This is a genomic window from Solwaraspora sp. WMMB762 (genome assembly GCF_049179115.1).
In the GTDB taxonomy this organism is placed as follows: domain Bacteria; phylum Actinomycetota; class Actinomycetes; order Mycobacteriales; family Micromonosporaceae; genus Micromonospora_E.
The window spans coordinates 1,321,720-1,437,062 of the sequence record NZ_JBMHMD010000001.1 but is presented as its reverse complement, the minus strand read 5'-3'; the positions used below and the strand labels follow the sequence as shown (position 1 = coordinate 1,437,062).

Annotated in this window: 84 protein-coding genes and 1 pseudogene (2 of these 85 only partly in view); 57 read left to right on the top strand and 28 right to left on the bottom strand. The window is 69.8% G+C overall.

The window, feature by feature from the left end; translation table 11 throughout:
• From ACN27J_RS06500 to ACN27J_RS06480, 5 genes are all read left to right on the top strand, one after another.
• Positions 1-448, top strand: partial view of an ABC transporter substrate-binding protein gene (locus tag ACN27J_RS06500; protein WP_421364497.1) — the 3' portion only. The gene continues 527 nt to the left of window position 1, outside the view; only the last 448 of its 975 coding nucleotides appear in the window; the start codon falls outside the window, past its left edge; the stop codon is at positions 446-448.
• Positions 449-514: 66 nt separating this feature from the next.
• Positions 515-1,315, top strand: a complete 801-nt coding sequence (locus ACN27J_RS06495; RefSeq protein ID WP_421364494.1) for an ABC transporter permease — start codon at positions 515-517, stop codon at positions 1,313-1,315.
• Positions 1,312-2,160, top strand: coding sequence for an ABC transporter permease (locus ACN27J_RS06490; protein ID WP_421364492.1), 849 nt, complete (start codon positions 1,312-1,314; stop codon positions 2,158-2,160). Before ACN27J_RS06495 ends, ACN27J_RS06490 begins: the two co-directional genes overlap by 4 nt.
• Positions 2,153-2,953 (top strand): ABC transporter ATP-binding protein, encoded by an 801-nt coding sequence (locus ACN27J_RS06485; protein WP_278169532.1) that lies wholly within the window; start codon positions 2,153-2,155, stop codon positions 2,951-2,953. Before ACN27J_RS06490 ends, ACN27J_RS06485 begins: the two co-directional genes overlap by 8 nt.
• A 28-nt stretch (positions 2,954-2,981) precedes the next feature.
• Positions 2,982-3,872 carry a PaaX family transcriptional regulator C-terminal domain-containing protein gene (locus ACN27J_RS06480; RefSeq protein ID WP_421364490.1) on the top strand — a complete coding sequence of 297 codons (891 nt, stop codon included), beginning with the start codon at positions 2,982-2,984 and terminating at the stop codon, positions 3,870-3,872.
• On the opposite strand, the gene ACN27J_RS06475 is transcribed toward ACN27J_RS06480, so the two are convergent.
• The 4 genes from ACN27J_RS06475 to ACN27J_RS06460 form a co-directional block, all read right to left on the bottom strand.
• Positions 3,796-5,316, bottom strand: a complete 1,521-nt coding sequence (locus ACN27J_RS06475) for an acyl-CoA synthetase (protein ID WP_421364488.1) — start codon at positions 5,314-5,316, stop codon at positions 3,796-3,798. The two genes, ACN27J_RS06480 and ACN27J_RS06475, sit on opposite strands and share 77 nt — an antisense overlap.
• 84 nt (positions 5,317-5,400) lie before the next feature.
• Positions 5,401-5,853, bottom strand: coding sequence for a MaoC family dehydratase (locus ACN27J_RS06470; protein ID WP_278169528.1), 453 nt, complete (start codon positions 5,851-5,853; stop codon positions 5,401-5,403).
• 19 nt (positions 5,854-5,872) lie between these two features.
• Positions 5,873-6,754, bottom strand: a complete 882-nt coding sequence (locus ACN27J_RS06465; protein WP_421364486.1) for an amidohydrolase family protein — start codon at positions 6,752-6,754, stop codon at positions 5,873-5,875.
• Between the two features lie 28 nt (positions 6,755-6,782).
• Positions 6,783-7,709, bottom strand: a complete 927-nt coding sequence (locus ACN27J_RS06460) for an SDR family oxidoreductase (RefSeq protein WP_421364485.1) — start codon at positions 7,707-7,709, stop codon at positions 6,783-6,785.
• 84 nt (positions 7,710-7,793) lie between these two features.
• Here ACN27J_RS06460 and ACN27J_RS06455 point away from each other — a divergent pair, with 84 nt between their 5' ends.
• Entirely contained in the window at positions 7,794-8,261 is a 468-nt protein-coding gene (locus ACN27J_RS06455) for a MarR family winged helix-turn-helix transcriptional regulator (protein WP_278169525.1), read from the top strand.
• Between the two features lie 22 nt (positions 8,262-8,283).
• On the opposite strand, the gene ACN27J_RS06450 is transcribed toward ACN27J_RS06455, so the two are convergent.
• The 8 genes from ACN27J_RS06450 to ACN27J_RS06415 form a co-directional block, all read right to left on the bottom strand.
• Entirely contained in the window at positions 8,284-9,039 is a 756-nt protein-coding gene (locus tag ACN27J_RS06450) for an IclR family transcriptional regulator (protein ID WP_421364483.1), read from the bottom strand.
• A gap of 24 nt (positions 9,040-9,063) precedes the next feature.
• Positions 9,064-10,065 carry a PDR/VanB family oxidoreductase gene (locus ACN27J_RS06445; RefSeq protein WP_421364481.1) on the bottom strand — a complete coding sequence of 334 codons (1,002 nt, stop codon included), beginning with the start codon at positions 10,063-10,065 and terminating at the stop codon, positions 9,064-9,066.
• The gene (locus tag ACN27J_RS06440) at positions 10,062-10,298 is read right to left on the bottom strand and encodes a hypothetical protein (RefSeq protein WP_421364480.1); all 237 of its coding nucleotides are present in this window, start codon (positions 10,296-10,298) and stop codon (positions 10,062-10,064) included. Before ACN27J_RS06440 ends, ACN27J_RS06445 begins: the two co-directional genes overlap by 4 nt.
• Entirely contained in the window at positions 10,295-11,335 is a 1,041-nt protein-coding gene (locus tag ACN27J_RS06435; protein ID WP_421364478.1) for a Rieske 2Fe-2S domain-containing protein, read from the bottom strand. Before ACN27J_RS06435 ends, ACN27J_RS06440 begins: the two co-directional genes overlap by 4 nt.
• 115 nt (positions 11,336-11,450) lie before the next feature.
• Positions 11,451-13,793, bottom strand: a complete 2,343-nt coding sequence (locus ACN27J_RS06430; protein WP_421364476.1) for a glycoside hydrolase family 3 N-terminal domain-containing protein — start codon at positions 13,791-13,793, stop codon at positions 11,451-11,453.
• Positions 13,794-13,862: 69 nt separating this feature from the next.
• On the bottom strand, positions 13,863-14,720 hold the full coding sequence (locus ACN27J_RS06425; protein ID WP_278169519.1) for a carbohydrate ABC transporter permease: 858 nt from the start codon (positions 14,718-14,720) through the stop codon (positions 13,863-13,865).
• A 2-nt stretch (positions 14,721-14,722) separates the two neighbouring features.
• Positions 14,723-15,721 (bottom strand): carbohydrate ABC transporter permease, encoded by a 999-nt coding sequence (locus tag ACN27J_RS06420; RefSeq protein ID WP_278169518.1) that lies wholly within the window; start codon positions 15,719-15,721, stop codon positions 14,723-14,725.
• Positions 15,718-17,025: an ABC transporter substrate-binding protein gene (locus ACN27J_RS06415; RefSeq protein WP_421364474.1), complete on the bottom strand. Its 1,308-nt coding sequence runs from the start codon at positions 17,023-17,025 to the stop codon at positions 15,718-15,720. Before ACN27J_RS06415 ends, ACN27J_RS06420 begins: the two co-directional genes overlap by 4 nt.
• Positions 17,026-17,163: 138 nt before the next feature.
• Between ACN27J_RS06415 and ACN27J_RS06410 the strand changes: the two genes are divergently transcribed.
• The 3 genes from ACN27J_RS06410 to ACN27J_RS06400 all read left to right on the top strand — a co-directional run bounded on the left by ACN27J_RS06410 (position 17,164) and on the right by ACN27J_RS06400 (position 24,691).
• On the top strand, positions 17,164-18,348 hold the full coding sequence (locus tag ACN27J_RS06410; protein WP_421364472.1) for a LacI family DNA-binding transcriptional regulator: 1,185 nt from the start codon (positions 17,164-17,166) through the stop codon (positions 18,346-18,348).
• 168 nt (positions 18,349-18,516) lie between these two features.
• The gene (locus tag ACN27J_RS06405; protein ID WP_421364470.1) at positions 18,517-23,988 is read left to right on the top strand and encodes a carboxyl transferase domain-containing protein; all 5,472 of its coding nucleotides are present in this window, start codon (positions 18,517-18,519) and stop codon (positions 23,986-23,988) included.
• A 67-nt stretch (positions 23,989-24,055) separates the two neighbouring features.
• A complete protein-coding gene (locus ACN27J_RS06400) occupies positions 24,056-24,691 on the top strand; it encodes a TetR family transcriptional regulator (RefSeq protein WP_421364468.1) in 636 nt (211 codons plus the stop codon).
• 15 nt (positions 24,692-24,706) lie between these two features.
• Here ACN27J_RS06400 and ACN27J_RS06395 read toward each other — a convergent pair whose 3' ends face one another.
• A complete protein-coding gene (locus ACN27J_RS06395; protein WP_421364466.1) occupies positions 24,707-25,879 on the bottom strand; it encodes an acyl-CoA dehydrogenase family protein in 1,173 nt (390 codons plus the stop codon).
• Positions 25,880-25,951: 72 nt separating this feature from the next.
• Here ACN27J_RS06395 and ACN27J_RS06390 point away from each other — a divergent pair, with 72 nt between their 5' ends.
• Positions 25,952-26,437 carry a MaoC family dehydratase gene (locus tag ACN27J_RS06390; protein WP_421364464.1) on the top strand — a complete coding sequence of 162 codons (486 nt, stop codon included), beginning with the start codon at positions 25,952-25,954 and terminating at the stop codon, positions 26,435-26,437.
• 41 nt (positions 26,438-26,478) lie between these two features.
• Here ACN27J_RS06390 and ACN27J_RS06385 read toward each other — a convergent pair whose 3' ends face one another.
• Positions 26,479-26,994 carry a flavin reductase family protein gene (locus ACN27J_RS06385; RefSeq protein ID WP_421364462.1) on the bottom strand — a complete coding sequence of 172 codons (516 nt, stop codon included), beginning with the start codon at positions 26,992-26,994 and terminating at the stop codon, positions 26,479-26,481.
• A gap of 155 nt (positions 26,995-27,149) precedes the next feature.
• Between ACN27J_RS06385 and ACN27J_RS06380 the strand changes: the two genes are divergently transcribed.
• A complete protein-coding gene (locus tag ACN27J_RS06380; protein ID WP_421364460.1) occupies positions 27,150-28,442 on the top strand; it encodes an RNA-guided endonuclease InsQ/TnpB family protein in 1,293 nt (430 codons plus the stop codon).
• Here ACN27J_RS06380 and ACN27J_RS06375 read toward each other — a convergent pair.
• Together ACN27J_RS06375 and ACN27J_RS06370 are read right to left on the bottom strand one after the other, a co-directional pair.
• The gene (locus tag ACN27J_RS06375) at positions 28,387-29,196 is read right to left on the bottom strand and encodes a VOC family protein (protein ID WP_421364458.1); all 810 of its coding nucleotides are present in this window, start codon (positions 29,194-29,196) and stop codon (positions 28,387-28,389) included. The genes ACN27J_RS06380 and ACN27J_RS06375 overlap by 56 nt on opposite strands.
• Positions 29,193-29,930 (bottom strand): enoyl-CoA hydratase/isomerase family protein, encoded by a 738-nt coding sequence (locus ACN27J_RS06370; protein WP_421364457.1) that lies wholly within the window; start codon positions 29,928-29,930, stop codon positions 29,193-29,195. Before ACN27J_RS06370 ends, ACN27J_RS06375 begins: the two co-directional genes overlap by 4 nt.
• Before the next feature lie 192 nt (positions 29,931-30,122).
• Here ACN27J_RS06370 and ACN27J_RS06365 point away from each other — a divergent pair, with 192 nt between their 5' ends.
• From ACN27J_RS06365 to ACN27J_RS06315, 11 genes are read left to right on the top strand one after another with little or no spacing between them, the layout of a single operon-like run.
• Positions 30,123-31,646, top strand: a complete 1,524-nt coding sequence (locus tag ACN27J_RS06365) for an ABC transporter substrate-binding protein (RefSeq protein WP_421364455.1) — start codon at positions 30,123-30,125, stop codon at positions 31,644-31,646.
• A 2-nt stretch (positions 31,647-31,648) separates the two neighbouring features.
• A complete protein-coding gene (locus tag ACN27J_RS06360; protein ID WP_421364453.1) occupies positions 31,649-32,494 on the top strand; it encodes an ABC transporter ATP-binding protein in 846 nt (281 codons plus the stop codon).
• Entirely contained in the window at positions 32,491-33,414 is a 924-nt protein-coding gene (locus ACN27J_RS06355) for an ABC transporter permease (RefSeq protein WP_421364451.1), read from the top strand. Before ACN27J_RS06360 ends, ACN27J_RS06355 begins: the two co-directional genes overlap by 4 nt.
• A 5-nt stretch (positions 33,415-33,419) precedes the next feature.
• Positions 33,420-34,307, top strand: a complete 888-nt coding sequence (locus tag ACN27J_RS06350) for an ABC transporter permease (protein WP_421364449.1) — start codon at positions 33,420-33,422, stop codon at positions 34,305-34,307.
• Positions 34,304-35,095 carry an ABC transporter ATP-binding protein gene (locus ACN27J_RS06345; RefSeq protein ID WP_421364447.1) on the top strand — a complete coding sequence of 264 codons (792 nt, stop codon included), beginning with the start codon at positions 34,304-34,306 and terminating at the stop codon, positions 35,093-35,095. Before ACN27J_RS06350 ends, ACN27J_RS06345 begins: the two co-directional genes overlap by 4 nt.
• Positions 35,096-35,111: 16 nt before the next feature.
• Entirely contained in the window at positions 35,112-36,512 is a 1,401-nt protein-coding gene (locus ACN27J_RS06340) for a hypothetical protein (protein WP_421364446.1), read from the top strand.
• Complete coding sequence (locus ACN27J_RS06335) at positions 36,502-37,686, top strand: acetyl-CoA acetyltransferase (RefSeq protein ID WP_421364445.1); 1,185 nt, start codon at positions 36,502-36,504, stop codon at positions 37,684-37,686. The genes ACN27J_RS06340 and ACN27J_RS06335 overlap by 11 nt, the downstream gene beginning before the upstream one ends.
• Entirely contained in the window at positions 37,683-38,603 is a 921-nt protein-coding gene (locus ACN27J_RS06330) for an SDR family NAD(P)-dependent oxidoreductase (protein WP_421364443.1), read from the top strand. The genes ACN27J_RS06335 and ACN27J_RS06330 overlap by 4 nt, the downstream gene beginning before the upstream one ends.
• A 22-nt stretch (positions 38,604-38,625) precedes the next feature.
• Positions 38,626-39,120 carry a VOC family protein gene (locus tag ACN27J_RS06325; RefSeq protein WP_421364441.1) on the top strand — a complete coding sequence of 165 codons (495 nt, stop codon included), beginning with the start codon at positions 38,626-38,628 and terminating at the stop codon, positions 39,118-39,120.
• Positions 39,120-40,643, top strand: coding sequence for a class I adenylate-forming enzyme family protein (locus ACN27J_RS06320; RefSeq protein ID WP_421364439.1), 1,524 nt, complete (start codon positions 39,120-39,122; stop codon positions 40,641-40,643). Before ACN27J_RS06325 ends, ACN27J_RS06320 begins: the two co-directional genes overlap by 1 nt.
• Positions 40,640-42,208, top strand: coding sequence for a class I adenylate-forming enzyme family protein (locus tag ACN27J_RS06315; protein ID WP_421364437.1), 1,569 nt, complete (start codon positions 40,640-40,642; stop codon positions 42,206-42,208). The genes ACN27J_RS06320 and ACN27J_RS06315 overlap by 4 nt, the downstream gene beginning before the upstream one ends.
• Before the next feature lie 3 nt (positions 42,209-42,211).
• On the opposite strand, the gene ACN27J_RS06310 is transcribed toward ACN27J_RS06315, so the two are convergent.
• Positions 42,212-43,201 carry an MBL fold metallo-hydrolase gene (locus tag ACN27J_RS06310; protein WP_421364436.1) on the bottom strand — a complete coding sequence of 330 codons (990 nt, stop codon included), beginning with the start codon at positions 43,199-43,201 and terminating at the stop codon, positions 42,212-42,214.
• 69 nt (positions 43,202-43,270) lie between these two features.
• On the opposite strand from ACN27J_RS06310, the gene ACN27J_RS06305 reads away from it, so the two are divergent.
• From ACN27J_RS06305 to ACN27J_RS06250, 12 genes are all read left to right on the top strand, one after another.
• Positions 43,271-44,821 carry an AMP-binding protein gene (locus ACN27J_RS06305; RefSeq protein ID WP_421364435.1) on the top strand — a complete coding sequence of 517 codons (1,551 nt, stop codon included), beginning with the start codon at positions 43,271-43,273 and terminating at the stop codon, positions 44,819-44,821.
• A gap of 39 nt (positions 44,822-44,860) precedes the next feature.
• On the top strand, positions 44,861-46,012 hold the full coding sequence (locus ACN27J_RS06300; protein ID WP_421364433.1) for an acyl-CoA dehydrogenase family protein: 1,152 nt from the start codon (positions 44,861-44,863) through the stop codon (positions 46,010-46,012).
• A 13-nt stretch (positions 46,013-46,025) separates the two neighbouring features.
• Entirely contained in the window at positions 46,026-47,087 is a 1,062-nt protein-coding gene (locus ACN27J_RS06295; RefSeq protein ID WP_421364432.1) for an acyl-CoA dehydrogenase family protein, read from the top strand.
• 80 nt (positions 47,088-47,167) lie between these two features.
• Positions 47,168-48,295 (top strand): LLM class flavin-dependent oxidoreductase, encoded by a 1,128-nt coding sequence (locus tag ACN27J_RS06290; protein ID WP_421364430.1) that lies wholly within the window; start codon positions 47,168-47,170, stop codon positions 48,293-48,295.
• The gene (locus tag ACN27J_RS06285; RefSeq protein ID WP_421364428.1) at positions 48,292-49,311 is read left to right on the top strand and encodes an LLM class flavin-dependent oxidoreductase; all 1,020 of its coding nucleotides are present in this window, start codon (positions 48,292-48,294) and stop codon (positions 49,309-49,311) included. The genes ACN27J_RS06290 and ACN27J_RS06285 overlap by 4 nt, the downstream gene beginning before the upstream one ends.
• Positions 49,308-50,897, top strand: coding sequence for a class I adenylate-forming enzyme family protein (locus ACN27J_RS06280; RefSeq protein WP_421364426.1), 1,590 nt, complete (start codon positions 49,308-49,310; stop codon positions 50,895-50,897). Before ACN27J_RS06285 ends, ACN27J_RS06280 begins: the two co-directional genes overlap by 4 nt.
• On the top strand, positions 50,894-51,886 hold the full coding sequence (locus ACN27J_RS06275; RefSeq protein ID WP_421364424.1) for an LLM class flavin-dependent oxidoreductase: 993 nt from the start codon (positions 50,894-50,896) through the stop codon (positions 51,884-51,886). Before ACN27J_RS06280 ends, ACN27J_RS06275 begins: the two co-directional genes overlap by 4 nt.
• A 15-nt stretch (positions 51,887-51,901) precedes the next feature.
• Positions 51,902-52,873: an enoyl-CoA hydratase/isomerase family protein gene (locus ACN27J_RS06270; protein WP_421364422.1), complete on the top strand. Its 972-nt coding sequence runs from the start codon at positions 51,902-51,904 to the stop codon at positions 52,871-52,873.
• 8 nt (positions 52,874-52,881) lie between these two features.
• On the top strand, positions 52,882-53,865 hold the full coding sequence (locus tag ACN27J_RS06265; RefSeq protein WP_421364420.1) for an LLM class flavin-dependent oxidoreductase: 984 nt from the start codon (positions 52,882-52,884) through the stop codon (positions 53,863-53,865).
• Positions 53,862-54,197, top strand: a complete 336-nt coding sequence (locus tag ACN27J_RS06260) for a VOC family protein (RefSeq protein WP_421364419.1) — start codon at positions 53,862-53,864, stop codon at positions 54,195-54,197. The genes ACN27J_RS06265 and ACN27J_RS06260 overlap by 4 nt, the downstream gene beginning before the upstream one ends.
• A gap of 41 nt (positions 54,198-54,238) precedes the next feature.
• Positions 54,239-55,174, top strand: coding sequence for a PaaX family transcriptional regulator C-terminal domain-containing protein (locus tag ACN27J_RS06255; RefSeq protein WP_421364417.1), 936 nt, complete (start codon positions 54,239-54,241; stop codon positions 55,172-55,174).
• A 105-nt stretch (positions 55,175-55,279) separates the two neighbouring features.
• Positions 55,280-56,509, top strand: coding sequence for a cellulose binding domain-containing protein (locus tag ACN27J_RS06250; RefSeq protein ID WP_421364416.1), 1,230 nt, complete (start codon positions 55,280-55,282; stop codon positions 56,507-56,509).
• Between the two features lie 71 nt (positions 56,510-56,580).
• On the opposite strand, the gene ACN27J_RS06245 is transcribed toward ACN27J_RS06250, so the two are convergent.
• The 5 genes from ACN27J_RS06245 to ACN27J_RS06225 form a co-directional block, all read right to left on the bottom strand.
• Positions 56,581-57,366 carry a spermidine synthase gene (locus ACN27J_RS06245; RefSeq protein ID WP_421364414.1) on the bottom strand — a complete coding sequence of 262 codons (786 nt, stop codon included), beginning with the start codon at positions 57,364-57,366 and terminating at the stop codon, positions 56,581-56,583.
• A gap of 20 nt (positions 57,367-57,386) precedes the next feature.
• Complete coding sequence (locus ACN27J_RS06240; RefSeq protein WP_421364413.1) at positions 57,387-58,847, bottom strand: RICIN domain-containing protein; 1,461 nt, start codon at positions 58,845-58,847, stop codon at positions 57,387-57,389.
• A gap of 312 nt (positions 58,848-59,159) precedes the next feature.
• Positions 59,160-60,647 carry a condensation domain-containing protein gene (locus tag ACN27J_RS06235; protein ID WP_421364411.1) on the bottom strand — a complete coding sequence of 496 codons (1,488 nt, stop codon included), beginning with the start codon at positions 60,645-60,647 and terminating at the stop codon, positions 59,160-59,162.
• Positions 60,644-69,763, bottom strand: a complete 9,120-nt coding sequence (locus ACN27J_RS06230) for a MupA/Atu3671 family FMN-dependent luciferase-like monooxygenase (RefSeq protein ID WP_421364409.1) — start codon at positions 69,761-69,763, stop codon at positions 60,644-60,646. The genes ACN27J_RS06235 and ACN27J_RS06230 overlap by 4 nt, the downstream gene beginning before the upstream one ends.
• On the bottom strand, positions 69,760-71,073 hold the full coding sequence (locus tag ACN27J_RS06225) for an MFS transporter (protein ID WP_421364407.1): 1,314 nt from the start codon (positions 71,071-71,073) through the stop codon (positions 69,760-69,762). The genes ACN27J_RS06230 and ACN27J_RS06225 overlap by 4 nt, the downstream gene beginning before the upstream one ends.
• A gap of 408 nt (positions 71,074-71,481) precedes the next feature.
• Between ACN27J_RS06225 and glyA the strand changes: the two genes are divergently transcribed.
• The 5 genes from glyA to ACN27J_RS06200 all read left to right on the top strand — a co-directional run bounded on the left by glyA (position 71,482) and on the right by ACN27J_RS06200 (position 76,519).
• Complete coding sequence (gene glyA / locus ACN27J_RS06220; protein ID WP_421364405.1) at positions 71,482-72,744, top strand: serine hydroxymethyltransferase; 1,263 nt, start codon at positions 71,482-71,484, stop codon at positions 72,742-72,744.
• A 451-nt stretch (positions 72,745-73,195) separates the two neighbouring features.
• Positions 73,196-73,465: an acyl carrier protein gene (locus tag ACN27J_RS06215; RefSeq protein WP_421364403.1), complete on the top strand. Its 270-nt coding sequence runs from the start codon at positions 73,196-73,198 to the stop codon at positions 73,463-73,465.
• A gap of 13 nt (positions 73,466-73,478) precedes the next feature.
• Positions 73,479-74,384 carry a phytanoyl-CoA dioxygenase family protein gene (locus tag ACN27J_RS06210; RefSeq protein WP_421364401.1) on the top strand — a complete coding sequence of 302 codons (906 nt, stop codon included), beginning with the start codon at positions 73,479-73,481 and terminating at the stop codon, positions 74,382-74,384.
• 49 nt (positions 74,385-74,433) lie between these two features.
• The gene (locus tag ACN27J_RS06205) at positions 74,434-75,318 is read left to right on the top strand and encodes an amidohydrolase family protein (protein WP_421364400.1); all 885 of its coding nucleotides are present in this window, start codon (positions 74,434-74,436) and stop codon (positions 75,316-75,318) included.
• Positions 75,319-75,373: 55 nt separating this feature from the next.
• The gene (locus ACN27J_RS06200; RefSeq protein WP_421364398.1) at positions 75,374-76,519 is read left to right on the top strand and encodes an acyl-CoA dehydrogenase family protein; all 1,146 of its coding nucleotides are present in this window, start codon (positions 75,374-75,376) and stop codon (positions 76,517-76,519) included.
• Between the two features lie 5 nt (positions 76,520-76,524).
• Here ACN27J_RS06200 and ACN27J_RS06195 read toward each other — a convergent pair whose 3' ends face one another.
• Complete coding sequence (locus ACN27J_RS06195) at positions 76,525-77,439, bottom strand: hypothetical protein (RefSeq protein ID WP_421364396.1); 915 nt, start codon at positions 77,437-77,439, stop codon at positions 76,525-76,527.
• Between the two features lie 42 nt (positions 77,440-77,481).
• Here ACN27J_RS06195 and ACN27J_RS06190 point away from each other — a divergent pair, with 42 nt between their 5' ends.
• Positions 77,482-78,654, top strand: a complete 1,173-nt coding sequence (locus tag ACN27J_RS06190; RefSeq protein ID WP_421364395.1) for a threonine ammonia-lyase — start codon at positions 77,482-77,484, stop codon at positions 78,652-78,654.
• 85 nt (positions 78,655-78,739) lie between these two features.
• Here the strand turns inward: ACN27J_RS06190 and ACN27J_RS06185 are convergent, their stop codons facing one another.
• Positions 78,740-80,032 (bottom strand): benzoate/H(+) symporter BenE family transporter, encoded by a 1,293-nt coding sequence (locus tag ACN27J_RS06185; protein ID WP_421364393.1) that lies wholly within the window; start codon positions 80,030-80,032, stop codon positions 78,740-78,742.
• Positions 80,033-80,439: 407 nt separating this feature from the next.
• Between ACN27J_RS06185 and ACN27J_RS06180 the strand changes: the two genes are divergently transcribed.
• From ACN27J_RS06180 to ACN27J_RS06105, 16 genes and pseudogenes are all read left to right on the top strand, one after another.
• The gene (locus tag ACN27J_RS06180; protein WP_421364392.1) at positions 80,440-82,134 is read left to right on the top strand and encodes a carbamoyltransferase N-terminal domain-containing protein; all 1,695 of its coding nucleotides are present in this window, start codon (positions 80,440-80,442) and stop codon (positions 82,132-82,134) included.
• Positions 82,135-82,160: 26 nt separating this feature from the next.
• Positions 82,161-84,005 (top strand): non-ribosomal peptide synthetase, encoded by a 1,845-nt coding sequence (locus ACN27J_RS06175; RefSeq protein ID WP_421364390.1) that lies wholly within the window; start codon positions 82,161-82,163, stop codon positions 84,003-84,005.
• 23 nt (positions 84,006-84,028) lie between these two features.
• Positions 84,029-84,958 (top strand): chlorinating enzyme, encoded by a 930-nt coding sequence (locus ACN27J_RS06170; protein WP_282231012.1) that lies wholly within the window; start codon positions 84,029-84,031, stop codon positions 84,956-84,958.
• A gap of 2 nt (positions 84,959-84,960) precedes the next feature.
• A complete protein-coding gene (locus ACN27J_RS06165) occupies positions 84,961-86,151 on the top strand; it encodes an alpha/beta fold hydrolase (RefSeq protein WP_421364388.1) in 1,191 nt (396 codons plus the stop codon).
• Between the two features lie 5 nt (positions 86,152-86,156).
• On the top strand, positions 86,157-87,548 hold the full coding sequence (locus ACN27J_RS06160) for an FkbM family methyltransferase (protein WP_421364386.1): 1,392 nt from the start codon (positions 86,157-86,159) through the stop codon (positions 87,546-87,548).
• Complete coding sequence (locus tag ACN27J_RS06155) at positions 87,545-89,188, top strand: AMP-binding protein (protein ID WP_421364385.1); 1,644 nt, start codon at positions 87,545-87,547, stop codon at positions 89,186-89,188. The genes ACN27J_RS06160 and ACN27J_RS06155 overlap by 4 nt, the downstream gene beginning before the upstream one ends.
• The gene (locus tag ACN27J_RS06150; RefSeq protein ID WP_421364383.1) at positions 89,181-95,705 is read left to right on the top strand and encodes a condensation domain-containing protein; all 6,525 of its coding nucleotides are present in this window, start codon (positions 89,181-89,183) and stop codon (positions 95,703-95,705) included. The genes ACN27J_RS06155 and ACN27J_RS06150 overlap by 8 nt, the downstream gene beginning before the upstream one ends.
• 9 nt (positions 95,706-95,714) lie before the next feature.
• Complete coding sequence (locus ACN27J_RS06145) at positions 95,715-102,686, top strand: amino acid adenylation domain-containing protein (RefSeq protein WP_421364381.1); 6,972 nt, start codon at positions 95,715-95,717, stop codon at positions 102,684-102,686.
• A 54-nt stretch (positions 102,687-102,740) separates the two neighbouring features.
• Positions 102,741-103,856, top strand: coding sequence for a thioesterase domain-containing protein (locus tag ACN27J_RS06140; RefSeq protein ID WP_421364380.1), 1,116 nt, complete (start codon positions 102,741-102,743; stop codon positions 103,854-103,856).
• A gap of 161 nt (positions 103,857-104,017) precedes the next feature.
• The gene (locus tag ACN27J_RS06135; protein ID WP_278169457.1) at positions 104,018-104,728 is read left to right on the top strand and encodes a ThuA domain-containing protein; all 711 of its coding nucleotides are present in this window, start codon (positions 104,018-104,020) and stop codon (positions 104,726-104,728) included.
• A complete protein-coding gene (locus ACN27J_RS06130; protein ID WP_421364378.1) occupies positions 104,698-105,816 on the top strand; it encodes a Gfo/Idh/MocA family protein in 1,119 nt (372 codons plus the stop codon). Before ACN27J_RS06135 ends, ACN27J_RS06130 begins: the two co-directional genes overlap by 31 nt.
• 45 nt (positions 105,817-105,861) lie before the next feature.
• Entirely contained in the window at positions 105,862-107,094 is a 1,233-nt protein-coding gene (locus ACN27J_RS06125) for a cation:proton antiporter (RefSeq protein ID WP_421364376.1), read from the top strand.
• A 155-nt stretch (positions 107,095-107,249) separates the two neighbouring features.
• On the top strand, positions 107,250-108,143 hold the full coding sequence (locus ACN27J_RS06120) for an IS982 family transposase (protein WP_421364374.1): 894 nt from the start codon (positions 107,250-107,252) through the stop codon (positions 108,141-108,143).
• 172 nt (positions 108,144-108,315) lie between these two features.
• On the top strand, positions 108,316-109,677 hold the full coding sequence (locus ACN27J_RS06115) for an IS701 family transposase (RefSeq protein ID WP_421372129.1): 1,362 nt from the start codon (positions 108,316-108,318) through the stop codon (positions 109,675-109,677).
• A 151-nt stretch (positions 109,678-109,828) separates the two neighbouring features.
• Positions 109,829-111,607 (top strand): reverse transcriptase domain-containing protein, encoded by a 1,779-nt coding sequence (locus ACN27J_RS06110; RefSeq protein ID WP_421364372.1) that lies wholly within the window; start codon positions 109,829-109,831, stop codon positions 111,605-111,607.
• A gap of 104 nt (positions 111,608-111,711) precedes the next feature.
• Positions 111,712-112,077 (top strand): annotated as a pseudogene (locus ACN27J_RS06105) (IS701 family transposase); the annotation flags it as partial.
• A gap of 38 nt (positions 112,078-112,115) precedes the next feature.
• Here ACN27J_RS06105 and ACN27J_RS06100 read toward each other — a convergent pair.
• The 4 genes from ACN27J_RS06100 to ACN27J_RS06085 all read right to left on the bottom strand — a co-directional run bounded on the left by ACN27J_RS06100 (position 112,116) and on the right by ACN27J_RS06085 (position 114,681).
• The gene (locus ACN27J_RS06100; RefSeq protein WP_421364370.1) at positions 112,116-112,313 is read right to left on the bottom strand and encodes a hypothetical protein; all 198 of its coding nucleotides are present in this window, start codon (positions 112,311-112,313) and stop codon (positions 112,116-112,118) included.
• A gap of 90 nt (positions 112,314-112,403) precedes the next feature.
• Positions 112,404-113,180: an alpha/beta fold hydrolase gene (locus tag ACN27J_RS06095; protein WP_421372127.1), complete on the bottom strand. Its 777-nt coding sequence runs from the start codon at positions 113,178-113,180 to the stop codon at positions 112,404-112,406.
• Positions 113,181-113,277: 97 nt separating this feature from the next.
• Complete coding sequence (locus ACN27J_RS06090; protein ID WP_278169454.1) at positions 113,278-113,847, bottom strand: DJ-1/PfpI family protein; 570 nt, start codon at positions 113,845-113,847, stop codon at positions 113,278-113,280.
• A 90-nt stretch (positions 113,848-113,937) separates the two neighbouring features.
• Complete coding sequence (locus ACN27J_RS06085) at positions 113,938-114,681, bottom strand: GntR family transcriptional regulator (protein WP_421364369.1); 744 nt, start codon at positions 114,679-114,681, stop codon at positions 113,938-113,940.
• Positions 114,682-115,070: 389 nt separating this feature from the next.
• On the opposite strand from ACN27J_RS06085, the gene ACN27J_RS06080 reads away from it, so the two are divergent.
• Positions 115,071-115,343, top strand: partial view of an extracellular solute-binding protein gene (locus tag ACN27J_RS06080; protein ID WP_421364367.1) — the start only. It continues 1,155 nt past the right edge of the window; 273 of the gene's 1,428 nt are visible here — the first part of the coding sequence; it begins with the start codon at positions 115,071-115,073; the stop codon falls past the right edge of the window.

Below are 115,343 nucleotides of genomic sequence, written 5' to 3'. Positions count from 1 at the left end.
CGAGGTCGCCTTCCCCGACGTCCCGGCCCAGCTCGAAGCCGGCAACATCGAGGCGGCGTGGGTGCCGGAGCCGTTCGTCACCCAGCTGCGCGAGCGCGGCGATGCCGTCGTCGTCGAGCCCTACCAGGCGGTCATCCCCGGGCTGGCGACCCTGACCACGATCACCCTCGCGGACAGCCTCGAGTCCGACGCCGAGCTGATCGCCGACTTCTCGGCGGCGATGCAGGAGACGCTCGAGTGGGCGCAGGACCCCGCCAACGAGGCGGACGTCCGGCAGGCGATCAAGGACAACCTCGAGCTCCCCGAGGCGGTCGCCGATTCGGTCCGGTTGCCGGAGTTCGGCTGGGAGCTGGACCGGGCGAGCCTGGAGGCGCTCGCCACGCTCGCCGGCGAGTACGGCGTACTGGACGAGCAGCCGGACTTCGACCGCCTCATCCAGCAGCAGTAGCCGTAACGGTCCCGCCCGCTCCGGCACCCACCGCGAGCGGGCGGGACCGCCCACCACGGGAGCGACATGCACGTGTTGTCCATCCGGCGTCCCCGTTCGCCGCGCAAAGTTCTGCTGGGCGGCGCCGGCCTGCTCGGGTTCCTCCTCATCTGGCAGCTGGTCCCGACCCTGGGGCTGGTCAACTCGCAGTACCTGCCCTACGTCACCGATGTGCTCGTGCGGCTCGTCGAGGAGTTCCGTGACCTCGCCTTCTGGCGTCGGCTCGGGCTCACCATGACGTCGTGGGGGATCGGTCTGTCGGTGGCGACGGCTGCGGCGGTCGCGTTGGGCGCGGTCGTCGGCCTGGTGCCCTTCCTGCGCCGCGCCACCCACACGATGGTCGAGTTCCTACGCCCGATCCCGTCGGTCGCCCTCATCCCGCTCGCCGTCCTGATGTTCGGCATCCAGATGCGGGCCGCCCTCGTCATCATCATCTACGCGTCGTTCTGGCAGGTGTTCGTTCAGATGATCTACGGCGTCGCCGACGTCGACGCGGTCGCCCGGGACACCGCCCGCAGCTTCGACCTGACCCGTCGGGAACGTCTGTGGTACCTGGTCCTGCCGACCGCGCTGCCGTACCTCATGACCGGCGTCCGGCTGGCCGCCGCGGTCGCGCTGATCCTCGCGATCACCGCCGAGATGGTGATCGGAAACCCGGGCCTGGGCCAGATGATCGAATTGTCCCGGTCTGCCGGCGACGCCACCGGGCTGTACGCCTTCGTCGTGGTCACCGGGCTGCTCGGGCTCGGCGTCAACCTGGTCTTCCGGTACATCGAGCGCCGATCGTTGTCGTGGCACCAGTCGGTGCGAGGGGAGCAGGTCCAGTGAGCACCCGGACCGTCGCCGTGACCGCCCGGACCGTCCCGGGGACCGGGCGAGCGCGTCGTCGACGCGGCGTCGGGCGCCGCGTCGTCGGCGGGTTCCTCTACTCCCTAGGTCTGCCGTTCCTGCTGCTGGTGCTCTGGGGTGTGCTGTCCACCTCGTCGACGAACAGGTTCTTCCCCGGACCGGTCGCGATCGCCGAGTCCTTCATCGACACCTGGGTCGGCGCGGCGTTCGTCGAGGACGTACTGCCGAGCCTGTACCGGCTCGCCCTGGGAATCCTCGCCTCGATCGTGCTCGGTGTCGCCGCCGGCACCCTCATCGGTCTGTTCGGCTGGCTGCGTGAGCTGCTCGAACCACTGCTGGAGTTCTTCCGGGCCATCCCGCCGCCGGTGCTGATCCCGGTCGTGATGCTGCTGCTCGGGATCACCGACACCATGAAGGTGGTGGTGATCGTCTCCGGTGCGCTGTGGCCCGTCCTGCTGAACACGATCGACGGGGTCCGGGCGATCGACAGCGTCATGTCGGAAACCGCGGAATCGTTCCAGGTCACCTGGTGGGAGCGGCTCTGGTTCCTGGTACTGCCCTCGGCGAGCCCGCGCATCATGGCCGGTGTGCGGCAGAGCCTGTCGGTGGCGCTAATCCTGATGGTCATCTCGGAGATGTTCGCCTCGTCCGCTGGTCTCGGGTACCGGATCGCCTACTTCCAACGGAACTACCTCATCGCCGAGATGTGGAGCGGCATCCTGCTGCTCGGTCTCGTCGGTGTCCTGCTCGCCGTGACGTTCGGTGTCGTCGAGCGGCGGGTGCTGCGCTGGTACCACGGAATCAGGGAGGTCAACCGTGCCTGACCGCGATGTTCTGCTGCAGGTGGAGCACCTGCGCAAGGTCTACGAATCGGCCACCGGCGACGTCGAGGCGATCGGCGACGTCAGTTTCACCATGGACGCCGGTGAACTGCTCTGCGTTGTGGGGCCGTCGGGTTGTGGCAAGACGACCCTGCTGAAGTGTCTCGCCGGTCTGCTACGGCCGACGAGCGGCCGGGTCGAGATGCACGGGGCCCCGGTGACCGGCCCGAGCCCGGCGATGGCCGTCGTCTTTCAGGAGTACGGCCGCAGCCTCTACCCGTGGCTGACGGTCCGCGGCAACGTCGAGTTGCCGTTGCGCCACAAGCGGCTGTCCAGCGCGGCACGGGGAAAGCTGGTGGCCGACGCCCTCGACGCGGTGGGCCTGGGCCACGCCGCCCGTAGCCACCCGTGGCAACTGTCCGGTGGGATGCAGCAGCGGGTGGCGATCGCGCGCGCCGTCGCGTACCAACCAGAGGTGCTGATCATGGACGAGCCGTTCGCCGCAGTGGACGCCCAGACCCGGGCGGACCTGGAGGATCTCGTCCGTGAGCTGCACACCTCGCGCAACATGTCGATCGTCTTCGTCACCCACGACATCGACGAGTCGATCTACCTGGGCGAACGGGTCCTCGTGTTGTCCAGGTCGCCCACCTGGGTGCAGGAGGATCTGACCGTCGACCTCCCACCGGGCCGTGACCAGATCAACACCCGGGCGCTGCCCCGCTTCACACAGCTGCGGACGCACGTGTACGACCAGATTCAACGGGCCAAACGGGGGCAGGCCGTGGCGCCATGATCGTACCGTCGATCGATTCGTCCGGGGGATGACCGTGCGCAGCCGTCAGCCGAAGCAGTTGCTGCTCGCCTTCTTCGGTGAGTACGTCGTCGACGACGACCCAGGCCCGATCCGGGCCAGCGCGTTGATCGGGGTGCTCGAAGGAGCCGGCGTCGCCGCCCCGGCGACCCGGGCCACCCTGGACCGGCTCGTACACAGCGGCATCCTCGCGCGGAGCAGAAGCGGTCGGGAGATCTCCTTCGCCCTGACCGGACACGGGTCAGCGGTCCTGCGCGAGGCGACGGACCGGGTCCGCGGCCCGCACCCGTTCGATCCACAGGGCACCGGATGGACGCTGGTCACCTTCACCATCCCGGAGGGCCAGCGTACGTTCCGTCACCGGCTGCGGTCGACCCTCACCTGGGAGGGCTTCGCGCCGCTTCGCGACGGGTTGTGGCTGGCGCCCGGCGAGGTCGACCTCGCCGGCTCCCTGGAACCGCTGCGCCAGGATCTGCCGCCGAACACGGTGATCGCCTTCCACGCGCGGGAGTTCACGGATTTCCCGATCGCCGACAGCGTCCGCTCGGCGTGGGACATCGAGGCGATCCGGCGCGAACACCTGGCGTTCATCGAGGTCTGGGACGACCCGGGTGCGGTGACACAGGCGCCGAGTGCCCTGACGGTGCGGATGATGCTTGTCGCGGACTGGCTCGCGTTGCTGCGTGTCGACCCGAGACTGCCCCGCGAGTTCATGGACGAGGACTGGCCGGCGACGAGATCGACGCAGGTGTACCGGCAGGTGCACGAGCGGCTGGCCGCCGAGTCCGACGCGGAGTTCGCCGCGCTCGCCGCCCGCTCCGGACCTAGCCGCCGAACCGGGCCCGCAGGTCGGCCTTCCGCACCTTCCCCGACGCGGTCCGGGGCAGCTCGGTCACGATGACGACCTTCTTGGGCAGCTTGTAGCGGGCGACCTTGCCGTCCAAGTGGGCGCGTACCACGTCGAGGTCGACGTCGGTGCCGTCCCGGACCGTCATGACCGCCCACGGCACCTCGCCCCACTGCGGGTCCGGCACCCCGATGACCGCGACCCCGGTCACCCCGTCCAGTTCACCGAGCAGGAGTTCGATCTCGGGCGGGTAGATGTTCTCGCCCCCGGAGATGATCATGTCCTTGAGCCGGCCGACGATGTAGAGGTAACCGTCGGCGTCCAGGTAGCCCAGGTCGCCGCTGCGGAACCAACCGTCCGCGGTGAACGACCGGGCCGTCTCCTCGGGCAGCCGGTGATAGCCGGCGAAGACGTTCGGGCCGGTGATCTCGATCTCGCCGACGGTGCCCGCCGCAGCCGGCTCGCCACGTTCGTCGGTGACCCGGACATCGGTGAAGAAGTGGGGCAGGCCGACGCTGCCCTGCTTCGCCCGGGTCATCGCCGCCGACAGCGCGGTGGCGCCCGGTGACGTCTCGGTCATCCCGTACCCCTGCGAGAAGGACAGACCGCGTTCCTCGTACGCGTTGAGAATACGGGTCGGGACGGCCGACCCGCCGCAGGTGAGCTTCGTCAGCGTCGACAGGTCCGTCGACGCCCAGTCCGGATGGTCGGCCATCATCTGGTAGGTGGTCGGCACCCCACTGAGCATGGTCACCCGGTGCCGCTGGATCTGGGCGAGCGCCCGCCCCGGCTCGAACCGTTTCTCCAGCACCAGCGTGGCGCCCTTGAGCACGACCGGTAGCGCGCCCATGCCCAGCGACGCGACGTGGAACAGCGGCGAGATCATCAGCGCGACGTCGGTGGAGACGACGTCGTAGTCGACGATGGTATTGATCGCCACCCAGGTCAGGTTGCCGTGGGTCAGCACCGCGCCCTTGGCCCGACCGGTCGTGCCCGAGGTGTAGATGATCGCGGCGGGGTCGTCCGGGGTGACGTCTGCGGCGTCTCCCGGTGCGGCATCACCCGGCAGCGAGTCGAGGCCCGGACGCTGCGCGGTGCCGGCCCCGGTGACGACGACATGCCGGGTCGGTACGGTGCCGACGACCGGGGCCAGCCGGGGCGCGAACTCGGGATCGTGCAGGAGCACCGCGGCATCGCTGTCGGTGAGGACGTGAGCGATCTCGGGCGGCGCGAGCCGGGTGTTGACGGGTACGAACACGGCACCCAGTTGGGCGGTGCCGAACATCGTCTGTAGGAACTCGGGACTGTTCTCGCCGAGGTAGGCGACGGAGTCTCCCTTGCCGACGCCGAGGTTTCGCAGCACTGCCGCGATCCGGTCCGCTCCGTCGGCGAACTGCCGGTAGGTGATGGCCGACTGTTCGCCGTACACGAGGGCGATCCGGTCCGGGGCGGTCCGGCGGCGCCTGGACAGCCAGGTGCCGATTCCGTGCTGATGCATCGGCGACCTCCTGGTGAGGGAGCGGACTCCTGGTGGGGGACTCCTGGTGGGCAGCGGACTCCTGGTGGGAGCCGGCGGCACCGCTCAGGCGTAGAAGCGGTACAGGCCCCGGGCGACGACCGCGGGTTTGGCCCCGCCCTCGATCTCGATCGTCTGGTCGACGGTGAGCTGGTACCCGCCGGAGACCTCGGTGACCTCGGCAATGACGGCCCGCATCCGTACCCGCGACCCGACCACCACCGGCGCGGGAAAACGCACCTTGTCGAGACCGTAGTTCACCTTCGTCGACACGCCCGTCACATCGAGCAGCTCCGTCCAGAACGGAACGGCAAGGGAGAGGGTCAGGAAGCCGTGGGCGATCGGCGCTCCGAACGGCCCCGCCTTCGCCCGCTCGGGTTCGACGTGGATCCACTGATGGTCGTCGGTGGCGTCGGCGAACAGGTTCACCTGCTCCTGGGTGACCGTCCGGTAGGCGGTGTATCCGAGATCGGTGCCGGTGAGCTCACCGAGCTGCTGGAACTCGACAGTCGTCGTCACAGGATTCCTCTCGTCCTCGTCACCCGGTCAGGCGCAGCAGCCGGGCGGCGTTGTCCTTCAGGATGCCGGGTAGCACGTCGGGTTTGAGATCGATGTTCGCCACGTCCCGGAGCCACCGGTCGGGGGTGAGCAGCGGATAGTCGGTGCCGAACAACACCCGGCGCTTCAGGATCGAGTTGGCGTGGCGCACCAGCTCGGCCGGAAAGTACTTCGGGCTCCACCCGGACAGGTCGATCCAGGTATTGGGTTTGTGTGTCGCCACCGACAGTGCCTCGTCCTGCCAGGGCACCGACGGGTGCGCCATGATGATCTGCAGATCCGGGAACTCGGCGGCCACGGCGTCGAGCAGGATCGGGTTGGACAGCCCGAGCCGCAGGCCGTAGCCACCGGGCAGGCCGGCGCCGATGCCGGTCTGCCCGGTGTGGAACAACGCCGGCACGCCCGCCTTCTCGATGAGGCTCCACAGCGGCGCGTACTCGTCGTGGCTCGGATCGAAGCCCTGCACTGTCGGGTGGAACTTGAAACCGCGTACTCCCTCGTCCTCGACGAGACGGGCGGCGAGTTCGAGGGCGGCGTCGCCGGTGCGCGGATCGACCGAGCCGAACGGGATGAGCACGTCCGCGTGGTCGGCGGCGGCTCGGGCGATCTCGCTGCTGGACAGCGGTCGGTGGGCCAGCTGGGTGCCGGCGTCGACGGTGAACACCACCGCGGCCATCTGGCGCTCCCGGTAGTACTGCGCCACGGCCTCGACGGCCGGCCGTGGACCGTCGGTCCGGAAGTACTTCGACGCGGCCGCGACGAGCGGCTCGGGCAGCGAGGCGTGGCCGTGGCCGTCCACCTCGATATGCACGTGCACGTCGATCGCGGTGATCGCGGCAAGGTCGATCGCGGGTTGGTACATGCTCGGGCGTCCTCCGTCCGGCCGCAGGTCAGGAGGCGTCGGTCCGGAACTCCTCGGGGAGTTCCGGGAAGCGTTCGCCGACGCTCTGCAGCGCGTCGGCGAACTGCGTCGGCCACGCGGCGGTCAGCGCGTCGTAGGACCAGCCACCTTCGTGGTACGCGGTCAGCGCGGCCTCCGGGTGGGTCCAGATCTGGATGCGGTCGCCGCCCACCCCGATGACCTGGCCGGTCACGCCGGCGGCGGCGGCGGAGCCGAGGAAGGCGATGAGCCCGGCCACGTCGTCGGCGGTACCGAACCCGAGATCGTGCCGGAAGAAGTCGGGCATCGGCTCGCCCTGGTCGGCGGCCCGCACCGCGGCGGCGAAGTAGGGGACGGTGGCGGTCATCGCGGTCGCGGCCACCGGCACGACCGCGTTGACGGTGATGCCGGCCCGCTTGAGTTCCAGCGCCCAGGTCCGCACCATGCCGACGATGCCGGCCTTGGCGGCGGCGTAGTTGGTCTGCCCGAAGTTGCCGCGCTGGCCGGTCGGGGAGCCGATGCAGATGATGCGCCCGCCCTCGCCGGCCTGCCGCAGGTGCCGGACGGTCTCCCGGACGGTGGTGAAGGTGCCCCGCAGGTGCACGTTGACGACGGTGTCGAAGTCCTCGTCGCTCATCTTCCACAGCACCGTGTCGCGTAGGATTCCCGCGTTGGTGACCAGGATGTCGAGTCGACCGAAGCGCTCGACCGCAGTGGCGACGAGGGCCTCGGCGGTCTCGGTGGGACCGACCGGTGCGACCAGCGCGACGGCGCGTCCGCCGGCCGCCTCGATCGCCGAGACGGACTGGTCCGCAGCCTCGGCGTCGACGTCGTTGACCACCACGGCGGCACCCTGTCGGGCCAACTGCTGGGCGTAGGCCAGGCCGAGACCCTTGCCGGAACCGGTGACGATGGCGACTTTGCCGTCCAGGGACATCGGGAACTCCTTCGCGTCGCAGCCGATCGAATCACGAACCGTTGAGGAAGTCAATTATTGTCGAAGCTTGCTACCATGGCCGCCATGACCGCGAGCGAGAAGCCCCGGCCGGCGGGAACCGCCGGCCTACGGCACAGTCTTCTCGGCGAAGACCTCAGCTTCCTGCTCGCCCGAGCCAACGCCCTCAGCCTGACGGCGGCGAACTCGGCCCTCGCCGAACACGGTCTGAAGGCCCGATCCTTCTCCGTCCTCGCGCTGGCCGTCTACGACACCCGCCCGACCCAGCGGGAGCTGGCCGAGTTCCTCCGCCTCGACCCGAGTCAGGTGGTCGCCCTCATCGACGACCTGGAGAAGCGTCACCTGGTCGAGCGGCGCACCGACCCCGCCGACCGGCGGGCCAACGTCCTGGTCGCTACCGACGCCGGCCGGGCGCTCTTCGCCCGGGCCCAGGAGTCCGCGCGGGCGGCCGAGGCCGACCTGCTGGCCGGCGTCACCCCCGAGGACCGGCAGCGGCTGGCGCGGATCCTGCGGCTGCTGGCGTTTCCCGACTGACCGCGGCCGGGGGCCGCTGCGGCTACCGGACCCCGGGCCGGGCGACCGCCCGGGAGATCGCCCGCCCCGCCGCCTGCACCAGTGGGGCCAGGGCCACCGGGTCGGCCCGGTCGTAGGCCACCACCAGCGAGATCGCCGCCAGCACCCCCTCCGGCCCGGTGATCGGCGCGGCGACCGACAGGGCGTCCATCGTCACCTGTCGGTCGCTCACCGCGTAACCGGCCCGCCGTACCCCGGCGAGTTGCCGGCGCAACGCCGCCGGGTCGGTGACGGTCCGCTCGGTGTACCGCTCCAGCGCAGCACCGAGCACCTGCTCCTGCACCGGCACCGGCGCATGCGCGAGGAGCACCAGTCCGACCCCGGTGGCGTGCAGGGCGAAGCGGCCGCCGACGCGGGTCAGCACCGGCACCGCGTGTCGGCCGGCGATCCGTTCGACGAAGACGAGCTCCAGGTCCTGCCGTACGGCGAGCTGGACGTTCTCGTGGGTCACCTCGTACAGGTCCTCCATCACCGGCAGGGCGAGCTCCCGCAGGCCCAGTCCGCGTGGCGCCAGTGAGCCCACCTCCCACAACCGCAGCCCGATCCGGTAACGGCCGTCCGCGCCGCGTTCCAGCGCGCCCCAGTCGACCAGTTCGGCGACCCGCCGGTGCGCGGTGGGTACCGGCAGTCCGGCCCGTCTGGCGAGCTCGCTCAGCGTCAGCGCCGGGTCGGCCGGGCTGAACGCGGCGAGCAGCGCCAGCACCTTGCTGGTGACCGACCGGCCGGGCTGCGTACCCATCCCGCCATCATCGCCGTCGGCCGGTCACAGCTCCAGTACGAGTCGGGGTGTACGCGACCGGGAGACACAGATCAGCATCGTGTCACCGGCGGCCCGCTCGTCCTCGGTGAGCAGACTGTCGCGGTGTTCGGGCACCCCGGCCAGTACCGTGGCCTCGCAGGTGCCGCAGGTGCCCTCGCGGCACGAGGAGAGCACCGCGACGCCGGCCTGCTCCACCGCGGCCAGGATCGACGTCCCGGGCGGCACGGACACCGTCCGACCGGACAGCGCCAACTCCACCTCGACCGCGCCGTCGGTGTCCGCCCGGTCGCGGTCGCCTGCCCGGTCGCCGCCGTCACCCTGGTCGACCTCGCCGCCGCCCGACGGCGTGAACCGCTCCACCCGCAGGCTGCCCGCCGGCCACCCCCGGCACCGCTGCCCCACCGCTGCGATCAGCGCCTCCGGCCCGCAGCAGTAGACCAGCTCGTCACCCGGAGCATCGAGCAGTCCGGCCAGGTCGAGCAGGCCCGCCTCGTCCTGCGGGTACAGGCGTACCCGGTCGCCGTAGCGCTGCCGCAACTCGTCGGCGAACGCCATCGTGGCGCGGCTGCGTCCGCCGTACACCAGTCGCCAGTCGGCTCCGGCGGCCTCGGCGGCGGCGATCATCGGCCGGATCGGGGTGATGCCGATGCCGCCGGCGATGAACAGGTACCGCTCCGCCGTGACCAGCGGGAAGTTGTTCCGCGGCCCGCGGACCAGTACCTGCGTGCCGGGAAGGAGCCCCTCGTGGACGTGCCGGGAGCCGCCCCGTCCGCCGGGTTCGAGCTGCACCGCGAGCTGCAGCGCGGCGCGGTCGTCCGGCTCACCGCAGAGCGAGTACGGGCGGACCAGCCCTGGGCCCAGCAGCAGGTCCACGTGCGCACCGGGGGACCAGCCGGGCAGCTCACCGCCGGTCGGGTGGCGCAGGGTCAGCACGACGACTCCGGCCGCCACCTGCTCCCGGCCGGCGACCACCAGCTGCATCGCGGTCGGACCGTCAGCGCTCATGCCGGTACCGAGGTGCGACGGGCGGCATCCGCCGGGGTCCGCCGTGTCGCCGGCACCGCCCGCTGCGCGAGGTGGTCGCGCGGGTGGTCGAGCAGCCACTGCCACAACTCGACCGGATCGTCGGCGGTCCGTTCGGCGCCGCAGTGGCAGGTGCCCCGCAGGGTGTCGGTGCCGGGCAGCCAGTGGATCCGGTACAGCCGGTCGCCGGTGGGCAGCCCGTCGGGGACGGTCACCGGGACGCCCCTACCGTCGGTGCTCCGATCATCCGCTCGATCAGGCGTCGAGCGGCGAGGCCACCGGTGTCGATGTTGATGCTGAGCTCCTGGTACCGCTCCGGTTCGGCGGCGATCACCTGCTCCAAGGTGTTCAGCGCGGTGACGTCCTGCATGACCACCGTGTGGTTGCTCTGGTAGAGGTACTCGCTGACCGACTCGTCGTCGACGGCGAAGTCCCGAGCCACCGCCCAGAAGTCGTAGGTGGTGTGCTCGGTCGACGGGGTGATCGCGTAGACGATCTCGGCGTGGAACGCGGCACTGTCCGGGCCCTCGGCCGGTGGGTACACCCCCTGCGGGGCGATCCGGCTGTGCAGCAGATAGAGACACGGCGGGTGGTACTCGATGTCCTGCCACCGGGTGATCCGGCCCTGGATGCCGGTCGACCGGGCGTAGAAGGGCGGGCACTCCGCGTCGTCCATGTGCCGACTGACGTGGACGACGCCCTTCTCCTCGTCCACCGTCGTGGTGATCGGCGTGTTCGCCACCTCGGGTGTGCCGATGTAGCCGCCGTGCAGGTAGGTCTCGTGGGACAGGTCCATCAGGTTGTCGACCAGCAGTCCGTACCGTGCGTTCAGCGGTGCCATGCCGCGCACTACCGTGTATCCGGGGTCGTCCAGCCACGGCGCCCGGGGGATCGTCCCCGGGTCGGGCTCGGCGTCGCCGATCCACACCCACACCAGCGTGTCCTGTTCGACCACCGGGTACCCGGCGACCCGCGCGGTGCGCGGGATGCGCTGCTGGCCCGGCACGAAGACACAGCTGCCGGTCTCGTCGTAGGTGAAGCCGTGGTAGCCGCAGACGATCGTGTCGCCGTCGAGACGGCTCTGCGAGAGCGGGAAGCGTCGGTGCACACACCGGTCGGCGAGCGCCACCGCCGTGCCGGCGGTGGTGCGGTACAGCACCAACGGCTCACCCAGGATGGTGCGGGCGAGCAGCTCCCGTCCGACCTCGTTGCTGTACGCGGCCACGTACCACTGATTACGGGCGAACGGCATGTGACTGACCTCCCTGGCTCACGACGGCCGGACGGTCGTATGGTCCCGGATGGCCCACGCACCCGGGACCCCCGCTTTCACCCAGTGGAAGCCCAGCTCACCGACAGATGGATGGTCAGCGCACCTCGGAGGCCGTCCACCGGGGCGACGCGTTGGTGACCGGCACGGTCGGCCCGACCAGGTCGATCCGCCCCTGCGCCAACCGCTGTGCGCTGGTGCCCACCCAGATCTCGACCTCACCGGGCTCGACCACCCGGGTCAGGGTGCGGTCGGCGAACGCCAGCCGGGCGGTGGGCACGGTCAGCTCGACCGTGACCGTCCGACCCGGTTCGAGATGGACCCTGCGGTAGCCGAGCAGCTGCGCCACCGGCCGGGTCACCGAGGCCACCACGTCGTGGCCGTAGAGCTGGACCACCTCGTCGCCGGCGACCGCCCCGGTGTTCGTCACCTGTACCGCCACCACCAGCGCCCCGTCGGTGGGCGCCGTCGCCGGCACGGTCAGCTCCGAGTAGGCGAACGTGGTGTAGGACAGCCCGTGGCCGAACACCGCCGGTGGGGTCACCGACAGGTTGGTCACCTCGTTGCCCTCACCGAGCGCCGGGTGCAGGTACGAGTACGGCTGCGCCCCCGCCGATCGGGGCAGGCTGACCGGCAGCCGGCCGGACGGGTTGACCCGCCCGGAGAGCACCCCGGCGACCGCCGCCGCGCCCTCCTCCCCGGGGAAGAACGCCTGCACCACCGCGGCGCACCGGTCCAGTGCCCAACCGATCGCGTACGGCCGCCCGGTGAGCAGCACCAGGACCACCGGGGTGCCGGTGGCCAGCACGGCCTCGACCAGGTCGCGCTGCACCCCGGGCAGTTCCAGGTCGTCGGTGTCGCAGCCCTCGCCGACCGTGCCGCGGCCGAACAGCCCGGCCCGGTCTCCGACGACCAGTACGGCGACGTCGGCGGCGGTAGCGGCGGCGACGGCCGGCGCGAAGCCGGACCGGTCGGTGTCGTCGACGTCGCAGCCGTGCGCCCAGCTGACCAGTTCGGCGCCGAACTCGGCCCGTACCGCGTCGAGCACCGTCGGCACCTCGATCCCGGCCGCCACGCCAGGATGCTGCGGCAGTACGTGGTTGACGAACGAGTAGCACCCGAACAGGGCACTGGCCAGGTCGGCGTTCGGCCCGATCACCGCCAGTCGGCGACCCGCCGGCAGCGGCAGGACGTCCTGGTTGGAGATCAGAACGACGGACCGCTCCGCGAGTCGACTGGCGATCGCCCGGTGCTCGGGCGAGTCGAGGTCGATCTCCCGGGGCGGATCCTCGCTGAAGGTGGCGTCGAGCAGCCCCAGCTCCTGCTTCTGGCGCAGCACCCGCAGCACGGCCCGGTCGAGCAGCGCCTCGTCGACCTGGCCGGATCGGACCGCCTCCGGCAGCATCAGATAGGCGTCGCCGGTCGGCAGTTCGAGGTCGACGCCGGCGGTCAGCGCCTGGACCGCCGCCTCGGTGTGGTCACCCGCGACGTGGTGCAGCAGCTTGAGGAACGCCACCCCGAAGTAGTCGGCCACCACCACACCGTCGAACCCCCACCGGTCCCGCAGCACCCCGGTGAGCATGGCCGGGTCGGCGGCGACCGGCACCCCGTCGATCTCGGCGTACGAGTGCATGACCGAGCGGGCGCCACCGTCGAGCAGCGCCATCTCGAACGGGGGCAGCAGCACGTCGGCGACCTCCCGTGGACCGGCGTGTACCGGAGCGAAGTTGCGCCCGGCCCGCGATGCGGAGTAGCCGACGAAATGCTTCAGGGTGGCGTGCACCCCCTGTGACTGCAGACCCCGGATGTACGCGGTGCCTATCGTGCCGACCAGGTACGGATCCTCGGAGATGCACTCCTCGACCCGGCCCCAACGGGGGTCGCGGATCACGTCGAGCACCGGTGCGAGGCCCTGGTGCACGCCGAGGGTCCGCATCGACGAGCCGATCGCCGCCGCCATCTCGGCGACCAGGTCGGGATCGAAGGCGGCTCCCCACGCCAGCGGTGTCGGGAAGGTCGCCGCCTGCCACGCGGAGAGGCCGGTCAGGCACTCCTCGTGGACGATCGCCGGAATGCCGAGCCGGGTCCCCGTCACCAGCTCGGACTGGAACTTCCACAGCCAGGCCGCACGCGCCGCCGGGTCGACGGGGCGGGTGCCGTACGCCCGGGTGACGTGGCCGAGCCCGTGCCGGGAGAAGTCCTCGAGCCGGGCGGCCGCGCCGAACTCACCCTGCATCGGGGCGACCGACTCACCGTCCTCCTTCTCCCAGAAACCGACCAGCTGCGCGACCTTTTCCTGGACCGTCATCCGGTCCAGCAGGTCCCGGACGCGGGCCTCGCCGTCGGGTACGTTCCGCCGGTCGGGCCGCTCCGGCCGGTCGTGGTGCGGACCGGTCTGCACCGGCTCGCCCCCGTCCACCGTCGCGCGGACCTCAGTCATGCTGTGCCTTTCCGTGTCGTGCGCGTGCCACGTCGTCGCGGGCACGGCCGTTGTACGTGCCGGGGCCGGTCAGCCCTTGACGGCACCCTGCAGACCTCCGACGATCTGCTTCTCGGCGATCGTGAAGAAGAGCAGCGCCGGCAGCATCGCCATCGAGGTGAAGGCGAGAATTCCGGCGGTGTCCGAAGTGTACTGACTGGAGAAGTTCTGCACGCCCAGCGGCAGGGTGTGCTGGTCGGCGTCACCGAGGACGAGCAGCGGCAGCAGGAACGCGTTCCAGCTCGTCACGAACGCCAGGATCCCGACGGTGACCAGCGCGGGACGCGACAGCGGCAGCATGATGCGCCACAGGAAGCCGAGCCGCCCCGTACCGTCGATGGCCGCCGCGTCCTCCAACTCGCGGGGCACGGCGGTCAGGAACGGACGCAGGATCACGATCGTGAGCGGCAGCGCGAAGGCGATCTGCGGCAGGATCACCGCGAAGTACGAGTTGATCAGGTTCATGTCGCGCAGCATCAGGTAGAGCGGCAGGATCGCCGCCCCGGCCGGGAAGAGCAGACCGAGGGTGAAGAAGGTGTAGAGGACCTCCCGCCCACGGAAGGTGTACCGCGCCAGCACGAACGCGGCGCAGAGTCCCAGCGTCACGACGCCGAGCGTCGTGCCGAAGGCGACGATCGCACTGTTGACGGTCTGCAGCCAGAAGTCGCTCTCGGTCATCACCCGGACGTAGTTGTCGACCACCCATGGATCGGGTAGCGCGGCCGGGTCGGCGATGATCTGCGGAGTGGTACGGAAGCCACCGATGATCACGTAGATCACCGGAACGATCGACACCCCGGCCACCGCGAGAGCCAACGCGTAGGTGAGCGGACTGCCCCACGATGAATCCCGGCGGCGCTTGGCGCGGGGAGCGGCGACTGCGGTCACGGTCAGTTCCTCCTTCCGGTCACTGCGCCCTCGATGTCCCGGCGGAGGAGGAAGCGCTGGAACAACAGCGCCGCGACGAACGAAATCGCGAACAGGATCACGGCGATCGCGTTGCCGTAGCCCCACAGCCGGGCGAAGAAGCCATTGTCCACCATGTAGGTCGCCATCGTGGCCGAGGCGCCCAACGACCGGACCGCGGGCACCGAGGTCACCCAGATCACGTCGAAGACCTGCAGCGAACCGATCATCGACAGGAACATCCAGATCCGGATCGTCGGCCCCAGCAACGGCAGGGTGATGTGGCGTTGGATCTGCCACCAGCCAGCCCCGTCGATCTCGGCCGCCTCCGTCAACTCGGTCGGCACGTTGGACAGACCGGCGAGCAGCAGGATGATCGCGAAGCCGACGTACTTCCAGGTGAGGACGAACAGCAGGGTCCAGATCACCAGGTCGAGGTCGGCGAGCCAGGGCCGTACCAGGGCGCCCAGCCCCACCGATCGCAGCAGCGCGTCCGCGGTGCCGCCGTCGGTCAGCAGCAGCTTCCACATGATGCCGGCGGTGACCTCGGCCAGTACGTAGGGCACGAAGACCAGCAGGCGGAACACCGTACGGCCGCGGAACGGCCGGTTCAGCAGCAGCGCGATGCCCAGGGCGATGGGACCCTGCACCACCAGCGATCCGATCACGATGAACGCATTGTTGCGCAGCGCGTCGCGGAAGATCGGGTCCTGGAAGGCGAGCACGTAGTTGTTCAGGCCCACGAAGTCGGTGGGCGGGCCGACCCCACGCCACCGGAACAGGCTGTAGTAGAACGCGAAGCCCATCGGGACCAGCACGAAGATCACGTAGACGATCACGGCCGGGGTGGTCAGTCCGATGATCTCGTACCACTTGCGTCGGGTCTCGGCCGCGCGGGACGAACGGCGCCCGGCACGCCGGACCCCCGCCGGGGGCGCGGTGGCGCCGCCGGCGGGGCTCGGGTTTCGGCTGATCGTGGTCACTTGCTTGCGGCCGACTTCATTGCCGTGACGACGTCCTCGGGCGAGCCGTTACCGGCGAAGATCGCGACGATCGCGTCGTTCATCGCGCTGCCGACGGTGCTGCCGAAGGCCGTGTCCAACCAGAGCTGGACGTAGCTGGCGTCGGTCGTGGCCTGCAGGATCGACTGGAGCGCGGGGTCGGTCACGGCCGCCGCCGCCTCCGGGGCCACGGGCAGACCGGTGCCGGTCTCGGCGTAACCCGTCTGCACCTCGGGGCTGACGATGTACTTGAGGAACTCGACGCACTCCGCCGGAGCGTTCTTGGCGCAGGCGAAGCCGTCACCGCCACCGAGGGCCGCGGCCGGGTCACCGGCGGAGCCGGCGATCGCCGGAACGGGGAACCAGCCGATGAACTCGGCGAGCGCCTCCGGGTCGGAGGCGACCGTGTCCAGCGTGCCCCGGTTCCAGTCGCCCATCAGCTCCATGGCGGCCTGTCCGTTGGCGAGCAGTCCGTTGGCGCTGGTCGGGTCGTTCTGACCCGGGGTGGCGATGAAGTTGTCCTGGAACGGCTCGGTGGCGATGAAGGCCTGCAGGTCCTCGCCGGCCTTCACCCAGCACGGGTCGTCGAAGTTCAGCTCCGTCGTGGCCGACCGGAGGGTCTCCACCGAGCAGGCGCGCAGGGCGAAGTTGTACCACCAGTGCGCGGCCGGCCACTTGTCGCCGGCACCGAGCGCGATCGGGATGACGTCGATCGCCTTGAGCTTGGTGACCGCGTCGTTGAGCTCGTCGAAGGTGGCCGGGGGAGCGTCGATGCCGGCCTGGTCGAACAGGTCCTTGTTGTACCAGATGCCCTCGATGCCCATCCGGTACGGCAGGCCGTACTGTCGGCCGTCGGCCTGCCAGATCTCCACCGAGGAGCCGATGTTCTCGACCTCGGCCTGCACCTGGTCGGTGATGTCCTTGAGGTAGTCGGCCTCGGCCTGCTCGCGCAGCTCGCCGCCGCCCCAGGCCTGGAAGATGTCCGGCGGGTCGTTGCTCAGCAGGGCGGCGGGCAGCCGGGTGCGCTGTAGCTGGTTGGTCTCGATCGCCTCGATCTCGATCGTGACGGTCGGGTGGAGCGCGGAGAAGTCGTTGGCGACCTTCTCCCAGTACTCCTTGCCGGGTCCGTCCTGGGAGGCGTTGTGCCACCAGGTCAGGGTCACCGGGTTCTCGTACAGCTCGCCGGCGGGCTCGGTGTTGTCGTCACCGCCGCTGCATCCGGTGGCGAGCAGGGAGCTGGTCAGAAAGAGCGCTAGGACGGCGCCTGCGCGGCGCGGTATTGCCATCGTGATCTCCTCGACTGGTCAGTCGGGTGCTTGGCCTGTCGGGGAGTTTTACAGCCGCGTAACGCGGTGTCAATCGGTATCGATAACGTTTTCGACTCGGCGGTGACGGGCCGCCGCCGGACCCCTATCATCGTCGACGTGGAGTTCTCGCAGCGTGTGAAGATGTCGGACGTGGCCCGGGCGGCCGGCGTCTCCGTGGCGACGGTATCGAAGGTCGTCAACGGTCGCTACGGCGTCGCGCAGGCGACGGTCGAGCGGGTGCAGCAGGTCATCCACCAGCTGGGGTACGAGGCGAGTCTGGGCGCGCAGAGCCTGCGCAGCCATCGCACCAACGTGCTGGGGATCCTGGTGGCCGAGTTCGAACCCTTCTCCACCGAGCTGCTCAAGGGCGCCTCCAAGCAGGTCGCCGGCACCGGCTACCAACTGCTGGCCTACTCCGGCGGGGACGGGGCCGGCACGGCCGTCGGCTGGGAACGCCGGTCGCTGGCCCGGCTCTCCGGCACGCTCATCGACGGTGCCGTGATCGTCACGCCGACCGTGGTGGAGACCAAGCAGGGTTTCCACGTGGTGGCGGTCGACCCGCACACCGGTCCGTCCGGCCTGCCGACCGTCGACTCCGACAACTTCGCCGGCGCCATCCTGGCGACCAACTATCTGCTCTCCCTCGGCCACCGCCGGATCGGGCACATCACCGGCCGGACCGACCTGGAGTCGGCGCGGCTGCGCGAAGCGGGCTTCCGTCAGGCAATGGCCGACGCCGGCGTCCCGGTGGACGAGACCCTGGTGCGGGTCGGTGGGTTCCGCATCGAGAGCGCCGCCGGCGCCGCAGCCGAACTGCTGGCCCTGCCGGACCGACCGAGCGCCATCTTCGCGGGCAACGACCTGTCGGCGATCTCCACCTTGAACGTCGCTCAGGAGATGGGTCTGACGGTGCCCGACGACCTGTCGGTGATCGGGTTCGACAACATCCCGGAGTCGGCGTCGGTCGAGCCGCCGCTGACCACGATCATGCAGCCACTGCAGCGGATGGGGGCGGAGGCGTTGGGTCTGCTCGTCGACCTGATCGCCGGTGTCGAGCGGGACACCCACATCCGGCTGCCGACCGAGCTGGTGGTCCGCGCGTCGTGCCGTCCCCACCATCCGCCGCACGGCGCGGACGTCCCGGCCGCCTCAGCGGCGACGGCCGCCGCAGCCACTCCGAATGGGGACGCTGCGGCACCGGCGGCCGCAGCCACCCCGGACGGAGTCGCCGCAGCACCGGCATCCGCCCAGGTCGGACCCACCGCGCCGGCACCTACCGCCGCGCCGAGCACGTTGGCCTGAGGTCCCGGCGAGACGTCCGGCCCCCACCGGTGGCGCAACCGCATTGAGTGACATGGTCATTACTTTGTCGGACGCCCTATGGTGTTTCCGGCCGGCAGGCGTAAAGGTGATCCTGTCGGAGTCGCATCAGCGACGCGTGGATCGTAGGCGTACCGGAGGGCCGATCGGGTGTTCAGCCGCATTGCCATCGTCAACCGTGGTGAGGCCGCGATGCGGCTCATCCACGCCGTCCGGGAGCTGGCTGCCGAAACCGGGGCGCGGATCGAGACCGTCGCCCTGTACACCGACGTCGACCGTACCGCGACGTTCGTCCGTGAGGCGGACATCGCCTACGACCTCGGGCCGGCGTCCGCCCGGCCGTACCTCGATCTGACGGTCCTGGAACGCGCCCTGGTGGCGACCGGCGCCGACGCGGCGTGGGTCGGCTGGGGTTTCGTCGCCGAGTCCCCGGCGTTCGCGGAGCTGTGCGAGAAGACCGGCGTCACCTTCGTCGGACCGAGCGCGCACGCGATGCGGCAGCTCGGCGACAAGATCGGCGCGAAGCTGATCGCCGAGGAGGTCGGCGTGCCGGTCGCCCCGTGGAGCCGGGGCGCGGTCGAGACCCTGGAGGCCGCCGTGGCGGCGGCGGGCGGCATCGGCTACCCGCTGATGTTGAAGGCGACCGCCGGTGGCGGCGGGCGCGGCATCCGGGTGATCACCAACGAGGCCGAGCTCGTCGACGCGTACGAGCGCACCAGTCAGGAAGCCGCCCGCGCGTTCGGTAGCGGCGTCGTGTTCCTGGAACGGCTGGTCACCGGTGCCCGGCACGTGGAGGTCCAGGTGATCGCCGACGGTCAGGGCACCGCCTGGGCACTCGGCGTACGGGACTGTTCGGTGCAGCGGCGCAACCAGAAGGTGATCGAGGAGTCGGCGTCGCCGGTGCTCAGCCCGGCGCAGGTCGCCGACCTCAAGGCGTCGGCCGAACGGCTCGCCGTCGCGGTCGGCTACCGGGGCGCGGCGACCGTCGAGTTCCTCTACCACCCCGGTGACCGCATGTTCGCGTTCCTCGAGGTCAACACCCGGCTGCAGGTGGAGCACCCGATCACCGAGTCCACCACCGGATTCGACCTGGTCAAGGCGCAGCTGCACGTGGCGTCGGGCGGGCGGCTGGAGGGCGACCCGCCGGTGGAGCGTGGGCACGCCGTCGAGGCCCGGCTCAACGCCGAGGACCCGGACCGCGACTTCGCGCCCTCGCCGGGTCGGATCGCCCGGCTGGACCTGCCCGCCGGGCCCGGGATCCGGGTGGACACCGGGGTCAGCGAGGGCGACACCATTCCCGCCGCCTTCGACTCCATGATCGCCAAGATCATCGCGTACGGACGGGACCGTGACGAGGCGCTCGGCCGGCTGCGCCGGGCGATGGCGAACACCACCGTGATCATCGAGGGCGGTGCGACGAACAAGAGCTTCGTGATCGACCTGCTCGATCAGCCCGAGGTGATCGACGCCAGCGCGGACACCGGGTGGATCGACCGGGTCCGCGGTGAAGGCCGGCTCGTCGCGCACCGGCACGTCGCCGTCGCCCTCGCCGCTGCCGCGATCGAGGGCTACGAAGCCGACGAGCGCGTCGAACGGCAGCGACTGCTGGCCACCGCGTCCGGCGGACGTCCACAGGTGCAGCACGCCAGCGGCCGACCGGTGGACCTCAAGCTGCGCAGCGTCGGCTACCGGGTACGGGTGGCGCGCACCGGCGCGTACCGGTTCCGCGTCGGCATCGAGGTGGCAGACCTCGTGCACAGCGCCGACGTCGAGCTGGACCGTTTCGACCGGCACACCGGGCAGATCGTCGTCAACGGCAGCCGGCACCGCCTGGTCACCGGAACGCACGGGCCGGTGCACCTGATCGAGGTCGACGGGGTGACTCACCGGGTCAGCCGCGACGAGGGCGGCGTGCTCCGCGCACCGATGCCCGCCCTGGTCGTCGCCACCCCGGTGCCGGTCGGTGCCGAGGTCGAGGCGGGCACACCGGTGCTGGTACTCGAGGCCATGAAGATGGAGACGGTGCTGCGGGCACCGTTCAAGGCCCGGCTGAAGGAATCCGCCGTGTCGGTCGGAAACCAGGTCGAGGCGGGTGCACCGCTGCTGCGGTTGGAGCCGGTCGCGGACGACGCGGCAGCCGGTACGGAGACCGGGCCGGCCGCGCCCGTCGAGCTGGACATGCCCGCCGCATCCGGGGCGCTCCCACCGGCCGAACGGTGCCGTCGGGGTCAGGAGGGTCTGCGCGGACTGCTCCTCGGCTTCGACGTCGACCCGCACGACGACCGCCGCGTCCTCGACGACTATCTCGTCGCGCGCCGGGCCGCCGCCGAGGACGGCGACCGGCCGTTGGCCGCTGAGATCGATCTCATCGAGGTCTTCGCCGACCTCGCCGAGCTGAGCCGCAACCGGCCGACCGATGCCGACGGCGGTGACGGGCACGTCCACAGCGACCGCGAGTACTTCCACACCTACCTGCAGAGCCTCGACGTCGAACGGGCCGGCCTGCCGGACGCCTTCCAGACCAAGCTCGCCAAGGCGCTCAGCCACTACGGCGTCACCGATCTGGAGCGCTCCGCCGATCTCGAAGCCGCTGTTTTCCGGATCTTCCTCGCACTGCAGCGTGCCGCCGCCGACGCCACGGTCGTCGCCACACTGCTGCGCGCGTGGCTGCGGGAGCCGCCGCCCGGCCAGTCGTTGCACGAGCCCGCCGGTCTCGCCCTGGAGCGACTGGTCGCCGCCACGCAGGTCCGCTTCCCGGTAATCGCCGACCTTGCCCGAGGCGTGGTGTTCGCCTGGTTCGCCCAGCCGTTGCTGCGCCGCAACCGGGCCACCGTCTACGCCCGGGTCCGCGCGCACCTGCGTCACCTGGACGCCCATCCGGACACGCCGGAGCGCGCCGAACGCATCGCCGACATGGTCCGCAGCACCGAACCGCTGGTCCGGCTACTCGGCCAGCGGATCGTCCGTGACCACCTCGACAACGCGGTCATGCTGGAGGTGCTGACCCGCCGGTACTACGGCAACAAAGGGCTCACCGCGGTCCACGCCCACCAGGTCGCCGGCTGCACCTTCGTGGTCGCCGAGCGGGCGGACTCGAGCGTGGTCACCGCCGCCGTGGCCATCGATGCCCTGGGCACCGCCCTCGACGGACTCGCGGAGCTTGCCGGTGGCCGGGAGTCCATCGACGTCGATATGTATCTCGCCTGGGAGAACCAGCCGGAGGACTTCGACGCGATGGCGGCGGCGCTGCTCGACGTCGTCGCCGCGCACCCGCTGCCGCCGCAGGTCCGCCGGGTGACCACCACCATCGCGGGCCGCGCCGGCGCGGTGATGCACCACCACTTCACGTTCCGCCCGTCGAGCCGGGGAATGGTCGAGGAACGGCTGATCCGCGGCCTGCACCCATACATCGCGCAGCGCATGCAGCTGGAACGGCTGCGCAAGTTCGACCTGACCCGGCTGCCCTCGCTGGACGAGGAGGTCTACCTTTTCCAGTGCGTCGCGCGGGAAAACCCGTCGGACCAGCGTCTCGTCGCGTTCGCGCAGGTACGCGACCTGACTCAGCTGCGTGACCACGATGGACGCCTGGTGTCGCTGCCGACCACCGAGGACACCGTCGCGGCCTGCCTCGACTCGATCCGCCGGGCCCAGTCGCGCAGACCGTCGAAGACCCGCTTCACCACCAACCGGATCGTGATCTACGTCTGGCCGCCGAACGACCTCACCCGCCAGGAGATGGAGATGATCGCCGGGCGGATGCGCCCGACGACCGCGGGCGCCGGACTGGAAGAGATCCTGTTCATCGGGCGCCAACGGGACCGGGTGACCGGCGAGCTGACGAAGATGGCGGTACGAATCGCCTTCGACGCCACCGGCGGCGCCGAACTGGTCGTCGGCGAGCCGCCGGTCGAGCCGGTCGAGCCGTTGGACGACTACCGGCTGAAGGTGCTGCGGGCGAGCAGCCGCAACACGGTGTACCCGTACGAACTGACCGGCCGGCTCGGCGACTTCGTCGAGCACGACCTCGACGCCGACAACGCGTTGGTGCCGGTCGACCGGCCGAAGGGGGGCAACAGCGCGGCGATCGTCGCCGGTGTGGTCAGCACGGCCACCACCCGTCACCCCGAGGGTGTCACCCGGGTCGTGCTGTTCGGCGATCCCACGAAGTCGCTCGGCGCCCTGTCCGAGCCGGAGTGCCGCCGGATCATCGCGGCCCTGGACCTGGCCGAGCGGATGCGGGTGCCGGTGGAGTGGTACGCGCTGTCGGCCGGGGCCCGGATCTCCATGGAGTCGGGCACCGAGAACATGGACTGGGTGGCCGCCGCGCTCAAACGGATCGTCGAGTTCACCCAGGCCGGTGGTGAGATCAACATCGTGGTCGCGGGCATCAACGTCGGCGCCCAGCCGTACTGGAACGCTGAGGCGACGATGCTCATGCACACCAAGGGCATCCTGGTGATGACGCCGGACTCGGCGATGGTGCTCACCGGCAAGCAGTCGCTGGACTTCTCCGGCGGGGTGTCCGCCGAGGACAACTTCGGCATCGGCGGCTACGACCGGGTGATGGGTCCGAACGGGCAGGCGCAGTACTGGGCGCCGAGCCTGACCGCCGCGCGGGACGTGCTGCTGGCCCACTACGACCACACGTACGTCGTACCGGGCGAAACCGGGCCCCGGCGGGCGACCACCACCGACCCCACCGACCGCGACGTCTCCACCTTCCCGCACACGGTGGCCGGCAGCGACTTCACCACTGTCGGTGAGATCTTCTCGGCCGAGGCCAACCCGGACCGCAAGAAGCCGTTCGACATCCGGACCGTGATGCGGGCGCTGGCCGACCAGGACCACCCGGTGCTGGAACGCTGGGCGGGCATGGCCGACGCGGACACCGCCGTCGTGCAGGACGTGCATCTCGGCGGCATCCCCGTCTGCCTGCTCGGCATCGAGTCGCGGACGGTGCCGCGGCGTGGCTTCCCGCCCACCGACGGTCCGGACACCTACACCGCCGGCACGCTGTTCCCGCAGTCGTCGAAGAAGGCGGCGCGGGCGATCAACGCGGCCAGCGGCAACCGGCCGCTGGTGGTACTGGCCAACCTGTCGGGCTTCGACGGCTCGCCAGAGTCGATGCGCAAGCTGCAGTTGGAGTACGGCGCCGAGATCGGCCGGGCGATCGTGAACTTCCGTGGGCCGATCGTGTTCTGTGTGATCTCGCGGTACCACGGTGGCGCGTTCGTGGTCTTCTCGAAGGCGTTGAACCCCGCCATGACGGTGCTCGCGCTGGAAGGTTCGTTCGCCTCGGTGCTCGGTGGCGCTCCCGCCGCCGCAGTGGTGTTCTCCGGCGACGTGGACGCCCGTACCGCGCGCGACCCGCGAATCCGGGACCTGGAGGCGCGGGTGGCCGCGGCGGCCGGGACCGATCGCGCCGCGTTGGCCGCCGAGCTCGACGAGTTGCGCTCGTCGGTACGGGCGGAGAAGCTGGGCGAGGTGGCCACCGAGTTCGACCGGATCCACGACATCCAGCGCGCCGTGGAGGTGGGCTCGGTGGATGCCGTCATCGGCGCCGCCGAACTGCGCCCGCGGATCATCGCCACCATCGAATCCCGGCTGCCGGAGGGGCGGTGACAGCGAACCTTCCGACCGGGCGGTAGGATTGTCGGGCTCCGAGTGGAGCGGGAAGCGGAGGCCACCGATGGCTCGTGCGACGTCCAACCGCCCGGCGGCGACCCGGCGCAGGCAACGCTGGGCCGACGGCTACGACCCGGAGAACACCCGCAAGTCGTTGATCGCCAGCGCGCTGGAACTGTTCGGGCGTCGGGGTTTCGACCGGACGTCGGTACAGGAGATCGCCGACCAGGCCGGGCTGACCAAGGGCGCCTTCTACCACCATTTCGAGAGCAAGGACGACCTGCTGCGGCACATTCAGGAGGAGTACCTGGAGGCGCAACTGGCCGCGATCCAGCAGATCGAGTCCGGCAGCGACGACCCGACGGTACGGGTGGCGGAGCTCATCCGGTTCAGCCTGACCAGCGTGGCCGAGTACCGGGCACACGTGACGATCTTCTACCAGGAGCGGCGGTACCTCACGGGAGACATGTTCGCCGAGGTGACGCGCAAGCGCGACGCGGTGGAGGCGGCCTTCGCCGGCATGGTCTCCGACGGTATCGCCCGTGGCGTCTTCCGCGCGGACATGGACCCGCGGATCGTCACCTTCGGGCTGGTGGGCATGTGCGCCTGGGCGTACCAGTGGCTCAACGTCGACGGTCCGCTCAGCATCGACGAGGTGGCGCGCCAGTTCAGTGCGATGGTGCTCGATGGTCTCCGCTGAACCGTGCGGGGCCGGTCAGCCGGCGAGCAGCTGGCGGGCCATGACGACCCGTTGCACCTGGTTGGTGCCCTCGTAGATCTGGGTGATCTTGGCGTCGCGCATCATCCGTTCCACCGGGAAGTCACGGGTGTACCCGTAGCCGCCGAGCAGTTGGACGGCGTCGGTGGTGATCTTCATCGCCGCGTCGGAAGCGAAGCACTTGGCTGCCGCGCCGAAGTAGGTCAGGTCCGGCTCGCCCCGCTCGGACCTGCCGGCGGCCGCGTAGGTGAGCTGCCGTGCCGCCTCCAGGGTCATGTCCATGTCCGCGAGGAGGAACTGGACACCCTGGAAGTCGGCGATGGCCCGGCCGAACTGCTGTCGTTGCCGTACGTAACCCAGGGCGTAGTCCAGCGCGCCCTGGGCGATGCCCAGGGCCTGAGCGGCGATGGTGACCCGGGTGTGGTCCAGCGTCCGCATCGCCGTCGCGAAGCCGGTTCCCGGCGCGCCGATGATCCGGTCCGCCGGGACGCGGACGTTGTCGAGGTACACCTCGCGGGTCGGGGATCCTTTGATGCCGAGCTTGCGCTCCGGTGCGCCGAAGCTGACCCCGGGATCGGACCTCTCCACCACGAAGGCGGAGATGCCGCGCGAGCGTGCCGCCGGGTCGGTGACGGCGAAGACCGTGTAGTACTCGCTCAGTCCGGCGTTGGTGATCCAGCGCTTGACCCCGTTGAGCACCCAGGAGTCGCCGTCGCGTTCGGCGCGGGTCCGCATGCCGGCCGCGTCGCTGCCGGCGTCGGGTTCGGACAGGCAGTACGAGAACATCGCCTCGCCCCGGGCGACCGGTGGTAGATACCGCTGCTTGACGTGCTCGCCGGCGGCGAGCAGCAGCGGCATGGTCCCGAGCTTGTTGCCGGCCGGGATCAGCGAGGAGGTGGCACATGCCCGCGCCACCTCCTCGATGACGATCGCGGTGGCGAGTGCGTCCGCACCGGCGCCGCCGTACTCGACGGGGATGTGCGGGGCGTGGAAGTCGGCGGCGCGCAGCGCGTCGTAGGAGGCCTGCGGGAACTCGGCGTTCTCGTCGGCGGCCGCCGCGTGCGGCGCGACCTTGTCATCGCACACCTCTCGTACGGCCTGCCGCACTGCTGCGTGCTCCTCGGGCAGCTGGTACGCCTCGAACACCACGGAACCTCCCTGCTCAGCCATCCGGAAGCTGATGATACCATCCGGTCGGAATGAAGAAGGCCGCCAATGGCCCGTTCGCCAACTGGAGTGACCATGCGAACCGCATCACGGACGATCGTGCGCAGCCCGGGTGACCTGCTCGACCTGGTCGGCACGGAGCTGGGGGCCAGCGCACCACAGGTGGTGACCCAGCGGCAGATCGACCAGTTCGCCGACGTCACCGGGGACCACCAGTGGATCCACGTCGACGTCGAGCGGGCGCGGACCGGCCCGTTCGGCACCACCGTCGCGCACGGATTCCTGACCCTGGCGCTCGTCCCGCGCCTGCTCGCGGACATCCTCGAGGTGCAGACCTTCGCCATGGGTGTCAACTACGGGCTGGACCGGGTCCGGTTCGTCCGACCCTTGCCGCCCGGTGTGCCGGTCCAGGGCACCGCGACGCTGGTGTCGGCCCAGCCGATCACCGCCGTCCCCGGTACCGGGGACGGTGTGCAGGCCAAGGCTTCGGTGACGGTGGAGTTCGCCGACGGGTCGACGCCCTGCTGCGTGGCCGAGATCCTGTTCCGGTACTACAGCTGAGTCGCGTCGGCGTTGGCGACGGCGCGACGTCCTCACCCCGCTCACTCGGTCGCGGTGGCCGACGGACTGACGAACCGCCCCCGGTAGAACGACAGCGCCGGCACGTTCGTCGGCTTCAGGTGCACGTGGTCGATGTCGAGCAGGAAGATGACATGGTCGCCGCTGGTGATCACCTCGTCACGTCGGCCGGCGAGCACCGCCGGTGTGCCGGGCAGCAGCGGAACCCCGTCCGGGCCGGGCAGCCAGGACACCCCGGCGAGTTTCTCCGCGCCGGTCAGCCCGGACGTGGCGAACCGGCGCGCCACGTCCTCCTGGTCCCGGCTGAGGATGTGGATGGCGATCCGGTCGGATCCGACCAGGGCCGGGAAGCTGGACGAGGAACTGGTCACGCAGAACAACACCTTCGCCGGCTGCAGTGAGACCGAGGTGAACGAGTTCACGGTCAGCGCGGCGACGCCGCCCTGGGCGGTGATCGCGGTGACCGCGGTGACACCGGTGGGGAAGTGACCACACACCTGACGGAACTCCGTCGAATCGAACAGTGGCTCGGCCGTCATCGGATTCCTTCCGTGGATACTCCGGCCTTCAGGCCGGGGAGGAAACGGAACTCCTGCGGAGCAGGGCAGGGAAAGCCGATCCGCCGCCAGGGCGGATCGGCGTCCACCCCACACGCGACCCCACGGCTCACGACCGAATCGTTAGACTGTGGACTGTGTCGCGGACCGTGAAGCGGGCGTTCAGGTACCGCTTCCACCCCACCCCCGGGCAGGCCGCCGAGCTCGCCCGGACGTTCGGTTGTGTCCGGCTGGTCTACAACATGGCGCTGGCCGCCCGCAGCGAGGCGTGGACCCTGCGTCGGGAACGGGTCACCTACAACGCCACCTCGGCGATGCTGACCGGGTGGAAGAAGACCGACGAACTGGCGTTCCTCAACGACGTCTCCTGCGTCCCTCTGCAGCAGGCGCTGCGGCACCTGCAGACCGCGTTCACCAACTTCTGGGCCAAACGGGCCCGGTACCCGACGTTCAAGTCGAGGAAGCGGTCGCGGCGGTCGGCGGAGTACACCGCCAGCGCGTTCCGGTGGCGCGACGGCCGCCTCACCCTCGCCAAGATGACCGACCCGTTGGACATCGTGTGGTCCCGGCCACTCCCGCCGGGCGCGGCGCCGTCGACGGTGACCGTGACGCAGGACGCGGCGGGCCGCTGGTTCGTCTCCCTGCTCTGCGACGACCGGATCGAGCCGGCCCCGGCGTCCACCGCTGTGGTGGGGGTCGACGCCGGCCTCGACAGCCTGTTCACCCTGTCCACCGGGGAGAAGATCCCCAACCCGAGGCACGAACGCCGCGACCGCGATCGGCTGGCCCGGGCCCAGCGGAACCTCGCACGCAAGGCCAGAGGTTCGGCGAACCGGGCGAAGGCCCGGTTGGCGGTGGCCCGGGTTCATGCCCGGATCGCCGACCGCCGCCGCGACCACCTGCACAAGTTGACCACTCGGCTCGTTCGTGAAACCCAAACGATCGTGATCGAGGACCTGACCGTCGGCACCATGATGGCCAACCACCGTCTGGCCCGCGCCATCTCGGACGCGGGCTGGCGGCGGTTCCGCACCATGCTGGGGTACAAAACGGACTGGTACGGCCGGGACCTGGTGGTCGTGGACCGCTGGTTCCCGTCGACCCGACTGTGCTCGGGCTGTGGCGTACTGGCCGAGCGGATGCCGTTGGCCGTCCGGTCGTGGACCTGCCGATGCGGGCAGGCCCACGACCGGGACGTCAACGCGGCCCGGAACATTCTCGCGGAGGGGCTCTCCGTGACTGCCTGTGGAGGCGGTGTAAGACCTCACCGGGAGTCCTCCTCTCGGACGGGGCGGTCGTCGGTGAAGCAGGAACCCCCTGGGGCGACCCAGGGAATCCCCGTCCCTTTAGGGCGGGGAGGATTGTCAACGAGGGTCACCGCCTGGGGGAGGAATCGTGCCCGGGGCGCAGGCCGCCGTCGAGCTGGATGAGGCAAAGTGAATGGCCGCCGGGATCCTTCACCAGGTGAAGGCGTCCGTACGGGCTCCGGACCGGGCCGACGGTCGGCGTCCCGCCGAGCGCGCAGACCCGCCGCAGCGCGTCGTCGAGAGAGTCCACGGCGAAGTAGGTGATCCACTTCGCCGGAATGAGGTTCGGCCATTCGTTGTCGAGTGCCAGCACACCGGCGACCGCGACATCGCCGAGCATCAGCAGGGTGTACGGGCGGGCGGTGGGCGTGTCCATCGTCCGCCGGGTGGTGTAGCCGAACAGGGACCGGTAGTAGCTCACCGAGGTGGCGGGCTCCCCGGTGTTCAATTCGTTCCAGCACAGTGCGCCGACCGAGTTGAGCAGTTGCACACCGGTGCGTGACTCGCCCTGGTAGAGGCCGAACGCGGCGCCGAACGGGTCGATGACGACGGCGCCGGTGCCGGCGGCCGGCAGATACCGCGGCGGGGTGACCAGCTCGCCGCCGAGCTCGACCGCCCGGGAAGCGCACCGGCTGATGTCGTCGACCGCGAAGTAGACGATCCAGCCCCGGGGCCGACCGGCGTGCAGCGCTGCGGCGTCGGAGATGCCGGCCACGTCGCGTCCGTCGATGCCACACATCCGGTAGGTGGTGGCACCGAGCCGTTCGGCGCGCACCGTCCAGCCGAGTAACGCGCGGTAGAAAGGTTCGACCTTGTCCGGATCGGGGGTGGCCAGCTCCACCCAGACGGCCTCGCCAGCCTGGAACCGACCGCTCATCGGTCCGCCCCGCGCGCGGCGACACCGGCGACGATGGTGCGCGCCGAGATGTCGTAGGCATGATCGGGCCGGCCGGTGGCCCGGCTCGACTCGACGACCTCGACCACCGCTCGCAGCGTGCGGCCGGGTACGGCGAGCAGCGTCTCGACAAGAGCTTCGGTCGCGCGGTCGAGGTCGTCGTCGGCGACGACCTCGGCGACCAGCCCCCAGACGAGCATCTGGTCGGCGGACGCGGTCGTGGCCCCGGTCAGCAGGTGGTAGGCCTGCGGACGGGGTAGCGCCCGGGCGATCGCGTAGCCGACTCCGGCGGGGGCGAAGCCGAACCGGGCCTCGGGTAGCGACAGGCGTGCGCTGGTCGCGGCGATCGGCAGGTGTACGGCGTCGAGCAGGCCGGCGCCGAAGCCGATCACCCGGCCCCGTACCGCGGCGACCACCGGCACCGGGAGTCGCCGGATCCGCCGCAGCGCGGCGTCGCTGGTGCGCAGGCCGTCCGCCACCGTCTCCGGCGAACTGCCGGCCAGCTCGGTGAACGCCGTGGTGTCCCAGCCGCCGCAGAAGTTCCGGCCGGCCATCTCGAGCTCGACGACCGCGCAACTGTCGATGGCCGCAGCGGTCTCCAGCGCGTGGACGAGTTCATGCAGCGCGGTGTCGTCGAAGCAGTTGCCGCGGGCCGCGTTGTCGTAGCGCACCCGGATGAGGCGTCCGTCGTGCCGAGGGGTGAGGGTAGGGGCCACCGGGGTATCATACATACCGGTCGGTATGTTCACAACGCCGCTGGCTGGCCGGTCTTTGTCACGCGAATGTCATAGTCGAGATACCTGCGCGAACCGTTGACTTGATACCGGCTGGTCGGTACTTTGTGGCGAGCGTCACCGGTGCGCAACGCGGCGACGTGAACGGGTCCATCGCTGTGAAGGACACCCCTGATGATCATGAAAATCCTGCGTTCCCGGCGGCCTCTCGTGGCCGCCGCCGCCATCACTGTCGCCAGCGTCGGCCTGACCGCCTGCGGTGGCACCGAACCCGATGACACCGGGTCGTCCGGCCCGACCATCATCCGTGCGCTGCTCGCGGCCCAGCCCGCCACCCTCGACCCGATCGTCGGTGCGCGCTCCGCCCAGGTGGTCTGGGCGACAATGCTCGAACCACTGATCGACATCGACGAAGACCTCGTGCCCACCGACACCGGTCTGATCACCAACTGGACCCGTGCCGACGCCACGACCTGGACGTTCACCGTCCGCCCCGACATCACCTTCAGCAACGGGGAAGCGGCCGACGCCGCCGCCGTCGCCAACACCATCACGCTCACCCGCGACACCGAGGGGTCACCGCTGAAGTCCTACTTCGGCAACGTCACCTCGATCGAGGCAACCGACGACGCCACCGTCGTGGTCACCACCGGCACGCCGCAGTACAACATTCCCGATCTGCTCACCACGGTCTACCTGGTCCCACCGGCCTACTACCAGGAGCAGGGGTCCGAAGGCTTCGCTGCGGCCCCGGTCGGCACCGGCCCGTACGTGTGGGCCGGCGCCAACGCCGGCCGCGACATCTCGGTCACCAAGAACCCCGACTACTGGGGCGACGAACCGACGAACGACGGCGTCACCTTCACCTGGGCAAACGAGGCCGCGCAGCGGCTCGCGTTGATCCAGAGCGGGACCGTCGACGTCTCCTTCGACCTACCGCCGGCCCAGGCGCAGGCGGCCGAAGCGGCCGGGGTCGACGTGGTCCGCACCGAGACCGCCATGAAGATCGTCGCCTTCCTCGACTCGACCAAGGCACCGTTCGACGACCCGCAGTTGCGCGAGGCCGCAGCCCTGGCCATCGACCGGGACGCGATCGTCAGCGGCATCTTCGACGGCCAGGCCGCCGCCGACGCCGGACTGCTCAACGTCCGGCCCGGCCAGCAACCGCAGAACAGCGTCACCGCCGACCCGGCGAAGGCCGCGCAACTCGTCGGTGACGCCACCCCGACCGTACAGATCACCTATCCGGCGGCGCAGTACACCAACATCGAAGAGGTCGCCCAGGCCGTGGGCGGCAGCCTCGAACAGGCCGGCTTCACGGTCAGCTACGAGCCGCTCGACTACGGCACCCTGGTGCAGCGGATCATCGGCCGCCAGGTCCCCGGCGTCGCCATCTTCGCCGGAGTACCCAACGTCGCCGTGCCGGACTACTTCGTCAGCGGCTTCATGAAGACCGCGTCGTTGACCGGCAACTGCCCCGACCCGCAGATCGACCAGCTCGCCCAGCAGGCGCTCGAACAGGACAGCGCTGAGCAGGCTGCCCCGATCTACGAGCAGCTCAACACCATCGGAGTGGTCGAGAAGCACTGCTACGTCCCGCTCTACCGGCAGATCTTCAACTACGCGACCGGCCCCGGTGTCACCGGTGTCGAGTTCGGTCCGCTGAACACCGTGGACTTCACGAAGACGACCCGCTGACGATGACCGGAGCAGCGCAGACGGGGGTGTCGGGCGAACCCGCCCGGCACCCCCGCACCCCGGACACCGACACCGCCGTGCTGGTGGTCGACGACCTGGTCGTCGAGCACCGCGACCGGAGCACCGGGACGGTGCTGCGCGCGGTCGACCACGTGTCGCTGCACATCGGCGCCGGCGAGAGCGTCGCCGTTGTCGGCGAATCCGGATCCGGCAAGACGACGCTCGCCATGGCGGCCACCGGGCTGGGCACCCGTGGCGACGGGGCCATCCGGCTGCTCGGGCACCAGCTCTCCTCGATCAGTCGGACGCGGCTGCGGCGGCTGCGCCCCGAGGTGCAGGTGGTCTTCCAGGACCCGCACGGATCGCTCGACCCCCGGCAGTCGGTCCGCTCCGGGCTACGCGAGCTGCGCAGGCTGCAGCCCGAGCGCACCTCCTGGACCAGCGACACCGAACTGCTCGACCGGGTCCGGCTCGCGCCGCAGATCCTCGACCGCTACCCGCACCAGCTCTCCGGCGGCCAGGCCCAGCGGGTCTGCATCGCCCGGGCACTGCTGATGCGGCCGCGGCTGATCGTGGCGGACGAACCGACCTCCGGCCTCGACGTCTCGGTGCAGGCCGACGTGCTGGCACTGCTGGCCCAGATCCGGCAGAGCACCGGCACGGCCCTGCTGATGATCAGCCACGACCTCGCCGTCGTGCGCTCCGTCTGCGACACCGTGTACGTCATGTACCAGGGCCGGGTCGTCGAGTCGGGGCCGTGCGAGGCCGTCTTCGTCAACCCCCGCAACGACTACACGCGCGAGCTGCTCGCCGCGATGCCCGGTGCCCGCTGGAGGTCCCGCCGATGAAGGCCAGCACCGTCCGACGGGTCGGCAGTCGCCTGGCGTCCCTGCTGGCGTCCCTACTCATCGCGCTGAGCCTGGCGTTCGCCCTCGGGCGGCTCTCCGGCGATCCGACCGTGGCCATCCTCGGACCGATGGCCACCCCGGAGCAGCGGGACGCCCTGCGGCACCAACTCGGTCTCGACCTGCCGCTGGTCGTCCAGTACTTCGACTACCTCAAGGGCATCCTCACCGGTGACCTCGGCCAGTCGCTGCAGTTCTACCAGGCCAACACGACCCTGATCGCCGACCGGCTGCCGTTCACCCTGCAACTGGTCGCCGCCGGCATGGCACTCGCCGTACTGGTCGGGGTGCCGCTCGGGGTGCTGGCCGCGACCCGGGAGGGCACCTGGTGGGACCGCGCCGCCTCCACCGTCGCCCTGCTCGGCCAGTCGGTGCCCGTCTTCTGGTTCGGCATGATGCTGGTGGCGCTGTTCGCCGTGAACCTCGGCTGGCTGCCCGCCGGGCAGTCCGGCACCCCGCAGCATCTGGTCCTTCCCGCGGTCACCATGTCGGTGTACCCGATGGCCCAGATCGCCCGGCTCACCAGGGCGTCGATGAGCGAGACGTTGGCCGAGCCGTACATCGACTCCGCCCGGGCCCGCGGGCTGCGCGGCCGGCGGGTGGTGTGGCGGCACGCGTTCAAGAACGCGATGATGCCGATCCTGACCATCGTCGTGCTCCAGACCGGCATCCTGCTCTCCGGCGCCGTCGCGATCGAGTACGTCTACTCCTGGCCCGGCCTCGGTCAGCTGGCGCTGCAGGCCATCCAGTTCCGGGACTTCCCGCTTGTCCAGGCGATTGTCGTCTTCGGTGCGTTGACGTTCGTCCTGCTGAACCTGCTCGTCGACGTGATCCATTCGGTCGTCGACCCGAGGGTGAGGTGACGGCCATGAGCCGAACCGATGTGCATCCGGCACCCGCGACGCAGACCCCACGACGCCCGGTACGGCGGGCCCGTACCTCGGTGTTCTGGCTGTCTCTGCCGCTGGTGGTCGTCGCCGGTCTGGTGCTGGTACTGCCGCTGACCGGACTGCTGCCGGAGCCCGGGCAGGACCTGGCCGCGACCCGGCGACCGCCCGCCTTCCTCGACGGCGGAACCTGGGCGCACCCACTCGGCACCGACAAACTCGGCCAGGACGTCCTGACCCAGTTCGTTTCCGCCGGCCGGCTGACCATCCTGATCGGCGTCGCCGGCGCCCTGGTCGCCATCGGTCCCGGCACCCTGCTCGGCGTGCTGGCCGGCTACTTCCGCGGCTGGGTCGACCGGGTCATCTCGGTGCTCATCGACGCCCAGCTGGCCCTGCCGTTCATCCTGGTCGCCCTCGCGATCATCTCGAACCGGGGCAGCTCCCTGCCGGTGCTGTTCCTGGTGCTGGCGCTGACCGGTTGGGCGGTCTGCGCCCGGGTCACCCGGTCGGCGACCCTCGCGATCCGCGAGCGGCAGTTCGTCACCGGTCTACGGGCGGCCGGCGCGTCGGAGGCGCGGATCGTCTTCCGGCACGTCCTGCCCAACCTCGCCGGTACGGTCGTCGCGCTCGGCACCCTCCAGATCGGCACGGCGATCCTGATCGAGAGCGCGTTGAGCTTCCTCGGCCTCGGCGTACCGCCACCGAGTGTGAGCTGGGGGTCGATGCTCGCCTCCGGCCAGGACGAGCTGAGCCAGGCCTGGTGGATCGCGCTCTTCCCCGGGCTCGCCATCACCCTGCTGGTGCTGCTGGTCAACCTGTTGGGCGACGCGCTGCTCACCCACCACGACCCACGGAAGAGGCGCCGATGACCGCGCTGCTGAGCGTCTGCGGCCTGTCCGTCGTCGCCCGACTCGCCGACGGCGACCTGCGGCTGCTCGACGACGTCGACCTCGACGTCGACCGAGGCCGGATCGTCGGCGTAGTCGGCGAATCCGGCAGCGGCAAGACCACCCTGGCCCGCACCGTCGTCGGGCTGCTCGAACGCAACGTCGATGTCGAACAGGGCCGGGTCACGCTCGCCGGCGACGAGGTAATGGCCCCCGGCGTGGACCGCACCGACCGGGTCCGGGGCAGCGCCGTCGGCATGGTCTTCCAGGACGCCTCCCGGTCGTTGAACCCGCTGATGAAGGTCGGCACACAGCTCGCCGAGGTGCTGCGCCGCCACGTCCGGGGCATCACCCGGGCCGAGGTCGAGCGCCGCTCGGTGGAGGTCCTGGCGCAGATGCGCATCACCGACCCGGCGCGGGTGCTGGGCAGCTACCCGCACCAGCTCTCCGGCGGGCTGCGCCAGCGGGTCGCCATCGGGCTGGCCGTCGTCACCCGTCCGGCGCTGGTGATCGCCGACGAGTGCACCACCGCCCTCGACGTCACCACCCAGACCAAGGTCGTCGAGCTGTTCCGCACCCTGGTCGACGAACTCGGCATCGGCCTGCTCTTCGTCACCCACGACCTGATGCTCGCCAGCGACCTCTGTGACCGGATCGCGGTGATGAGCGGCGGCCGGGTCGTCGAAGAGGGTGCGGCCGAGCAGGTGCTGGACGAGCCGCAACAGGAGTACACCCGGCGACTGCTCGCCGCCATCCCATCGTGGAGTTGAAGGAGAACCGCGACACATGCCTGACCAGCCCGGCATCGACGGCTACGCGGTACACCTGCCGGCGTACGCCCTGCACGACAACAGGCTCGACGCGTCCGGACCGCCCAGGCCGGGCGGACCGGTACGCAGCGTCGCCGCCTACGACGAGGACACCGTCACCATGGCGGTCGAGGCGATGCGGCAGCTCACCGCCGCCGGCCACGTCGGTCGGCAGCTGCTGCTCGCCACCACCAGCGCACCGTACGAGGCGAAGACCTCGGCCGGGGTCGTGCACGCCGCGCTCGGGCTCGATCCGGCCGTCAGCGCGGTCGATCTGCGCGGACACCGCTGCGGCGCGACCGCCCTCGACCTCGTCGCGTGCTCCGGTGCCGCGGCGATGATGGCCGACCTACGGACCACCCGCCCGGGAGCACCGGACGAACTCGCTCAGGGCGACGGCGCCGCAGCGTTCGTCGGCGGCGGTACCCGTGCCGCGACCCTGCTGGCCCGCGCCGGACACACCACCGAGATCCTGGAACGGTGGCGGCTGCCCGGGGAACGGCACGACCGCGTCTGGGACGAACGGTTCACCGCCGACGTCCTCGTCACCGCCGGCCTCGACGCGGCCCGCCGCGCGTTCACCCTCGCCAGCCTGGATACCGTCGACGAGGTCGTCGTGTCGTCGTCGAACGCCCGCGCCGCCGCAGCGCTGCGCCGCACGCTGGGCGGATCGGGGGCCGACGCGAAGGTCGAACGGGCCACCGGTTTCACCGGTGCCGCCCACCCCGCGCTGCTGCTCGCCGCCGCGCTCGACGAGGCGCAGCCCGGCCGGACGATCCTGTTGCTGTCGGCCACCGAGGGCGCCGACGCCTTCGTCTGGCGGGTCGGCGACGAGGTGCGGGCGGCGCGCGGCGGGGCGTCCGTACGGGAGCAGCTCGCCGCCCGGCGACCCGTCGGGTACGGCCGCTACCTGCGCTGGCGCGGACTACTGGAGGTGCAAGGTCCGGCCCGGCCGGCATCGCCGGCACCGGCGTCACCGCCGATGGTCCGCCGGTCCGGCTGGAAGTTCCGGCTGGAAGGCAGCCGGTGCGCCGCCTGCGCGAAGGTCACCACACCGCCGGCCAAGGTCTGCGCCTCCTGCGGCACCGCCGCGTCGGGGCAGACGCCAGCGACGGTCCCGCTGCGGGACAAGACGGCCCGGGTCGTCTCGGTGACCACGGACCATCTGACCACCATGCCGGAACCGGCGGTCGCGGTCGTCGTCGCCGACGTCGACGGCGGTGGCCGGCTCAGCATGTACGCGACCGACGTCGCGCCGGGCGACGTGGCCGTGGGCATGGCGATGACGCCGACTTTCCGGCGGCTGTGGACCACCGATTCGATCCACAACTACTTCTGGAAACTCCGGCCACGGAAGGAGGCCACCGATGGCCAGTAGACGGATGGCCCACGACGTCGCGATCGTCGCGATGGGCTGTACCCCGTTTCGTGACCACTGGCACCGTTCCGCCGACGATCTGCTGGTCGACGCGGTGCACGAGTGCGTCGGGTCGCTGTCCGGTGCCACCCTCGACGACGTCGACGCGTTCTGGGTGGGCACCCAGGGCTCCGGGATGTCCGGGCAGACGCTGGCCCGGCCGTTGCGCCTGGTCGGCAAGCCGGTGACCCGGGTGGAGAACTACTGCGCCACCGGCTCGGAGTCGCTGCGCAACGCGGCGTTCGCGGTCGCCTCCGGGGCGTACGACATGGTCATGGCGACCGGTGTGGAGAAGCTGAAGGATTCGGCGTACTCCGGTCTGGCCGCCGTCTACCCACCCGCCGACGGCACCGACGTCGACTGGACCGCACCCGCCGGATTCTCCCTGCTCGCCCCCGCCTACCAGCAGGCGTACGGCGTCGGGGCGCGGGACATGCGCGACGCGCTCACCAAGGTCGCGATGAAGAACCACGAGAACGGCGCGTTGAACGAGCGCGCCCAGTTCCGTAAGGCCGTCTCCGCCGAGGCCGTCGAGAACGCGCCGCGCGTCGCCGGGCAGCTCGGCGTGCTGGACTGCTCGGGCGTGTCCGACGGCGCCGCCGCGGCCATCCTGGTCCGCGCCGAGGACGCCTACCGCTACACCGACAAGCCGGTGTTCCTGCGGGGAATGGGGTTCGTCGCGGGCTCGGGCGCGGGCCTGGCCACCGACGGCTACGACTTCACCACCTTCCCGGAGGTGGTCGACGCGGCGCGACAGGCCTACGACCAGGCGGGCGTCACCGACCCGGCGACACAGATCTCGCTGGCCGAGGTGCACGACTGTTTCACTCCGACGGAGGTGGTGCTGATGGAGGACCTGGGATTCTCCGAGCGGGGCAAGGCCTGGCGGGACATCCTCGACGGCCGGTACGACCTGGGCGGTGCGTTGCCGGTGAACACCGACGGCGGTCTCAAGTCGTTCGGCCACCCGATCGGCGCCACCGGGCTGCGGATGGTGTTCGAGTGCTTCACCCAGCTGCGGGGTGCGGCCGGTGCCCGCCAGGTGCCCGACGCCCGGTTGGCCCTCGCGCAGAATCTCGGCGGGCAGCCGGGTTCCTGCGTGGCGTTCGTCGCGGTGCTGGGGAGCCAGCGGTGAGCCCCCAGGTGCGCCTCGACGGGCAGGTCGCGATCGTCACCGGCGCCGGCAACGGGATCGGCCGGGCGCACGCCCTGCTGCTGGCCGAACGCGGTGCCCGCGTGGTCGTCAACGACCTCGGCGGGGCGGTGGACGGTTCGGGTTCCTCCGGTGCGGCGCAGCGGGTGGTCGACGAGATCCGCGCCGCCGGCGGTGTCGCCCTCGCGTCGACCGACTCGGTCGCCACCGCTGCCGGCGGCGCCGACCTCGTCGCACGGGCCGTGCAGGAGTACGGCCGGATCGACGCGGTCATCCACAACGCCGGCATCCTGCGGGACAGCACGCTGGCCAAGATGCGCGAGGAGGACGTCACCGCGGTCCTCGACGTGCACCTGGCCGGGGCGTTCCACGTGCTGCGGCCCGCGTGGGGGCAGATGGCCGAGCGGGGGTACGGGCGGATCGTGCTGACCAGCTCGTCGTCCGGGCTGTTCGGCAACTTCGGCCAGGCCAACTACGGGGCGGCGAAGGCCGGCCTGATCGGGCTGATGAACGTACTCGCCCTGGAAGGAGCCCGCCGGGGCATCCTGGTGAACGCGATCGCGCCGACCGCCGCGACCCGGATGACCGAGAACCTCCTCGGTGAGCTGACCGACCGGTTCGACCCCCGGCACGTCGCCGCGGTGGCGACCTACCTCGCCTCCGGGCAGTGCCAGCTGAACCGGCACATCCTCACCGTCGGCGGCGGCCGGGTCGGGCGGATCTTCCTCGGCGTCACCCCCGGCTGGTACGGCGGGGCCGAGCCGGTCTCGCCCGACGACATCAGCGCGTCGATCGACGACATCTGCCGACTCGACGACTTCATCGTTCCTGACAGCGGCGCCGACGAGGTCACGCTGATCCAGCGGGCGCTGTCCGGACCAGCCGGTCCAACCGCCTGAGCCGTCAAGGAAGGGAGCCACCATGCCGGTGAGCGAAGTGCACCATGTGGCCGTGACCGTTTCCGACGTCGACCGGGCCGCGGACTTCTACGAGAAGGCGCTGGGCTACCGTCGGACGCTTAGGGCCGACGTCGCCGGCCCCGGCATCGAGGTGTCGCTGGGCCTGCCCGCCGGCACCGCCGGCCGGGTCCAGTACCTGCAGGGACCGAGCCAGATCGGCCAGTTGGAACTGATCGAGTGGAACGGCACCGCGACCCGGACGGCGACCGGTGGACATCTGGAACTGGGTACCTTCCTGCTCAGCTTCGCGGTGCCGCTGGCGGAGATGGACGAGCTGTACGCCCGGCTGGTCGAGCTCGGCGCGCAGTGTCTGAGCCCGCCGAACCAGGTTCTGCTGGACAGCTACGGGCCGATCACCGCGTTCGCGGCTCGTGACCTCGACGGCAACCTGCTGGAGTTCGTGGCGCTGCCGTCCCGGGAGGAGATCCTGGCCCGGCGGCGGGAAGGCGGCAGCTGATGGCGACCAGCAACTTCACCGAAACGCTGCGCCGGCAGGCGCTGCGCCGCGCCGACCGGGAGGCGCTGGTCGACGGAGAGTCCCGCTGGACGTACGCCGAACTGGACGCCGACGTCGACCGGCACGCGGCGGCGCTGCGCGCCGTCGGCATCGGCGTCGGCGACCTGGTCGGGGTGCTCGGGCGCAACACCGCCACGTACGTCATCGAACTGCTGGCGCTGAGCCGCCTCGGTGCCATCTCCGTTCCGCTCAACTGGCGGCTGCACCCCAACGAGCAGGCGTACGTCATCGACCAGGCCGGCGTCACCGCCCTGATCTACGACGACGACTTCGCCGACGCCGCCGCCACCCTGGCGGCCACGACCGGCCTGCGGACCACGGTGGCCAACGGCACCCGGGTCGTCGCCGACGCCCGTCGACTGGCCGATCTGCTCGCCGCGCAGCCGCCGGGGGTGCGGGTGCCGGACGCGGAGAAGACCTCGGCCGACATACACCGGCTGCTCTACACCTCCGGCACCACCGCACGCCCGAAGGGCGTCATCCACACCTGCGGCAACCTCACCGCCAACCACCTGGCGCAGGTGCTCGAATTGGAGCTCACCGCAGCCGACCGGATCCTCGTCTCGGCTCCGTTGTTCCACGTCAGCGGGCTGGAGGCACCGGGCCTGGCGACGTTCGTGGCGGGCGCGACGATGGTGCTGACCCCGACGTTCAAGGCCGCGGACATCGCCCGGACCGTGGCCCGGGAGCGGATCACCGGCATGGTCCTGGCGGCGCAGATCCTCTTCGGGCTGCTCGACCGCGACGACCAGTCGGACCTCGGGTCGCTGCGCTACCTGCTCTTCGCCGGGGTCGCGCCCAGCGTGCGGCGCGAGGTGAAACGCCGGCTGCCGCACGTACGCCTGGTGGACACCTTCGGCATGACCGAGCTGTGCAACGGCGTCTGCTACCTGGACGCAGCCCACGAACAGAACAAGCTCGGCGCGCTCGGCGCACCGTTCCCGGGAGTGCACGTCCGGATCGTCGACGAACAGTTCCAGCCGGTGCCGCCCGGCGTGGAGGGGGAGATCATCATCCGGGGCGAGAAGATCTCACCCGGCTACTGGAACGACGACGAGGCCAACCGGCGGACCCGCCGGGACGGTTGGTTCCTGACCGGCGACGTCGGGCGGATCGACGCCGACGGCTACCTGTGGTTCGTCGACCGCCGCGCCGACCTGATCAAGTCCGGTGGGGAGAACATCGCCAGCGCCGAGGTCGAACGGGTCATCGCCGGGCATCCCGATGTCAGCGAGGTCGCCGTCATCGGGGTGCCGGACCCGACCTGGGACGAGGTCCCGAAGGCGTACGTGATCCTGCGCGCCGACGCGACCACCACGGCGGAGGGGATCCGCGAGCACTGCCTGGCCGAACTTGCCCGGTACAAGGTGCCGAAGTACGTGCAGATCGTGACGTCGCTGCCGCGCAACGACTCAGGCAAGGTGCTCAAGAAGCAGCTGCGCGAGGCGGCGGTGACCGGATGAGTACGGCGAACGTCGCCGCGATGCTGGCCGGTAACGCCCGGCGCTTCGCCGACGCCGACGCGCTGGTCTTCGAGGACCGCCGGTGGACCCACCGCCAGCTCGCCGCCGACGTCGAGGCCCTGGCCGCAGGGCTGGCCGCCGAGGGCGTTCGCCGCGACGCCCGGGTGGCGATCATCTCGAACAACGTGCCCGAGTTCCTGCTGCTGTCGCTGGCGTTGTCGAAGCTCGGCGCGGTCTTCGTGCCACTGAACTACCGGCTCACCGCCGGCGAACTGGCCAAGCTGCTGCGGCACGCGCGGGTCCAGGCGGTCGCCACGGTCCCGGAGTTCGCCGCGTTGACCGACGCCGCGCTGACCGAGGCCGGCGCCGGCCCGACGGCCGACGTACGCCGGTTCGCGCTGGAACCGATCGACGACGGCTGGGTCGACGTGCGCGGGCTGATCGGGACCCACCGGGGTGCCCGGGTCGCCGACGTCGATCTCGACGACGCGGCCCTGCACCGGATCGTCTACACCTCCGGCACGACCGGGCTGCCCAAGGGCGTGCTGCTCACCCACGGCAACGTGAACATGAACATGCACGCCCAGATCGTCGAGCTCGGGCTGCGGCCGAGCGACCGGATCCTCAACTTCGCACCGCTGTACCACGTCGGCGGCACCGACCTGCCGGGCTTCGGCATCTGGCATGTCGGCGGCACGATGGTGCTGCACCGGCGGTTCGAGCCGGCGGCGGTGCTGCGGGCGATCGAGACCGAGCGGATCACCGGCATGGTGATGGCGGCGACGATGCTCGACATGGTCCGCCGTGCGGCCGATGTCGCCGCCGCCGACCTGACCTCGGTGCGGTGGGTCATCTATTCGCAGGTCACGTCGGCGTTGTTCGCCGTGGCGCGGGAGCTCTTTCCGGACGCCCGGCTGATCGAGGGTTACGGTCTCACCGAGACGTGCAGCGCTCTGACGTACCTGGACGAGGCGCACATGCGGTCCAAGCAGGGGTCGGTCGGCCTGCCCGTGCCGTGGGTCCAGGTACGGGTGGTCGACGTGGACGGCAACGACGTGCTGGTCGGCGACGACGGTGAGGTGATCGCGCGCGGCCCGAAGGTGAGCCCTGGCTATCTCGACGATCCGCAGGCGACCAGGGCGGCGTGGCGCGACGGGTGGTTCCACACCGGCGACATCGGTCGGTTCGACGCCGACGGCTACCTGTACATCCGCGACCGGCTCAAGGACATGATCCGCAGCGGCGGGGAGAACATGTCCAGCGCCGAGATCGAGAACGTGCTGGCCGACCACCCGCTGGTGCTGGCCGCGTCGGTGGTGGCGGCGCCGCATCCGGTGTGGCTGGAGGTCCCGGTGGCGTTCGTGATCGGCCGACCCGGCCTGGAACCCGAGTCGCTGATCGCGCATGCCCGGCAGCGCCTCGGCGGCTTCAAGGTGCCGAAGGAGATCTACGTAGTGGACGAGTTCCCGACGAATCCGTCCGGCAAGGTGCTGAAGCGGAGCCTGCGGGAGCTGCGGTCGTCGGCGCGCCCGGACTGGACCTACGACCGGCCGCGACGCGACTGACCACTACCGGTGGACGCCCGCCGTGTGCCGCAGCAGGGCCTGGGCATGGACGAGGGAGAACCGTTGGGTGCCCCGGCCGAGTTCGTCCCAGGGCTTACGCCACCGCATCCGCCGGGCGACGTCCCAGGCGGTGGTTTCCCCGTCGGTCCCGGCCAGAGCGCTGACGGTGGCGACCTCGTCACGGTGGAAGGCCGCCAGCTCGTCGGCGCGGGCCGCGACGTCGCGGTACGGAAACTGGTGGGCCGGGCAGGCGATCGTCGCGCCGAGGTCGCGGACGCGCTCCAGCGTCCGGAACAGGTCCGCCGCCGGGTCGTCGTCGGCGCGGCTGACAATCGCGAGCTGGGTGGGGCCCTCGGGCATCATCGTGTCGCCGGTGAAGACCGAGCCGCGGGTGTCGAAGTAGACGGTGTGCCCGTAGGTGTGCCCCGGGGCTGGCACGGCGCGAATGGTCACGTCGCCGAACCGGAACTCGGTCTCGTCGGCCACAGCCAGGTCGATCCGCAGGTCCTCGTGGTGCGCGGTGACCGCGATCGCGTCGGCGTACATCGCCTCGACGACGTCGGGCGGGGCACCGGTCGTGGTGAGGGCGGTCCGCAGCTGGGTGAGGAAGCCGCCCCTGCCCCGGTGCATGGTGGCGAAGTCGTCGGCCTGCCCCATGACCACCGAGGCACCGGACAGCGCCCGGACCCGGGCGGCGAAGCCGATGTGGTCCGGGTGGTTGTGGGTGAGCAGGACGGTGGAGATCGTCTCGATCCGGTGGCCGATCGCGGCGACCGATTCGGTGAACGACTGCCAGCAGCTCGGGTGGTCGTAGCCGGCGTCGATCAGAACGGCACCGTCACCGGTGTCGACCAGGAAGACGGTGACGTAGCGCAGTGCGCTGCCGCGCAGCGGGACCGGGATCGCCCAGACGCCGTCGGTGACCTCGGTCGGAGCGGGTATCTGCCGGGCGTGATAGCTGGCGGCATGCGTGTCGTTCACGGGTCTGGACATCGTCAGACGCCTCCCTTACTGTGGAAACAACAACATACCGGATGGTCGGAATTTAACTCAAGGAGTCCGATGAGCGACGAGCGGACCGGCTTCCGGCTCTGGGCAGCCGCCGAGCCGGACCTGTGCGCGATCGTGACTGCCGACGATCGGCAGATCTCCTACGGCGAGCTGTACGCCGAGGTGAACCGGATCTCGCACGGCCTGCGCACCCGTGCGGGCCTGCGTGCCGGTGACACGGTCGCGGCGGTGATGACCAACAGTGCCGGCATGGTCGCGCTCTACCTGGCCGCGATGCAGTCAGGGCTCTACCTGGTGACGCTCAACTACCACCTGACCGAGCCGGAGATCGCCTACATCCTCGCCGACAGCGGCGCCAAGGTGGTCGTCTGTTCCGGGCGGGTGGAGCCGGTCGTCGCAGCCGCGGCCGCCGTCGGCGTGCCCGGGATCCAGGTGTACGTCGACGGAGTCCCCACCACCGATCGCGTTCGTCCGTTGTCGCAGCTCACCGACGGTATGTCGACGGTCAGCCCGGAGCAGACCCCGGCCGGGTCGCTGATGATGTACACCTCGGGCACCACCGGCCGCCCGAAGGGGGTGAAGCGGCCCCTGGCCGGAGTCGACGCCGACACCGGTGCGTCGACCTACCGGTGGTTGTTCCAGGAGTTCGGGATGGAACGTCCCGCGTTCGGGTCCTGGCTCGTCTCGGCTCCGCTGTACCACTCGGCGAACATCACTCCCGCGATGGGTGCCCTGCACGCCGGCGGCACGATGGTGCTGATGGACGGCTGGACGCCGGAGGGTTTCCTGCGCCGGGTCCACGAGCGGCGGGTCACCGGGACCAGCATGGTGCCGACCCACTTCTACCGGCTGCTGCAACTGCCCCAGGGCGTTCGCGACAGCTACGACATTTCCTCGCTGCGCTACGTCCTGCACGGCGCCGCGCCGTGCCCGCGCGAGGTCAAGCAGCGCATCCTCGACTGGTTCGGCCCGGTGGTCTACGAGTACTACGGCTCGACCGAGGTCGGCACCACCATCGCCCGTCCGCACGAGTGGCTCGCCCACCCGGGCACGGTCGGTCGTCCGGCCTCCATCTCGACGCTGCGGATCCTCGACGAGGCCGGCAACGAGGTGCCGGCCGGCCAGACCGGCATCGTGTACATGCGTCAGGGTTCCGACCGGGTCGAGTACCACAACGACCCCGGCAAGACCGACGGCGCCCGCCGCGACGGGCTGATGACCGTCTGGGACGTCGGCCACGTCGACGCCGACGGCTTCCTGTACATCACCGGCCGGGCGGCCGAACTGATCCTGGTCGGCGGGGTCAACGTCTACCCGGCCGAGATCGAGGCCGCGTTGCTCGGCCACGACTGGATCGCCGACGCCGGGGTCGTCGGCGTACCCGATCCGGAGTTCGGCGAGGTGCCGCAGGCCCACGTCGTGCTGACCGAGAGCGCGCCCGACGCCGAGACGGCGCTCGCGCAGATCCGCACCTACCTCGCCGAACGGCTGGCCAAGCCGAAACGTCCGCATTCGTACGTCGTCCGCGCGGCGTTGCCTCGCGACCCCAACGGCAAGCTCTACAAGGCGCGGCTCACCCGTGCCCCGGAGGTGTCGGCGTGACCACGACGTGTGAGGTGTCCGACGACAGGGGAGCCCGGCATGGACTTCGATGACAGCGACAGCGACCTCGCGTTCCGGCGCGAGGCCGGCAGTTGGCTCGACCAGGCGCTGCGCGACGTGCCCGATCAGGAGGAGCTGTCCCAGAGCGAGCGTGAGCACTGGTCACGGGTCTGGCAGGAGCGACTCTGCGCCGGCAACTGGGCCGGGTTGTCCTGGCCGGTCGAGCACGGCGGTCGGGGAATGGACTCGTTGGCGCAGGCGATCTTCAACGAGGAGGCGGCGGTCCGGGGCGCGCCGTACCCGCTCAACGGTGTCGGCATGATGCTGGCCGGCCCGACGATCATCGCGCACGGCGGCGACGAGCAGCAGGCCCGGTACCTGCCGGGCATCCTGCGCGGCGAGGAGTACTGGTGCCAGGGCTTCAGTGAGCCCGGCTCCGGCTCCGACCTGGCGAGTCTGCGTACCGCCGCGACCCGGGTCGACGGCGGCTGGCTGATCAACGGCACCAAGATCTGGACCTCCAACGCGCACAACGCCTCCCGGTGTCTGCTGCTGGCGCGGACCGACCCCGAGGAGACCCGGCACCGGGGCATCACCTACTTCCTGGCCCCGATGGACCGGTTCACCGTCCGACCACTGGTGATGATCAACGGGGACACCGAGTTCAACGAGATGTTCCTCGACGACGTGTTCGTCCCCGATTCCGACGTGCTCGGCGGGGTCGGCAACGGCTGGAAGGTCGCGCTCACCACGCTCGCCTTCGAACGCGGCAGCATGGCGCTGAACCTGTGGGTGTGGGCCCGCCAGGCGGTGGACCGGGTCGTCGATCTGGCGATCGCGCGGGGACTGGCTGACGACAGCGCCGTCGTCGACACGATCGGCGCGTTGCAGTGCGACGCCGAGGCGGTCCGGATCGGGTCGATGCGGATGCTGGCGGAGAGCCGTGCCGGTGGCATCCCCGGCCCGGAGACGTCGGCGCTGAAGAGCCTGTGGGCCGGCGTGGTGCAGAACGCGAACCGGCTCGCGGTGCAGCTCGACGACGCCGGCGGAGTGCTTCTCGACGGTGCCGGCGCCGCCGCCCGGATGCACCGCTACCTGCGTGCCCGCGCCCACACGATCGAGGGCGGCACGGAGGAAGTCCAGAAGTCGATTCTCGCGGAGCGGGTGCTTGACCTGCCCCGTTCACGTTGAGCGGAGTGGCCGCGTGCACGCGACATTCACCCAGGAACAGCAGGAGATCGGCGGGACCGTCGCGGCCCTCGCCAAGGCGCAGGCCGGCGCGGCGCGGGCCGCGCTGTCAGCCGGTTGGCGGCCCTGCGCCGCCGACGGACCGCTGCTGCGCGACTTCGGCCTGCTCGGCGTGCCGGAGTCGGCCGGCGGTGTCGGGTCGGCTCTGATCGACCTGCTCGTCGCCGTAGAGGTGCTCGGTGAGCACCTGGTCCCGAGTCGGTTCGCGGCTCACGCGGGTGCCGTACAGCTGCTCTGCGGCGACGACCGACGGTCGGTGCCGCTGCCCGACGAGATCCTCGACGGCCGCCGGGTGCTCGCTCCGGCGGTCGACGTGCCGTCCACGCCTGGTTGGCCGGACCGGTCGGTGCCGGATCCGCTGGTGCGGACCCTGGTGCCGTACGCCGCTCAGGCGGACGGGTTCGTCGTCGCCGGTCCCGACGGGGTCTGGGTCGCCGACGCTGCCGCACTCGTCGAGCGGTCCGGGGTCACCGAGCGGCGGTCGTTCGACCCGTCGGTACCGCTGTCGGACGTGTCGCTGTCCACACCGCAGCGGGTCGACCCGGTCGGCACCGGGTTGTGGCGGGCGACCCTGGTGGTCGCCGCCGAGCTGTGCGGCGTCGCGCAGGGCGCGATCGAGTTGGCCGCCGAGCAGGCCCGTACCCGGATGCAGTTCGGCCGGGTGATCGGGTCGTTCCAGGGGGTCGCGTTCCAGCTGGCCGAGGCCGCCACCGCGCGCAAGGCGGCGTGGGACCTGACGCTCTACGCCGCCTGGGCGGTCGACAACCGCCGCCCGGACGCTGGCATCCAGGTGCACGCGGCGAAGGCGGCGGCGGGCAAGGCCGCGGTCTTTGCCGCTGAGCGGGGGATCCAGGTGCACGGCGGGATGGGCATCACCATGGAAGCGGATCCGCATCTGTTCCTGCGTCGGGCGTTGGTGCTCGACGCCCGGGCCGGCCGTGGCCGGTGGCACCGGCACCGGGCCGGCGCGCTACGGATCGAGGCGCGCCGGACGGGCCCGGGACACCCTACGGACTAAGGCGCTGACCTGCGCAGACCTTGCAGTGCCAGTAACGCAGCGGTAACATACCGGCTGGTCGGAATAAACGAGGAGTGGTCGTGAAGTTCGGAATCATGAACCTGTTCCCGGTGGCCGACGGGGCATCGGACCATCAGGTGCTACGAGAGACTCTCGACGAGATCCAGCTGGCCGACGAACTCGGCTTCGACTCGATCTGGCTGGCCGAGCACCACTTCTCGAAGTACGGCATCCTCGGCAGCCCGGTCAACTTCGGCATGGCCGTCGCCGAGCGGACCAGGCGGATCACGATCGGCACCGCCGTGCTGGTGCTTCCACTGCATCACCCGCTGCGGCTGGCCGAGGACATCGCGGCGCTCGACGTGCTCAGCGGTGGTCGGGTGACCATCGGGGTCGGCCGCGGCTACCAGCCGGCCGAGTTCGCCGGCTTCGGGATCGCTCTGGCCGAGTCGAAGCAGCGCTACCAGGAGACCCTGGACGTGCTGCGGTTGGCGCTGACCCAGGAAAAGTTCTCCTACCACGGCGAGATCTACCACTTCGACGACGTCACGACCTACCCCCGGCCGTTCACCCCCGGTGGTCCGCCGATCCTGCAGGGCACGGTCTCCCCGGACAGCTTCCGGGAGCGCGGCGCGGTCGGCGAGCCGATCATCACCTCACCGAACTTCACGCCGTTGGGCATCATGCAGAAGAACTTCAGCCTCTACCGGCAGAGCATGCAGGCCAACGGGTTCGACATCGCCACCTACGAACTGCCCTTCATGCAACAGGTGTGGTGCGGCGACGGCGAGGACGGCCTGCGCGAGGCCGCCCGGGCCGCGATGAACTACTACAAGTCCGTCGGGAAGGTGATCCCGGGTTCGGAGGAGGCGATCGAGCAGGAGCGGTCCTACTACGCGGCGGTCGCCAAGAACATCGAACTGCTGACTCTGGAGCAGACCCTGACCCACGGTGGCAACTTCGGCTCGGCGCAGCGCGTCATCGAGACCATCGAGATGCTGCGCGAGCAGCTCGGCATCAACCACTACATCGGTTGGCTGCGGATCCCGTCGCTCGACCGGCGGAGCGCGCTGAAGTCCATGGAGGAGTTCGCCACCAAGGTGATCCCGCACTTCCGCGCGGCGGACCAGGCGGGCGGCCGGACCGACGGCCACGACCGGGCCGATGACGTCTTGACGACCTCCGCCAGCCAGGCGGTCATCGGATGAGGGTCAGCTGTTTCCTCAGTGCCCAGTTCGATCCGTCGACCAGCGCCTCCGACGGTATCGACCAGGTACTGGACCAGGCCGCCGCCGCCGAGGCGGCCGGCTTCCACGCCGTCTACCTCGGCCACCACTTCCTCGCCAAGTCGGCGTTCGTCCAACCGGTGCCGCTGGCCGGCTACCTCGCCCGGGCGACCACCCGGGTACGCATCGGCTTCGGGGTGCTGCTCGCACCGCTGCTGAACCCGGTCGCGCTCGCCGAGGACCTCGCCTCCCTCGACGTGCTCTGCCGGGGACGGTTGACCGTGGGCATCGGCGCCGGCTACCGCAAGCGGGAGACCGCCGCGTTCGGCGTGGAGTGGACCGACCGGCTGCGCCGACTACGCGAGTACGTCCCGATCCTGCGGTCGCTGTGGAACGGCGAGACGATCGACATCGCCGGCAGCTGGGGCGAGGTCCCCGGCGCGTCGCTGGCGCTGCGGCCGGTGCAGCCCGGCGGCCCTCCGCTGTGGATCGGCGCGTTCGCCGAGCCGGCGGTCCGCCGCGCCGCTCGACTGGACGCGCCGTGGCTCATCGGTCCCAAGGGCACCGACGCGGAGCTCGCCCGGCTGCTCGGCGTCTACCGGGGCGAACTCGCTGACCGCGGCTTTTCTTTCGACCGTGAGTATCCGATGAGCCGGGAGGCGTTCATCGGCGACAGCTACCCCGCCGCGGTCAAGGCCGTCCGACCGCACCTGCAGCGTCAGTACGCCGGATACCGGTCCTGGGACGACGCCCAGTCCCTGGACATCGACCGGTACCTGGCGCAGGACTGCCTGGTCGGCTCGGCGGACGAGATCGTCGACAAGCTGCGACGCTGGGAGGCTGAACTCGGCATCACCGAGGTCTCGCTGCGGCACCAGTTCGTCGGCGCCAGCCAGGCCGAGGCGATGGAGCAACTGGCCCGCTTCGGCGCGGAGGTCGTCCCCCGACTCGCCGGGTCACGCCCCGCGTCGCCATCCGCGCCGGAGGTCGCCCGATGAGCACCGACCACGTGAGCACGCCGTCCGACGCCGACAATCTGGCCCGGGTCCTGGAACGCCGCCGCGCCGACCGTGCCGGCGTCGTCGGCCTGTACGGCGAGGACGGCCGGTCGTGGACGTTCGACGAAATCGACCTGCTCGCCGGTGGGGTGGCGGTCGCCTTGCGGGACGAAGGCGTGGGCGCCGGCGACCGGGTCGCCTGCTACCTGACCAACGGCCCGGACATTGTCTTCTTCCTTTTCGGCTGCTGGAAGATCGGCGCGGTCCCGGTCACCGTCAGCAGTCTGTACAACGCGGCCGAACTCGCCGAGTCGCTGGCCAAGACCAGCCCTCGGCTGCTGCTCGTAGACGGGCGCAGCCCGGACGTGATCGCCGAACTCGCCAGCACCGGCACCGGAGTCCCGATCCGCCGCGTCGCGCAGCCGGATGTCGAGCAGCTGCAGTGGCGTCGGCAGGTCCGGCTGCCGGCGGTCGACGTCGACCCGCAGGCCGAGGCCTGCGTGCTGTTCACCGGCGGGACGACCGGCCGGCCGAAGGCGGTCAGCGTCACCCACGGCGGGACCCGTGACTCGCTGATGCGGCTGGCCCGCGTCGCCACCGGCACCGACGCCGAAGGCACCGCTACGGCGGCGGCCAGGCCGAACCTCATCGCCCTGCCGCTGTTCCACAGCGGCGGTCAGCACTCGCTGCTGTTCGCGTTCTTCGTCGGGCGTCCGGCGGTGGTCTGGGAGAGGTTCGGCGTCGACCGGCTCGCCGACCTGATGGACCGGTTCCGGTTCGACAATTTCTTCTTCCTGCCCACGATGGTCTACGACATCGTGCACGCCGAACGGGACCTGCCATTCGACGGGGTCAAGTCCGTCCTGGTGGCCGGCCAGGCCATCTCGTGGTCGCTGCGCCGCGCCTTCGAGGAGCGGTACCGGGTGCCGATCCTGGTCAACTACGGATCGACCGAGGCCGGGCACATCGCCGGCTGGACCGGCCGGGACATGAAGGCCGGCCGCTGGAAGCCCGGCTCCGCCGGGCGGGTCTACCCGGGGGTGGAGTTGGAGATCCGGGACGAGACCGGTGCCGCCCTGCCGGGCGGCCGGCAGGGCGAGGTGGTGGTCCGCTCCGAGCTGACCAGGGGCTACGTCGACGACGACGCCGCCTCCCGTGAGCTGGTCCGGGACGGGTGGGTGCACACCGGTGACATCGGCTACGTCGACGACGACGGGGTGCTGTTCCTGGTCGGCCGGAAACGAGACATGATCAAATGCGGTGGTTTCCAGGTCTGGCCCGAGGAGATCGAGGACGAGCTGCGCAAGCATCCGCTGGTCAGCGACGTGCGGGTGCTCGGGCGGCCGGACGACCGGCTCGGCGAGATTCCGGTCGCGCTCGTGGTGCGCAGGCCGGACGACGCGGTGACCGACGGCGAACTCTCCCAGCGCCTCGTCGCGTACGCCCGGGACCGGCTCGCCCACTTCAAGACGCCCCGACGGATCGAGTTCGTCGCCGCGCTGGAACGCAGCGCCACCGGCAAGATCAGCCGAGCCACGCCGGCCACGACGCCGGCAGGTGCGACGCAGGCAGGTGCGTCCGGATGAAGTTCGGCATCATGGCCTCGCACCAGTATCCGCACGGCGACGACCTCGGCGCGCACCTGGCCGACCTGTTCGGCACCGTCGAACTCGCCGCGGAACTGGGCTACGACTCGGTCTGGACGATCAACCATTTCCAGTCGAACCTGGCCACCCCGCAACCGATCTCCATGCTGGCCAGCCTCATCCCGCGCTCCGGCGACATGCTGCTGGGCACCGGCATTCTGCTGCTGCCGATGTTCCACCCCGTACACATCGCGGAGGAGTTCGCGACCCTCGACCACCTCTCCGGCGGACGGGTGGTCCTCGGCGTCGGTGCCGGCTACCGGGACAATGAGCTCGCCGCCTTCGGGATCGACCCGCAGACCCGGTTCCGGCGCTTCGACGAGAGCATCCGGCTGATCCGCGCGCTGTGGACCGGGCAAACGGTCACCCAGGACGGCGAGTTCTACCCGCAGACCGACGCGACGATCGGCGTCGCGCCGCTGACCCCGGGCGGTCCGCCGATCTGGATCGGCGCCGGCGGCCGGAAGGCGGTCCGCCGGGCCGCCCGTCTCGGCGACGCCTGGTACGCGCCGGGCAACTCACCGAGCCGGCGGTTCCTGCCCGAACATCGGGCCGTCTACGAGGAGGCGTTGGCCGAGTACGGCCGGGACCCGACGACGGTGCAGCGCCCGGTCGGGGTCGAGCTGTACTGCGCGCCGAGCACCGAGCAGGCCGTCAACGAGGCGCTGCCGCACGCCCGGCGGGAGTACGCCACCTACGCCGAGTATCCGGCGCTGCGCTGGCAGCGGGACCGCTTCGACGAACTGGTCCGCAACACGCTGCTGCTGGGCTCACCGGACTTCCTCATCGAGCGGATCTCCGCCCTGCGGGAGCTGGGGTTCGACCACGTCATCTTCCGCCCCGGGTGGCTCGGCATGCCGACCGGGAAACTGCGCGCCTCGCTGCGGCTGTTCGCCGCCGAGGTGATGCCCGCCTTCCATACCAGCTGACCTAAGGAACCCGCCGTGAAGAAGACCGAAGCCGAACTCCTGGAACACCAGTGGGACGTCGAGAACATGGAGGTCGACCCCGAGGTCCTGGCGAAGTACGTCCGGTACGACGTCGACGAGCAGCGGTCGGTCGCCACCATCACCTTCGACCGTCCCGAGCGGCTCAACGCCATTCCGGTGGCCGCCTTCGAACGCGTCGGCGACCTGGTCCGGACGGCCGAGACCGACGACCGGGTCAAGGTCATCGTGTTCAAGGGCGAAGGTGAACACTTCGGCACCGGCGCCGACGCCGCCGAACTCGGGCACTACATCGGCTACCGGACCGGCACCGACAAGTCATCGCGGCGGCGGCCGGCGCAGCGGCAACGCATCCTGCCCGACCGCAACGTGCTCAGCTCCGGATTCACCCGCCCGATCATCGAGTCGCTCAAGGCGACCATCTGCCAGGTGCAGGGGTACTGCTACGGCGGCCACTTCCAGATCGCGCTGTCGGCTGACATCGTCATCGCCAGCCCCGACGCCCGGTTCACCCATCCGGCGTTCCGTTACCTCGGTCCCGCCCCACAGGACATGTACCACTGGATCGAGAAGGTCGGCCTGACCACGATGAAGGACGTCATGCTGACCATGCGGGCTATCGGTGCCGAGGAGGGCGAACGCAAGGGCCTGGTCACCAAGGTCGTCGAGCGTGACGAACTGCAGCGGTGGGTCGACGACTACGCCGACGCGATCGCGGTCATGCCGCTGGACTCGCTGATGATGGGCAAGTCGATGATGCAGTTGGTCATGGAGGCCCGGGGCAAGGGCCTCGGCGCGATGACCGGCTGGGTCGGGCACGGTTGGGCGACCAACGTGAGCTTCGACGAAGGGGACTGGAACTTCCTCAAGGAACGCCGGGAGAAGGGCGTCGGCCAGGCGCTGGCCGACCGGGACCGGCTGGTCGCACCGTACTTCCGGCTCAGCGACACCCGGTCGCGTGAGAAGTAGGCGCAACCGTGAAGTTCGGCATTCTCCTCGACCACCAGTACGACCTCGGCGACGACCTGCACCGGCGGATCGGTGAGACGGTCGAGTACGTCCAGCACATCCGCGACCTGGGCTACGACTCGGTGTTCGGCATCCACCACTACCTGTCGTCGCTGGCCACACCCCAGCCGATGCCGCTGCTGAGCCGGCTCGTCGAGCACTCCGGCAGCATGCAGATCGGCACCGGCATCCTCATCCTGCCCCTCGGACATCCGGTGCACTGGGCAGAGGAGATCGCCACCATCGACCAGATGTCCGGTGGTCGGTTCGTCCTGGGCATCGGCTCCGGCTACCGCGACGCTGAGTTCGCCTCGTTCGGCATCGACCGGCGTACCCGGGTGTCGCGGATGAACGAGGCGCTGTCGGTGATGCAGCGGTTGTGGACCGGTGAGCCCGTCCACCACGAGGGGCGGCACTTCACCCTCGACGGGGTGCGGTGCAGCGTACTACCGCGGCAACGGCCGCACCCGCCGATCTGGGTCGGTGCCAACGGCCCGACCGGCATCGCCCGGATCGCCCGTCAGGGACTGCCGTGGCTCGCCCCGTCCAACGTGCGGCGCAACTGGGCGATCGGAAACCTGACCGAGTACCGGGAACAGCGCCGGGCGGCTGGGTTCGACGACGAGGACGCGGTGTTCCCGATCCACCGGGACCTGTGCGTCGCGGACTCCGCCGACGCCGCGCACGCGATCGCCGGCGACGCGGTCCGGCGGTCCTACGGCGAGTACGTCCAGTACGGCATGGACTACTTCGAGTCCCAGTGGGAGGCGATCAAGGAGAAGGCGCTCTTCTTCGGCTCTCCCGACGACATCGCCGCGAAGGTCTCCGACTTCGCCGCCGCCGGGTTCAACCACTTCGTCTTCCGTGCCCAGTGGCTCGGACTGCCGATCGAGCGGTCCGTGGAGATTGTCGAACGGTTCGCCCACGAGGTGATGCCGAGGTTCCGGCGATGAGGATCGGCCACGTTATCGTTCCGGCCGGGGACCTGGCCGCCCAGGCCGACTTCTACACCCGGCTCGGACTGACGGTGCGGTTCCGCGACGGTGACCGGTATGTCGCGCTCACCGACGGGACGGTGACCATCGGCCTGGCCGACGGATCGCAGCAGCCCGTCGCCGGCCGCACCCTGCTCAGCGTCGAGGTCGACGACCTGGACAGCTGCGTCGCCGAGTTGACCGCGGCCGGTGCGTCCGTCGGCGAGCCCGTGTCGGGCCCGCACGAGCGGCGGTCGGTGGTCGTCGACCCGGGCGGCGTCCCAGTCGTCGTCTACGAACGACGGACCTGACCGGCGAGGCGGTGCCGGCCCGGTGGGTGCAATCTGGTGAGGTGAACGCCGAGGAACCCGCCGACGACCTTCGCATCCCCCGCGCGCAGGCCGGCTCCAGCCCGCAGCATCTGCTGGCGACCCTGCTCGGTGAGTATCTCGACTCGTCGGACGCCGATCTGCCGTCGGCGGCGGTCATCGCGATCCTGGCTGAGTTCGGGGTCAGCGAGCCCAGCGCCCGCGCGGCGCTGTCCCGACTGGTCAAGCGGGGACTCATCGCGACCCGGGGGACCGGGCGGCCACCGGTCTACCACCTCACGCCCGCCGCGATCGCCCGGCACCGTTCGCGGATGCGGCACTTCCTGAGCTTCGGCGCCCGCCCGCCCCAGTGGTCCGGCCAGTGGCTGATGGTGTCCTTCTCGATCCCGAGCCCCGGTCAGGCGTCGCGGCACGCGGTACGCAGAGCGTTGAGCGCGTTGCGTTTCGTGGGCCTGTACGACAGTGTCTGGATCCGGCCGGGATCCGACGCCGAGCCGGTGAAGCGGGCACTGAGCGAGCTGCTGCGCCACGTGACCGGCGCCCGGTGGTCGGTCATGCATGTCCGGTTCGACGAGGAGGCGGGGCCGCACGGCCCGGCCGGCGCGTACGACCTGGCCGGGCTGGCCGCCGCGTACTCGAGCTTCATCGCGCGGTTCGCACCGCTGCGCACCGCCGTGCGCGACGGGCAGGTGGACGCGGTCAGCGCCCTGGTGGCCCGGACCTCCGCCATGGACTCCTGGCGGAGGTTCCCCGACACCGATCCGGATCTGCCCGCGCATCTGCTGCCGGATCCCTGGCCCCGGCAGCAGGCCAGGGAGATCTTCCTGGACATCCACGCGGCGCTCGGTTCGCTGGCGCAGGCCCGGCTCGTCGAGGTCGTGACGCCGTACTGGCCGGATGCCGCCTCGTGGATCACACACTTCCAGGCATCGAGGGACTCCGACCGGGCAATCCATTGACACATTTCGTTGCCAGGGTGATAGTAACTGCACAGCTTGCATCGGAATGCTGTGGGACGCGGCCGGGCGGTCCACGCGCCTGTCGCGACACCCGCAGGAGGGGCAATGCGAAGTAGACCGAAGATCGCCGCTGTCCTGGCGACCGTCATCGTCCCGGTCGCCGCCGTGACCGTCGCGCTCGGCGCGCCACCGGCCGGTGCCGCGGTCGGCGGCTCCGGCCCCTATCCCGCTGACTACGAAAACGCGGCCAGCCTGGCCAACCACACCATCTTCCGACCCCAGAACCTCCCGGCCGAGCGCCTTCCGATCCTCGTCTGGGGCAACGGCGGCTGCTCGGCCAACGGCCTCTCGCAAGGCAACTTCCTCCGCGAGATCGCCTCCCACGGCTTCCTCGCCATCGCCAACGGCGCCCCGAACGGGTCCGGCTCCACCACCTCCCAGATGCTCACCCAGTCCATCGACTGGGCCGTCGCGGAAAACTCCCGGCCGGGCAGCAAGTACTACGACAAGCTCGACACGACAAAGGTCGCCGTGGCGGGCTTCTCCTGTGGCGGACTGGAGGCGTACGCCGTCTCCAACGACCCGCGCGTCACCACCACCGGCATCTTCAGCAGCGGTCTGCTGAACGACGCCGACGACTACCAGCTCAGGAGACTGACCAAGCCGATCGCCTACTTCATCGGCGGGCCCAGCGACATCGCGTACCCGAACGCCATCGACGACTGGGGCAAGCTGCCGGCCGGGTTGCCCGCCTTCATGGGCAACCTCAACGTCGGGCACGGCGGCACCTACGACCAGCCCAACGGCGGCGAGTTCGGTCGGGTGGCGGTGCTCTACCTCAAGTGGCGGCTCAAGGGCGACACCACCGCCGGCGCCAACTTCGTCGGCGCCAACTGCGGCCTGTGCCACAGCCAGTGGAGCGTCCAGCAGAAGAACCTGACGCTCGACGGCGACCCGCCACCCACCACTGCGCCGCCGACCGTGGCGCCCACCACTGCGCCGCCGACGGTGCCGCCGACCACCCCGCCGCCCACCGGCACCCCCGCCTGCACCGCCGCCTACACGGTGCAGGACCAGTGGAACAGTGGCTTCGTCGCGACCGTCACCGTGACCGCCGCAAGCACCCCGCTCACCGGCTGGCGGGTCACGCTCAACCTGCCGAGCGGAGCGTCGGTCAGTTCGATGTGGAACGGCGTCGCCAGTGGCACCAGCGGCACCGTTACCGTCACCAACCAGAGCTACAACGGTCGGCTGGCCGCCGGCCAGAGCACCAGTTTCGGATTCCAGGGCAGCGGAAACGGCAGCGGCGCCACCGTCACCTGCGCCGGAGCCTGACTCCACCACCGTGGTCGGATCAACCGGCTCGGCGGGCCGGCACTCAGGTGCCGGCCCGCCGAGCCGGGATTTCATCGCTGCGGTTCGTCGGCGCGGGGCCGGGCTCCGGCGACGAACCTGTCCAGCGCCGGTCCGTGCAGCACACCGCCGGATACCGGGTCGCGCAGCGCTCGTACCACCAGGCGCGCCACCGGCAGGCGGTCCGGCGTCCGTGCCGCAGCGAGTACCACGTTGCCGTACCGTCGGCCCCGCAGCATCCGCCGGTCGGCGATGGCACAGACGTCGGCGAAGACCGCCCGCAGGGTGGCCACCTGCCTCCGGGTGCCGGCCAGCGGTGGCAGGTCGGTGACGTTGACCAGGTAGATGCCGTCAGGTCGCAGTACCCGGGCGACCTCGGCGGCGAACCCGACGGTGGTGACATGCGGCGGCATCCGGGCCGCCTGGTAGATGTCGGCGAGCACCAGATCGTACGCGTCGGCGGGCGCGGCGGTGACCGCCTCCCGCGCGTCGGCGACCACGACCTCGACGCCGGCCGGCCGGGGCGGCAGCTCCCGCGCCACCAGCGCGACCACTTCGGGATCCCGCTCGACGACGGTCTGCGCCGAGCCAGGCCGGGTGGCGGCGACGTAGCGGGGCAGCGTCAGCGCACCGCCGCCGAGGTGCAGCACGTCCAGCGGAGCACCAGCCGGCGCGGCGAGATCGGCCCCGGCGGCCATCCGGCGGACGTACTCGAAGCGCAGGTACGCGGGATCGGCGACATCCACGTACGACTGCTCGACGCCGTCGGCGAGCAGCATGCGCCCGGTCGACCTGGCCGGGTCGACGGCCAGGTCGAGCCGGTCGCGGGACGTCCGCATGACCAGCAGACTAGCGATCCTCAGACGGGCGTACGCGACCACTGCTGGTTGGTGCCGGTGTGGCACGACCACTGCGTGAGGACGACGCCGTCGGCGGTCGACGCAGCCGGCACGTCCACACATTTTCCGCTGTGCCGCGCCCGCAGCTGGAAGTAGCTGCCGTTGGTGACCATCTGGAACTGCTGGTTGGCGCCGGTGCCGCAGGTGTACTGGATGAGCTCGGCCCCGTCGGCGGTCAACGCGCTCACCACGTCGAGGCACTTTCCGCTGTGCCGGCTGATCAGACGCCAGTAGCCGCTGCCGGCATCCTGGAACTGCCACTGCTGCCACGGGTTGCCGTTGTACGCGTACTGGCCGACCCGGGCACCGTTGTCGGTGTTCGGCTGCTGGACGTCCATGGCCTTGCCGCTGTGCCGCGCGGTGACCCGGTAGAACGTCCCCGTCGGCGGCGTCGAGGGGTCGTCGCTGACGGTGTCGCCCCAGCCGTAGCGGATCCGGTCGGCGCCGGACGGGTTGCGGACGGTCAGGTTCAGGCTGGTGCCGCTGCCGCTGAGCGCGAACATCGAGTACCAGTCGTACCCGATGTTGCCGGTCTTGCCGCCGAGGGCCGGCCAGTAGGTGCCGCCCATCTGGTTGTCGCGCATGACCTGGGCCATGGCGCGGATGTGGCGGACGAAGTTGTCGGTGCTGTTCGGGTCGGCGTAGTTGCGGCCGTCGTTCATGGGCGCGCCGAACTCGGTGGCGACCGCCCGGGAGGCGCAGTTGCCGAGGCGGGTCTGAATGTGGCTGCGGAAGGCGTCGTAGGACATCTCGCCGTAGAAGAAGGCGTAGTGGTGGAAGGAGAACAGCGTCGAGTTGAAGCGGCTGTCGTTGCAGACGTCCCGCAGGTCCTGGCTGAGGCCGGTGCCGCCGATCAGCACCCGACCGGGCACCGCCGAGTAGTGGTAGCTGAGCCAGTTGGCCGCGACGTCGCGCCACTGCGCCGAGCTGTAGCCGTGCGGCTCGTTCATCGGCTCGAAGTAGACGTTGGGGTTCGACCCGTAGGTGTTGGTGACCGTGGACCACATCGCGTTCCACGCGGCCATGTTCGTGATCCGGCCGCCGGCGGCGGCACCGTCCTCCCAGTAGGCGAGGATGACCTTGAACCCGCGTTCGGTGGCGGCGTCGATGGCCCCTCGGTAGGCCTCCCACCAGGCCGTCCCGACCGTGTGGGTGTTGATCGGCAGCCGGACGGTGTTGACGCCCATGGTGGCAGCCATGTCGTCGTAGATGGCGTTGGCCTTCGCCCGCACCGTCGCGTTGCTGTCGGATGAGTTGAGTCCGTGCACGACGAGCGGACCGGTGCTGAAGTTGTCACCCAGCACGGCCCAGTTCATGCCGCGGAACTGGCTGGTGGCGGCGGTGGCTGGCGACGATGTGACGACTGCGGTGCCGACCATCGCCGTCACCGCGGCCACCAGGGTGATCGACAATCGACGCAACGACCGGGTTCTGGACGATGACTCTGACAAGATCTGGCCTCCCTGGGAAACGGACACCGGGCCGGACGGCTACCGCCGGCACCGCTGTCTCTCCGGTGGATCTGACTATGTTCGCGTTAACACTGGGCAGGACAGATCCGGCGCGTCGGGCCGGGCAGGAAGCCACGTATTCGGTACGTTACGTTCGTGTTTCGGACCAGTGTTAGCGAGCGCATCTGGAGTGTCAAGGAATCGAACACGATCGTTCAATCCGGGCCCGTCGGCGCGGCCCTCGTCGGACGGCACCGGCGGCTTGGTGAACGGCGCCGGCGGTCAGAAGTCGGCAAGTAGGCGGTTCGGGCCGGCACCCGCCGAGGCAAGCAGGTCGACGTACCTCGTCATCCAGCGGCGGACGGTGTCGTCGTCGAGCCGGTCCACCGGATACTCCAGATAGCCGTCGATCCCGTCCGGGCCGGGCACCAGAACGATCACCAGGGCCGCCCGCCCGACCCCGGTCGGCACCTCGTGCACCCGTACCGCCAACGCCGGCAGCTCGATCCGGGTGTCGAACGTACTCTGAAAGGCGAAGCTCACCGTCATCCCGGACGGCGCCGCGCCCTTGTCCGGCGTGGGTAGCTGCTGGTAGATCCAGGCCGTGGGCAGCAGATTGTCGATGCCGGCGAACAGGGCGTCGGCGGCCTGGCCGACCAGGTGGGCGAACGTCGTGGCGGCGGCGGTGCGAATCCGTACCGGCAACGCCGTCGCCAGCACGGTGACGGTGTCCTCGTACGCCCGGGGTGACCGGTTGGCGTACGGCATCGACAGGGTCACGTCGGGCTGCCCGCTGAGCCGGGCGAGCAGCAGCGCCAACGCCGCAGCGGCGACCGCGGTCACCGTGGCACCCAGCTCCCGGGCGAGCACCTCGGCGGCGAGCCGGACCTGTCCGGGAATCTCGAACCGGCAGGTGGCGGCCTGCCCACTCGGCCGCTGCGGTGCGGGGCGGTCGAATGGCAGCTCCAGCGCCAGCGGCCCGTCGCCAAGGTGCTCCGCCCAGTAGGCCAGCCGCCGGCGGCGGGTCGGCTCATCCCACTGGCCCTGCTGCCAGCGTGCGTAGTCGGTGCACTGGGTGGCGGGTGGGCCGAAGTCCGGCGTACCTGCGTCGCGGGCGGTGCGGTACCCGTCCGCCAGCTCGCGCAGCAGTACGGTGACCGCCCGGCCGTCGCAGGCGACGTGATGCAAGACCAACATCAGCCAGGACTCGTCGGGCGCTAGCCGGATCAGCGTGTATCGCACCGGTGCCTCGTCCGCCAGCGCGAACACCGGTGCCACCACCTCCCGGCAGAGGGTCTCGGCGCGCCGCCGCGCCGCCTCCGGCGGCAGCGCGGCCAGCTCGACGACGGGCAGCGGGACCGGCCGGTGGGCGAGGATCCGCTGGGTCCAGGTGCCACCGTCGCGGATCAGCCGGGCACGCAGCGCATGGTGCCGGGCGACCAGACCATCGAGCGCGGCGTCGAGCGCGGCGACATCGAGGTCGCCGACCAGTTCCACTCGCAGACCGACGTTCCAGCTGGCGGGGTGCGTGCTACGCCCGGCGACCTCCACCACCCGCTCCTGCTGGGCCGACAGCGGCGCCCGGGTGATCTCGCGCTCGTCAGCCGGTGCGGCCAGCCAGCGCAACAGTTCACCCTTGTACGACCGCAGCGCGGTGACCAGTTGCGGACCCATCGCGGCGGCCGGGGCGTCGTAGTGCAGGGTGTCGCCGGTGCCGGTGAGCCGTACATCGTGCCCGGCGACGTACTCCAGCAGCTCGTCGAAGGTCACAGCGTGCCCCGCACCCGGCGGGAGGGCCCGTCGTCAACGGACGTGGCGGGTCCGCGCAGCCGGCCGACCATCGCCGCGATGGTCGGGGCGCGGAAGAACTCCAACGCCGGATAGTCCGCTCCGGTGGCCTCGCGTACCCGGTTGAGCAGGCGCATCGCGTTGATCGAATGGCCGCCGAGGGCGAAGAAGGACGCGCCGTGGTCGATGTGCTCCGGATCCAGATCGAGTTCGGCGGCCCACAACGCCCGCACCGTCCCGGTCAGCGCGTCACCGGTCGGGTCGTCGTGCCGGGCCACCGGTTGTGGTGTCGGCGGCTCGGCCGGTGGCCGGGGGACCGGTCGGGCCAGCGGCGGCGTGGGCTCACCGGTACGGATGGCCGGCTCCGGCAGCCCGGCCCGGTCGACCTTGTTGTTGCCGGTCTGCGGCAGCGCCGGCAGCACCGCCCACACCCGGGGGATCAGCACATCGGGTAGCTCGCGGGCCATCGCGGCGACGATCCGGTCGGCCAGTCCGTCGGGTGCCACGCCCGGCGCGGGTACCGCGTACCCGGCGAGGTACGCCTCGTTGCGCCGGTCTCGGCGGGCCACCACGATGCCGTCGGCGACCAGATCCAGCCCGCGCAGCACCGCGGACGCCTCGCCTGGCTCGACCCGGTTTCCCCGGATCTTGACCTGATCGTCGGTACGGCCGAGGAACACCAGCACCCCGTCAGCGGTCCACCGCGCCAGGTCGCCGGTGCGGTAGCGGCGGGAACCGGCACCGCCGGCCGGGTCGTCGACGAACCGCTGCGCGGTCAGCTCGGGCCGGTTCAGGTAGCCACGACCCACTCCGGCACCGCCGATGAACAGTTCCCCGACGGCGCCGACCGGAGCCAGGTTGCCCCACTCGTCGCGGATCTCGACGCGGACGTTGTCCAGCGGCCGGCCGATCGGAATCGGACCGTCGGACCCGGCCGCCGCCGGTGTCACCACCTCGGACGTGGCGATGACCGTCGTCTCGGTCGGCCCGTACACGTTGCGCACGACGTACCGGACTCCGGGCTGTGGGCGTACCCGCAGCTGCTGGCCGCCGACGGTGAGATGGCGCAGTCGGGGCTGGGCCGAGACAGGCAGCGAGAGCAAGCCTTCCCCGACCGGCGTGGGCAGCATCGCGACGCTCACCCCGGCGGTACGCATCCAACGCGCCAGCGCCATCGAGTCCAGCCGTACGGCATCGTCGGCGATCGTCAGGCTCGCACCGACCTGCAGTGGCGGCCAGATCTCCAGCACCGAGGCGTCGAAGCTCTGCCCACACACCACGGCGCCACGGTCATCGGCGGTCAGCTCCAGCTCGTCGCGGTACCACTGGCACAGGTTCAGCACGCTGCGGTGGGTGATGGTCACACCCTTCGGCCGGCCGGTGGAACCGGAGGTGTACATGACGTAGCACGCCGCATCCTGACTGATCGCCGCGCGGCCGGGGTCGCTGTCCCTGATGGGCGTACGGCCGGGGTCGCCGTACCCGCCGACGGGGTCACCGTCGCCGGACTCGTCGACGTGCAGCAGGCGGACCCCGTCGGGCAGGTCCGGCGCGGTGTCAGCCCCGGTGGCCAGCACCACCCGGGCCGCGCTGTCCGAGACCATGAAACGCACCTGCCGGCCGCCGAGGGACGGATCCAACGGCAGGTACGCGGCTCCGGCGCGCAGCACCGCCAGGGCGGCGACGACGAACTCCGGCGACCGGGGCAGCCACAGCGCCACGATGTCGCCTGCGGCGATCCCTTGCCGGGCCAGCCGCTGCGCCAGAGCGGTGGCCTGCTCGTCGAGTTGCCGGTAGGTCAGCACCGTGCCGCCGCCGATCACCGCGACCGCCTGCGGGGTGCGTTGCGCCCACTGCCGCACCGCGTCGGGCACGCCACCGGGCGCCACCTCGCGTTGGCGTCCAACGCCCCAACGGGCCAGCGCGTCCCGGTCGGTGTCGAGGACGCCGACCAGCTTCGAGATCGGCGTATCGGGCTGGTCGACGGCGGCGGCCAGGGTCGCGACGAGATACGACAGCAGCCGCTCGGCGCTGTCCGCCACGAACAGGTCGGTGCCGTACTCCAACCGGCAGTCGATCCCGTCGGCGTGGTTGGTCACGTACAGGGCCAGGTCGGTCACCGCCCGTTCGGCCCGGTGTGCCAGCGCGCGGGCGGTCACCCGGGGCAGGTCGAGCGGGAGCGGGTCGCCGCCGTTGTCGAACTCCACGATGGTCTGGAAGACCGGGGTCCGGCTGGTGTCCCGGTCCGGGCTCACCGCGCCGACGACGGCGTCGAACGGCACGTCGGCATGGTCGTACGCGTCCAGGGCGGTGTCGCGGACCTGCTTGAGCAGGTTGGCGAAGGTCGGGTCGCCGGACAGGTCCAGCCGCAGGGCGACCGTGTTGAGGAAGAACCCCACCACTGCCTCGGCACCGGTGGGCCGGACCGACACCGGTGTGCCGACGACCAGCTGATCGCTGCGGGTGAACCGGCGTAGCGTGGCCGCGTACCCGGCGAGCACCGTCATGAACAGCGTGGCCCGGTGCGCGCTACTGAGCCGGCTCAGCAGCCCGGACAGCTCCGGGTCGAGCCGGTACCGGACCGACGCGCCGGTGCCACCGCGGACCGTCGGGCGTGGTCGGTCGGTCGGCAGGTCCAGCACCGGCAGCTCACCGGCCAGTCGCTGCCGCCAGTAGGACAGACCGGCCGGCTCGTCGGGCGAACCGCCGCCGGCGTCCGCCTCCCGCCGGGCCAGGTCGAGGCAGTCCACCGGCAGCTCCGGCAGGTCGGCGGGCCGGCCGTCGAGTACGGCACGGTACAACGCGGAGAGATCCCCGGCCAGCACCCGCACCGACGCGGCGTCGACCACGATGTGGTGCAGGGACAACATCAGCACATGCCGCTCGGCCGACCAGCGCAGCAGCCGGGTCACCAGCAGCGGACCCTGCGCGAGGTCGAACACGCGCCGGCTCTCCTCGGCCAGCAGCCGCCGTACGGTGTCGTCCTCGTCCCGCCCGGCGTGCTCCTCCACGATGAGGTCCACTGTGCCCTCGCCGAGGATGACCTGGACCGGTTCGCCGTCGCGCTCCCGGAACACGGTCCGCAGCGCAGCATGCCGGGCCACCAGCTGGTCCAGCGCGGCCCGCAGCGCCGGCACGTCCAGCGGACCGTCGAGCCGTACGGTGACCGCCTCGTTGTAGGTGCCCTGGCCCGGATGCAGCCGTTCGAGGAACCACATCCGCGCCTGCCCGCGCGACGTCGGTCCGGACCGGTCCGGGTCCACGTCGCGGGCGGCCACCGGGCGACCGGTCGCCCGGTGGCCGCCCGCCGACGTGTCGATCGGTGGCGCGTCGGCCGGCGCCTGGTAGCTGGCCCGTAGCCGGTCCAGCTGCGGCAAACCGGCCCGCACCTGGTCGGGGGATGCGCCGAAGTCGACCAGCGCGGCCACCTCGTCGACTCCGGCGGCGGTGAGCGCGTCGATCAGCCGGGCGCCGTCGTCCGGCGACCCGATCAGCGCCCGTGCCTCGCAGTACCGGTCGTAGGCGCGCTGGAACACGTAGTCCAGGTCGTCGGCGTCGGCGGTGTCGAGGTCCACCTGGAATCCGAGACTGTTGGTCATTTGTCCGAACAGCGACAGCGAGGAGTGCAGGTACGCCTTCAGCGGCGCGAACGCCTCGGCCCGCGCCCGGGCCGAGTCCGCACCGAGGTAGGTGTGCACGAGCACGACCACCCGGCCGCCGTGCGGGTCGAGCCCGTGCTCGGCGCGGGTCTTACGGTAGCGCCGGATGTTGTCGGCCAACTGCTCCACCGACTGGCTCATCAGGTTGGTGACGATGCCGAGGTCGTGCTCGGCGGCGCGCTGGTACGACTCCGGATTGCCCACCACGGCGACGAACATCGGCGGCATCGCCTGCACCGGGCGGGGCAGGGTGCGGATCTCGACCGGTTCGCCGGTGCCGCTGCGCCGTTCGACGGCCTCGCCACGCCACAGCCGGCGTACCTGGTCGAGGTGGCGGTACATCACGTCGCGGTGGGTGCCGAAGTGCTCCGGGGCGAGGACGAAGTCGCCCGCGTGCCAGCCGGGTGCGCAGCCGATGCCGACCCGGCCGCCGGACAGCCGGTCGACCATGGACCAGTCCTCGGCGACCCGGATCGGGTCGTGCAGCGGCAGGACCACCGATCCGGCGTGCAACCGGATCCGGCTCGTCTCGCGGGCCAGCGCGGCGGCCAGTACCACCGGGTTGGGGAACACCCCGCCGAAGGAGTGAAAGTGGCGCTCCGGGATCCACAGCGCGTGGAATCCGTGCCGGTCGGCGAAGCGGGCCGTGTCGACGATCAGCTCGTACGGGTCGGCAGCCCCCGAGCCGGCCGGATAGTCGCCGAAGAAGTACACGCTGAAGTCCGGTGCCGGACGCACCGGTGCGCCCGCCGGTGCGTCCGCCGGTGTGGGGCCGCCCGCTGCGGCGACACTCATCGTCGGTCCGGTCCGTACCGTCGGTTCGACCCGGGCGGTGCCGTTCGGTTTCGCCGTGGGCACGGCGGTGCCGGCCGGACGGGGGAGCAGCCCGCCGCCGCGCATCTCGCGTAGCGAGGCGCGCACCGCGTCGATCACCAGGTCGACGTCGTCATCGGTGTGCGCGGTGGAGAGGAAGAAGTTGCGCCACTCCCAGACGTACACCCCCTTGAGCAGCAGGTGGTGGTAGAGAAGCTCGAGGTCGGCGCGGTGCTCGAAGCGGAACTGCGAGCCGACGTGATTCAGCCGCAGCGGGTACTCCTCCTCGGTGAAGAAGTCGTTCAGTGTGCCGACGAGCCGGTCGGTCCGAGCGTTGAGCTCCTGCTGCAGCCGTGGGCTGTGCTCGGTCAACCGGGTCAACACTGCGCGCGCGGCGGCCATGGACACCGGATGCTGGATGTAGGTGCCGCCGAAGAAGGTCGTCTCCCGCTGCGGGCGGCTGTCGTCGCCGTAGCGCCAGAAACCGCCGTCGACGCCGTCCATGATGTCGGCGCGTCCGGCGATCGCCCCGATCGGGAAGCCACCGCCGAGCAGCTTGCCGTACGTGGCGAGGTCCGGGGTCACGTTGAACAGGCCCTGGGCGCCGCGCGGATGGGGCCGGAACCCGGTGAGCATCTCGTCGAACATCAGCACGATGCCGTACCGCCGGGTGATGTCGCGGAGCCGGCGCAGGAACTCCGCCGGCTGCAGCGCCGGGTGGCGGCTCTGCACCGGCTCGACCACGACGGCGGCCAACTGTTCGCCGAGCTCTTCGATCACCTGCAGGCTCTCCGGTACGCCGTAGTCGAGCACGACCAGGTCCGCGACGGCGCTGGCCGGGATGCCGGTGCTGACCGGGACGGTGGTCCGGTCCGCTCCGGTCCCGACCGAGCGGCCGAGCACGTTGTCGGCATGTCCGTGGTAGGACCCGTGGAACATGACGATCTTGTCGCGTCCGGTGGCGGCGCGGGCTAGTCGGATCGCCGCCGAGTTCGCCTCGGTGCCCGAGTTGGCAAACGCTACCCGGGGCATCCCGGTCAGCTCGCTCAACAGCACGGCGGCCGCACCCGTGTCGACGCTGCGCGGTCCGAGTTGAACGCCTCGGGACAGATGCTCCCGGACCGCGTCGGCGACGAAGTCCGGCTCGTGGCCGAACAGCAGCACCCCGAAGCCCATGGTGATGTCGACGTACCGGTTGCCGTCGATATCCTCCAGCCATGCGCCCTTGGCGCGCTGGCCGGCGATCGGGTACAGCATCTCCTTCGTGGCACTGCGGAAGCCGACGACCGCCCGGCTGTCGGCCAGCACGCCACGGTGGCGCTGGGTGATTTCCTTCGACCCCCGGGTCTTCGCCACGAACCGTCGCCGCAGGTCGTCCAGGTGGGCTCGGCCGCGATCGGTAGCGACCGCGCCGGCCTGACCGCTGTCGGGTGCCACGACCACCCTGGGCCCGTGCGCGTCAACGCCCGGTGCTGCCGGTACCGCAGTTGGCACCGGCGGTTCGGCCGGTGCCGGTGTGGCTGGTGCCGGCGGCGCCGGGGCCCGACGGGACAGGATCAGGCTCGACAGCTTGCTCGGGGTGTCCGCCTCCTCGAACAGTTCGCGCATGGCGAGTCGGACACCGAACTCGCCTTCGAACTCCCGCAGCGCGTTGATCATGGCGAGCGAGTCGGCACCCATCTCGACGAACGGGCGGTCGACGGCGATGTCGTCCGGGTCGCAGCCGAGGTGCCGGGCGCTGATCTCGCGTACCCGCTCGACCACCGGCGCGAGGTCCGGCGCGGCTGATCCGGCGGCGACCGCGGAGCCAGCCTCGCGGACGGTGTCAACGTCGGCCATCGACCCTCCAGGTTCGGTTCGTGCCAGCGGCGGTCCGGTCCAGTGGACTCGGCGCTGGAACGGATATGCGGGCAGCGGCACCCGGCGTGCGTGCCCAGAGCCGAGCAGGGCGGCCCAGTCCAAATCGACCCCGTGTACGTGCAGTTGGGCGAAGCTGTCGATGAGCTGATTGAGTTCCGTGCCCCGGCGCTGTGCGGCGAGCACCGGCCATCCGGGCAGCGCCGAGCGCAGCAACCCGACCAGACTCGGTTGTGGACCGAGCTCCAGCACCGGCACGCCGGCCGACCCGGCGGCGGCCGACGTCTCGGCGATCGCGGCCGCGACCAGGTCGAACCGGACCGGCATCCGGGTCTGCCGCACCAGGTACGCCGGGTCGGGGCGGTGCCCCACCGGCAGCACGGTGCCGTCCACGCTGCTGACCAGCGGCGTGTCCAACGGCGCCCACGGGACCGACCCGAACGCCTCGCCGAGCCGGGGGAGGATCGGGTCGAGCAGTGCCGAGTGGAAGGCGCGGTCGACGGCGAGCCGGTGCCAACGCACCCCGAGGCGGTCCAGCACACCGCAGCCGGCGTCGAGCGCCTCGACCGGCCCGGCGACGACATGTTGCTCGGCCGCGTTGGTCGCGGCGAGGTCGAGCCGCCGGTCGGTGGCGAGCACCTCGTCGACCGTGGCCCGGGTGGCGAAGACGGCCACCATGCCGCCGGGTGCGGTGTGCTTCCGCATCAGCCGTCCGCGTAGCCCGGTCAGCCGCAGACCGTCCTCGATCGTCAGCGCGCCGGCTGCGGCCAGGGCCGCGTACTCGCCGATGCTGTGGCCGGCGACGAGGCGCGGCGCCACCCCGAGCGAACGCCACAGCCCGGTCAGTGCGACCTGGAACGCGAACAGCGCCGGCTGCGCCACGTCGGCCGGCCAGATCCGGTCGTCACCGGAGACGGCGTCGAGCAGCGGCGTCAGCACCGACGGTCCGCCGCAGCGGCGCTGGTACGCCTCGCAGGCGTCGAGCACCGCCCGCACCTGCGGGTACCGCCGGTACAGCGGCCCGGCCATACCCGGGTACGAGGTGCCCTGCCCGCCGTACACCACCACCGGCGCCACCCCGCCGAGCCCGCCGGAGGCGATGCCGGCACCCGGCACCGTGCCGGTGGCCACCCGCCCCGGGCGTTGCCGCCCCGGCGCGGCGAGGTAGTCGTCCAGGGCGTCCGCGAGTGCCGTCGTCGTCGCGCCGGTCACGACGAGTCGGTGCGGCAGGTGCGGCCGACCGAGCGCGGTGGTGGTGGCCAGGTCGGCCGGGTCGAGCCCGGGGTCGGCCCGCAGGTGGTCGCGCATCCGGCGGGCGAGCGTACGCAGACTCTCCGGGTGGTACGCCGAGAGCGGCACCGGCACCGGTTCCGTCGGCACCGCCGGCACCGGGCTAGCGGGATTCGTCGTCGCCGGCAGCGTCGGTCGTGCTGCCGGCGGTGCCTCCAGGATCAGGTGGACGTTGGTGCCACCGACCGCGAGTGCGGTCACCCCCGCCCGGCGCGGCCCGGGCAGATCGGGCCAGGCGCGCGCCTCGGTGGGGATGACGAACGGGCTGGCCGCCAGGTCCAACGCCGGATTGGGTCGCTCGAACCCGACCAGCGGCGGGACCGTCGCGTGCCGCAGCACCAGCACCGTCTTGATCAGGCTGGCCATACCGGCGCAGGCGTCCAGGTGTCCAATGGCCGGCTTGGCCGAGCCGATCGCGCAGTAGCCGGTCCGGTCGGTACGCCGGCGGTAGGCCGATGTCATGGCCTCGAACTCGATCGGGTCGCCCTTGTAGGTGCCGGTGCCGTGGGTCTCCAGGTAGCCGATCGTCTCGGGGGAGACCCCGGCCACGTCGAGCGCCCGCAGGATGGCGTCGCGCTGCCCGGCGGCGCTGGGCGCGGCGTAGCTGGTCTTCGTCGCGCCGTCGTTGTTGACTCCGCCGCCCAGGATCACCGCGTGGATGGTGTCCCCGTCGGCGACCGCCCGGTCGTACCGCTTGAGCAGCACCGCCGCGACCCCGTTGCCGCCGACGGTGCCGTCGGACGACGCGTCGAACGCGCGGCACCGGCCGGAGCGGGACAGGATGGTGCCCTTGACGTGGCGGTAACCCAGGATCTGCGGGATGTGCACCGCCGACGCGCCGGCCAGGGCCAGGTCGGCGTCGCCGGCTAGTAACGCCTGTCCGGCCAGGTGCACCGCCACCAGAGCCGTCGAGCAGCCACTCTGCACGGTGACCGCCGGGCCGGTCAGGCCGAGCCGGTACGCGACCCTGGTGGCGACGAAGTCGTTGAAATTTCCGAGAGCCACCTGGAAGGCCGGGCCGAAGTCACCGTCCCAGCGGGCGTCGGCCAGGTTGTTGCGCAGGTAGGTGTTGAGGGGATACAGGTGGTATCCGACACCGGCGAAGATGCCCACCCTGGTGTCGGGTCGGCTGACCGCGTACCCGCCGTTCTCCAGTGCGTGGTAGCAGGTCTGCAGGAACAGCCGGTGCTGCGGGTCGACCGTGCGCGCCTCCTGCGGGCTCATCCCGAAGAAATCGGCGTCGAACGAGTCGATCTCGTCGAGCACGCCGCTGACGGCGACGAAATCGGGTGACTCGCGCAGCTGCGCCGGTACCCCGGCGTTGGCCAACTCGGTGGGGCTGAACCTGCGTACGCTGGTCACGCCGTCGCGGATGTTGCGCCAGTACGCCTGCGGGGTGTCCGCGCCCGGCAGCCGCAACGCCATGCCGATAACGGCGATCCGCCGGTCGCCGGTGCCACCGCGTGTCGGCACGCTCATGTCGTCGTCCGTCGACGCGCCCACAGCGTGGCCAGGAAAGCCACTGCCAGCAGCACCGCCAGCCCGTGGAACAGAGTGACCACGGTCAACGGACTGAACTGTTCCAGCAGGAAGGAGCAGGCCACCATGCCGACGCCGAAGCCGAGGTTCTCCGCGGTCGCCGAGAATCCGAAGACGTAGCCGCGTTGATCATCCGGAGTGGCCTGCAGCCGGGTGGTGTAGGCGATCTCGGTGAAACCGTCGGCGATACCGGCGGCGGTGGCGACCAGGATGGCCAGCGGCAGCGGCGGCGCGGTGAAGGTGAGGATGAAGGCCACCGACATGAGCGCCGCGCCAGCGGCGAACGCGCGCTCGTTGATGGTCCGGCCGGTGCGCCTGGCCCAGCGGGCGACGGCGCGCTGCGCGATGATGTTGCCGATCGCCCAGGTGGCCCAGAACTGGGACATGAACGCGGCCGGATGCTGCGGGTCCAGCATGGTGGACAGCACCGGCAGGCCGACGTTGTGCGAGGCCGAGCCGAACGCGTCGGCGGCGCGCAGACTGATCAGTGCGAGCAGGACCGGGGTCACCCGCAGGTAGCGCAGGGCCGTCAACTGCGCGGTGAGGACTCCGGACGGCCGTCGCGCCTCGTCCGGCCCGGAGTCCGGCCCGGTGTCCGTCGCGGCGCCCCGCCCTGAGCCCGGCCCGGAGCCCGCTGCGGCTGCCGGCTGTCGGCTGCGGGTGGTGATCGGTAGCCGGGCCAGGACCGCGGCTGAGAAAAGGAACGCTCCGGCGTCGATGAGGAACGCACCGGTGTAGCCGACCGTGGAGATGAGGACTCCGGCCGAGGCGAATCCGGCGACCATCGCCAGCGATCGGCCGGTGGCGAGCAGCGCGTTCGCCCGGACCCGCTGGTCCTGCCCGACGATCTCGGGGATGCTGCTGCGCAGCGCGACGCTGGTGAGGGTGGCGCCAGCGCCGGTGACGACCGCGACGGCGTACAGCAGGCCGGCCTGGGCCGTCGTCGGTGCGAGAACCAGCACGACCAAAGCGACCGCCTGACTGATGTCGGACGTCACCATGATCCGCTTGCGGTCGAGCCGGGACACCAGGCTCCCGGCACCGAATCCGGTGAGGACACTCGTGGCCAGCCGTAGTGCCAGGAACAACCCGGTGTGCGTGGCACTGCCGGTCAGCGAGTACGCGAACAGGCTGAGCGCGATCATGTCCAGATAGGTGCCGTACGCCGAGACCGCGTTGCCGACCACCAGGAACCGGAAGTGCCGCATCCCGCTGCTGGTGCGGCCCGGGTCCTGATCGGTGACGGTCACGAGCGGCCGGCGGATACGTCAGGTGCCGTCGACCTCGGGCGTGGGGGGTGTCCGGCAGAGCAGGATGGGTGCGGCAAGCTGTGCCCCCAGGGACGGTGGTCGCCATTGGCTCGTCGTTACGTGATGACTACCGCCCGTCAGAGTATGCGAGGCTGTCGATCTGATCAAGATCCATGCGGTGAGGTGGAGGCGAGCGGTGCCATCCATGTTGCTACGAGCTGGCGGCGGCCCACCGCGCCGTCCGCCGCGCCCCGATGCCGTGACGGCAGTGTGCCTCGCCCCGACTGGTGCCGAGGTGCGGTACGGTCTGGCCTGAGAATGTTGTTGTGTCCGGGGCCTGCGTTCTTGGCGTGACCGTCACGTACGCATACTCTCCCGGGCTCCGAGGAAGAGTCTAGAGAGCGAGCGATGCGAGACCTACTGCAGGAGTACGATCCGGAGGTCTTTGACGCGATCCTCGGCGAGGAGCGTCGGCAACAGAGCGAGTTGGAGCTCATCCCCTCCGAGAACTACACCTATCCGGAAGTGCTCGCCGCACTGGGGACGGTGTTCACCAACAAGTACTCGGAGGGATACCCCGGCAATCGCTACTACGGCGGTCAGACCTACACCGATGTCATCGAGCGTCTGGCCTGCGCGCGCGCTCGAGAGCTCTTCGGGGCCGACCACGCCAATGTGCAGGCGCTCTCCGGTGCGGCGATGAACCAGGTCGTGTACTACGCGCTCCTGGAACCGGGGGACTCTATTCTCGCAATGGATCTCACCCACGGCGGCCATCTGACGCACGGCTCGCCCGTTTCACATATGGCCAGGGTTTTCCAATTCCACCGCTACAAGGCCGGCGCGGACGGTCGCATCGATTTCGACGAGGTCCTGCGTATTGCGGAGCAAGTCCGCCCGAAGATGATACTGTGCGGACACTCGTCGTACCCGCGCGAGCTCGACTATTCTGGATTTAGGCGGGTTGCGGACGCGGTCGGTGCCCTGACCATGGCCGACGTGTCCCACGTCGGCGGGTTGATCGCGGGTGGGCAGTTGGCCAACCCGCTGGAGCACGGGTTCGATGTGGTTACGACGACCACACACAAGAGTCTGCGTGGTCCACGCGGCGGCCTGATTCTCAGTAAGGGCGAGTTCGCGAAGAAAATCGACAAAAGCGTATTCCCAGGCCTGCAGGGTGGGCCGCACATGCACACGATCGCGGCCATCGCCGTCGCCCTCAAGAAGGCGGCCGAGCCGGAGTTCCGCGAGTACGCTACGCGTACTCTGTCGAACGCGCAGGTGCTGGCTGGTCGGCTGCTCGAGCACGGCGCCCAGCTCGTCTCAGGCGGGACCGACAATCACCTCATGGTGGTCAACACGGTCGGATCGTACGGCATCGAGGGCCGCGACGCGCAGAAGCTGCTGGAGGAGGTCGGGCTCGCCACCAACAAGCAGCTCATTCCCGACGACAGCCTGTCAGCGCAGCGGACCAGCGGGGTGCGGCTCGGGACCCCCGCGCCGACGACCCGCGGCATGGGAGCCGGGGAGATGACCGCGGTCGCGGACCTGTTCGTCCGTGCGCTGCAGAACAAGGGCGACAGCGATGGGGCGGAGACTATCCGCAGTGAGGTCCGGGCGCTGTGCGCCCGGTTCCCCGCGCCGGGCCCGCTGCTGCCCACGTCGGCCTGAATCTATGAGTGGTACCGCTCGCGGTCGCAGCGGGCGGGCTAGCCATCACAGTGGAGCCCGGGAGAGAAACTCTCCCGGGCTCCACTGTCTTCGGCGGGCTTCCGGGACGTGCTCCGCGACGTGCTCCGCGACGTCGGGCGCTGTCCGGGAGCGCCACCGAACGATCCGCGGCCGCAAGCCGATCAGCTCGGCGGCTGGTGAGTGGGCGGCGTAGGGCTGCTTCGCCGATCACCACGTCGACCTGACGGCCCAGCTCTTCGATCCGACCACATCGTTGATCATGTCTGTCGAACATCCATGGACAGCCTTGAACCCATCGGGGTGCAAGAGTACGATAAGCGTCGATGGCGATAGCTGGGGCGAGGAAGTCGGCACCCCCGCCTCGGGTGATTGCCTCTCGGTGCCGATCGTCCACGTTACTCTCGCTGCGAACGCCCAGTGGAAGGTGCCGATGTCGACTCAAATCGTCCTGTACGACGAAGTGTGCCGGATCCTGGTCGCGATGCTCGGCGAGGAGGGCGCGGTCCGCCGAGCCGACCTGTCCCGGTCCACGTCACTCCAGTCGTTGGGCATGGATTCGATGAAATACATCAACCTGCTCCTCAGCTTGGAGGACATCATCGGTAAGGAACTCGACGAGGTTGCCGAGTACATCGACCTCTCTGAGATCACCACGGTTGGCGATCTCGTCACGCTGGTGGAGCGGCTGCGAGACCTCTGACGGGAGTCGGGTCATGAGCGACAGCGAGACCGAAACGCAGGGACTGATGCCGTCCGAAGAGGACATCGACTTCTATCGGCGCAACGGCTACTACATCTCCAAGAGGATTCTGAGCGACGAGCAGATAGCCGAGGCGCTGGACGGCAGTGAGCGGATCTACCGTTGCGACTACGACGAGCGCTTTCCGTGGAGCGACAATCCGCGGGTGGACCCCAACTTCGGCGTGCCCTTCCTGGATCGAAGCCTTAGCCGCGCGGACGGCTACGCCTCTTTCCACAGCCTGGGACTCCGTGCGCTGGCCCGGCTTCCGATCATCTCGGCGATCGCGGCCGTCCTGATCGGGGCCACCGAGATCAGGTACTGGAAGGACCAACTCATCTACAAGCCACCCGCGCGTGCGTCCGAGGAAAGTGAGGGCGTCACCGGGTTCCACCAGGACAAGCGTTACTGGCCCACCTGCAAGTCGGACCGGATGATCACCGCGTGGATCCCGCTGCATGACTGCTCGACGGAGAACGGCTGCCTGGTAGTGATCAAGGGCAGTCACCGGTGGCGGAACAACCACGCGCTGGTCACCTTCGGCGAGAAGAACATGGACTTCATCAAGTCGGAGCTGATTAACACCGAGGGGAACGAACTCGTCGAGGTGCCGCTCGAACTCAAGCGGGGCCAGGTAAGCTTCCACGACTGCTACACCATCCACGGCAGCTACGCCAATGTATCCGATTCGCCGCGGCGGGCCTTGTCGGTCCACCTGCAGGACGGCGAAAACCGTTACCGCGACCTGAGCTTTCTGAGTAAAGAAAAGCCGGTCTTCCAGCATTCCCACGACCTGATCTGCCGGAAATCAGCGAACGGCCTACCGGACTACAGCGACCCGGTCATCTTTCCGACACTGCACCATACGGCGATGCAGTGACCAGGTGGTGGGTGAACCGGACGCGCGCCGTCGACGGAACGAACCAGTGATGATTGACATCCACGTTCATCTGGCCGACGCCCGCTGCATTTCGCCCGGATTCATCGCGGGCATCGCCGGCTCGATGCTCGAGGACGGCCCGCTCGGTCGGAGCGGCGTCGAGCGGGCCCTACGCCTCTACCTGCTGGACCGGCACGGCAACCGCCTCCTGTCGCAGATGAACGCCCACGGAATCGCCAAATCCGTCATGCTGATCGCCGATTTCGGCCCGGCGCTCGGTGAGCCCGAGTTGACCATTGAGGAGATCCACCAGCACCATGCCGAGGTGGCCGAGGCGTCCGACGGCCGGCTGACGTTCTTCGCGGGCTTCGACCCTTCGCGTGGTGCGTCGGCGCTCAGTACCGTCGAACGTTGGACTGCCCTGCCTGGTTGCGAAGGGGTCAAGCTGTACCCGCCGTGTGGCTTCGAGTTGGATGATGAGCGGATGGTGCCGCTCTGGCGCTACTGCAGCGACAACGGTGTGCCCGTACTGACCCACTCAGGGCCGTCGCTGCCGACGCTTGGCCGGGCCCAACGGTACCCACACAGCGTCGAGGAGGTCGTCCGGCGGTTTCCTGACCTGCGTATCGCGTTGGCGCACGGCATGGTCTGGGACCCGGAAGGGACCGTCAAGCTGCTGCGGAAGTATCCCGGGAACCTCTACGCGGACATCTCGTCGTTCCACCAGATCCCGGACGGCGACCTGGAGCTGATGCTGATGCTCTGCGCCGAGGTGCCAGACCAGATCCTGTTCGGGTCGGACGCACCGCTGTTCGACTTCTCCGGAGACCTGACAGCGAAGATCGGAAAAATGCGTGGATTCCTGACCGACGCGCAGGCCGGCAAGCTGTTCGAGCTGAACGCCCGCACGTTCCTGTACGGCGCCAACGCCTGATGGCCCGTCTTCCGTGCCGGCAAGGCAATACCCGCCAGAGCCCTAGGACGACGTTGTGAGCGCTAGCTCGATCTACTTTTCCCCCGATGCGGACGCGTTCCGGGCGTGGACGCGGCGGTTCCTGCAGGAACACGTGGCTCCCCGGCTGAACGAGTGGGAGTCGCAGCGCCGGATTCCGCGCGACATCTGGAAGCTGTTCGGGGAGCACGGGCTACTAGGACTGCACTACCCCGTTGTGTACGGGGGTCGCGACCTGCCGTTCTTCCACTCGGTCGCCTACCTTGAGGAGCTAGGTAAGCTGGGCAATGGTGGCTTCCGCGGGGCGATGTCCGTTCACAGCTACATGGCGACGACCTACCTGCACCTGGCGGGCGACCACCGTCAGAAGTCGGAGTACCTGAAGCCGGCCGTGCAGGGCGACATGATCGCCGCACTGGCGATCACGGAGCCCCAGGCCGGATCCGATGTGGCGGGCATCCGGTGCGTAGCACGGGCCACGGGGGACCGGTACACCATCCGGGGCAGCAAGGCCTTCGTGACCAACGGGTTGACCGCGGATTTCATGGTCACGGCGGTCAGGACGGGCGACGGAGACGGATCCCGCAGTATCTCCCTGTTCGTGGTCGACGCCCGAGCACCAGGGGTGACGAGGACTCCGGTGGAGAAGCTGGGGTGGCACTGCTCCGACACCGCGAGCGTGGAGTTCGACGATGTCGTGGTCGGAGAAGACCAGCTTCTCGGTCGGCGGAACTCGGGATTCCTGTGGATCATGAAAGCGTTCCAGCTCGAGCGGATCGCGGCCGCACTCCTGGCGCTCGGGGAGATCGACTACACGCTGGAACTGGCTAGACGGTACGCGGACGAGCGGCAGGTCTTCGGCACCACGATCCTGGGCTTGCAGGTGGTGCGGCACCGGCTGGCCGAGTTGATGAGTCACACAGCGGCGGCGCGCCAGCTCGCCTATCACGCGGCCTGGCTGTACAGCCAGGGACAGCAGGCGATGTCCCAGTGCGCGATGGCCAAACTGCGGGCCACCGAGCTCGCCGTCGAGGTGGCGGGGCAGTGCCTTCAGCTCTTCGGCGGGCACGGCTACCTCGCGGAAGCGCCGATTTCCCGGGTCTTCCGGGACACCCGGCTCGTCACGATCGCGGGTGGGAGTAGCGAGATCATGCGGGAGATCATCGCCGAGTCCGAGCTGTGAGCTCGTCAGCATTTCTGTACGACGAAACAACCCCACCGGAAGTACCCCACGGTCAGGCAGGCGAACGTGGTGGCCGGCGCCACGTTGGTCGATGCGGCATAGTCGCTGAGATTGATCAGCACGTCGCACGAGAAAACGTGCCCCAGGCGCCGTAGATTGTCCAGGTAGAACGCTTGGCGGCCGGTTCCGAGCTCGCGCATCAGGTTGCGCTGGATCAGCATGTTGTAGTTTCCGCAGAAGACCTTCTCGATCTGGTCTCTCGGAAGCTCTGGCGGGATGGCCCGCCACAGCCTACCGAGGTTCTTGACCGAGTTGTCCACGAACTCGAGCACACCGAACGTCCTGGTGAGATGGGACAGGTCGCTGCTGGTCGCCAGGTGCCTGAGTTCGTAGGTGCCCCCGGTCTGCGACAGGATGAACGACAAGGCTCCGTCGCTCAGAATCGACTCCGCCGAGTCCATGAACCGGTCGCGGTCGCGCGCGCACTTGTCGCCCACGATGACCAGGACCTCCGAGTAGTCGTTTGCCCGCAGTAGACTGGACCCCAGTTCCAGGGCCGCCGACAGGTTGGAACACTTCGCGAGACTCACTCCGTACAACTTGGCGTCGACGAGACCGTAGTCACCGAGAATCTGCGCCACCTCGGGATAGTCCAGTCCTACCGCATGAATCGAGTTGACCGTCGTGGCCAGCAGTACGGCACCAATGTCGGCAGGGTCGACGCCGCCGGTCCGCAGGGTGTCTCCGACCGAACGGTGGCAGAGGTCGGGCAGGCTGAGTGGACTTTTCCGGAAGTAGTGCAGGCCGAGCTTGGTGAAGACCTCGACCTGCTCGGGGTCGCCTTCCTCGATGTCGGCGAGAGGGACGGCGTCTCCCACCGTGTAGGCGATACCCCGGAGGTAGAGCGGCTGACCGGTCATGCTCAGCTCCCTCAGCGTCGGACGAAGGAAGGCCAAAGTGCCATGCTCGGACAGTACCCGCCGATCAATGTCCGCAACTATCGAGATGCTCAGACCTTTGGCTCCGTCGGCCGGCCCGTCCTGCCCCGCCGCGGGGTCAGCCCCCTGGCGGCAGTCAGGGCTAGGGAGAGCTCGGGTGTCGGTTCTAGACTCTCCACCATGCAGAGACTGCGCCTCGACATGGACCGTGTCCAGGCGGCCAGCCGGGCGATCGACCCCGTGTTCCTCGGCACCCCGCACTACCGCTGCGAGGCGCTGGGGTCGGAACTCGGGTGCACGGTCAGTCTCAAGGTCGAGTCGGTGAACCCGGTCCGCAGTTTCAAGGGCCGGGGTACCGAGATCATCGCCAACGGCCTTGCCGACAGCGGCGAGCACGCTGTGGTGTGCGCCAGTGCGGGAAACCTCGGTCAGGCGCTGGCCTGGTCCGGCCGTAGTCGTGGGCTCGACGTCACCGTCGTGGCGTCCCGCTACGCGCCCGTGGTCAAGCTCGAGCGCATCCGTGCCCTGGGAGCCCGTCTGGAGTTGGTCGACGGTGACTACGACACCGCCTGTGCGCGGGCGGCGGCGATCGCCCGGTCCCGGGGTATCCGGCAGATCGAAGACGGTGTGGACGTCGAGACCTGTGACGGTGCGGCGACCATCGGCATCGAACTGGCCTCCGACCCACAGCCCCTCGACGCCGTCGTGGTCGCCCTCGGCACCGGAGCCCTTGCCAGCGGCGTCGGCTTCGCGGTGAAGGCCATGGCACCCGAGGTGGAGGTGATCTGTGTCCAGCCGCTGGGAGCACCAGCGATGACGCGCTCATGGCACGCACGGTGCGTCGTCACCACCAACTCGGTCGACACCATCGCTGACGGTGTCGCGGGTCGCATCCCCAACCCGGACGCCCTGCAGGACCTGCTCGTGGTCGTCGATGACGCCGTCCTCGTCCGGGAGGCGTCGATCGTCGCCGGGATGCGGCTGCTCCTGGATCATGCGGGCCTCGTCGTCGAACCGTCGGCCGCGCTCGGTATCGCGGCGATCCTTGAGGACCGCGACCGTTTCGCGGGCAGGCGGGTGGCCACCATCGTCTGCGGCGGTAACGTCGACATGGACGTCTACCATCGCTGGATCGGCACGGTGTCCGGCGACGCTGACCCGGTACCGGCCGGCGAGCACGGCCCGCACCTGGGATAGCGGCCGGCGACCGGCTCTCCCGGAGAAACCGCCGGGCGGTCATCCCGTTGCGGCTGCCCGGACCGACGAGGTGCCCGGTGTCCCGTCAGATGCGGTTGTCTGCGCCTGCCCGGCGCCGGTGCTGCGCAGCCTCTGCGAGCGGCGGCCGGACGCTCGGCGGACGGTCCTGCGGCGCCGTGTCACCGTCGAGCCGGTTCTCCCGCCGCAGGCTGCGGGTCACCAGTGCGGTGAGGACACCGGCGAGCAGACCCCAGAACGCCGACCCGATTCCCAGCAGCGTCACCCCGGACGCGGTCGCCAGGAAGGTGATCACGGCAGACTCCCGCCACTGCTCGTCGGCGAGCGCCGAGGTGAGGGAGGTGATGACGGTGGCGAGCAGCCCGAGACCCGCGATCCCGGCGATGAGGGACACCGGTAGGGCAGTGAGTAGGGAGCCGACCGTGCCGCCGAACACGCCGAGGCACAGGTAGAACACTCCGGCCCAGACGGCGGCCAGGTAGCGGCGGTCGGGGTCCTGGTGCGCTGAGCTACCGGTGCAGATCGCCGCAGTGATGGCCGCGAGGTTGAGTCCGAAGCAGCCGAACGGTGCCAGCACCAGGTTGGCCGCACCCGTCCAGCCGACCAGCGGTGAGACCGGCAGTTGATACCCGTCGTTGCGTAGCACCGCGACTCCCGCAAGGTTCTGCGAGGCCATGGTGACCACGAAGAGCGGTAGCCCGGCACCGATGACGACCTGCCAGGAGAATTCGGGAACGGTGAAGACCGGAGTGGACAGTGCCAGGTCCACGTCACGCAACCGGACCGACCCGGTGAGCGTGGCAGCGACGACGCCAGTGGTCAGTGCCGCCAGTACGGCGTACCGGAGCAGCCACCTGCGGAACAGCAGATAGACCGTGAACATCGGGAACACCACGGCGAAACTGTGGTGCATCTCGCTGAACAGCCCGATACCGAACTGGACGAGAATTCCGGCAAGGAGGCCCGCCGCGAGCGCGACCGGGACACGGTTCATAACACGGGCGAACCACCCGGTGATCCCACTGAGCGTGATCAACGCCGCCGAGACCAGAAAGGCGCCGACCGCCTGGCCCATGCTCGCCCCGAGCAGTCCAGTGGCGAGTACGGCCGCCCCCGGAGTGGACCACGCGGTGACGACGGGTGCCCGGTAGCGTAGGGACAGCCCGATGGACGTCACTCCCATACCGACACCCAGCGCGAGCATCCACGAGGCCAGTTCATCGCTGGACGCGCCAGCGGCCTGCGCGGCGGTGAACACGATCGCCGCGGAACTCGCGGTACCGACGAGTACCGCGACGAGACCGGCGGTGACGGCCGACGGTGGTGCCGCTTGTCGCGTCAGATAAGCCAGCGACTTCATGATTGCGTGACTGTACCCGAACGAGGTGACGTCGATTCTGGCAGGCGGCCCGGGAACGCGGTACCGCCGTTGCGGACGGGGCCGGTGCCGGGTGGCGCGGCCGATGCCACCTCCGGGCTGTCGCGGTGCCACGGTTGGGCGTCGGGTCCGCTGGGCCGATGCCTGCCGGATTCGGTGCCCCGTGCCGGTGGCCTTCTCGATCATCATTATCTGCGAAAACATCCGGGTCGACACCCCGTCCGCCAGCCTGTTTCAAGCTGCCCTCGTGCGGGCCAGCCAGCCATGACAAAAGATCATTAGCCACAGTGGAACTTTTTTGGGGTATCGAGATCCGCTGCGTCCGCCGAGGAGTTGCGCCTTACTCTCTTGAACCCGAGGAATCTTGCCGGTAACATCGGTAACCGACGATGGAGCATGGGACAACGAAGCGGGGCGCCATGCGTAACCAAAGGGTCGTTTCTGTCGGAATCAAGCTGAGCCACGACGGCGGCGTTGCCCTCTTCGAAGACAACCGCCTGGTCCAGTGTCACGAGATGGAAAAGATAGGCAACAACCCGCGTTACTCGGAATTCCGGCTAACGAGGAGTGAGCTGTTCGGCCTGCTCAACGATATCGGCTACGACTGGTCTGAGGTGGACTCCCTCGTCATCGATGGTTGGCACACTACTCCGTTCGAGGTGACCCTGGGCGACGAAAAGGTTCCGTTCGAGGTGGCGGACTACGGTCACCTCTACGACATCCGCGCGAACCCGTTGGCGAGTAAAGGTGCTTTCAGTACCTACTTTGGGCGGGAGTACACGAGCTACCATCACATCGCGGGGCACATTTTCTCATCTTACTGCAGTAGTCCGATGGCTCGGCGGGGTGAGTCGTCGTACGTGCTCTCGTGGGACGGCATGTCGTTTCCGCAGCTGTTCCACTATGACCGGGGTGGCAGACTCGAATGCCTGGGCTACCTGTTTCCCATGAGCGGGTTCATCTACACCTATTTCGCGGTGAATTTTGCGCCGTACCAGGACTATCGGCCGAATGACCTGTCGCTGGCTGGCAAGTACATGGCCTACATCGCGAAAGGGAAGAGGGTCCAGTCGCTCGGCGAGAGCTTCCACACGATCTTCGAGAAGCTGGTGGCGAGGACCGGGCCGGTCACGACCCACGAACAGATGCTGGAGTTCGAGCGGGCGCTGCTGCTCAAGCTGGTCTTCCGGGCCAAAGCCAGTGGGCTCGGCGATGAGGACATCCTCACCACCTTCCACTGCTTCCTCGAGGAGGTGCTGGTCCGCACGCTGGCAGCACGGTTGGACGAACTGGACCGGCGGGGACCCCGGAATCTGTGCTACGCCGGTGGGTGTGCGCTGAACATCAAGTGGAACAGCGCGATCAGGCGCTCGTGCAACCTGGCGGAGCTCTGGATTCCACCGTTCCCCAACGACGCGGGCAGCGCCATCGGCACCGTCTGCAGCGAGCTTGTTGCCAAGCATGGCTACGAGTCAGTCGATTGGGACGTCTACAGCGGGCCAGCTATCCGTGATACCGCATGGGACGCCGCCGACTGGTCGTCGCGCGACTGCTCACTCAAGGAGCTGGCGGGTCTCATCCACGAGTCGCAGCAGCCGGTCATCGTGCTCAACGGCCGGGCCGAGCTCGGGCCGCGGGCATTGGGAAACCGCAGCATCATGGCGGCGCCGACCTCGCCGGAGATGAAGACCACCCTCAACCGGATCAAGCGGCGCGAGTCGTACCGGCCGGTCGCGCCGATCTGCGTGGAGGAGGACGCGGCTCGGTTCTTCGACCCGGGTACGCCCGATCCGTACATGCTCTACGACCACCGGGTGCGTCCGGAAGCGGCAGGGCGGTTGGCCGCGGTCTGCCACCTGGACGGGACGGCCCGCCTGCAGACGGTCAACCAGCGGCAGAACCCGGAGATACACGCGCTGCTCAACCACTACGCGGAGTACAGCGGACTACCGATCCTCTGTAACACCAGCGCGAACGACCTCGGCTCCGGGTTCTTCCCGGATGTCCGCAGCGTCGCCGAGTGGGGTCATGTTGACCACATCTGGAGCAACGGGAGGCTGTACACCCGGACGACGGGTGCGTAGTGACGCTCGGGCGGGAAGAGGAACGGATGTCAGGCACAGCGCACGCCACTTCCGGATTCCGGGGTGGACTTCATGAGATCTTCCGTCAGCAGGCGGCGGAGGCGCCGTCGCGGATCGCGGTCGCTTCTGCCGGGGAAACCCTGACGTATCAGGAGCTCGACAGGCTGTCCGATCGGCTCGCTTTCGGGCTGACCACCCGTGGTGTGCAGCCCGGAGAGGTGGTCGGTCTGTGTCTGCCCCGGGGAATCGACATGGTCGTCGCCATGCTCGGCGTACTCAAGGCGGGGGCGGCCTACCTGCCCGTCGACCCGGACTACCCGGCACCCCGGATCGACTACATCATCGAGCACAGCCGGGCGCAGTTCGTCGTCGTCGCTGCCGAGCTGGTCGGCCTGTTCGACCGGCCTGGTGTCAACCTCGTGGCCTACGAGCGCGGCGCGTTGCCGGACGGCGTCGCACCGGACTGGGCACCGGTGGTGGTGTCCCCGGAGGCACCCGCATACGTCATCTACACCTCCGGCACGACCGGCAAACCGCACGGTGTCGTCGTCCAGCACGGGAACGTCGACCGGCTGTTCAGCGGCACGCAGAGCTGGTTCGGGTTCTCCAAGGACGACGTGTGGACGGTGTTCCACTCAATCGCGTTCGACTTCTCCGTGTGGGAGCTCTGGGGCGCGCTGCTGCACGGCGGCAAGGCGGTCGTCGTGCCGTACGTGACGACCCGTACGTCTGAGCGCTTCTACCAGCTGGTCGTTGACCAAGGGGTCACGGTTCTCAGTCAGACGCCGACGGCGTTCCGTGCCTTCGACGCGGTCGACGCCCGCCACCACGCGGACCTTTCGCTGCGCCACGTCGTCCTGGGCGGTGAACCGGTCGACCGCGATGTCGCGGCGGCGTGGCTGGCGCGGCGCGGTGAGTCCGCCCCGCAGCTGGTGAACATGTACGGGATCACGGAGACGACCGTGCACGTGACGTACCGACCACTGTCACTCGAACTACTCGACGGTTCGGAGCACTCGCCGATCGGTGTGCCGATTCCAGATCTGGCCATCCAGCTGCTGGACGACGCCGGGCAGCCGGTCGCGCACGGCGCGGTCGGGGAGATTCACGTGCGCGGGCCGGGCGTCGCCCTGGGGTACCTGCACGAAGCGGAGCTGACCGCCGCGCGATTCACCGGATCGGGCGCGGACCGGGTCTACCGCACGGGCGACCTCGGTGTCACCTATGACGGCGTCGAGTACTTCTTCGTCGGGCGCGCGGACACCCAGATCAAGTTGCACGGGTACCGGATCGATCCCCGGGAGATCGAGGCCGTCGCGGACGCGTTCCCCGGTCTGTCCAACTCGGTGGTGTCGAAGGTGCCGGGCTCCGGTGACGACGCGCATCTCATGCTGTTCGCCCTGTACGATCCCGAGACCGGGCCGGCGCAGCGTGCGGCCGCCGCCGATCTGGTGCTGGCGAATATCCGTGCGACGCTTCCCGCATACATGTGCCCGGCCCGGTGTGTCCTGCTCGACGAGTATCCGAGGAATCACAACGGCAAGATAGACCACGACTCGCTGCAGGCGACGTACCACGCGCCGGACCCGTCACCGCCACTGGAGGCGGTCGTGGGTCACGCAGAAAAGGTCAAGGCTATCTGGGAGCAGGTGCTAGGAAAGCCCGTCGCCGCGTCGGACGAGGACTTCTTCGAGGCCGGCGGCACGTCGCTCGACCTCATCCGCATCATGCAGGAGACCAAGAAGCAGCTCGCGGTGGAGGTTGACCTGGGTGCCTTCGCCGACGGTCTGTCGCTGGACGTCTACGTCGACCACGTCGGCGAACAGTTCGCGTCGAGGAAGCGGGCGACCGCAGAACGCGGGCCTAGCTAGCCCCAGATCCGGGAGTGGATGTCATGAGCAAGTTCAGCCTCACGCCCACCGAGCTCGCAGACTTCCAGCGCAACGGCTACGCCGGGCCGTTCACGCTCTATGAACCTGACGAGATGGCTGACCGCTGGCGGAAGGAGCGGCTGAAGCTGCTCGACCGGACAAACGCCGTCTACCAGGACACCGAGGCGATCTCGCAGGGGACCAACATCTCCAATTACGACCGCCATCTCGACAACAGCTTCCTTGCCGAACACATCGCCCGGCCCGAGATCGTCCACCGGGTGGCGAGCATTCTCGGCAAGGACGTCATCTGCTGGCGGTCCGAGTTCTTCCCGAAGTACCCGGGCGACGAGGGCACCGACTGGCACCAGGCGGACACGTTCGCGAACGCCGGGGGAGAGCCGCAGATCGTCTGGGAGGAGGACCGGGAGTACGGCGGCACGATCACGGTCTGGACGGCCTTCACCGAGGCGAGTATCGAGACCGCCTGCCTACAGTTCATCCCGGGTACCCACCGGCAGATGTTCTACGACGAGACCCTGGGGATGCACTACGACCCTGAGGCGAACCGCAACAAGACCAAGAACGGCGTGGCCCGGGGATTCTTCGGCTACGACTACCGCCAACTACAGATCGACCCGGACTGGTCCCCGGACGAGAGCAAGGCGGTTTCGATGCAGATGAAGGCGGGGCAGTTCATCGTCTTCTGGTCGACGCTGATGCACGCCTCCCACGGTCACGCGGGCCGGACGCAGGAGATGCGCCTTGGCTTCGCCAGCCGCTACGTCCCCGCTTCGGTACGCGTCTATCCGGGTCTGACCGAGATCCACGAGTACGGCGGGCGCATCTCGCTGGACGACTTCGGGTGCGTGCTGGTGTCGGGTGAGGACAGGTACGGGCGGAACCGGCTGCGAACCCACACGACGACCGGCGTCCCGTTCGGCAAGAGCTGACCGTGACCGGGTTCGAGGAGTGGGCGGCGGCCGCTGTCGAGGTGTTCGGCGAGGTCAAGCCACTGGCAGACCGGCTGCCGCAGGACCACTTCGAGATGGCCGTGGCGGATCACGAGCGTCTCGGCACCGCCGCCGGACGGCTACTCGACAGCGTCGCCCGCGAGGTCGGTCTGCGGCAGACGGTCCACGTGCGCGCCGCGCCGCAGCCGGCGGGCAGCTCGTTCGGGTTGGCGGTGGAGCGCCGGATCAGCAGCCTGCTGGCCGACGCCGGACCGCTCGACGACTGGGTCCGCGACGCCGGGGAGGCGCCGATCGTACGCGCCGCCGCCAATGCCCGTGATCGGGCGCCCCGGCTGGTGCGGGTCGAAACCCGCGACGGACTGACGCTCGACGCGTTCACGGCGGGCGACCGGGCGCGTCCCGCGGTGGTGCTGGTCCCACCCTGTGGCATGCCGGTCGAGCTGTCGCTGCGGTGGCTGCGCGCACTCGGCGAGGAGCACTTCGTCGTGACCTGGCAGACCCGCGGTCTGTTCTCCGCGCACGGTCCCGAGGCCGGTATGGCGAGCGGCGTGGCCGACCAGGCCGACGACCTGCTGGCGGTCATGGACGCGCTCGACCTGCCGGCCTGTCACGTGATGGGGCTCTGCGGCGGCGCGGTGATCGTGGTCGAGGCCGCCCACCGACATCCCGGTCGCCTCGGATCGATCAGCCTGTGGCACGGGGACTACGACTTCGGGGCCGGCTCGACGAAGACCGATCACCAGCGGGACGTCCAGGCGTTGATGGAGATGGGCGCGGACACCCTGGCGAAGGCGGCCGCCTACCAGAAACTCATGCACCGCCCTGCCGCCCTGGCGAAGATCCCCGAGCGGCTCGCGCCGCTGGTGCTCTACCCCTACGCGTCGCCGGTGCTGTTCCACCACTACTGCAGGTTGAACCTCGCGATCATGTCTTTCGACATCACTGATCTGCTCGGCCGGATCCCACACCCGACGTTGGTGGTGACGAGTCGGACCGACACGACCGCGCACCCGGAAGGTTCGCATCGCGTGGCGCGTGAGCTCGCCCGCGCCCGGCTGGTCGAGGAGCCCAGCGGCGACCACCTCTCCGTCTTCGACACCTCGTCCCGACTCGTCCAACTGGCCGCCGACTTCGTCGCGGCCCAGTACCTGAGCACACCTGGACGGCGATGACCGACATGGCTGCACTCGAAGTCGAGACGATCGATCACGACCTGGGCGGGCTCGTCGAGGAAGGCGTTCTCGTCCGGCACCGGACGGGTGACCGGCGGGTCGCCGCGGTCTTCGTCGTGCCGGGCGAGGCCGCCCCGGTGGTCCGGCGAGCGACGCTCCTTCGCGAGGAGGCAGGCGTCGACGGCGAGCTCGCCCTGTACGAGCCCGACGACGACCTGATGATCTTCCACCGCAACCGGCGGGAGGCCGACTTCATCTTTCGTGAGGTGTTCCGGGACAACGAGTACCTGCGCAACGGGGTGACACTGCCCGACCATCCGACCGTGGTCGACGTCGGAGCGAACATCGGCGGGGCCTCCGTCTTGTTCGGACTTGTCGGCCAGGGGGCCCGGATCTTCGCGGTCGAACCCGTACCTCAGCTGTGTCGGGCCGTCGAGCTGAACGCCAGGCTGCACGACATCGATGTCGTCATCGTCGCCGGCGCAGTCGGCGACGCGCGCGGTCAGACGGTGATCACGTACTACCCGAAGAACACAGCGATGTCCGGGCTCCTCGCGGACCAGACGGACCGCGAGGTTCTCAAAACCTATCTCGCGGGCCACGACGGCGCCTCCGCCGCCGGGCTCGACGCGATGGTCGCCGAGCTGCTCGTCGGCGAGCCGGTCGAGTGCGGCGTGCAGACACTGGGACAGGCGCTCGAGGGCCATTCCGTCGACCGTATCGATCTGCTGAAGATCGACGTCGAGAAAGCGGAGTGGCAGGTCCTGCACGGTATCGACGATGGGCTGTGGCAACGGATCGATCAGGTGGTCATGGAGGTCCACGACATCGACGGACGGGTCGCGGCCTGCGTCAGGTTGTTGGAGGACAAGGGCTTCAGCGTGCTGATCGACCGCAACCCGGATCTGCTGAGCACCGACATGTACGGCGTCTACGCCCGTCGGGGACCGGTGGCGCCGGACCCCGCCGCCCCGAACTGGCGGCGGCCGCTGTCGACGCGTCGGGCGTTGGCCTCGGCCATCCGCGAACGCATCCCGCAACTCGCCGACATCGCCGTCGAACGGTTCCGGTTCGTGGCGGCCCTGCCGAGGGACACCCGCGGCGAGATCGATGCGGCCGCGCTCGGCGCCATGATCGCGTCGGAAGGCGCCGCGGAGCCGGGTGTGATGTCCGCGATCGAGGAAAGGCTTGCCGCCATCTGGTGCCGGCTGCTGAAGGTCGAGTCCGTCCGGACCTCGGACGACTTCTTCGACCTCGGCGGCACCTCACTCAAGTCGGTACGGATGGTACTTGAGGTGGACGAGGCCTTCGGCGAGAACGTGCTGCCGCCGGACCAGCTTTTCGCGGGTAGCCGCTTCGACGAGGTGGCGGCGGTCATCCGCAGGAACCTGGGATGAAGCGGCAGCTCTTCGCGGCTCTGGAAAAGCTCGCGGACAACCACCACAACCAGGTGGTCTACCGCGACGGCGGCAGGGTCAGCAGGACGTGGGCCGAGCTGGCACAGGACATCGACCGGGCGGTCGGCCGGCTGGCGTCGCTGCGGCCGCACGGGCGCGGGCGCGAGTTCCAGGTGGGGTTGGTCGGGCCGACGTCGTACCAGTGGATGGTGCTCGATCTGGCCTGCATCAAGGCGGGCTTCCGGTCGGTCGCGGTGCCGGAGTTCCTTACCGCCCGGGAGATCGGTGCCCTGCTGCGGGAGGCCGAGGCCGACGTCGTGCTCGCCGACCGGGCGGTGGCGGACCGGCTCACCGAGGTCGACGCACCGGTGTGGTTCTTCGGTACCGGCGGTGCCACTCCGGTCGGAAGCGGCTTCGAGGAGCTCGCCGGCGTCGAGTGGACCTGCACCGCCGACGGGATGCTGGACCACTACTCGATCGGCTACTCGTCGGGGACGTCGGGCAAGGCCAAACGCATCGATTTGATGTTCCCGGCAGAGGAGCCGTCGATCGGCTGGAGACGCGCCCTCGACCTGGCGCTGCAGTACTACCGGTACCGGACCAGCTTCTGGAGCCGCAAAGGGAACAGGCTGTTTGTCTTCATGCCCTTCTCGCACCTGCAGCAGCGGGCCTTCGTACGGCTGGCGCTGATGCGCCGGATCGACATCGTGCTCTCCGATCCTCGGCGCTGCGTGCAGGACCTGATCGTCGAGAAGCCGAACATCATGGTGAGCGTCCCCATGATATACGAGGCCCTGGCGGCGCGGATCGAACAGAAACTGCGGCAGATGAGTAAGCGGCAGCGGGCCGTCTTCGACGTCTACCTCCGCCTTCGGATCAACCGGCTGCCCAACCGCAGCTGGGTGAAACGACTGTTCGGCCGCTACCTGTTCGGCAAGGTGCGCAAGATCTACGGCGGCCGGGCCGACTACTTCGTGACGGGCAGTGCCCCGATCGACCGGCGGACGCTCACGACGTTCTACCGCGTGGGTGTGCGGATCTACGAGGGGTACGGGCAGAGCGAGCTGCCCAGGATCATCTCCATGAGTTCCGAGAAGGACTTCCGCATCGGCAGCGTCGGCCGGCCACGGGTTCCCGTCAAGATCGCCGCAGACGGCGAGATCCGGGTCAAGATCGACCGGAGCGAGCTTGCCGACCCCTCGGTCGTCACCTTCGACCAGGAGGGGTACATCTGCACGGGCGACATCGGCTACCTGGACGCGGACGGCTTCCTGTTCCTGCGCGGACGCAAGGACGACGTCATCGTCCTCGACAACGGCAAGAAGGTGTTCCCCGCCAGCGTCGAGACCGTCTTCCACGAGCTGAAGGTGGACGAGTCCATCTGCGTCACCTCCTTCGACGGCAAGCGGATCGCCGCCGTCGCGTACTGGCCCGTCGAGCGGGGCGGATCGGCGGCGCTGAGGAGCTACCTCGCCGAGGTCAACCCGAGGCTGGCCGAACACGAGAGAGTGACGCTCTTCGCGCACAGCACGGTGCCGTTCACCGTGGAGAACGGCATGTTGACGGGCACCAGAAAACTGCGGCGTCAGCGGATCAAAGCGGTGTTCGGCGATGCGAAGCTGGAGCGGGTCGGTGACTGAGGGCGGCTCGCCGCACAGCGAGCACAACTTCGCGGCCGTGCTGCGGCACCGGGCAGCCGGGTCACCGGCGGAACCGGCGTACACGTTCCTGCGGCAGGGCCTCGACGAGGCGCACACCGTCAACTACCGGCAGCTGTACGACGCTGTGTGCTCCCTGGCGGTCCACCTTGATGGGCTCCCACGGCCGGCACGGGCACTGCTGGTCTACCCCCACGGGCTGGAGTTCATCCGCGCGTTCTGGGCGTGTCTCGTCGCCGGGATCGTGCCCGTTCCGTGCTACCCGCCGAGGAACAGCCGCTCGGTGGACCGCCTCCTCGTCATCGCCCGGGACGCGCAGGCTTCCGTCGTCCTGACCGACCGGGCGGCACTCGGCCGAGCCGGCGACAGGTTCACGGAGACCGCGCCCTGCCTCGTCACCGATGAGATCACGGTCGATGAAATCACGGCCGGCGGGACAGCGGGCGGCTGGACGGGTGCCGTCGAACCCGTGGCCGTGTGCCCGGCAGACCCGGCGTTCCTGCAGTACACGTCCGGGTCGACCGGCGCGCCCAAGGGTGTCGTCGTCTCGCACCGGAACCTGTACCGCAACCAGGAGCTCATCCGGGCGGCGTTCGGCCAGGACAGCGAATCGACGGTCGTGTCCTGGCTGCCCTTCTACCACGACATGGGGCTCATCGGGAACGTCCTGCACGCGGTGTACGTCGGCGCGCACGCGGTGTTCCTCTCGCCGCTCGAGTTCCTGCGCAGGCCCGTGACGTGGCTGGAGGCGATCAGCCGCTACCGCGCGACGGGAAGTGGCGGACCCAACTTCGGCTACCAGCACTGCGCCGACCGGATCAGCGACGACGACGTTGCGGGGCTCGACCTGAGCCGCTGGCGGGTGGCCTACTGCGGGGCCGAGCTGGTCCGGGCGCAGACGCTGTCGTCGTTCGCGGACCGGTTCGCGGCGACCGGATTCCGGTCCGATGCCTTCCGGCCCTGCTACGGCATGGCCGAGGCCACGTTGCTGGTGGCCGCTGCGGAAGGGCTCACCACGCGCACGCCGGAGCCGTCCGGGAGCGAGGCGGACGACAGCGGGCCCGCGTCGCCCGGCGACCCGGTCGTGTCGTGCGGCGTCCCCAGTGGTTTCCGCTGCCTCGTCGTCGACGGCAACGGTGCCGAGTGCCCCGATGGCCGAGTGGGAGAGGTGTGGCTGAGCGGGTCGAGCGTCGCGGGCGGCTACTGGAACAACCCCGGGGCGTCCGAGGCGCTGCATGCCTTCACCCGCTCGGGTGAGGGCCCGTTCTACCGCACGGGCGACCTTGGCTTCCTGCGCGACGGCGAGCTGCATGTGACGGGCCGGATCAAGGAACTGATCATCATCCGTGGCCGCAATCACTACCCCTACGACCTCGAATGGGCGATCGCCGAGGGCGCACCGGGTGTCATCCGGGACGGCTGCGTGGTGTTCTCCGTAGACCGGGAGCACGGCGAAGATCTGGTTGTCCAGTGCGAGTACGACCGTACGGGCGGACTTGCCCACGCCGAAGTCATCCGGTCGGTCCGGACCGTGCTGTTGGAGGAGTTCGGCATCCCGGCGTCGGAGGTGTTCCTCTTCGCCCCTCGCCACCTGCCTCGTACCAGCAGCGGCAAGCTCCAACGGGCGCTGTGCAGGTCGACATACCTCGCGGGGCAGACCGGCGGCATCGCCCATTGGAAGGCGGAGTCCAGCGGGCCGATCGGCGCAGCCGGCGAGGGACGGACCCCGGCTGCGGCGGCCTCCGACACGGAGCGGCAGATCATGCGGGCGGTCGAACATCTCAAGGGGCCGGTCCGGATGGGGCGGGACGACACGTTCTTCAGCGTCGGGTTCGATTCCCTCGGCATGGCCGAGCTCGCCGCCGCGCTGTCCGATGAGGTGGGCCAGCTGATCGGCGTCGAGCTGCTGTTCGACCATCCGACGATCGCCGGGCTCGCCGCGCGGCTGGACGCCCTGTCGCACACCGATCCGCCGCCCGTTGCGCCCGAGGTGCTCACCGGCGACGGTCTCCTGCCGGCCAGCTCGATCCAGGAGTCGATCTGGATCGACCACCAGTCGCGAGCACCGGACAGCCGCTACAACATCGCGATCCGGATCGACTTCGCATCGCAGATCCCACGGGAGCGGATCGAGAAGTCGCTCGCGCTCGAGCTGGGCCGCGCGGAACTGCTGAACTGCCAGTTCGTCTGGCGGAACGGAAACCTGGGCCTGCTCCCGTGCGACGACGAGGAGCACCGACCGGACGTACTCGACGTTTCCCGATCGGGCACCGAGCAGGCGGTGGCCGAGTTGGACGGGTGCGTCGAGGCACTCGTCCGCAAGCCCTTCGACCTCGACGAGCGCCCGTTGTTTCGCACCACACTCGTGCGGCTGCCGGGCGGCACCCACACGCTGATCTTCGTCGCCCACCACATCATTTGCGACGGGTTCTCGCTCAACGCCTTCGCCCAGCGACTGTCGTCGGCGTGCGCCGGCGGGGACGGCACCGGGCGTACCGACGAGGAACGGGACACCTCGTACCGCACGTACGTGCGTCGGCAGCGGGACCTGCTGGCGCGCGACGGCGCGGACGCCGGGGCGTACTGGCGCGGGCAGCTCACGGGTCTCGTACCGCTGCGGCTGCCCCGGGACCGCTGGTCCCCAGCCGACGGCGCCCGGGGCCGCATCGCCACCGAGTGGCTGCACCTGACCGACGAGCAGTCCCGATCCCTGGCCCGGCTGGCCCGGCGGTGTGGCACGACGCCGTTCGCGGTGGCGCTGGCCGGGTTCGCGACGGTCATCGGCAGAGTCACGCGACGCTCGGACATCGCGGTCGGTGTTCCGCTTCTCGATCGCGACTTTCCCGCCATGAAGGACACGTTCGGGCCCTGCGTCAACCCGGTCACGCTGCGCCTGCAGCTCGCCGGCGACCAGTCCGGCGTGCAGCGGGTCGCGGCGGTCGGTGGCAGGCTGTCGGAGGCGCTCGGACTGCGGGCGCTGCCGGTGCGTGCGGTGGCGGGCGAACTCACCAGCGGTCGCAGCGACGGGAGGGTCCCGGTCACCTCGGTATACTTCAACGGCCTCACCTTCGGGCCGGGTGAGCAGATCGCCAAGGGGTTCCTCGGCGACCGGGGCCAGACCGCACGGCTTGACCTCGACGTTTACGCGATCCTTGACAGCGGTGGCGGCGGGTCGCTGCGGTGGGACTACGACTCGGCGCTGTTCGATCCGGAGACGGTACGCCTGTGGATGGCCGGCTTCGAGAATTGTCTCCGCCGTCTCGACCGGGATCCGGACCGGCCACTCGACGCGCAACCGCTCCTGGTTCCGCCCCGCCTCGGGCGGCCGCCACAGGTCGGGTCCGCGGACGTCCCGCAACCGCTGGTCGCCTTGGTGAGGCAGACCATGGAGCGGATCCCGCAGCGGGTGGCGGTGGTGACCCCGAGCGGCGCGACGACGTACGGGCAGTTGCTCGGATGGAGCCGCCGGGTCAGCGGCTACCTGCGGCGTACCTCGGTGGCAGGTCCGGTCGGGCTGTACTTCCGTCACGGGGACACCCCGCTGGCGATTTCCGCGATGGTCGGCGCGTTGGATGCCGGGTGCCGCTACGTCGTTCTGGAGCCCAGGGACCCGGCGCCGCGGCTGCGGCGGATCGTCTCGGACGCCGGGGTCCGGGTGGTGTTGGCCAACGGCGCGGTCGCCTGGGCAGAAGCGGACGACACCGACGAGCCCGGCCGCGTACGCCCGAAGGTGGTGCGGATCGACCAGACCGGTCCGGAAGAGGCCGGCGACGGTCCGGGAGAGGCCGGCGACGGTCCGGACGAACCCCGGGCCGGGTATCTGCTCTACACCTCCGGTACCTCCGGCACCCCCAAAGGTGTGATCCAGGAGGCGGACAACGTCCGGTACTTCGTCGAACAGTACCGGCGACGGCTGTCGATCACCGAGCAGGACTCGCTCAGCCTGGTGTCGTCGCTCGGCTTCGACGCGGCGGTGCTGGATGTCTACACCGCGATGGTCACCGGTGCCCAGTTGCAGGTTCTCGCCTTGCACGACAACGACGCGCACCGCGACCTTTGGCAATGGGTGGTCGACCAGTCGGTCACCGTCCTGCACGCGACCCCTTCCCTGTACCGCAAGCTCATGGCCACCCGACGCGGCTCGGACAGCGGCCGCCTGCGCGCCGTGGTCCTGGGCGGGGAGCCGGTGCTGCCCGCCGACGGGATACGGCACTTCGAGCTGTTCCCCGACGTCGAGCTCTACAACCTCTACGGCCAGGCGGAAAGTACCCTCAACTCGCTTCGGCGCTTCGTGCACGGGAACGTCACGCGCACCGTCACGCTGGGCGTTCCCTGCGACGGCACGTCACTGGCCCTGCGCGTCGCGCACGGGGGCGGTCCGGAGGTGTACGAGGTGGGCGAGATCGTGGTCGGCTCACCGCACGTCGCGAAGGGCTACGTCGGACTGCCGGGCCTGTCCGCAGAAAGGTTCCGCGAGGCCGGATACCACACCGGTGACTCGGGCAGGTTCCTGCCCAGCGGGGAGATCGAACTGGTCGGCCGCGTGGACCGCCAGCTCAAGGTGAACGGCTACCGGGTGGAGCCCGCCGAGATCGAGACAGTGCTGATGGGACACCCCGCGGTCGCTCGGGCGCTGGTGCTCAAGCAGCAGCGGGGCGACGGCGGAGAGTCCCTCGCGGCATACGTCGAGGTTCCAGACGAGCGGCGGCGTGCCGCCCTCGACCCCGAGGAACTGCGCGGCCTGCTGGTCCGGAACCTGCCTGGCTACCTGGTCCCGTCCACCACCATGGTGCTGGCCGCCTTCCCGCTCACGCCCAACAACAAGGTCGACCGGGCCGGGCTGCCGCAACCGGGCGAGCCCGCACCGGCCGGCCCGGCGGTCGCGCGGCCGATGGACGCGCGGGAACGCACCGTGGCCGACTGCATGGCGGGGGTCCTGGGTGTCGCGCCCACCGGCCCAACGTCGTCGTTCTTCGCGCTGGGCGGGAACTCCATCAGCGTCATCGAGCTACTGCACCGGCTGGAACGGACCACCGGACTGGTACTCACCTTCAAGGACGTCTTCGAGGACCCGACCGTCGCCGCCATCGCCGCGCGGCTGGCGGCGGCCCCGGCACCGGCGTGGCCCGCGCTGTCGCGGAGCCCGTCACGCGCCGAGTACCCCCTGACGTCGAGTCAGCTGAGAATCTGGGTGCAGAGCCAGCGCGCGTCCTACAACGTCCTGGCGTCGATCCACGTGGTCGGTGGCCTGCGACCCGACCGGCTCGAGCGCGCCGTCGACGCCGTGGTGGCCCGGCACGAGATCCTGCGTACCCGGTTCGTCGTGCGAGGCGACGAGGTCGTGCAGCGCGTCGACCCCGCGATCTCGACCGAGGTCCTGATCGAGCACCTCGACTCGTCCGCCGACCAGGAGCAGGTGCTGGCCGAGCTGGAGAGGCGGGAGCTGCACCGCGGTTTCGACCTGGCCGGCGGCCCGCTGTTCCAGGTGACGTACGTGACCGGCACGAGTCCGCAGGACGTGCTGATGCTCTCCATGCACCACATCGTCTGCGATGCGGTCTCCATCGCCATCTTCACCGAGGAGGTGCTCAGGGCGTACACGACGCGGCGAGAATCGTTGCCCAAACCCGCCATCCAGTACGGCGACTACGCCCTCTGGTTGCGGGACCTCGGCGACCGCGGCCTTCTCGACCCGGGCCGGGCGTACTGGACGGACAAGTTGAAGGACGGCGTACCCGTGCTCAACCTGCGGACGGACCGGCGCCGCAGGCCGGTGAAGTCGTTCACCGGGTCGGTTTTCCACGGCGCTGTCGACGAGGCGCTGACCGGCCACGCGCGGGAGCTGTGCCGTACCGAGGCCGTCACACTGTTCACCCTGCTGCACTCCGTCCTGGTGCTGACCCTCTACAACCGGACCGGGCAGACCGACCTCTGCCTCGGCACGTTGACCACCGGGCGGGAGTTCTCCCGGCACCTGCGGCCACAGATCGGTTTCCTCGCCAACACTCTGGCACTCAGGACGACGTTTTCGCCCGACACGAGCTTTCGTGAGCTGCTGGCGATCGCCAGACGGGAGTTCCTGGAGTCCCACACGCACCAGCTGTACCCGCTGGAGCAGCTCGCGGACGTGGTCCCACGCCAGGAGCCGGGACACGGATTCCTGTTCGACGTCCTCCTGGTGCTACACGACTGGGGCGATCTGGAGGAGCGGGTGCTCCGGGAGACCGGCGTGGAGATCGCGCTGCGCGACCGCGTCGAATGCGTCGCCAAGTTCGACCTCACCTTCAACCTGGTGTCCCGTCACGGGCGCGTCGAGGCGACGGTCGAGTACGACCCCGAGCTGTACGACGAGGGCTCCGTCGCCCTGCTCTGGCGGCGGTTCGTGGCGCTGCTGTCGGAGGTCGTCGACACTCCTGGGCGCCCACTGCACGAGTACCGCGGGCAGGTCGAGGAAGAGCAACGGGTCGCCGCCGGCCGTGAGATCGAGTTCGACTTCTAGGAGGCGACGATGACCGGGAAGACGCTGGACCCCAGGATCGCCCTTGACTACTGGGTGCGGAAGGTCAGCGGCTGCGAATGGTCGGACCTGCCTGTGGCGTTGACAGCCTCGGACCCGGCCGGTGTCGCTGACAGCAGAAGGCACTGGTCGGTCACGGTCTGCGAGGAGGATCTGCGATTCCTGAAGAAGGCCAGCCGGGGTGACCCGGAGGCCGAGCTGGTCATCTACGTCACCCTGTACCGAATCCTGCTTTCCTTCTACTTCGGACAGGAAGCCGGTGTGGTGGCGGTGGGCGGGCACCCACGCGGCACCGAGGCGTTGCTGTTCTACACTGCGCCGCTCGACCAGGACGGGACGCTGCGCGACGCGATCGGTGCCGTCCGCAACGAAACGCAGGACGGCGCCGCGTACCGCGACTACCGCTGGAACGAACTGCGTGACTGGATGACCGCCCAGGAACAGACTTCCCACCTCGTCCGCTTCGGGCTGGTGAGCGGGGCGGATCCGGTCGCGAACCCGTGGCTGGCCGGTGGGACGGCCATCTGCCTGACGGTGCCGGTCGCGGCGGACGACCGGGAGGTCCGGCTCTCCTGCGGCCCGGGATGCGACGAGCAACTCGCCGTCCAGTTCCTCCGGCACTACGTCGAACTCGTGCGCAAGCTGCGTGACCACCTTGACCTGTCGCTGTCGCGGATCCCCGTCCTCACCCCCGCCGAGCTGGAACAGCTCACCGCGGCGCTACCCGGCCCAGCACCCGATCCAGACCTGCCCGCGAGCCTGCTCGTGGACTTCAAACGTCAGGCGGCCGCTACGCCTGCCGCCGTAGCGGTGGTGGACGGCGCCGGTGCACTCACCTACCGCGAGCTCGACGAGAACGCCAACCAGCTCGCGCACTACCTGCGGGATGTGGGTGGCGTCCGGCGCGGAGACTTCGTCGCGGTCGCGCTGCGCGACAGCCGGGACCTGGTCGTGGCGGTCCTGGCTGTGCTCAAGACCGGCGCGGCATACGTGCCGATCGACCTGCGTTACCCGGCGGACCGCAAAGCGCTGCTGGTCAGGGAGAGCCGCGCCGCCGCCGTGATCGTGCGGGAGCCCGATGATCTCGCCACGCCCGTCGCGAACGTGGTGGCGCTGACGCCGGCCGCAGACCGGATCGCCGAACACCCGAAGACGGACCCCCCGGTGACCATCCGCGCGGACGACAGCGTGTACGTGATCTTCACCTCCGGGTCGACCGGGACACCGAAGGGGGTCGCGGTCGAGCACGGGGCCTTCCGTAACCTGCTGGCCTGGTACACCCGGCAGGTGTGCGGACCGGGACAGCCGAGCTTCCTGCTCATCGCCCCCGTCAGCTTCGACCTGGCCCAGAAGAACCTGTTCGCGCCCCTGCTGTGCGGAGGACAGCTACACCTGCTGGGTGCGGCGCTCGACGACTACTCGGCCATGGCCGAGTACATCGACGCGCACGGGATCGAGGTCGTGAACTGCGCGCCGAGTGCCTTCTATCCGCTGCTGGAGTTCGGTGCGGAGCACCGGTTCCACGCGCTACGGTCGCTGCGCCACGTCGTGCTCGGCGGTGAACCGATCGACACGTCGAAGCTGAGCACCTGGTCGGAGTCGCCCAACTTCCGGGCCGCGGTGATGAACTCGTACGGACCCACCGAGTTCACCGACGTCGTCACGTTCCACCGGCTCGCCGCCGACGAGCTGCGGCCGGGGGGCCGGACGGTCCCTATCGGCCGCCCGATCGACGGCATCCAGCTGTTCGCCCTGACCCCGCAGCGTCGGTTGTGCGCCCCCCACATGGTCGGTGAACTCCACCTCGGGGGTGCCGGACTCTCCAAGGGCTATCTGAACGACCCGCAGGAGCAGGCACGGCGCTTCGTCCACGTCAAACTGGACGAGATCGGTTTCGACGGCGTCCTCTACCGGACCGGGGACCTGGTCCGCTGGGACGGCGACGGAAGGCTCGAGTACCTCGGTCGGGCCGACGATCAAGTGAAGATCAACGGATTTCGGATCGAGCCCGGGGAGGTGGAGCGGGCGATCCGCGGGCTGGACGGGGTCGACGACGTGGTCGTCTGCGCCAGAAAGGTCCGGGGTGAGAACGTTCTGGTGGCCTACTTCATCGCGGACACGCCGCTGGACCCGCGGGCGCTGAAGGAGCAGGCCGCGCAGGGTCTGCCCCCCTTCGCCGTACCGACCTACTTCACCCAGCGAACGTCTTTTCCCCTGACCCCGAGCGGGAAGCTCGACAGGCGAGCGTTGCCCACACCCGATGCCGAGGTGGCGCGGGAGGTTTTCCTTCCGCCGGTCACCGCGGCACAGGAGCGGCTCGCCCGGCTCTGGGCGGGTCTGCTGGACGTCGGGCGGGTGGGACGACATGACGACTTCTTCTCGCTGGGCGGGCACAGCCTGACCGCTATCCGCCTGCTGTCGCACGTCTCGAAGGACTTCGGTGTCGAGCTCGCGCTCAACACCGTGTTCGAGCACCCGCGGCTCGACGATCTGGCCGGCGTCATCAGCGCGGCCGACCCGGGCCGATTCGCCGGGATCCCCCGACTCGCGCCCGCCGCCGACTACGAGTTGTCCAACGCGCAGCGGCGGCTCTGGCTCGCATCCCAGTTCGAGTCCGCCTCCCAGGCGTACAACCTCCATTCGGTCTACGACATCCAGGGCGAGGTCGAGCCCGGGCGGCTGGAAAACGCGCTCCGGCAGGTCATCGAGAAGCACGAGAGCCTGCGTACGGTGTTCCGGACGGGCCCGGACGGTGACGTGCGGCAGGCGGTCCTGCCCGTGTCGGCGGTGGACTTCAACCTCGAGAACATCCCGCCGGTCCAGGACCCGGCGGACTCGCTGGCCGAGTTCGTGGGGCGGCCCTTCGACCTCAGCCGGGGTCCGCTGCTGCGGGCCGCACTCGCGGTGACCGGGGGAGGGAGCCACACCTTCGCCTTCGCCATCCACCACAGCGTCTGCGACGCCTGGTCGCTGGGCGTGTTCGTCAGCGACCTGCTCAAGTTCTACGACCCCGCCCTTGCCGGACCGCCGGTCGCCCGGCTCGACATCCAGTACAAGGACTACGCGGCGTGGCAGCGGAGCCGCCTGGAGTCCGGGGACCACGACGTCCACCGCCGCTTCTGGTCCGACCATCTGGCGGGCCTGGAGACGGTCCCTGCGGTGAACCTTCCGGGCTGCCGGGCGCGGCCGAGCGTCAAGACCCACCGCGGCGCCGTCGTCGGGCACACCTTCTCCGCGCCGTTCGTCTCTCGCCTGGAGGAGCTGGGAGCGAAGCTGGGATGCACCCTGTTCATGGTGCTGGTGGCCGGGGTCAAGGCGACGCTGTTCCGACAGACCGGTCAGCCGGACATCACGCTCGGGACCCCGGTCGCCGGCCGGGACCACGTTGACGTCGAACAGCAGATCGGGTTCTACGTCAACACGCTCCCGCTGCGCACGACGCTGTCGGCGGACGAGACGTTCGACGCGCTGCTGGCCAGGGTCAAGGCGGGCGTCACCGCGGCGTTGGAACACCGGGCCCATCCGTTCGACTCCGTGGTCGACGATCTCGGGCTACGCCGGGATCCGGGTCACAGCCCGGTGTTCGACCTGATGGTCGTCCTGCAGAACGCGACCGAGAACCAGGCGCTGAACCACATCGAGGGCCCGGGTTTCCGCCTCACCAGAAGGTCGGCTCCCCAGCGGTTCAGCAAGTTCGACGCGACCTTCAACTTCGTCGAACGCGGGCGGGGGGCCGGACTCGCCCTGGAGGTCGAGTACAACACCGACCTGTACGCCGAGGATGCCATCCGCCGGTTCGTCGGCGCACTCGAGACCCTCCTCGCGGCGGCAAGCGACGACGCGGCTCGCCCGGTGGGCCGGTTGCCGTGTGTCCCGCCGGCCGAGCGCGGCACGGTGCTGGACTTCGGCCGGGGCAGGGTCGATCCGGCCTACACGCCGTTCCTGACCATGCTCGCCGCCCGGTGCGCGGACTCGGCGGACGCCACAGCGCTCCTCGTCGACGACGAGGAGCTGTCCTATGCGGAGTTGAATGCCCGGTCTGACCAGTTCGCCGGCTTCCTCGTGCAGGAACTGGGTGTGCGCCCGGGTGACTACGTCGGCATCCTCCTCGAGCGCGACGACTGGCTCGTCGCGTGCCTGATCGGCGTCCTCAAAGCGGGTGCCGCCTTCGTGCCGCTCGACCCCGCGTATCCCGCCCGCCGAATCGAGTTCATCCTCGACGACTGCGACTGCAGGCTCCTCGTCGATCCGCAGCTCCTGGGCCGGTTCCGCGCGGGCCTGGGCTCCTGGCCAACCGTTCCGGCGGCGCCGTCGCCCCCTGACGCGGTCGCCTACCTCATCTACACGTCCGGGTCCACCGGCGACCCGAAGGGCGTGCAGATCACCCACGACAATCTCGCCGCCTTCCTGCAGTGGAGCCGGCGCGAGTTCGCGGACACCGACGTCGGGGTGGTCATCGCGGCCACCTCGATCTGTTTCGACCTGTCGATCTTCGAGCTTCTCTTCCCGCTGTCGACGGGGAAGAGCGTCCGGCTCATCGAGTCGCCGGCACACATCGGCGAGTGGCTCGGGGCGCACCGGCGCATCCTCGTCAACACGGTGCCCTCGGTGGTCGTCGAACTGTGCCGTTCAGGCCGCGACTTCTCGAACGTCACGGCGGTCAACGTCGCGGGCGAACCCGCCCCGCCCTCGCTTCGCGATCTGCTGGATCACCGCAGGATCGAGGTCAGGAACCTGTACGGCCCCTCGGAGGACACGACCTACAGCACGGTCTACCGGTTCGACGACAGCACGCCGGCCGTTCCCATCGGCCGGCCGGTCGACAACACCCGGGTCTACGTCATGGACGCCACCCAGCAGCCCGTCGGGATCGACGTGACCGGGGAGATCTACCTGTCGGGCCGAGGGCTCTGCCGGGGCTACCTCAACCGCCCCCGCCTCAACGCGGAAGTGTTCACCGAGCACCCCGACTTTCCCGGCGAGCGGCTGTACCGGACCGGTGATCACGCCAGGTGGGCACCGGACGGCAACCTGATCTACCTGGGTCGGCGTGACGCGCAGGTGAAGGTTCGCGGGCGACGTATCGAGCTGGGTGAGATCGAGGTCGCGATGCAGCGGATTCCCGGCGTGCGGCACGTTGCCGCGCTGATCAGGCAAGTCGGGGGCACCGCCGAGCTGGAGGCGTACTACGTTGCCGACGGGCCGGCGGACGCACCGTCGCCGGAACCGGACACGGTCCGGCGCGAGCTCGCCGCCGCGCTGCCCGGCTACCTGGTCCCGGCTGCAATCGTCCGCCTGGGGCAGCTCCCGACGACCCCGAACGGCAAGGTGGACCGGCGGGCGCTGCTCGCGCGTCAGGCCCCTGACCGAACGGTCGGGAGCCTCGCCGCCGCGCCGGAGAACGAGATCGAACGGCGGGTCCTGGCGGTCTGGCGGTCGGTCATCGACGCGACCGACGCGGGCGTCGACCACTCCTACTTCGACCTGGGCGGCGACAGCCTCCGAGCCATGACCATCGTGGCCAGGCTCAACGAGGAGTTCGGTGTCGGACTGCGGATCAGTGACCTCTACCACCACCCGACCGTACGAGGGCTGGCGGTGCGGATCCGCCACCTGTCGGCGGACGATCCGGGCGTTGGATCGCGCACTCAGCCGGACCGCCTCCCGGACGGCTCCCACGCCACCGAGTACCCCATCACCACCTCCCAGTCCGGCATCTACTACCTGCAGCGGCTCGATCCCCGCAGTACGGCCTACAACATCCCGCTCTCCTTCGCGGTACGCGGCCCGCTCGACGCGGCCCGCCTCCAACAGGCCGTCAACGAACTCGTCCTGCGGCACGACGCGTTCCGGACCCGGTTCGCCATCCGTCATCGAAGAGTGGTCGGCCTGGTCGAACCGGCCGTCGCGGTCCCGATCGTCCGCCAGCAGATCCAGCCCGGTGAGGAGGCCGATGTACTACGCGGCTTCGTGCAGCCGTTCGACCTGACCAAAGCGCCGCTGATGCGCGTCAAACTCGCGAGCCTCTCAGACGTGGAGCACCATGTCGTCATCGACGTCCATCACGTGGTCTTCGATGGCGCCTCCGTCCCCTTGCTGCTGGGAGAACTGATCCGCCGGTACCTCGGTGCCGCGCCGGGCGAAGCGCCCGGTTTGCGCTACGCCGATTACGCTCAGCTCGCTGACCAGCAGAGCACGGAAGAACGGGCGCGGCAGCGGGCCTACTGGCTCGACAAGCTCGGTGGCGAGCCGACCAGACCCGCCCTGCCGTACGACTTCCCGAGGGGGAAAGTGCAGCGGTTCAGCGGCGACTACGTCGAACTGTGGATCGGGGCCGAGCGGCGGCGGGAACTGGACTCGCTGGCCAGAGCAGCGGGGACCACCAGGTTCTCGGCGCTGTTCTCGCTGTTTGCCGGTGCCCTCGCGCACATCTGCCGACAAGACACCGTCACGATCGGCATCCCCGTGGAGTGCCGGCGTGATCCGCGAATCCGGTCCACCATCGGGATGTTCGTCAACACGCTGGCCGTCCGAGTGAACGTCGACCGTACGAGTCCGGTTCCGGAGCTGCTGGCGGCACATGGCATCGATCTGTTCGCGGCGCTGGACCACCAGGAATACCCGTTCGAGACCCTGGTCCGCGACCTCGGAATTCAGGACGACGGCGGACACAACCCACTGTTCGAGGTCATGTTCGCGTACTACCCTTACCTGCCCGTCGAGGACCTGGTCCCAGGGGAGCAACTCGCCGTCGAGCACTACCGCGTCGACCGCCCCCGGATCAGCAAGTTCCCGCTGACGTTCCTTGTCGACGAGACGCGGGACGGCCTGCGCGTGAGCCTCAACTACGACAACTCACTGTTCAAACGTGAGACGGCGGAAGCGATGGGTGACGTCGTCCAGGCCGTCTTCGACCTGGTGGCGACCCCGTCGAGACCGTTGTCGACGCTTCCACCCTGCTGAGTGCCGCTTCCACGACCGACCGAAAAGGGCACCGAGATGCACACCAAGGACGATGTGAGAGCCACGATCAGACAGCTCTGGTTGCAGGTGCTCGGGCGCGACGAGCTGCAGGGGGACGTCGACTTCTTCGCGGCGGGTGGTAGCTCGCTCAAGTCGCTCATCCTGCTGACCGAGCTGAACGAGGCCTTCGCGACCGAGTTCGAGATCGCCGAACTGGTCGACTGCCGGACCATCGACCGGCAGTCCGACGCGGTCTGGAACCGGATCGCGCGAGGGGCGGCTGAGGTCCGCGAGGAACAGACCGTGGTCGTGCCGTTGACCAGGGCCGGCGACGGGAGCGGACAGGACGCTGTCCTGGTCGCGGTGCACGATGTCAGCGGCGATGTCTACGGCTACACGAGCCTGGCCGGGGAGCTCTCCGGCCAGGCGGACCTGTACGGGGTCAAGTTGGCCCACGAGCAGTTCGACGCCCCTCGGGCACTCACGATCGCCGGACTGGCGGGCGACCATGTGGCGGCGATCGAGTCGACGTTCGACGAGTCCCGGCGGCTGGTGATCCTCGGGTGGAGCCTGGGCGGGCTCGTCGCGTTCGAGATGGCGAAACTACTCGACCAGCGGGGACGTCCGGTCGAGCGGGTGGTCCTGGTGGATTCGCCGTACGAGCTGTACCTGCCTGCTGCCAATGGCGCCGGGCACGAGGACTTCCTCCCCGGGCCCGAGCGGGCGCTGCTCGACGAGTTCGGCTGGCTCGCCGACGACAAGCCGCTCTTCCCCGACGGGGCGACCGTGGAGGTCATGTGGCGGTCGGTTCGGGCGCGCCTCGACACCCCGGCCAGGGAACGGCTGGCGGCCGAGCTCAGCCGCCGTTTCCCGTTGATGACCCGGGTGATCCCGCACCTGGCCAGCCTGAACCCGGCGGAGTTCGTCGGCTACCTCAACCGGTTCCGCTCGGTCCTGCAGGCGGGGCGGGCCTATCGACCCACCGGGACGACGGCCGCCCCCGTCGACCTCCTGACGGCGACCCGGTCACGCAACTTCGACCCGCGCTGGTCCATCCACACTTCTGGCACATTCCGGCGGCGATCGCTGGACGGCGACCACTTCTCGATTCTTGACCGACGATCCGCCCGGGCCACGGCCCAGGCGGTTCTCGCCCTCGACTCCCGGTAGAAGGGCTTGGCTCAGGCCCGCCTCGGAGGTGCGGCAGGGCCCCGTCGGGCGAGTGCTGAGAGATGGTAGCTCGGGTACGGTTGTCGATGGTCGGAAGCTGTGGGCGTCGGCCGGGCAGCAGCGGTGGCGCTTGGGGCGGCGGACCGGGGGAGGGAGCGGGTGTGGTGCAGCGGAGAGCCCTTGTGGTCCGAGGCGGCTGGGAGGGGCACCGGCCGGTCGAGGCGACGGAGTTGTTCATCCCGTTCCTCGAACGCAGCGGATACGTGGTGCGGGTGGAAGGGTCGACGGAAATCTACGCCGACGCCGCCGAACTGGCCGGTACCGACCTCATCGTGCAGTGCGTGACGATGTCGCAGATCACCGGGGAACAGGTGGCGGGTCTGGCTGCGGCGATCGCGGCCGGGACAGGGTTCACCGGCTGGCACGGCGGCATCGTCGACTCGTTTCGCGCCTGCTCGGACTACCTGCACCTGGTGGGCGGCCAGTTCGCCACCCATCCGGGCATCCAACCGTGCGAACGGAGCGGCGCGGAGAAGGACAACTTCCTGCCCCACTCGGTCACCATCACCGACCTCGGTCGGGAACATCCGATCACTGCGGGGATCGAGGACTTCGACCTGGTCACCGAGCAGTACTGGGTGCTGCACGACGACCTGATCGATGTGCTGGCCACCACTACCCACCCTACGCAGGTGTGGCATCCGTGGCACCGGCCGGTCACCTCGCCGGCGATCTGGACCCGAACCTGGGGCGCCGGGCGGATCGTCGTGACGACTCCCGGACATAGCCTCGATGTGCTGGAGCATCAGTGCGTCCGTACCGTCATCGAGAGGGGGATGGTGTGGGCGACCCGCACGGCATCGGCGTCGTAGGTCTCGGAGTCATCTCCCGCGCCTACCTGAACACGCTCGCCAACCACCCCACGGTGCGGGTCGTCGCGCTGGCCGACCTGGACGCGGCCCGAGCCGTCGCTGCCGCCGCCGCGATTCCCGGTGCCGAGGCGGTGAGCGTCGAGCGGCTGCTCCATCACCCCGACGTGGCGACGGTACTCAACCTCACGATCCCGGCGGCGCACGCCGAGATCTCCGGCGCGGCGATCGACGCCGGCCGGAACGTCTACGTCGAGAAGCCGCTCACCGTCACGTTCCCGCAGGGCCGGTCGATCATCGACCGGGCGGCGTCGGCCGGCGTCCGCGTCGGTTGCGCGCCGGACACCGTCCTGGGCACCGGTACGCAGACCGCCCGCGCGGCGATCGACAGTGGCCTGATCGGGCGTCCGCTCGCCGCGTCCGCCGTCATGGTCACCCCAGGGCACGAGCGCTGGCACCCTGACCCCGACTTCTACTACGCCCCGGGCGGCGGCCCACTGCTGGACATGGGGCCGTACTACATCTCGGCGCTGGTCCACCTGCTCGGGCCGGTCCGTGCCGTGATCGGGGCGGCCAGCCGGCTGCGCGACGTCCGGGTCATCGGCTCGGGACCCCGCCTCGGTCAGCGGATCCCGGTCGAGGTGCCGACCCACGTGACCGGTGCGCTGGAACACGCGGGCGGTGCCCTGACCACCCTCACGACCAGTTTCGACGGGGTCGCGACGACGGCCGCGCCGATCGAGGTGCACGGGGAGAACGGCACCCTCGCCGTACCCGATCCGAACACCTTCGACGGCGAGGTCCGCCACCTGGCGCTCGACGGCCCCGGGTGGCGGACCGTCGAACCGCGGGCCGGCTACGTCGCCGCCGCCCGAGGGATCGGCCTGATCGACCTGGTCCGGTCCGACGTGATGTGTCCACCACGGGCCAGCGGTGAGGTGGCGCTGCATGTACTCGAGATCATGACCGCCCTGCTCCGATCAGCCGCTGAGGGCCGACGGGTCGAGCTGACGACGGTGGTCGAACGCCCCACACCCGTCCCGTTCACCCCGGCCGAGGAGTGGCGGTCAGCCCTCGCACCCGGGCGCTGAACAGAAAAGGTCGACCGCAGTGGACACTCCGATAGGGAGGCGCGGTTGGACGCGCTCATAGCTGGCACGCTGGCCCTCGTGCTGGCCGGCGTGCTGGTTACCGCGGCGGCGGGGCGCTGGCTGGCGGGGAGGCTCAGACAGCCGGAGATCGTCCTTGAGATCACCTGCTGCCTGTTGCTGGGCGCAGTGCTGGTGTCACAGGTGGGCTGGGGCGCGCCGGAGACCGCAGGGCGGGAGGTACTCGAGTTTCTGGGCCACTTCGGTCTCGCCCTGTTCCTGGTGAGCGCCGCCCATGGCATTCGGCAGGGTGGCGGACGGCTCTCCAGCCGAGCCGTGGCCTGGTTGTCAGCGGGGTCCACCCTGCCGGCCATGCTGTCCGGCGTTCTGCTCGCGACCTGGGTGTTGACGGCCGGCGGCGCCGACCTGCGGGGCGAGGCGTCGCCCACCGCGTTGACACTCATGCTGGCTGTCTCGCTGGCGGTCACGGCGGTCCCGGTGCTCGCCGGCATCCTGCGGGACCGGCGGATGGAGAACACCGAGATCGGCCGGCTCGCCATGACTTCAGCCGTGGCCATCGACGCGGTCACCTGGGTGTTGCTGGCCGTCGCTATCGGTCTCGCCACCGGACAGCATGGTGCCGTCAAGGCGGTCGCGGTACTTCTCTGCGGTATTCCAGCGGTGCTGGTGGTCCGGTGGATCGCCCGGACCAAGGCACTCCAAACGCTCGCGAACCGCTACCCGTACGCGGCCATGATCTTGGTCGCTGTCATCGCCTACGCTGCTTCGCGGACCACCGGAGGGCTCGGTCTCACCGAGATCTTCGGGGCTGTCCTGGTGGGCTTCGCCCTTCCCAGCGATGGGGCCTGGGGGCGGGTGAGTCACCAACTGGGCCGGCTCGGCCGCCTGCTGCTCCCGGTCATGTTCACCCTCACCGGAGCGGCGCTGGCGGCCGGCGTGCCGAACATCGTCTCCTGGCAGGCGATCGTCATCGCGACCGGTCTCGCGATCGTCTCGAAGCTGGCTGGCAGTTATGCGGGTGCCCGCCTGGGGGCGCAGTCGCGACTCGCGAGTCTCAAGCTCGCGGCCCTGATGAACACGCGCGGCCTCACGGAGATCGCTGTACTCCAGGCCGGCTACAGCGCGGAAATCCTTGCTCCCGGCCTGTTCCTGGCGCTGATCGTCATGGCACTGGTCACCACCGGGCTCAGCGGCCCTCTGTTGTGGGCCGCCGACCGGTACGCCGCCGCCCGTGCGGCGAAACTGGAGCCGGCAACGTAGGTATCGGCAGTGGATGATCTCGCACCCCGTCACTGCGTGCCGTGGGGCTGACCTGCTCTGCCCCGATCCGGCCCTGTGCAGGCACGAGACCTAGACGAGTAAGTCCTAACGACCCCGGCGTGTGGGTACAGGCGAAGGGTGTTGAAGATCCGTTTGTGACGACAGACCTCAACACCCTTCTGACCGCACTGTACGTGAAGATCGACGACTGGCTCGGACGGCCTCGCAGGACCGGTAGGCCACCGAAGCTGTCCGACGCGGAACTACTCACCCTGGCTGTCGCGCAGGCACTGCTCGGAGTACGTTCCGAGGCGCGTTGGCTACGGTTCGTACCCGGGCATCTACCCGGAGCGTTCCCGTACCTGCCCGGACAGTCCGGCTACAACAAGCGTCTGCGGGCCGCGTTACCGCTGCTCAAGCGCGCCCTCCGGGCGGTCGCCGCAGACACCGACCTGTGGTCCGACACGACCTGGGTGGTCGACTCCACACCGGTGGAGTGCGGCCGGTCGAGACCGACGGTGAAACGCTCCGACCTGGCCGGGTGGGCCGGTTACGGCTACTGCGCCTCGCACTCGCGGTTCTTCTGGGGCCTGCGTCTGCATCTGGTCTGCACCCCGTCCGGTCTACCCATCACCCGGGCCCTGGCCACCCCGAAGGTCGACGAGCGGCAGGTACTCACCGCGATCCTCGATCACGACCCGGACCTCGTCACCGACCGTCCGGGTCTGTTGATCGTGGCGGACAAGGGGTACGTCTCCGCTGAGCTGGACCGGTGGCTGGCCGAGCGCGGGGTGCGGTTGCTGCGACCGTCGTACCGTAACCGCGCTCCCCGTCATGACGAGCACCTGCTCAAGCCGGTCCGTCAGCTGATCGAGTCGGTCAACGACACGTTGAAGGGCCAGCTCGACCTTGAGTTACATGGCGGCCGAAGTATCGAGGGAGTGGCCGCCCGAGTCGCGCAGCGGCTCCTCGCGATGACGGCCGCGATCTGGCACAACCGGGCCACCGGCCAGCCCGTGACCAGGTCCCTGATCGCCTACGACCACTGACCCGACTTCGGACTTACTCGTCTAGTACGGCAGCCGCCATTAGGGCTGTGACCAGGTAGGACGGGTCGGCAGGGGTGGTGCAACGTGGACGCAGCCGCCTGTTGATCATGTGTTTGTGAGGACTACAAGATCGAAGGCGGCTGCTGCTGCCAGGGTAGCGGCTGACCGGGCGGTGCGCGCACAGGGCGACCTGTTGGAGCGGGTGCGGTCGTGTTTCGTCCAGGCGCGGACGTGGCGGCACGTCGGCCGGTACATGTCGGCGCTGGTCAGCAGAATCCCGAAACGCAACGGGTGGACCATCGCCGAGCATGTCGGGGACGCCACGCCGGACCGGACCCAGCGGTTGTTGAACCGGGCGGTGTGGGACACCGAGGGCGTGGCCGGGGAGGTGCGGCGGTACGCGGCCGCCGGGTTGGACACCGCGGCGGCCGCCCGGCGGCGGCGTGGGCTGGCGGTCGGTGCGTTGGACGAGACCGGACAGCCGAAGCACGGCACCGGGACGGCCGGGGTGAAACGGCAGTACATGGGATGCGCCGGTCGGGTCGCCAACGGCATCAACACCGTGCATCTGGCCTACGTGCGGGAACGGACCGGCCACGCCCTGATCGCTGCCCGGCAGTGGATCCCCGCCGAGCAGATCACCGACCCGGACACCGCCGCGCGGACGGGCCTGCCCCCGGACGCGGAGTTCCGCACGAAGGGTCAACTCGCGATCGACCTGTGCACCCACGCGTACGCCGACGAGCTGACCTTCGACGTCATCTGCGGCGACGAGGTCTACGGCAACCGCACCGAACTGAGGGAGTTCCTCGAAGCCCGCGGGCAGGCGTACGTGCCGCGGGTCGCCTCCACCTTCATGGTCCGGACGCCGTCGGGTGACAGGTCGACCAGCGCGCAAGCCGTTGACCTGCTGGTCGGTGGGGCCGGTCGGGGCTGGCAGGTCCGCTCGGCCGGCACGGGGTCGAAGGGACACCGCTGGTACGCGTGGGCGTGGATCGCCACCGCCTCACCCCGCCACCACCTCCTCGTCCGCCGTCACCTGGCCACCGGCGAACTGGCGTTCCACTACTGCTACGTGCCCGAGGGTCAGCCGGCGGTCGTGTCGCGGCTGGTCCGCGCCGCCGGGCTGCGGTGGCCGGTCGAGGAATGCTTGTGCGCCACGAGGCGCCTTGTCGTATCCCCAACGCAGTTGGGAGGAACTCGGAGGGAGGTTTCTGGGTCTGAATGGCTTACCCGAAGCCGAAAGGTGAACGGGGACAAGAGCATGCCAGGAAACCAGTGGCCGGGCTCAGGCGTTAGGGGCGGTGCACTGGGAGACCCGAGTGATATGGCGAAAGCTGGATTGCCTGAAGTCCAATCTCCAGTCGATGTAACTTCCCATCCACCGGAAAGGCGTCTGAAACCGGTGTCGCGTTCTGTTGCGGTGATGAAGCATAGCCGCGGCAACCTTCGGAACGCGAAGCGATGCCCAGCGAGGGTATTCAAGGAGATGAGTGGGCCGCCTACGTCACGCTCGGACGTACGACAAGGATGAACGTGGGATCGCCTACGGGACGCGAGTCCTATGGCGACGCAGGTCCCGTAGTAGTCGCAGGAGTCACGCCCTGCCAGGGAGGACGGGAAAGCCGTCCGCATGGGCGAAGGGGACCAGGTGATCGGATGCCAAAGATCGGGAGGTATGCGAAATGCAGAACGCCGAAACGGTACTGGGTGTCCTCCGTGAGCGCGGCAGGAAGGGTCTGCCGCTAACAGAACTGTATCGACAGTTGTTCAACCCGCAGTTGTATCTGCTGGCCTACGGACGCATCTACGCCAACCACGGCGCGATGACTCCGGGGGTCACGCAGGAAACCGTGGACGGCATGTCGCTGGACAAGATCGGACGCATCATCGATGCGATGCGCCATGAGCGTTACCGGTTTAGCCCAGCCAAGCGGGTATACATCCCGAAGAAGAACGGCAAAATGCGCCCGCTCGGCTTACCGACCTGGTCGGACAAGCTGGTGGGCGAGGTGGTGCGGCTACTGTTGGAGTCGTACTACGAACCGTCGTTCTCCGACCGTTCCCACGGATTCCGTCCCGGTCGGGGCTGCCACACCGCGCTGCGGGAGGTGGCGAACACCTGGTCCGGGACGGCATGGTTCATCGAGGGTGACATCTCCGACTGCTTCGGGTCCCTGGATCACCAGGTCATGCTCGACGCGCTGGCAGAGAAGATCCACGACAACCGCTTCCTGCGGCTGCTGCGCAACATGCTGCAAGCCGGATACCTGGAGGACTGGACCTGGAACGCCACGCTCAGCGGCGCGCCGCAGGGCGGGGTCGCTTCCCCGATCTTGTCCAACATCTACCTGCACCGGCTGGACCGCTTCATCGAGACGGTTCTGATTCCGCACTACACCCGAGGGAGACGACGGGCCCGCAACCCGGCCTACCTTCAGGTGGCCAACGAGCTGGCCAAGGCCCGCAGACGCGGCGACCGCGCCCAAGCCAGGACGCTGCGCAAAGCAATGCTGGCCCTGCCCAGCTCGGACCCGAACGACCCGGGCTACCGCCGGCTGCGATACATCCGCTATGCCGACGACCACCTGCTGGGGTTCGCCGGACCCAAGGCCGAAGCCGAGGAGATCAAACAGCGGCTGACCCAGTTCCTGCGGGACGACCTCAAGCTGGAACTGAACCACGCCAAGACGCTGATCACCCACGCCCGCACCGGCGCGGCGAGATTTCTCGGCTACGACGTCACCGTCCAGCACAACGACCGCAAGCTGACCCGTGGCCGACGCAACGTCAACGGTCAGGTGGCTCTGCGGGTGCCCCGGTCGGTGATCCAGGCCAAGCGCGCCCGATACCTCCAGCGCGGTCAACCCGCGCGCCGCACCCCGATCATGAACCGTGACGACTACACCATCGTCGCGACCTACGGGGCTGAGTATCGGGGCATCGTCCAGTACTACCTGCTTGCCGGAGACGTCCGACGACTTCACCGGCTGCGGTGGGTCATGCTTTCCTCGCTGCTACGGACCTTGGCCTCCAAGCACCACTCGACGCCGACGAGGATGGCCCGCAAGCACCAGGCCAAAATCGTCACGCCGAGCGGGCCACGGGTCTGCTTCGAGGCGACCCTGCACCGCGAAGGCAGGAAACCACTGGTCGCCAGGTTCGGTGGCATCCCTCTACAGCGGCAGAAAACGGCGGTCATCGACGACCGCCAACCGGACGGGCTGCATCATCCTCGAAAAGAGCTGATCACCCGCATGCTGAAACGGCGGTGCGAGCTCTGCGAGCAGACCGGACACATGAACGTGCACCACGTCCGCAACCTCGCAGACCTCGGCCCGCCCGGACCCGCCCAGCCCGCATGGGCAGCCGTCATGGCCCGACGCAGACGCAAAGCCCTTGTCGTCTGCGACACCTGCCACGACCACATCCACGCAGGCCAATCCACCACACTCACGGCATAGGTCACTGGAGAGCCGGATGCGGGGAAACTCGCACGTCCGGTTCGGCGGGAGGCCGCGCGGAAAAGGACCCACCACGGGCACCTCGCCGCGCGGCCCACCCAACCGAGTTCGGCAAGGACCACCTCGGCCTGGACCAGTGCCAGGCCCGCCTGCACGGGGCGATCGCCCGGCACACCGTGCTGGTCATGGCCGCCCTCGCGGTCTGCGCGGTCACCGCCGCGCAGTTACGCCACCGCACCGACAGCCAGGCACCCCCACCGACCACACCCGACCAGCCGCCACCGGCCGAACCCGGACTGATCCCGCTGACCGTGCCCGAGATCGGACGACTCCTCGCCGACGCCCTTCACCGCCCACAACCACCCGACCACGCCATCGACTGGCTCACCTGGCGACGCCGACACCAGGCCCGCGCCCGCTGGCACCACCAACGCACCCGACTCAACCGTGACTACGCCCTGGTCAACTAGCAAATGGCGGCTGCCGTATTAGGCGGTGTGGGTTGGTGTCAACGGCTGGTCATGACCGTGATGTCGATCGTGGCCCGGTAGCTGGCCCGGTCGATGTCGGGTCCGCAGGCGTTGTACTTGGAGATGGCGCGTTTGACGATCCGGGCCTTGGTAAGGACGCGTCGGTCGGGTAGGAGTGTGGTCAGGACCCGGCGGCCGATCGCGCCGATCAGGTCGATGCGGGCGTCCGCGATCACTCCGGCGGCGAGGATGGCCTGGTCACGGGAGGTGTGCAGGGCGACCAGTTCACCCGGCGGGGTGGGCGTGTTCGTCGAGCAGGGTGGTGATCAGGCGGTAGGTGCCGGTGTGGCTAGTTCCGGCTCGGGCAGCGGTCCGCGCCGGAGGAAGCACGACAGTAGTTGCCGGAACTCGAGCGGGTGCTCGATCGCCGGCACGTGTCCGCATCGTCCGAGCACGTGCAGACGGACATCGGCCAGGTGTTCGAGCAGGGGCAGGGCTGCCGTCCCGAGCGGGGTGACTTGGTCCTCGGCGCCGTGGACGAGCAGTGCGGGTGCGCGGACCTCTGCCAGCGTCTGCGCCGAGAGGGCGAGCTCGTCGGCCCACCGCGCCCTAGGTGGAGGAAACAGCGACGCGAATGCGGCCGCACCCGCCCGCATCGCAGCCGCTCGGGCAGCGACGGCCGACTCGGTCACGAGCGCTTGGTCGAGGACGAGGCGACTCAGCATGTCTCGTGCTCCGAGCGGGCTGGCGGGGGCGGCCCAGATGGCGTCGAGGTCGGCGGAGAGGGGCGCCCCAGGGGCGCCCATCGTCGAGACCGCCACGACACGGGTGACCTGCTGGGGGCGCGCGGCCGCCAACGCCAGCGCCACGGCACCGCCCATGGAGTGACCCACCACGGCATAGGACTCGATACCGAGAGCATCCATCAGGCCCGCGGCCTGCTCCGTCCACAGCCGGAGCCCACCTCGGGAGCCAGCCGGGATGGGGGTACGGCCGAACCCCGCCTGGTCAGGAGCCACAAAGTGCCAGGCTGTGCCCAGCGCCTGCGCCGTCGTCGCCCAGGCTCCGGACCCGGTCGTGCCGGGTCCGGAGCCGTGCAGCATCAGCACTGCGGGCCCGGTGCCGCTCTCCAGGACGTGGACGGGGGACCCGCCGACTGTGACGATCCGAGGTGCCGTCACCGGTGCCGGCCAGGTGCGCTCATGCCGATGCGGGCTTGACGGACTTCGAGAAGAGCTCCATCATCGCCCTGCCGAATTGCGGCATGTCGGGCCACCCGCGGCAGGAGACGAGGTTGCCGTCCACGACGTCGGGAGCGTCGACGACCGTAGCGCCCGCGTTCTCCATGTCCCCGGTGATGGGTGGGAAGCACGCCGTCCTTCGACCCTTGAGCAGCCCGTACACCGCTGGCACCTGCGCACCGTGGCACACCAGCGCGATCGGGAGGTCACGCGCGAAGAAGTGCTCGGTGATGCGCCTGACGTCGGCGTCGACCCGGATCCACTCGGGGGCACGTCCCCCGGGGATGATGAGGGCGTCATAGCGCTCCACGTCGACCTCGGCCCAGGGCACGTCGACCGGCAGCTTCCGGCCGTTCTTCTCCACGTAGGCGTCGGAGTTGGGGTCGAACTCGTGGATGACCAGCTGTATGTCACGCATCGTCCGTGACGAGACGTCAACGTCCCAGCCGCCCTCCTGTACGCGGTAGTAGGGATACATGGTGTCGAGCTCCTCGGCGGCGTCGCCGGTCAGGAGCAGTGCTCTGGGCACCTGCTTCTCCTCGCATCGTGGGGCTGCATGAGGCAGATCAAATCCGATCCGATCCGATTTGAGCTAGCATTCCTCGGCCCGGCCCGCCCGTCAAGCCTTCACCGCCATCCCGTCCGCGGCCTTGGCCTCGTCGAACAGTCGTCGGAACCGCTCGCCGGACAGCAGGATGTGCCGACGCATGGCGTAGGCGGCGGCGTCGGGGTCACGCGCGGCGATCGCGGCCAGAACCTCTTCGTGCTCGGCCATGGCCAGGTGAGTGACCTGGGTGTCGTGGAGCAGCCGGAACAGGTGCACGTGGGTGTGCAGGCGAGCGAGCGCTTCGCGGATGACCTGGTTCCCCGCGCTCAGGGCGACGAGATCGTGAAAAGCGGCGTCGCGTAGCCCGAAGGCGCCGTAGGCCATGCGCCCGTTGCCCCCCTCCAGCTCTGCCATCTCCTCCAGCATCCGTTGCAGGCCGGCCACCTGCTCCGAGGTCGCGCGTTCAGCGGATCGGCGGGCCGCTGCCGGCTCGAGAAGGAGGCGGATCTCGAGCATGTCCTCGAATCGGTTCCGGGTGATTTGAGGTGGAATGCGGTAGCCGGCGTGTGGCACACGTACGACCAGGCCCTCGGCCTCCATGCGGTTCAGCGCGTCTCGGATCGGCGTCTGCGAGACCCCCAGCTCTCGCGCCAGGACGTCGATCGTGACGCGGGAGCCAGGCTCGATCCGTAGCGACATCAGCTGTCCGAGCAGCGTGTCGTACACCTCGTCGGCGAGCCGGCCGCGAGATCGTTCCGGCGGCACTCCGCCCGTCATGGCTCCGCGGCCCCGCGCGGTCATCGCTCCGTCGTCCATCGTGACGTGAGGTCCCTTCTTGCGTCTGCGCGAACCTGTTGACATCGGTCGCGACGCTGCTGCATGCTGACGCCGTCCCCCGAATCGTATAGGAACGGTGACGGAGGCTGGCATCCTGCATCATCGCCGAACCGCCTGCCAGCGCCCTACTTCGATCACCTGAAGCTTCCATGAGCATGCTCGGCGCCCTGCTCGGTTCGCCACCGGGCCGCACCAGGACCGAAGGACTTCTCGGCTGCATGACCCCGGTACGTCGCGGCGTACTCGTGACGCCGGTCTGCGGGTCGTCCCCCGCGACAGCACGGCAACACGCCTGAACAACGCAGCGACTGCTCGGCGAAGCATGCGGCAGGGCTCCGGAAGTCCCCACTTAGAAAGCAGGCAATAAGATGCGATATCAGAAGCGAACCGGACGACTGACCTTTACCGGGCGAAAGGCGCGGATGGCGACGGCGGCCGTACTGGTCGCCACGATGGTGGCGGCCTGCGGCGGCCAGGACGACGGTGGGCAGGGGGGCGCCCCGAAGGCGCCGGCGACCATCCCGACGCTCACCGAGGACCCGCTGACCCTCAGCTTCATCTGGTTCGACTGGCCGCCCGCTCAGGCGCTGGAAGACTTCGCGAACGAGGAGTACGCGAACGAGCGGCCGAACGTGACCATC

What these genes read in the sequence shown, in the direction of transcription:
- ACN27J_RS06280 (WP_421364426.1), top strand. Translation starts at nt 49,308, where the DNA reads ATGAGCACCGACCACGTGAGCACGCCGTCCGACGCCGACAATCTGGCC.
- ACN27J_RS06095 (WP_421372127.1), bottom strand. Translation starts at nt 113,180, where the DNA reads ATGCTGCACGGCTCCGGACCCGGCACGACCGGGTCCGGAGCCTGGGCG.
- ACN27J_RS06110 (WP_421364372.1), top strand. Translation starts at nt 109,829, where the DNA reads ATGCAGAACGCCGAAACGGTACTGGGTGTCCTCCGTGAGCGCGGCAGG.
- ACN27J_RS06325 (WP_421364441.1), top strand. Translation starts at nt 38,626, where the DNA reads ATGCCGGTGAGCGAAGTGCACCATGTGGCCGTGACCGTTTCCGACGTC.
- ACN27J_RS06230 (WP_421364409.1), bottom strand. Translation starts at nt 69,763, where the DNA reads ATGAGCGTGCCGACACGCGGTGGCACCGGCGACCGGCGGATCGCCGTT.
- ACN27J_RS06340 (WP_421364446.1), top strand. Translation starts at nt 35,112, where the DNA reads ATGCCTGACCAGCCCGGCATCGACGGCTACGCGGTACACCTGCCGGCG.
- ACN27J_RS06430 (WP_421364476.1), bottom strand. Translation starts at nt 13,793, where the DNA reads ATGACTGAGGTCCGCGCGACGGTGGACGGGGGCGAGCCGGTGCAGACC.
- ACN27J_RS06415 (WP_421364474.1), bottom strand. Translation starts at nt 17,025, where the DNA reads ATGGCAATACCGCGCCGCGCAGGCGCCGTCCTAGCGCTCTTTCTGACC.
- ACN27J_RS06320 (WP_421364439.1), top strand. Translation starts at nt 39,120, where the DNA reads ATGGCGACCAGCAACTTCACCGAAACGCTGCGCCGGCAGGCGCTGCGC.
- ACN27J_RS06245 (WP_421364414.1), bottom strand. Translation starts at nt 57,366, where the DNA reads ATGCGGACGTCCCGCGACCGGCTCGACCTGGCCGTCGACCCGGCCAGG.
- ACN27J_RS06155 (WP_421364385.1), top strand. Translation starts at nt 87,545, where the DNA reads ATGAAGCGGCAGCTCTTCGCGGCTCTGGAAAAGCTCGCGGACAACCAC.
- ACN27J_RS06250 (WP_421364416.1), top strand. Translation starts at nt 55,280, where the DNA reads ATGCGAAGTAGACCGAAGATCGCCGCTGTCCTGGCGACCGTCATCGTC.
- ACN27J_RS06445 (WP_421364481.1), bottom strand. Translation starts at nt 10,065, where the DNA reads ATGAGCGCTGACGGTCCGACCGCGATGCAGCTGGTGGTCGCCGGCCGG.
- ACN27J_RS06285 (WP_421364428.1), top strand. Translation starts at nt 48,292, where the DNA reads ATGAGGGTCAGCTGTTTCCTCAGTGCCCAGTTCGATCCGTCGACCAGC.
- ACN27J_RS06145 (WP_421364381.1), top strand. Translation starts at nt 95,715, where the DNA reads ATGACCGGGAAGACGCTGGACCCCAGGATCGCCCTTGACTACTGGGTG.
- ACN27J_RS06465 (WP_421364486.1), bottom strand. Translation starts at nt 6,754, where the DNA reads ATGTACCAACCCGCGATCGACCTTGCCGCGATCACCGCGATCGACGTG.
- ACN27J_RS06185 (WP_421364393.1), bottom strand. Translation starts at nt 80,032, where the DNA reads ATGAAGTCGCTGGCTTATCTGACGCGACAAGCGGCACCACCGTCGGCC.
- ACN27J_RS06385 (WP_421364462.1), bottom strand. Translation starts at nt 26,994, where the DNA reads ATGACGGCCGAGCCACTGTTCGATTCGACGGAGTTCCGTCAGGTGTGT.
- ACN27J_RS06400 (WP_421364468.1), top strand. Translation starts at nt 24,056, where the DNA reads ATGGCTCGTGCGACGTCCAACCGCCCGGCGGCGACCCGGCGCAGGCAA.
- ACN27J_RS06275 (WP_421364424.1), top strand. Translation starts at nt 50,894, where the DNA reads ATGAAGTTCGGCATCATGGCCTCGCACCAGTATCCGCACGGCGACGAC.
- ACN27J_RS06345 (WP_421364447.1), top strand. Translation starts at nt 34,304, where the DNA reads ATGACCGCGCTGCTGAGCGTCTGCGGCCTGTCCGTCGTCGCCCGACTC.
- ACN27J_RS06335 (WP_421364445.1), top strand. Translation starts at nt 36,502, where the DNA reads ATGGCCAGTAGACGGATGGCCCACGACGTCGCGATCGTCGCGATGGGC.
- ACN27J_RS06355 (WP_421364451.1), top strand. Translation starts at nt 32,491, where the DNA reads ATGAAGGCCAGCACCGTCCGACGGGTCGGCAGTCGCCTGGCGTCCCTG.
- ACN27J_RS06205 (WP_421364400.1), top strand. Translation starts at nt 74,434, where the DNA reads ATGATTGACATCCACGTTCATCTGGCCGACGCCCGCTGCATTTCGCCC.
- ACN27J_RS06450 (WP_421364483.1), bottom strand. Translation starts at nt 9,039, where the DNA reads ATGGGTACGCAGCCCGGCCGGTCGGTCACCAGCAAGGTGCTGGCGCTG.
- ACN27J_RS06395 (WP_421364466.1), bottom strand. Translation starts at nt 25,879, where the DNA reads ATGGCTGAGCAGGGAGGTTCCGTGGTGTTCGAGGCGTACCAGCTGCCC.
- ACN27J_RS06170 (WP_282231012.1), top strand. Translation starts at nt 84,029, where the DNA reads ATGAGCAAGTTCAGCCTCACGCCCACCGAGCTCGCAGACTTCCAGCGC.
- ACN27J_RS06190 (WP_421364395.1), top strand. Translation starts at nt 77,482, where the DNA reads ATGCTCGGACAGTACCCGCCGATCAATGTCCGCAACTATCGAGATGCT.
- ACN27J_RS06360 (WP_421364453.1), top strand. Translation starts at nt 31,649, where the DNA reads ATGACCGGAGCAGCGCAGACGGGGGTGTCGGGCGAACCCGCCCGGCAC.
- ACN27J_RS06175 (WP_421364390.1), top strand. Translation starts at nt 82,161, where the DNA reads ATGTCAGGCACAGCGCACGCCACTTCCGGATTCCGGGGTGGACTTCAT.
- ACN27J_RS06390 (WP_421364464.1), top strand. Translation starts at nt 25,952, where the DNA reads ATGCGAACCGCATCACGGACGATCGTGCGCAGCCCGGGTGACCTGCTC.
- ACN27J_RS06480 (WP_421364490.1), top strand. Translation starts at nt 2,982, where the DNA reads ATGACCGTGCGCAGCCGTCAGCCGAAGCAGTTGCTGCTCGCCTTCTTC.
- ACN27J_RS06305 (WP_421364435.1), top strand. Translation starts at nt 43,271, where the DNA reads ATGAGCGACGAGCGGACCGGCTTCCGGCTCTGGGCAGCCGCCGAGCCG.
- ACN27J_RS06495 (WP_421364494.1), top strand. Translation starts at nt 515, where the DNA reads ATGCACGTGTTGTCCATCCGGCGTCCCCGTTCGCCGCGCAAAGTTCTG.
- ACN27J_RS06160 (WP_421364386.1), top strand. Translation starts at nt 86,157, where the DNA reads ATGGCTGCACTCGAAGTCGAGACGATCGATCACGACCTGGGCGGGCTC.
- ACN27J_RS06455 (WP_278169525.1), top strand. Translation starts at nt 7,794, where the DNA reads ATGACCGCGAGCGAGAAGCCCCGGCCGGCGGGAACCGCCGGCCTACGG.
- ACN27J_RS06300 (WP_421364433.1), top strand. Translation starts at nt 44,861, where the DNA reads ATGGACTTCGATGACAGCGACAGCGACCTCGCGTTCCGGCGCGAGGCC.
- ACN27J_RS06310 (WP_421364436.1), bottom strand. Translation starts at nt 43,201, where the DNA reads ATGTCCAGACCCGTGAACGACACGCATGCCGCCAGCTATCACGCCCGG.
- ACN27J_RS06365 (WP_421364455.1), top strand. Translation starts at nt 30,123, where the DNA reads ATGATCATGAAAATCCTGCGTTCCCGGCGGCCTCTCGTGGCCGCCGCC.
- ACN27J_RS06085 (WP_421364369.1), bottom strand. Translation starts at nt 114,681, where the DNA reads ATGGACGACGGAGCGATGACCGCGCGGGGCCGCGGAGCCATGACGGGC.
- ACN27J_RS06435 (WP_421364478.1), bottom strand. Translation starts at nt 11,335, where the DNA reads ATGCCGTTCGCCCGTAATCAGTGGTACGTGGCCGCGTACAGCAACGAG.
- ACN27J_RS06460 (WP_421364485.1), bottom strand. Translation starts at nt 7,709, where the DNA reads ATGTCCCTGGACGGCAAAGTCGCCATCGTCACCGGTTCCGGCAAGGGT.
- glyA (WP_421364405.1), top strand. Translation starts at nt 71,482, where the DNA reads ATGCGAGACCTACTGCAGGAGTACGATCCGGAGGTCTTTGACGCGATC.
- ACN27J_RS06215 (WP_421364403.1), top strand. Translation starts at nt 73,196, where the DNA reads ATGTCGACTCAAATCGTCCTGTACGACGAAGTGTGCCGGATCCTGGTC.
- ACN27J_RS06180 (WP_421364392.1), top strand. Translation starts at nt 80,440, where the DNA reads ATGGAGCATGGGACAACGAAGCGGGGCGCCATGCGTAACCAAAGGGTC.
- ACN27J_RS06195 (WP_421364396.1), bottom strand. Translation starts at nt 77,439, where the DNA reads ATGACCGGTCAGCCGCTCTACCTCCGGGGTATCGCCTACACGGTGGGA.
- ACN27J_RS06475 (WP_421364488.1), bottom strand. Translation starts at nt 5,316, where the DNA reads ATGCATCAGCACGGAATCGGCACCTGGCTGTCCAGGCGCCGCCGGACC.
- ACN27J_RS06210 (WP_421364401.1), top strand. Translation starts at nt 73,479, where the DNA reads ATGAGCGACAGCGAGACCGAAACGCAGGGACTGATGCCGTCCGAAGAG.
- ACN27J_RS06260 (WP_421364419.1), top strand. Translation starts at nt 53,862, where the DNA reads ATGAGGATCGGCCACGTTATCGTTCCGGCCGGGGACCTGGCCGCCCAG.
- ACN27J_RS06315 (WP_421364437.1), top strand. Translation starts at nt 40,640, where the DNA reads ATGAGTACGGCGAACGTCGCCGCGATGCTGGCCGGTAACGCCCGGCGC.
- ACN27J_RS06375 (WP_421364458.1), bottom strand. Translation starts at nt 29,196, where the DNA reads ATGAGCGGTCGGTTCCAGGCTGGCGAGGCCGTCTGGGTGGAGCTGGCC.
- ACN27J_RS06350 (WP_421364449.1), top strand. Translation starts at nt 33,420, where the DNA reads ATGAGCCGAACCGATGTGCATCCGGCACCCGCGACGCAGACCCCACGA.